Source organism: Erysipelatoclostridium sp. MSK.7.34 (assembly GCF_019041935.1).
GTDB lineage: Bacteria > Bacillota_I > Bacilli_A > Erysipelotrichales > Coprobacillaceae > Thomasclavelia > Thomasclavelia ramosa.
Window position 1 is genome coordinate 1 of the sequence record NZ_JAHPYJ010000001.1, and the last position, 115343, is coordinate 115343.

The 115343-nt window shown below is 31.7% G+C and carries 117 protein-coding genes, 4 tRNA genes and 2 other annotated features (1 of these 123 running past the window's edge); of the genes, 25 read left to right on the forward strand and 96 right to left on the reverse strand.

Annotated features, from left to right (window positions below):
• Positions 1-66: 66 nt before the first annotated feature.
• The 25 genes from KTF99_RS00005 to KTF99_RS00125 form a co-directional block, all read right to left on the reverse strand.
• Positions 67-155 (reverse strand) — tRNA-Leu (locus tag KTF99_RS00005).
• 10 nt (positions 156-165) lie between these two features.
• Positions 166-240, reverse strand: a tRNA-Cys gene (locus tag KTF99_RS00010).
• Positions 241-453: 213 nt separating this feature from the next.
• The gene (locus KTF99_RS00015) at positions 454-2304 is read right to left on the reverse strand and encodes an extracellular solute-binding protein (RefSeq protein ID WP_003536787.1); all 1851 of its coding nucleotides are present in this window, start codon (positions 2302-2304) and stop codon (positions 454-456) included.
• A complete protein-coding gene (locus KTF99_RS00020; protein ID WP_003536786.1) occupies positions 2282-3139 on the reverse strand; it encodes an ABC transporter permease in 858 nt (285 codons plus the stop codon). The genes KTF99_RS00015 and KTF99_RS00020 overlap by 23 nt, the downstream gene beginning before the upstream one ends.
• Positions 3139-4182 carry a spermidine/putrescine ABC transporter ATP-binding protein gene (potA, locus tag KTF99_RS00025; protein ID WP_003536785.1) on the reverse strand — a complete coding sequence of 348 codons (1044 nt, stop codon included), beginning with the start codon at positions 4180-4182 and terminating at the stop codon, positions 3139-3141. Before potA ends, KTF99_RS00020 begins: the two co-directional genes overlap by 1 nt.
• 10 nt (positions 4183-4192) lie before the next feature.
• Positions 4193-4726 (reverse strand): helix-turn-helix domain-containing protein, encoded by a 534-nt coding sequence (locus KTF99_RS00030; RefSeq protein WP_003536784.1) that lies wholly within the window; start codon positions 4724-4726, stop codon positions 4193-4195.
• A 129-nt stretch (positions 4727-4855) separates the two neighbouring features.
• Positions 4856-5686 (reverse strand): prephenate dehydrogenase, encoded by an 831-nt coding sequence (locus KTF99_RS00035; RefSeq protein WP_003536783.1) that lies wholly within the window; start codon positions 5684-5686, stop codon positions 4856-4858.
• Positions 5687-5784: 98 nt separating this feature from the next.
• The gene (locus KTF99_RS00040) at positions 5785-6168 is read right to left on the reverse strand and encodes a hypothetical protein (RefSeq protein ID WP_003536782.1); all 384 of its coding nucleotides are present in this window, start codon (positions 6166-6168) and stop codon (positions 5785-5787) included.
• A 17-nt stretch (positions 6169-6185) separates the two neighbouring features.
• Positions 6186-7646: a nicotinate phosphoribosyltransferase gene (locus tag KTF99_RS00045; protein WP_003536781.1), complete on the reverse strand. Its 1461-nt coding sequence runs from the start codon at positions 7644-7646 to the stop codon at positions 6186-6188.
• 65 nt (positions 7647-7711) lie between these two features.
• The gene (locus KTF99_RS00050) at positions 7712-8014 is read right to left on the reverse strand and encodes a LysM peptidoglycan-binding domain-containing protein (RefSeq protein ID WP_008791500.1); all 303 of its coding nucleotides are present in this window, start codon (positions 8012-8014) and stop codon (positions 7712-7714) included.
• Positions 8015-8092: 78 nt separating this feature from the next.
• A complete protein-coding gene (gene rnc / locus KTF99_RS00055; protein ID WP_003536778.1) occupies positions 8093-8773 on the reverse strand; it encodes a ribonuclease III in 681 nt (226 codons plus the stop codon).
• Position 8774: 1 nt separating this feature from the next.
• Positions 8775-9749 (reverse strand): phosphate acyltransferase PlsX, encoded by a 975-nt coding sequence (gene plsX, locus KTF99_RS00060; protein WP_003536769.1) that lies wholly within the window; start codon positions 9747-9749, stop codon positions 8775-8777.
• 37 nt (positions 9750-9786) lie between these two features.
• Positions 9787-11805, reverse strand: coding sequence for an ATP-dependent DNA helicase RecG (gene recG, locus KTF99_RS00065; protein ID WP_034558784.1), 2019 nt, complete (start codon positions 11803-11805; stop codon positions 9787-9789).
• 47 nt (positions 11806-11852) lie between these two features.
• Positions 11853-12764 carry an AEC family transporter gene (locus KTF99_RS00070; RefSeq protein ID WP_003536767.1) on the reverse strand — a complete coding sequence of 304 codons (912 nt, stop codon included), beginning with the start codon at positions 12762-12764 and terminating at the stop codon, positions 11853-11855.
• Positions 12765-12866: 102 nt separating this feature from the next.
• Entirely contained in the window at positions 12867-13172 is a 306-nt protein-coding gene (locus KTF99_RS00075) for a PTS sugar transporter subunit IIB (RefSeq protein ID WP_008791498.1), read from the reverse strand.
• A 150-nt stretch (positions 13173-13322) separates the two neighbouring features.
• Positions 13323-14153, reverse strand: a complete 831-nt coding sequence (locus KTF99_RS00080; RefSeq protein ID WP_003536765.1) for a PRD domain-containing protein — start codon at positions 14151-14153, stop codon at positions 13323-13325.
• A gap of 289 nt (positions 14154-14442) precedes the next feature.
• The gene (locus tag KTF99_RS00085) at positions 14443-14673 is read right to left on the reverse strand and encodes a PTS glucose transporter subunit IIBC (protein ID WP_226825704.1); all 231 of its coding nucleotides are present in this window, start codon (positions 14671-14673) and stop codon (positions 14443-14445) included.
• Between the two features lie 242 nt (positions 14674-14915).
• Complete coding sequence (locus KTF99_RS00090) at positions 14916-15221, reverse strand: PTS transporter subunit EIIC (protein ID WP_003536755.1); 306 nt, start codon at positions 15219-15221, stop codon at positions 14916-14918.
• A 244-nt stretch (positions 15222-15465) separates the two neighbouring features.
• On the reverse strand, positions 15466-15669 hold the full coding sequence (locus KTF99_RS00095) for a hypothetical protein (protein ID WP_003536754.1): 204 nt from the start codon (positions 15667-15669) through the stop codon (positions 15466-15468).
• A gap of 45 nt (positions 15670-15714) precedes the next feature.
• Positions 15715-15858 carry a hypothetical protein gene (locus tag KTF99_RS00100; protein WP_003536753.1) on the reverse strand — a complete coding sequence of 48 codons (144 nt, stop codon included), beginning with the start codon at positions 15856-15858 and terminating at the stop codon, positions 15715-15717.
• Between the two features lie 142 nt (positions 15859-16000).
• Positions 16001-18742 carry an alpha-glucosidase gene (gene ygjK / locus KTF99_RS00105; RefSeq protein ID WP_034558791.1) on the reverse strand — a complete coding sequence of 914 codons (2742 nt, stop codon included), beginning with the start codon at positions 18740-18742 and terminating at the stop codon, positions 16001-16003.
• A 226-nt stretch (positions 18743-18968) separates the two neighbouring features.
• Positions 18969-19658: a hypothetical protein gene (locus KTF99_RS00110; RefSeq protein WP_003536750.1), complete on the reverse strand. Its 690-nt coding sequence runs from the start codon at positions 19656-19658 to the stop codon at positions 18969-18971.
• A gap of 116 nt (positions 19659-19774) precedes the next feature.
• A complete protein-coding gene (gene ald / locus KTF99_RS00115; protein ID WP_003536749.1) occupies positions 19775-20881 on the reverse strand; it encodes an alanine dehydrogenase in 1107 nt (368 codons plus the stop codon).
• Between the two features lie 181 nt (positions 20882-21062).
• A complete protein-coding gene (locus KTF99_RS00120) occupies positions 21063-21947 on the reverse strand; it encodes a LysR family transcriptional regulator (protein WP_003536748.1) in 885 nt (294 codons plus the stop codon).
• 144 nt (positions 21948-22091) lie between these two features.
• Entirely contained in the window at positions 22092-23417 is a 1326-nt protein-coding gene (locus tag KTF99_RS00125) for an MATE family efflux transporter (protein ID WP_003536747.1), read from the reverse strand.
• 333 nt (positions 23418-23750) lie between these two features.
• Between KTF99_RS00125 and KTF99_RS00130 the strand changes: the two genes are divergently transcribed.
• Entirely contained in the window at positions 23751-24680 is a 930-nt protein-coding gene (locus KTF99_RS00130; RefSeq protein WP_003536746.1) for a tyrosine-type recombinase/integrase, read from the forward strand.
• A 795-nt stretch (positions 24681-25475) separates the two neighbouring features.
• Here the strand turns inward: KTF99_RS00130 and KTF99_RS17590 are convergent.
• From KTF99_RS17590 to KTF99_RS00145, 3 genes are all read right to left on the reverse strand, one after another.
• A complete protein-coding gene (locus KTF99_RS17590; protein ID WP_081723944.1) occupies positions 25476-25631 on the reverse strand; it encodes an IS3 family transposase in 156 nt (51 codons plus the stop codon).
• A 441-nt stretch (positions 25632-26072) separates the two neighbouring features.
• The gene (locus KTF99_RS00140; RefSeq protein ID WP_217215389.1) at positions 26073-27728 is read right to left on the reverse strand and encodes a DAK2 domain-containing protein; all 1656 of its coding nucleotides are present in this window, start codon (positions 27726-27728) and stop codon (positions 26073-26075) included.
• A 12-nt stretch (positions 27729-27740) separates the two neighbouring features.
• Positions 27741-28097 carry an Asp23/Gls24 family envelope stress response protein gene (locus KTF99_RS00145; protein ID WP_003536743.1) on the reverse strand — a complete coding sequence of 119 codons (357 nt, stop codon included), beginning with the start codon at positions 28095-28097 and terminating at the stop codon, positions 27741-27743.
• Between the two features lie 229 nt (positions 28098-28326).
• On the opposite strand from KTF99_RS00145, the gene rpmB reads away from it, so the two are divergent.
• From rpmB to KTF99_RS00160, 3 genes are all read left to right on the forward strand, one after another.
• Positions 28327-28512, forward strand: a complete 186-nt coding sequence (rpmB, locus tag KTF99_RS00150; RefSeq protein ID WP_003536741.1) for a 50S ribosomal protein L28 — start codon at positions 28327-28329, stop codon at positions 28510-28512.
• A gap of 199 nt (positions 28513-28711) precedes the next feature.
• Positions 28712-30070, forward strand: a complete 1359-nt coding sequence (locus tag KTF99_RS00155) for a glycoside hydrolase family 1 protein (protein WP_003536739.1) — start codon at positions 28712-28714, stop codon at positions 30068-30070.
• Positions 30071-30161: 91 nt separating this feature from the next.
• On the forward strand, positions 30162-30980 hold the full coding sequence (locus KTF99_RS00160) for a YhjD/YihY/BrkB family envelope integrity protein (RefSeq protein WP_008791493.1): 819 nt from the start codon (positions 30162-30164) through the stop codon (positions 30978-30980).
• A 35-nt stretch (positions 30981-31015) separates the two neighbouring features.
• On the opposite strand, the gene dnaJ is transcribed toward KTF99_RS00160, so the two are convergent.
• From dnaJ to KTF99_RS00335, 36 genes are all read right to left on the reverse strand, one after another.
• Positions 31016-32140 (reverse strand): molecular chaperone DnaJ, encoded by a 1125-nt coding sequence (gene dnaJ, locus KTF99_RS00165; protein WP_029480319.1) that lies wholly within the window; start codon positions 32138-32140, stop codon positions 31016-31018.
• A 60-nt stretch (positions 32141-32200) separates the two neighbouring features.
• Complete coding sequence (gene dnaK / locus KTF99_RS00170; RefSeq protein ID WP_003536734.1) at positions 32201-34018, reverse strand: molecular chaperone DnaK; 1818 nt, start codon at positions 34016-34018, stop codon at positions 32201-32203.
• 17 nt (positions 34019-34035) lie between these two features.
• The gene (gene grpE / locus KTF99_RS00175) at positions 34036-34587 is read right to left on the reverse strand and encodes a nucleotide exchange factor GrpE (RefSeq protein ID WP_003536732.1); all 552 of its coding nucleotides are present in this window, start codon (positions 34585-34587) and stop codon (positions 34036-34038) included.
• Positions 34588-34589: 2 nt separating this feature from the next.
• On the reverse strand, positions 34590-35630 hold the full coding sequence (gene hrcA, locus KTF99_RS00180; RefSeq protein WP_008791490.1) for a heat-inducible transcriptional repressor HrcA: 1041 nt from the start codon (positions 35628-35630) through the stop codon (positions 34590-34592).
• A gap of 186 nt (positions 35631-35816) precedes the next feature.
• On the reverse strand, positions 35817-36440 hold the full coding sequence (locus tag KTF99_RS00185) for a flavin reductase family protein (RefSeq protein WP_008791489.1): 624 nt from the start codon (positions 36438-36440) through the stop codon (positions 35817-35819).
• 120 nt (positions 36441-36560) lie between these two features.
• Entirely contained in the window at positions 36561-37655 is a 1095-nt protein-coding gene (hemW, locus tag KTF99_RS00190; protein WP_029480321.1) for a radical SAM family heme chaperone HemW, read from the reverse strand.
• On the reverse strand, positions 37645-38859 hold the full coding sequence (locus KTF99_RS00195; RefSeq protein WP_003536723.1) for an L-serine ammonia-lyase, iron-sulfur-dependent, subunit alpha: 1215 nt from the start codon (positions 38857-38859) through the stop codon (positions 37645-37647). The genes hemW and KTF99_RS00195 overlap by 11 nt, the downstream gene beginning before the upstream one ends.
• Positions 38860-38867: 8 nt before the next feature.
• Entirely contained in the window at positions 38868-39815 is a 948-nt protein-coding gene (holA, locus tag KTF99_RS00200; RefSeq protein ID WP_003536721.1) for a DNA polymerase III subunit delta, read from the reverse strand.
• A gap of 35 nt (positions 39816-39850) precedes the next feature.
• A complete protein-coding gene (locus KTF99_RS00205; protein ID WP_029480323.1) occupies positions 39851-41857 on the reverse strand; it encodes a ComEC/Rec2 family competence protein in 2007 nt (668 codons plus the stop codon).
• A complete protein-coding gene (locus KTF99_RS00210) occupies positions 41848-42306 on the reverse strand; it encodes a ComEA family DNA-binding protein (RefSeq protein ID WP_224209011.1) in 459 nt (152 codons plus the stop codon). The genes KTF99_RS00205 and KTF99_RS00210 overlap by 10 nt, the downstream gene beginning before the upstream one ends.
• 34 nt (positions 42307-42340) lie before the next feature.
• Positions 42341-43330 carry a Holliday junction branch migration DNA helicase RuvB gene (gene ruvB / locus KTF99_RS00215; protein ID WP_003536715.1) on the reverse strand — a complete coding sequence of 330 codons (990 nt, stop codon included), beginning with the start codon at positions 43328-43330 and terminating at the stop codon, positions 42341-42343.
• A gap of 10 nt (positions 43331-43340) precedes the next feature.
• Positions 43341-43907: a Holliday junction branch migration protein RuvA gene (gene ruvA / locus KTF99_RS00220; protein ID WP_003536713.1), complete on the reverse strand. Its 567-nt coding sequence runs from the start codon at positions 43905-43907 to the stop codon at positions 43341-43343.
• A gap of 126 nt (positions 43908-44033) precedes the next feature.
• Positions 44034-45317 (reverse strand): GTPase ObgE, encoded by a 1284-nt coding sequence (gene obgE, locus KTF99_RS00225; protein ID WP_008791487.1) that lies wholly within the window; start codon positions 45315-45317, stop codon positions 44034-44036.
• A gap of 86 nt (positions 45318-45403) precedes the next feature.
• Positions 45404-45688: a 50S ribosomal protein L27 gene (gene rpmA / locus KTF99_RS00230; protein WP_008791486.1), complete on the reverse strand. Its 285-nt coding sequence runs from the start codon at positions 45686-45688 to the stop codon at positions 45404-45406.
• A 3-nt stretch (positions 45689-45691) separates the two neighbouring features.
• Positions 45692-46015, reverse strand: coding sequence for a ribosomal-processing cysteine protease Prp (locus KTF99_RS00235; RefSeq protein ID WP_003536709.1), 324 nt, complete (start codon positions 46013-46015; stop codon positions 45692-45694).
• Between the two features lie 4 nt (positions 46016-46019).
• Positions 46020-46364, reverse strand: coding sequence for a 50S ribosomal protein L21 (rplU, locus tag KTF99_RS00240; RefSeq protein ID WP_003536708.1), 345 nt, complete (start codon positions 46362-46364; stop codon positions 46020-46022).
• Positions 46365-46377: 13 nt separating this feature from the next.
• Positions 46378-46446 (reverse strand) — a sequence feature (ribosomal protein L21 leader region).
• A gap of 40 nt (positions 46447-46486) precedes the next feature.
• A complete protein-coding gene (locus KTF99_RS00245) occupies positions 46487-47230 on the reverse strand; it encodes a site-2 protease family protein (protein WP_003536707.1) in 744 nt (247 codons plus the stop codon).
• The gene (locus KTF99_RS00250; RefSeq protein WP_003536706.1) at positions 47205-47783 is read right to left on the reverse strand and encodes a M23 family metallopeptidase; all 579 of its coding nucleotides are present in this window, start codon (positions 47781-47783) and stop codon (positions 47205-47207) included. Before KTF99_RS00250 ends, KTF99_RS00245 begins: the two co-directional genes overlap by 26 nt.
• A 48-nt stretch (positions 47784-47831) precedes the next feature.
• The gene (gene minD / locus KTF99_RS00255; protein ID WP_003536705.1) at positions 47832-48611 is read right to left on the reverse strand and encodes a septum site-determining protein MinD; all 780 of its coding nucleotides are present in this window, start codon (positions 48609-48611) and stop codon (positions 47832-47834) included.
• Positions 48604-49179: a septum site-determining protein MinC gene (locus KTF99_RS00260; RefSeq protein ID WP_003536704.1), complete on the reverse strand. Its 576-nt coding sequence runs from the start codon at positions 49177-49179 to the stop codon at positions 48604-48606. Before KTF99_RS00260 ends, minD begins: the two co-directional genes overlap by 8 nt.
• Positions 49154-49687, reverse strand: a complete 534-nt coding sequence (locus KTF99_RS00265; protein WP_003536703.1) for a rod shape-determining protein MreD — start codon at positions 49685-49687, stop codon at positions 49154-49156. Before KTF99_RS00265 ends, KTF99_RS00260 begins: the two co-directional genes overlap by 26 nt.
• On the reverse strand, positions 49680-50525 hold the full coding sequence (mreC, locus tag KTF99_RS00270; protein ID WP_003536702.1) for a rod shape-determining protein MreC: 846 nt from the start codon (positions 50523-50525) through the stop codon (positions 49680-49682). Before mreC ends, KTF99_RS00265 begins: the two co-directional genes overlap by 8 nt.
• A 57-nt stretch (positions 50526-50582) precedes the next feature.
• Positions 50583-51260 carry a RadC family protein gene (gene radC / locus KTF99_RS00275; protein ID WP_003536700.1) on the reverse strand — a complete coding sequence of 226 codons (678 nt, stop codon included), beginning with the start codon at positions 51258-51260 and terminating at the stop codon, positions 50583-50585.
• Complete coding sequence (locus tag KTF99_RS00280; protein ID WP_003536698.1) at positions 51257-51643, reverse strand: SPOR domain-containing protein; 387 nt, start codon at positions 51641-51643, stop codon at positions 51257-51259. Before KTF99_RS00280 ends, radC begins: the two co-directional genes overlap by 4 nt.
• A 49-nt stretch (positions 51644-51692) precedes the next feature.
• Entirely contained in the window at positions 51693-51830 is a 138-nt protein-coding gene (locus tag KTF99_RS00285; protein ID WP_003536696.1) for a hypothetical protein, read from the reverse strand.
• 1 nt (position 51831) lies between these two features.
• Complete coding sequence (locus KTF99_RS00290; protein ID WP_008791484.1) at positions 51832-51990, reverse strand: hypothetical protein; 159 nt, start codon at positions 51988-51990, stop codon at positions 51832-51834.
• Between the two features lie 121 nt (positions 51991-52111).
• The gene (locus KTF99_RS00295) at positions 52112-54733 is read right to left on the reverse strand and encodes a valine--tRNA ligase (protein WP_003536691.1); all 2622 of its coding nucleotides are present in this window, start codon (positions 54731-54733) and stop codon (positions 52112-52114) included.
• Positions 54705-55376 carry a hypothetical protein gene (locus tag KTF99_RS00300; protein WP_008791483.1) on the reverse strand — a complete coding sequence of 224 codons (672 nt, stop codon included), beginning with the start codon at positions 55374-55376 and terminating at the stop codon, positions 54705-54707. Before KTF99_RS00300 ends, KTF99_RS00295 begins: the two co-directional genes overlap by 29 nt.
• Positions 55377-55406: 30 nt before the next feature.
• Positions 55407-55609 (reverse strand) — a binding site (T-box leader).
• A 22-nt stretch (positions 55610-55631) separates the two neighbouring features.
• Positions 55632-56546: a hypothetical protein gene (locus KTF99_RS00305; RefSeq protein WP_003536687.1), complete on the reverse strand. Its 915-nt coding sequence runs from the start codon at positions 56544-56546 to the stop codon at positions 55632-55634.
• Positions 56543-57520 (reverse strand): LysM peptidoglycan-binding domain-containing protein, encoded by a 978-nt coding sequence (locus KTF99_RS00310; RefSeq protein WP_029480329.1) that lies wholly within the window; start codon positions 57518-57520, stop codon positions 56543-56545. Before KTF99_RS00310 ends, KTF99_RS00305 begins: the two co-directional genes overlap by 4 nt.
• A gap of 193 nt (positions 57521-57713) precedes the next feature.
• Complete coding sequence (gene yihA / locus KTF99_RS00315) at positions 57714-58313, reverse strand: ribosome biogenesis GTP-binding protein YihA/YsxC (RefSeq protein ID WP_008791481.1); 600 nt, start codon at positions 58311-58313, stop codon at positions 57714-57716.
• Between the two features lie 56 nt (positions 58314-58369).
• Positions 58370-60691, reverse strand: a complete 2322-nt coding sequence (gene lon, locus KTF99_RS00320) for an endopeptidase La (RefSeq protein ID WP_029480331.1) — start codon at positions 60689-60691, stop codon at positions 58370-58372.
• Positions 60692-60745: 54 nt separating this feature from the next.
• A complete protein-coding gene (gene tig / locus KTF99_RS00325) occupies positions 60746-62026 on the reverse strand; it encodes a trigger factor (protein WP_008791479.1) in 1281 nt (426 codons plus the stop codon).
• A 93-nt stretch (positions 62027-62119) separates the two neighbouring features.
• On the reverse strand, positions 62120-63043 hold the full coding sequence (locus KTF99_RS00330) for a hypothetical protein (protein WP_003536677.1): 924 nt from the start codon (positions 63041-63043) through the stop codon (positions 62120-62122).
• A gap of 37 nt (positions 63044-63080) precedes the next feature.
• Complete coding sequence (locus KTF99_RS17335; protein ID WP_003536675.1) at positions 63081-63212, reverse strand: hypothetical protein; 132 nt, start codon at positions 63210-63212, stop codon at positions 63081-63083.
• A gap of 24 nt (positions 63213-63236) precedes the next feature.
• Positions 63237-64130, reverse strand: a complete 894-nt coding sequence (locus KTF99_RS00335) for a LysR family transcriptional regulator (protein WP_008791478.1) — start codon at positions 64128-64130, stop codon at positions 63237-63239.
• A gap of 109 nt (positions 64131-64239) precedes the next feature.
• On the opposite strand from KTF99_RS00335, the gene KTF99_RS00340 reads away from it, so the two are divergent.
• The gene (locus KTF99_RS00340; RefSeq protein ID WP_008791477.1) at positions 64240-65244 is read left to right on the forward strand and encodes a YeiH family protein; all 1005 of its coding nucleotides are present in this window, start codon (positions 64240-64242) and stop codon (positions 65242-65244) included.
• A gap of 51 nt (positions 65245-65295) precedes the next feature.
• Here KTF99_RS00340 and KTF99_RS16965 read toward each other — a convergent pair whose 3' ends face one another.
• From KTF99_RS16965 to KTF99_RS00405, 14 genes are all read right to left on the reverse strand, one after another.
• Entirely contained in the window at positions 65296-65526 is a 231-nt protein-coding gene (locus tag KTF99_RS16965; RefSeq protein ID WP_254210072.1) for a hypothetical protein, read from the reverse strand.
• Positions 65505-66047, reverse strand: a complete 543-nt coding sequence (locus KTF99_RS00345) for an aminoglycoside phosphotransferase APH(3') (protein ID WP_254210073.1) — start codon at positions 66045-66047, stop codon at positions 65505-65507. Before KTF99_RS00345 ends, KTF99_RS16965 begins: the two co-directional genes overlap by 22 nt.
• Before the next feature lie 329 nt (positions 66048-66376).
• Positions 66377-66808: a GNAT family N-acetyltransferase gene (locus KTF99_RS00350; RefSeq protein WP_029480334.1), complete on the reverse strand. Its 432-nt coding sequence runs from the start codon at positions 66806-66808 to the stop codon at positions 66377-66379.
• A 68-nt stretch (positions 66809-66876) separates the two neighbouring features.
• On the reverse strand, positions 66877-67485 hold the full coding sequence (yqeK, locus tag KTF99_RS00355; RefSeq protein WP_029480336.1) for a bis(5'-nucleosyl)-tetraphosphatase (symmetrical) YqeK: 609 nt from the start codon (positions 67483-67485) through the stop codon (positions 66877-66879).
• Between the two features lie 34 nt (positions 67486-67519).
• Positions 67520-68089, reverse strand: a complete 570-nt coding sequence (locus KTF99_RS00360; RefSeq protein ID WP_029480338.1) for a DUF305 domain-containing protein — start codon at positions 68087-68089, stop codon at positions 67520-67522.
• Between the two features lie 104 nt (positions 68090-68193).
• A tRNA-Arg gene (locus KTF99_RS00365) sits at positions 68194-68270 on the reverse strand.
• A 59-nt stretch (positions 68271-68329) separates the two neighbouring features.
• Complete coding sequence (locus tag KTF99_RS00370) at positions 68330-68797, reverse strand: metallophosphoesterase family protein (RefSeq protein WP_008791474.1); 468 nt, start codon at positions 68795-68797, stop codon at positions 68330-68332.
• 46 nt (positions 68798-68843) lie between these two features.
• Positions 68844-69761, reverse strand: coding sequence for a GerMN domain-containing protein (locus KTF99_RS00375; RefSeq protein ID WP_003536664.1), 918 nt, complete (start codon positions 69759-69761; stop codon positions 68844-68846).
• A gap of 124 nt (positions 69762-69885) precedes the next feature.
• Positions 69886-70671, reverse strand: coding sequence for a glutamate racemase (gene murI, locus KTF99_RS00380; protein WP_003536663.1), 786 nt, complete (start codon positions 70669-70671; stop codon positions 69886-69888).
• Positions 70672-70673: 2 nt separating this feature from the next.
• Entirely contained in the window at positions 70674-71831 is a 1158-nt protein-coding gene (locus KTF99_RS00385) for a M15 family metallopeptidase (RefSeq protein WP_009008991.1), read from the reverse strand.
• Between the two features lie 62 nt (positions 71832-71893).
• The gene (locus tag KTF99_RS00390; RefSeq protein WP_003536661.1) at positions 71894-72097 is read right to left on the reverse strand and encodes a helix-turn-helix domain-containing protein; all 204 of its coding nucleotides are present in this window, start codon (positions 72095-72097) and stop codon (positions 71894-71896) included.
• Positions 72098-72133: 36 nt separating this feature from the next.
• Complete coding sequence (gene uvrC / locus KTF99_RS00395; RefSeq protein WP_003536660.1) at positions 72134-73906, reverse strand: excinuclease ABC subunit UvrC; 1773 nt, start codon at positions 73904-73906, stop codon at positions 72134-72136.
• Complete coding sequence (locus KTF99_RS00400) at positions 73906-76218, reverse strand: endonuclease MutS2 (RefSeq protein ID WP_008791472.1); 2313 nt, start codon at positions 76216-76218, stop codon at positions 73906-73908. The genes uvrC and KTF99_RS00400 overlap by 1 nt, the downstream gene beginning before the upstream one ends.
• 1 nt (position 76219) lies before the next feature.
• Complete coding sequence (locus KTF99_RS00405; protein WP_003536657.1) at positions 76220-77041, reverse strand: CvpA family protein; 822 nt, start codon at positions 77039-77041, stop codon at positions 76220-76222.
• A 107-nt stretch (positions 77042-77148) separates the two neighbouring features.
• Between KTF99_RS00405 and rnhC the strand changes: the two genes are divergently transcribed.
• Entirely contained in the window at positions 77149-77937 is a 789-nt protein-coding gene (gene rnhC / locus KTF99_RS00410; RefSeq protein ID WP_008791471.1) for a ribonuclease HIII, read from the forward strand.
• A 74-nt stretch (positions 77938-78011) separates the two neighbouring features.
• Here the strand turns inward: rnhC and KTF99_RS00415 are convergent, their stop codons facing one another.
• From KTF99_RS00415 to trhA, 5 genes are all read right to left on the reverse strand, one after another.
• On the reverse strand, positions 78012-78476 hold the full coding sequence (locus tag KTF99_RS00415) for a deoxycytidylate deaminase (RefSeq protein WP_003536653.1): 465 nt from the start codon (positions 78474-78476) through the stop codon (positions 78012-78014).
• On the reverse strand, positions 78469-79389 hold the full coding sequence (locus KTF99_RS00420) for an RluA family pseudouridine synthase (protein ID WP_003536651.1): 921 nt from the start codon (positions 79387-79389) through the stop codon (positions 78469-78471). The genes KTF99_RS00415 and KTF99_RS00420 overlap by 8 nt, the downstream gene beginning before the upstream one ends.
• On the reverse strand, positions 79376-79861 hold the full coding sequence (gene lspA, locus KTF99_RS00425) for a signal peptidase II (RefSeq protein ID WP_003536649.1): 486 nt from the start codon (positions 79859-79861) through the stop codon (positions 79376-79378). Before lspA ends, KTF99_RS00420 begins: the two co-directional genes overlap by 14 nt.
• Before the next feature lie 431 nt (positions 79862-80292).
• Entirely contained in the window at positions 80293-80661 is a 369-nt protein-coding gene (locus KTF99_RS00430) for a VOC family protein (protein WP_217215391.1), read from the reverse strand.
• Positions 80662-80800: 139 nt separating this feature from the next.
• On the reverse strand, positions 80801-81457 hold the full coding sequence (gene trhA, locus KTF99_RS00435; RefSeq protein ID WP_003536645.1) for a PAQR family membrane homeostasis protein TrhA: 657 nt from the start codon (positions 81455-81457) through the stop codon (positions 80801-80803).
• A gap of 125 nt (positions 81458-81582) precedes the next feature.
• On the opposite strand from trhA, the gene KTF99_RS00440 reads away from it, so the two are divergent.
• The 4 genes from KTF99_RS00440 to KTF99_RS00455 all read left to right on the forward strand — a co-directional run bounded on the left by KTF99_RS00440 (position 81583) and on the right by KTF99_RS00455 (position 86055).
• Positions 81583-82131, forward strand: a complete 549-nt coding sequence (locus KTF99_RS00440; protein WP_003536643.1) for a DUF1836 domain-containing protein — start codon at positions 81583-81585, stop codon at positions 82129-82131.
• Positions 82132-82203: 72 nt separating this feature from the next.
• The gene (gene metF / locus KTF99_RS00445; RefSeq protein ID WP_003536641.1) at positions 82204-83094 is read left to right on the forward strand and encodes a methylenetetrahydrofolate reductase [NAD(P)H]; all 891 of its coding nucleotides are present in this window, start codon (positions 82204-82206) and stop codon (positions 83092-83094) included.
• Positions 83087-83719 (forward strand): hypothetical protein, encoded by a 633-nt coding sequence (locus KTF99_RS00450; RefSeq protein ID WP_008791467.1) that lies wholly within the window; start codon positions 83087-83089, stop codon positions 83717-83719. Before metF ends, KTF99_RS00450 begins: the two co-directional genes overlap by 8 nt.
• Positions 83701-86055, forward strand: a complete 2355-nt coding sequence (locus KTF99_RS00455) for a homocysteine S-methyltransferase family protein (RefSeq protein ID WP_029480344.1) — start codon at positions 83701-83703, stop codon at positions 86053-86055. The genes KTF99_RS00450 and KTF99_RS00455 overlap by 19 nt, the downstream gene beginning before the upstream one ends.
• A 6-nt stretch (positions 86056-86061) precedes the next feature.
• On the opposite strand, the gene KTF99_RS00460 is transcribed toward KTF99_RS00455, so the two are convergent.
• The 7 genes from KTF99_RS00460 to KTF99_RS00490 all read right to left on the reverse strand — a co-directional run bounded on the left by KTF99_RS00460 (position 86062) and on the right by KTF99_RS00490 (position 95778).
• Entirely contained in the window at positions 86062-88671 is a 2610-nt protein-coding gene (locus tag KTF99_RS00460; RefSeq protein ID WP_008791465.1) for a cation-translocating P-type ATPase, read from the reverse strand.
• A 248-nt stretch (positions 88672-88919) separates the two neighbouring features.
• Entirely contained in the window at positions 88920-89201 is a 282-nt protein-coding gene (locus KTF99_RS00465) for a hypothetical protein (RefSeq protein ID WP_008791464.1), read from the reverse strand.
• Positions 89201-89635 carry a GNAT family N-acetyltransferase gene (locus KTF99_RS00470; RefSeq protein WP_008791463.1) on the reverse strand — a complete coding sequence of 145 codons (435 nt, stop codon included), beginning with the start codon at positions 89633-89635 and terminating at the stop codon, positions 89201-89203. Before KTF99_RS00470 ends, KTF99_RS00465 begins: the two co-directional genes overlap by 1 nt.
• Positions 89635-90588, reverse strand: coding sequence for an aldo/keto reductase (locus KTF99_RS00475; RefSeq protein ID WP_008791462.1), 954 nt, complete (start codon positions 90586-90588; stop codon positions 89635-89637). The genes KTF99_RS00470 and KTF99_RS00475 overlap by 1 nt, the downstream gene beginning before the upstream one ends.
• 28 nt (positions 90589-90616) lie before the next feature.
• Entirely contained in the window at positions 90617-91993 is a 1377-nt protein-coding gene (locus tag KTF99_RS00480) for a UDP-N-acetylmuramoyl-L-alanyl-D-glutamate--2,6-diaminopimelate ligase (protein ID WP_003536630.1), read from the reverse strand.
• Between the two features lie 131 nt (positions 91994-92124).
• Positions 92125-94722 carry a cation-translocating P-type ATPase gene (locus tag KTF99_RS00485; protein ID WP_217215392.1) on the reverse strand — a complete coding sequence of 866 codons (2598 nt, stop codon included), beginning with the start codon at positions 94720-94722 and terminating at the stop codon, positions 92125-92127.
• Positions 94723-94908: 186 nt separating this feature from the next.
• On the reverse strand, positions 94909-95778 hold the full coding sequence (locus KTF99_RS00490; RefSeq protein WP_224209014.1) for a diacylglycerol/lipid kinase family protein: 870 nt from the start codon (positions 95776-95778) through the stop codon (positions 94909-94911).
• Between the two features lie 102 nt (positions 95779-95880).
• Between KTF99_RS00490 and KTF99_RS00495 the strand changes: the two genes are divergently transcribed.
• On the forward strand, positions 95881-96378 hold the full coding sequence (locus KTF99_RS00495) for a PepSY domain-containing protein (RefSeq protein ID WP_034558831.1): 498 nt from the start codon (positions 95881-95883) through the stop codon (positions 96376-96378).
• A gap of 5 nt (positions 96379-96383) precedes the next feature.
• Here KTF99_RS00495 and KTF99_RS00500 read toward each other — a convergent pair whose 3' ends face one another.
• On the reverse strand, positions 96384-101681 hold the full coding sequence (locus tag KTF99_RS00500) for an EAL domain-containing protein (protein ID WP_029480350.1): 5298 nt from the start codon (positions 101679-101681) through the stop codon (positions 96384-96386).
• A gap of 121 nt (positions 101682-101802) precedes the next feature.
• On the opposite strand from KTF99_RS00500, the gene KTF99_RS00505 reads away from it, so the two are divergent.
• From KTF99_RS00505 to KTF99_RS00515, 3 genes are all read left to right on the forward strand, one after another.
• The gene (locus KTF99_RS00505; protein WP_009300140.1) at positions 101803-102363 is read left to right on the forward strand and encodes a hypothetical protein; all 561 of its coding nucleotides are present in this window, start codon (positions 101803-101805) and stop codon (positions 102361-102363) included.
• A gap of 50 nt (positions 102364-102413) precedes the next feature.
• Positions 102414-102488, forward strand: a tRNA-Arg gene (locus KTF99_RS00510).
• 149 nt (positions 102489-102637) lie between these two features.
• Positions 102638-103111 (forward strand): pyridoxamine 5'-phosphate oxidase family protein, encoded by a 474-nt coding sequence (locus KTF99_RS00515; RefSeq protein ID WP_003536622.1) that lies wholly within the window; start codon positions 102638-102640, stop codon positions 103109-103111.
• Positions 103112-103244: 133 nt separating this feature from the next.
• Here the strand turns inward: KTF99_RS00515 and KTF99_RS00520 are convergent, their stop codons facing one another.
• On the reverse strand, positions 103245-104069 hold the full coding sequence (locus KTF99_RS00520; protein WP_008791445.1) for an undecaprenyl-diphosphate phosphatase: 825 nt from the start codon (positions 104067-104069) through the stop codon (positions 103245-103247).
• Between the two features lie 113 nt (positions 104070-104182).
• Here KTF99_RS00520 and KTF99_RS00525 point away from each other — a divergent pair, with 113 nt between their 5' ends.
• On the forward strand, positions 104183-104590 hold the full coding sequence (locus tag KTF99_RS00525; protein WP_029480438.1) for an NUDIX hydrolase: 408 nt from the start codon (positions 104183-104185) through the stop codon (positions 104588-104590).
• Here the strand turns inward: KTF99_RS00525 and KTF99_RS00530 are convergent.
• Positions 104573-105421 (reverse strand): YitT family protein, encoded by an 849-nt coding sequence (locus tag KTF99_RS00530; RefSeq protein WP_003536617.1) that lies wholly within the window; start codon positions 105419-105421, stop codon positions 104573-104575. The genes KTF99_RS00525 and KTF99_RS00530 overlap by 18 nt on opposite strands.
• A gap of 85 nt (positions 105422-105506) precedes the next feature.
• Between KTF99_RS00530 and KTF99_RS00535 the strand changes: the two genes are divergently transcribed.
• Positions 105507-106118 (forward strand): Crp/Fnr family transcriptional regulator, encoded by a 612-nt coding sequence (locus KTF99_RS00535; RefSeq protein WP_008791443.1) that lies wholly within the window; start codon positions 105507-105509, stop codon positions 106116-106118.
• Here the strand turns inward: KTF99_RS00535 and KTF99_RS00540 are convergent.
• The 3 genes from KTF99_RS00540 to KTF99_RS00550 all read right to left on the reverse strand — a co-directional run bounded on the left by KTF99_RS00540 (position 106103) and on the right by KTF99_RS00550 (position 109053).
• Positions 106103-106639 (reverse strand): histidine phosphatase family protein, encoded by a 537-nt coding sequence (locus KTF99_RS00540; RefSeq protein WP_009008975.1) that lies wholly within the window; start codon positions 106637-106639, stop codon positions 106103-106105. The genes KTF99_RS00535 and KTF99_RS00540 overlap by 16 nt on opposite strands.
• Before the next feature lie 177 nt (positions 106640-106816).
• Positions 106817-108034, reverse strand: a complete 1218-nt coding sequence (locus KTF99_RS00545) for an iron-containing alcohol dehydrogenase (protein WP_008791441.1) — start codon at positions 108032-108034, stop codon at positions 106817-106819.
• Between the two features lie 89 nt (positions 108035-108123).
• Complete coding sequence (locus KTF99_RS00550) at positions 108124-109053, reverse strand: LysR family transcriptional regulator (protein WP_003536613.1); 930 nt, start codon at positions 109051-109053, stop codon at positions 108124-108126.
• A 197-nt stretch (positions 109054-109250) separates the two neighbouring features.
• Between KTF99_RS00550 and KTF99_RS00555 the strand changes: the two genes are divergently transcribed.
• The 9 genes in view from KTF99_RS00555 to KTF99_RS00595 are tightly spaced (at most 11 nt apart) and all read left to right on the forward strand, a layout consistent with a single transcriptional unit that may run on beyond the window.
• Positions 109251-109742, forward strand: a complete 492-nt coding sequence (locus KTF99_RS00555) for an NADH-quinone oxidoreductase subunit NuoE family protein (RefSeq protein WP_008791440.1) — start codon at positions 109251-109253, stop codon at positions 109740-109742.
• Entirely contained in the window at positions 109736-110089 is a 354-nt protein-coding gene (locus KTF99_RS00560; protein WP_003536611.1) for a hypothetical protein, read from the forward strand. The genes KTF99_RS00555 and KTF99_RS00560 overlap by 7 nt, the downstream gene beginning before the upstream one ends.
• Positions 110086-110490 carry an ATP-binding protein gene (locus tag KTF99_RS00565; RefSeq protein WP_003536610.1) on the forward strand — a complete coding sequence of 135 codons (405 nt, stop codon included), beginning with the start codon at positions 110086-110088 and terminating at the stop codon, positions 110488-110490. Before KTF99_RS00560 ends, KTF99_RS00565 begins: the two co-directional genes overlap by 4 nt.
• Positions 110490-111653, forward strand: a complete 1164-nt coding sequence (locus KTF99_RS00570) for a [Fe-Fe] hydrogenase large subunit C-terminal domain-containing protein (RefSeq protein WP_003536609.1) — start codon at positions 110490-110492, stop codon at positions 111651-111653. Before KTF99_RS00565 ends, KTF99_RS00570 begins: the two co-directional genes overlap by 1 nt.
• Positions 111654-111657: 4 nt before the next feature.
• A complete protein-coding gene (locus KTF99_RS00575; RefSeq protein ID WP_003536608.1) occupies positions 111658-111984 on the forward strand; it encodes a hypothetical protein in 327 nt (108 codons plus the stop codon).
• Between the two features lies 1 nt (position 111985).
• Positions 111986-112690 carry a PHP domain-containing protein gene (locus KTF99_RS00580; protein WP_029480442.1) on the forward strand — a complete coding sequence of 235 codons (705 nt, stop codon included), beginning with the start codon at positions 111986-111988 and terminating at the stop codon, positions 112688-112690.
• Positions 112690-113223 (forward strand): ATP-binding protein, encoded by a 534-nt coding sequence (locus tag KTF99_RS00585; RefSeq protein ID WP_217215394.1) that lies wholly within the window; start codon positions 112690-112692, stop codon positions 113221-113223. Before KTF99_RS00580 ends, KTF99_RS00585 begins: the two co-directional genes overlap by 1 nt.
• Complete coding sequence (locus tag KTF99_RS00590; RefSeq protein ID WP_008791438.1) at positions 113220-113588, forward strand: (2Fe-2S) ferredoxin domain-containing protein; 369 nt, start codon at positions 113220-113222, stop codon at positions 113586-113588. The genes KTF99_RS00585 and KTF99_RS00590 overlap by 4 nt, the downstream gene beginning before the upstream one ends.
• Positions 113589-113599: 11 nt before the next feature.
• Positions 113600-115343 carry the 5' portion of an NADH-quinone oxidoreductase subunit NuoF gene (locus KTF99_RS00595; protein ID WP_003536604.1) on the forward strand. It continues 56 nt past the right edge of the window, so the window shows 1744 of its 1800 coding nt (coding positions 1-1744); the start codon lies at positions 113600-113602; its stop codon lies off the right edge, out of view.

Sequence of the window (115343 nt, forward strand, 5' to 3'; positions counted from 1 at the left end):
CACTTACAACGCCTATCTATATTAACACATCTTATTAGCTTTTGCAAGATTTATTCTTTTAAGAAATGGTGCCCAGGGCCGGAATCGAACCGGCACGGATTTTAAGGTCCGCAGGATTTTAAGTCCTGTGCGTCTACCAGTTTCGCCACCTGGGCAACACATTAATGGAGGTTCCAACCGGACTCGAACCGATGATAACAGAGTTGCAGTCTGTTGCCTTACCAACTTGGCCATGGAACCATTAACTTGTTGTTCTTGTTTTTATCAGTCGGTGTCATCACCAGACTGCTCATTTATTATATGTTAAACAGAAAATAATTTCAAGTATTTTTTATAAAAAAATTACCATTTTCTTATATATAAGAAAAAACACACTAAAAAAGATTCATTTTATCAATAATTTTTATATTTATATTTTTAAAAAAACTGCTGATTTTTAATCAACAGTTTTAACTATTTTGCTTTCACTTTCGTCCAGCGAGAATTATACATCTCTTTTACAGCATTATCCTGATAAGCAAATACTTCATCATTCGGGCCAGTGCGCAGTCCATAAGCACTAATATCTTTAAACTCCTCTTTTTCAGCCTGAGCCGCTGCATTAACATTTGCAGTTAAATATCCTACTTCGACAGTATTCTTATAAGATACTTTATCACTTATCATATAATTAATAAATTCATTTGCAAGTTTTGTTTGCTTGCACTCTTTCGAAATAACAAATCCATCAAACCAGACATTAGTCCCTTCTTTCGGCATATAGTAACCCATATTAGGATTTTCCGACATTACTGCTGCTGCATCACCAGAATACATTATCGCCATCGCCTTAACACCACTGATCATTGTATCAATTGACTCATCACCTACATAAACCGGATTCATTTCTTCACGTTGCTCTAACAGCCACTGATAAGCTTCATTTATTTCACGTTCTTTTGTAGTATTCATTGAATATCCTAAAGCTTTGAGAGCAACCATAAAACTATCACGCTCTGAATCATACATATAAATTTGATTTTTGTATTTTGTGTTCCGTAAGATACTCCATCCTGCTTCTAAATCTTTTTCATCTACAACAGTTTTATCATACAAAATACCTACATTACCACAAAAATATGGTACCCAATAATTATTACTCAAATCGAATGACTGTCCTAAAATTCCTTCATTAATATTATCCAAATTAGGAATTAATGATTTATCAACAGGCTGTAATAAATCCTCTTTGATCATTCGTTCAATCATATATTCTGAAGGAACTAGTACATCATAACTATTTCCACTCATATATTTAGTGTACATAATTTCATTTGAATCAAACGTTTCATAAATAATCCGACAATCGAACTTATCTTCAAAATCACTAATAACTGTTTTATCAATATACTCTCCCCAATTATACACTCGTAACGTTTTACGACTGACACCAGTAGAAATTGACCACACTACAGATAAAACTAGACAAACAGCAATAACTATCTTAGCAGTTTTACTGCTTAATAGTTTATTTGTCGCTTTTGGAAAGAATTTCGGCACTAATGTTCCAATTGCCACAAAAAGTAATACAACAACTAATATAATAGTCGCAAGTGCATAAATACTAGGATTAGTTCGCTTTGACATATTGTAAATAACGATCGAAATATTTTCAATTCCATTCCCGCTAACAAAATAAGAAATAATAAAATCATCAAATGACATAGTAAAAGCCAATAAAGCCCCTGAAATTATTCCCGGTTTGATCTGAGGGATAATTACTTTTGTAAGAGCCTGAAATGGAGTTGCCCCCAAATCCATCGCAGCATCGGCTAAATTAACATCTAACTGTCGTACCTTTGGTAAAACATTTGTAATTACAAATGGAGTACAAAAAGCTACATGAGCTAATAACATAGTTAAATAGCCCTTTTCTACTTTAATAAACGAAAACAACAACATCAAGGATATCCCGGTAACTATATCAGGGTTCATTATTGGTAAATTATTTACTTGTAAAACTAACTTACGTAATAATGGTTTTGACTTTGATACTCCAATTGCTGTGATCGTTCCCAAAACTGTTGAAATAACGGTTGAAAGGATTGCGATACTAACTGACACAACAATAGCATCGATCATTTGTTGATTTACAAATAACTCTTGATACCAGCGTAATGAAAAACCACTCCAGCTTGAAAGTGATTTAGAATCATTGAACGAAAAAATTGCCATAATCACAAGCGGTAAATACAAGAACGCTAAAGCAAAACCAATCCATAAACTACTATTAAAATTAAACTTAAAGTTTTTTAGTTTTTTCACGTTTAGCCTCCTCTTGATACCCCGCGTATTTTTCAACCCGGTTAATAAGTCCCATGAGGACAATAACTAAAACAGCTAAAATCAAAGAAACAGCACTACCAAAATGCCAATCCCCTACATTAATAAATTGCTGTTCAATAAAATTACCAATTAGAGAATACTGTCCACCCCCTAACAATTTTGGAATTACAAATGAGGAAATAGCTGGTAAAAATACCATTGTAATTCCTGTTAATACTCCACCTAATGACAATCTAAAAGTAATTTTCCAAAAAGTAGTAATCGGATTCGCTCCTAGATCATTGCTTGCCTCAACTAAAGATTTATCCATTTTAGTTAAAGCGGTATGAATAGGTAAAATCATAAATGGTAAGAAATCATAAACCATTCCTAAAACAACGGCAAAGTCCGTATATAAAAAGCTAACTTCACCAAATCCTAGAAATTGGACAAAATTACTGATGATTCCCTTACTACTCAATATATTGATCCACGCATATGTTCGCATCAACATATTGATCCAAGTTGGAAACGTAATCAATAAAATAAGAAGTGTCTGCGTTTTTTCTTTACACCTTGAAATTGCATAAGCCACTGGATATCCAATTGCCAAGCATAAAACCGTTGTAATTGCACCTAAAACAAACGATTTGACTAATACTGAAACAAAAATTGGATCAAAAAATTTAGAAAAATTTTCTAATGTAAAATTAAATGTAGTAATCGTATTTCCTTTTTGAACAAAGGCATAGATCATAATTAAAAGCATTGGTACAACTGTCAAAACAAACAGCCAAAAACAATATGGGCCAACCAACTTACGAAACTGTTTCATTAATAGCTACCCATTTTATCCATAACATGAATATCTTCAGGCCAAAAATCCAAATTAACTTTTTTCCCTACTTCACTAATATCTGTTGTGTGTACCATATAATCACGATCTTTTGTCTCTACAATAATCTCGTAATGAACGCCTTTAAAAACAATAGAAGTTACAACCCCTTCTATTTTTCCTTTACCAACTTCAACAATATCTAAATCTTCTGGTCTCAAAACAATATCAACATCTTGACCATCATCAAAACCTTTATCAACACATTCAAATTGCTTTCCATCAAATTCAACTAAGTAATCTTTTACAAAAATCCCTTCAATAATATTTGATTCTCCTATAAATTGAGCTACAAAACGATTTTCAGGTTCATTATAAATATCGATTGGTGTTCCAATTTGTTGAATTTGTCCCTCATTCATAACTACGATCGTATCTGACATCGTTAGAGCTTCCTCTTGATCATGAGTAACATAAACAAAAGTAATTCCTACTTCCTGCTGAATATTTTTTAATTCTATTTGCATCGTTTTACGCATTTTTAAATCCAAGGCTCCCAAAGGTTCATCCAATAACAACACTTTAGGCTCATTTACTAAAGCTCGTGCAATCGCTACTCGCTGCTGCTGTCCACCTGATAACTGATTTATATTTCTTTGTCCAAAGCCAGCTAACCCAACTAAATCAAGCATCCGATTAACTTTATGCTTAATTGTTTCTTTGTCCATTTTTTTTATTTTTAAACCAAAAGCAATATTATCAAAAACATCCATATGAGGAAATAACGCATATTTCTGAAAAACTGTATTTAGTTCTCTTTTATACGGCGGTAACCCACTAATATCTTGACCATCAAATAAAACAGTTCCACCATTAGCTTCTTCAAAACCACCCATAATTCTTAAAGTTGTAGTCTTACCGCAACCACTTGGTCCAAGTAAAGTTACAAATTCTTTTTCATTAATTTCTAAATGAATACCTTTTAAAACAACTTGACCATTATATTCTTTTGTTAGATTGTCTAATTCAATTAATTTTGTCATAATGTCTCCTTTAAAATAATGGTGGTGTTGAAACCCAAATAACCTTAGCCTTAGTTTCCCCAGGATTAAATAAATAATGCGATACTAATCCCTTCAAATAGAAAGTTTCTCCTTTTTTCAACACAAATTCATTATCACCATAAATCAACTTAACCCGTCCTTGAACAACATACCCAAATTCCTGTCCTTCATGAGGAGCAATTATCATTGACTGTTTATCTTTTTCTAATTCAATTAAAATTGGTTCCATATCATTTTTTTGAGCATTAGGAATAATATATGAAATTTTATAATCATCTTGAATATTTTCAAAAAAATCATCTTGTTTAAAAACTAGTTGTTCCGCTTCTTTTTCACTAAAGAACTCTTGCAGATTAGTTCCCAAAGCTTCTAAAATATCTTCTAAAGTAGCAACCGAAGGTGATGTCAAATCCCGTTCTAATTGCGATAGAAAGCCTTTTGTTAATTCACTGCGATTGGCTAGTTCTTCTAAAGTTAAACCATTAGCTTGCCGTAATCTTTTTACCTTACTCCCGATATCCATAAGACACCTCCATCATTTATTCTTTTCAACAGTCTAATTATAACGAATCTTGTCAATAAAGCAACTATCATTTAACAATTTGTTTAATATATTATACTTAATAGCAAAAAAATAATAGGCCTAGACCTATTATTTCTCTAATTTTTCCCGTCGTAACGAAGATTTAATAAATAAATCTTTTAGTAATCGTTCGTCATTATCTTTTAAAGCCACTTTAATTAAGTCTAGTTGTTCTTCAAATGCTTCAATTGAAGCCAACAAATAATCACTATTTCGTAAAAATAACTCTGACCATAAATTTTCATTAATATTTGCAATTCGAGTTAAATCACGGTATGAATCTCCTATGTACTTACCAGTTTCATATTTTTCATTATCACTATTAATCAAAGACACTGCAATTGCATGTGGCAACTGTGATGTAAATGAAATAATTTCATCATGAGCTTGTGGCGACATGATTTTAACACTCTTAAAACCTAAAGTTCCAACAAAACGTTCCATAAAACTAATGCATTCTTTTTGATTAACCGGATGTTCAATCAGTATATAATTAGCATTTTTAAAAACTTCTTTACTAGCGTACCCATATCCTTTTTTCTCTCGTCCAGCCATTGGATGTCCACTAACAAATTCAACTTCAGGATCAATAATTGTCATTGCTTCTTCTAAGAAATAAGATTTAATCCCTACCGCATCAGTAATGATACTTCCTTTTTTAAATTTATTCTCTTTAATAAATTTTAAAACCAATGAAGGATATAAACATATAATAGTTAAGTCAGATTGTGCAATAATTTCTTTTCCATCTGTAAATCCCTCAATTATAGTTCCTTCATTTTTCGCCATTTGTAAAGTCTTTTCATCGATATCAATCCCATAAACTTCATGACCTTGACCTTTTAAGGCTTTAACAAAACTGCCTCCAACTACTCCGAGACCTACTACTGTAATAATCATAAAGACCTCCTCGATTATTTAATTATCTGGTCTTACCTTATATGTAATATTATTCTCAGTAAAAGTAAGCTCCATAAAATTATAATATTTCTTACACTTTAAACTAAAAATACTGCAATCAATGACGTTGCCCCTAAAAGCAATGCCATAAAACAATAACGAATAAACAAAGCGCTTAGTGGCGGTTTCTCTTCCTTATTGATAAAATAGAATGTTAAAACTACTAACAAACTCGTCAATACCCCATGCCCTAAAATAAAGGCAGTTTTAGCATCATAGTATTTCATTAATAAAGGAATGAAAGCTAAACTTACAGCCAAAAAATCTAAAACTATATAAATCACTGTTCGTAAATTTATCTTTATCCACCGAAAACTAAAATTTTCTTTAAATTCAGTCATCTTAGATTTTTTAGTTTTTTCTTTATGATAAAAATCAAATTCCTTTTTTTGTCTTTCAACCTTACGATCAAATCTTGCCACTTTTATTCCTCCATTAACTACTTTCTTTTTTCTTCTAACATCTTAATTTTATAATCTAACAGTTTTTTTGTTAAATCAACATAGTAATCATGAGGGTATTCTAAGCGGAACACTTCATCCCACAAACGTGCTTTTTGTTGATTAGAATATTCACGAATTTCTTCTACAGTATATTCGGGGTATACCCGTTTACCATTAATAAAGACTGGTACTTGTAACTCTTCTACACTGTATGTATTAGCAGCTATTGTCTTAAATTTCCAAATATTCGATTGATGATATATTGTTAAATCGTGACTACTGGAAATCTCTTCATCATGAAAAGCAATTACATCACCAATTGCTTTTCCTGTTTCATTTTCGAATAAGCGATATACTTTTTTATATCCTGGATTCGTTATTTTTTCCGTATTTTCAGAAATTTTGATTTTAGGAATAATTTTTCCATTTTTTTCCAGAGCCACTAACTTATATACACCACCAAAAACTGGCGCACTCCGTGAAACAATAAGGTTTTCACCCACCCCAAATGAATCCAGCTGGGCTCCTTGATCCAATAAAGAACGAATCAAATATTCATCTAATGAATTTGATGCTGTTATCTTAGCATCAACTAATCCCGCAACATCAAGCATCACTCGCGCTCGCTTTGATAAATAAGCAATGTCACCACTGTCTAAGCGGATGCCTTTTAATTTTTTACCTAACGGCGCTAAAACTTCATTTGCTACTTTTATAGCATTAGGCACACCACTTTTTAATGTATCATATGTATCAACTAATAATACACAATCATCCGGATATGTAAGAGCATACGCTTTAAAAGCTTCAAATTCACTTTCAAATGATTGAACAAATGAATGAGCCATTGTTCCTACTACAGGAATATTAAACATCATCCCCGCAGAAACTGTAGCTGTCCCGGCAACTCCACCAATATAAGCAGCTCGAGCTCCATATGTAGCACTATCATAGCCTTGAGCTCGCCTTGCCCCAAATTCTAAAACCGGTCGTCCTTTTGCTTCTCGAACAATGCGGTTAGCTTTTGTAGCAATCAATGATTGATGGTTTACAGTTACCAATAATAAAGTTTCAATTAATTGTGCTTCTATAAATTTTGCACGAATTGTAATTAAAGGTTCATTAGGGAAAACCGGTGTACCTTCTTTAACCGCATATATTGACCCCGTAAAATGAAAATCTCGTAAATAATCAAAAAATTCTTCATCAAACTTATTTAGTGAGCGGAGATATTTAATATCTCCCTCACTAAAATGTAGGTGTTCGATACATTCAATCAACTGCTGAAGACCAGCAAATATTGAGAATCCACCATTATCTGGATTTTTACGATAATACATATCAAAATACACATATTCATCTTTATTGCCTTGTTTAAAATAATTATAAGACATTGTTAATTCATATAGATCCATTACCAATGTTAAATTACGTTTACTTCCTGCATGTAAATCCATCTATTGTTCTCCTTGTATATATTTATCATTATAATAAACTTTTTTCTTATAAAAATCTAGTTATTTTAGAAATATAGTTCATAAGACTGTCTTGGTTGTGGTTGCGGCTGTGGTAATGGCTGTGGCTTCATTGGTGGCATTTTTTCAAATAGTACTGGAACTAATAATTGTTGCCCAGGATAGATCATCATTTTATCATCTAGGCTATTCATATTTTTAATATAGTCAACTCGTGTATTAAATCGTCGTGCAATTGCATAAACGTTATCACCACGATTTACAGTATATAGAAAGATATCACCTACCTTTGGTGCAACTGTTGGCATTGGTCGCCGATCAAACAAATTATCCATGTAATCTTCGTACATGTACATCCCTCCTACCATAACCTATTCAAATAAAAAAATAATAAATAGGCAAAAAAACAGACTTCATAAAAAAGTCCGTTATCTTGCTAATTTATTTAATGCATCTTTAGCTGCCTGTTGCTCTGCTCTTTTCTTCGAAGAACCTACTCCAACCCCTAATACCATCTCATCCATTTTAACAGCCATTTCGAATACTGGATTATTTGACGGTCCTGATGATGAGATTAGATCATAAGTTACCGTCTTTCTCTGATCAGCCTGAATCAATTCCTGCAATTTTGTTTTAAAATCTGTAATTTCATCGTAATTAACATCCTCAACATGCTTATAGATCGTAATATCCAGCATTTTTTCAACATATTCTGGTCCACAGTCATGACATATCGCACCCATAAAAGCTTCAAAAATATCGGCTAAAACACTATCACGATCACGCCCACCATTATTCAACTCACCTGCTCCTAAATAAATAAGCGGGCCTAGATCAAGTTCTCTAGCAAAACGTGCTAATGATTCTTCACGAACAAGTTTTGCTCTAAGTTTGGTTAGACGGCCTTCTGGCAATTCCGGGTATAAATCAAAGATATGCCGAGAAACATGATACTGTAAAACCGCATCACCTAAAAACTCCAACCGTTCATAATCATGATTTTTCATTTTATTTTCATTTGCATATGAAGGATGCGTAAAAGCTTCCTTAAATATTTCTATATTCTGATAAGGTATTTCCATTTTTTGTAAAAATTGTTCTAATTCCACGTTAATTCAATCCTTCTTTCATTTTTTCCACAACGTCACTAGAAACCATTTCAAAAGCTAAGTTAATTGCATTTTCAAAAGCAATTGCATCACTTGAACCATGGGCTTTAATAACCGGTTTAACAAAACCCATCATTAAAGCACCACCTGCTGCCTTAGTATCAAATTTAGTCAATAACTGTTTTAAAGCCGGCTTAGCAAGAACCGCTCCTGCCTTGGTTCTAGTTGATGACATAAAACCATCTTTTAAACTTTTAACCAGCACTTTTGCAACACCTTCAATTGTCTTTAATGCTACATTACCTGTAAAGCCATCCGTTACGACAACATCAACTTCACCATCCAAAATCTCTTTACCTTCAATATTACCAACAAAATTAATTTCTTGCATATCTTCTAACAATTTATATGTTTCTTGATGAATCTCATCACCTTTATGATGTTCACTTCCAATATTTAATAAAGCAATTTTAGGGTTGGTAATTTTTAAAACATTTTTAGCATAAGCGTTACCCATGATTGCAAATGATTTCAACTGTTCAGCTGTATTTTCTGAATTTGCCCCAACGTCAAGCATTGCTACTTTATTATCACTGTAAGTAGGCATCATTGCCATCAAACAAGATTTTTCAACACCTTCAATACGTTTTAAAAATAACATTGCACTTGCATAATAGGCACCAGTATTTCCACAAGATAAGACTGCATCAACTTCGCCCTTACGAGCCAGCATCATTGTTTTAACCATACTTGATTCCTTTTTACGACGAATGGCTAAAATATTTTCTGTCATTTCCAGAACTTCTCGCGCATCGATCAAAGTCACTTGATCATATGGTTTTAATGCTTCTAATTCCTCAATCTTTCCCACAACATATAATTCATCTGTTTTATTTTTCTCTAAAAATGATAGACATGCTTCCACAACTATTCTGCTTCCTAAATCACCACTCATGGCATCAATTCCTAATTTCATCTACTTCACCTCATATTAGTCATAATTATAACATAAATTAATCAATATATTTATTATTGTTGATTAATTGTTCTTCGATTTCTTTTATTAATTTTAAATATATTAAATCATTAGATTTGCTTTCAAGCAGTTCTAATGCATCCTTTCTAGAAATTTCTAAAATATTGGCATCTTCGAAAATATTTCCAACACTAAACACCGGTAATCCACTTTGTTGATTTCCAAGTATATCCCCCGGTCCGCGCAATTTTAAATCATAGTAAGAAACTTCAAAACCATCATGACAATTTCTTAAAAATTCTAAACGTTCCAATGCCTCTTGACTTGAAGAATTACTTAATAAAAAACAATATCCCTGCTGATCACTACGACCAACACGACCACGCAGCTGATGAATCTGACTCAATCCAAATCGCTCAGCATTGTAAATAACAATCCAATTTGCATTACTTACATCTACCCCAACCTCAATTACAGTTGTTGAAACTAAGATTTGAATCTCATTAGCTTTAAATGCTGCCATGATCTGATCCTTTGTTTCATCGTCCATTTTACCATGAAGCAGACCAATTTGATACTGTTCTTTGAAATAGGCCTTCATCCCATTATATATTCCCGTAGCATCCCTGCTATCGATAGCTTCACTTTCTTCAACCAGAGGGCAGACAACATAACATTGTCCTCCACTTGCTAAATACTCTTTCAAACGGTTTAAAATAGGTTTCATACTATGTGTCTTAAAAACTTCTGTAATTACTGGTTTTCTTCCACTTGGCATCGTTTTAATAGTTGATACATCCATATCCCCATATATACTTATGGCCAGTGTTCGAGGAATCGGAGTTGCTGACATAACCATAAAATCTACTTGTTTACCTTTTTCTTTTAGTGCTTTACGTTGATTTACTCCAAAACGATGTTGTTCATCTGTAATAACTAAACCAAGTTTTTGATAAATTACTTTTTCTTGAAATAACGCATGTGTTCCAACCACAATATCAATAGTCCCGTTTTCTAAATCATTATAGATTCTTTGTTTTTCTTTATTTGATAAATGTCCTGTTAACAAAGCAATATTGATATCTATTTTTTTAAATAATTTGATTAATGAACGATAATGCTGAGTAGCTAATATTTCTGTTGGCGCCATCATTGCTCCTTGATATCCAGCTAAATAATTTGCATATAAACCAATTGCTCCAACCACTGTTTTACCACTTCCAACGTCTCCTTGAACAAAGCGATACATCATTGTTTCTTTTTGTAAATCATTAATTACTTCCAACGCTGCTTGTTCTTGATCAAAAGTCAATTCAAAAGGCAATTGGGCAATAAACTCATCTAGAGTTTGGCGATTAAATTGCTTTTTTATTCCCAAATTATCTTTCCTAGATAATTTAATGTATTGCATAGTTAATTGAAAACGTAAAAATTCCTCATATTTTAGATAACGTAACGCCTCTTTTACATCACCATTATTACTAGGAAAATGAATTAAATTCAATGCTAATTCTTTATGGATTAAATGATGTTTAATTAATAAATTAGTAGGAACCTCGTCTTGAATATGACCATGATAAAAATTTAATGCCTTTTTTACATAACCTTGAAAAGATTTTTGAGTAATTCCTTCTTTTAATGAGTATATTGGTGTAATCCCACTGATTTCATCAAGTGGTTTTAATCGTAAATCACTAGCAGTGATACTTTTTGTTTTACTATTATATTTACCAATAATGGTCAAAGGCATTTCTTTAGTCATATTTTTTTTCAAAAAATGACGATTAAATAAAGTTACTTTATAAACCTCCTGCTTATATAATATTTGAAAAGATAATCTAGATAAGCGCCCCTTATAAAATATTTTAGGCTCATCAATTAAAACACCTTCAATAATAACTTTTTCGTTATCTATTAAAGGTGTTTCTTCAATCGATTCATAACGATAAGGGAAATGTAAAACAAGATCGCGAACTGAATAGATATTCATATTATTTAATAATTCAATACGATTTGTATTTATTTTTAATTGTTGTAACGGTATTTGTTTAGTCATATTATCACCACGAACATTGTATATTATTTAAACAAAAATATCTACTATTATACAAAAAGCATTAATAAAACAACTAAGACTCCAATCCCAATTAAAATTGATAAAGAATTGGCTACAGCAGCTACTTCTCCTTCATATTTACACTGTCTTGTAAAGACTGCAGATACTGTACTGATCGGTGCAGCTAAAGCAATAATTAAAATCTTTTTAGCAAGCAGCGGCAATGGTAATAAGAAGAAGCACAAAGCCATTAATAACATATTTCCTAAAAGACGGTATGATAAAATAGAGATTAAATCCTTGAAGTCATCATGTGAAATTTTAATTTCTAATAACAGTCCAATCATCAGCATTGCTAAAAAACCATTTCCAGCGCCAATAAAATCAGTGATTGATAAAATTGGAGCTGGTATTTTTATTTTAAATAATGCTAAAAAGAAAATAACAATATATACATCAAAAGGAATTGATGAAAATAATTTTTTTATTACATTGCTTACGGATAACTTCTGTTCACTACTAACAACACTTGAAGCAATCGCAAAGGTTCCCCCTAATCCCATTAACGCATTTCCAACATCAAACATACATAAATAAGCTACACCCATTCCTGGGAAAAAAGCTTGAACAAACGGTAAAACAAAATTACCAATATTGTAGCCCGAACAATTGATCATATACGCTGCTCTTGTTGGTGCCGATTTCCCGTTACTAACAAAATACCCAATTGCAACCATTAAAACGTTTAAAATAATCCCCATTAAAATTAAAACAATCATAGCACCATTGATCGTAATTCCATTAGCATTAGAAAAAAGTGCACATGGCAATGTAACATTCATAATAATTGTTGCCAAAGTATAACCGTCTTCCTTTTTTAATATTCTAAATTGTTTTAATAAAAAACCGATAACTATTACAATTACAAAACCTAAAGCCTTTATTAACACATCAAACATATTTATTCCCCTTTTTATATGATAAGATAATCATAACTACTTTTTAAACTTTTTTTATTCTTTTTTCAAAATATAAAAAAATAAGTTATTCAATCGAATAACTTATTTATTGATCATTTCAATTGCTTGTTCTAAAACAGCTTGCCCATCCATTTTAGAAAAGTTAACACCATCAATTGAAGCAACCGGAATAGAACTATTAACGATACCTTTAACCTTTTCAAGATCTCCGGCATTTTGAGGAGCAACTAAAATACAATCAGCATCAGCCCAAGATAAGTCGATTGCGCTTTCAGCAACTGCCCAAATCATCACATCTATGTTCTTTTCTTTTGCATCTTTTTTCATTGCATTTACAAGCATACTAGTAGTTAAACCAGATGCACAGCATAGCAAAATTTTATACATAAATATACCTCCATAAACATTTATCATTTACATATGAAACGATTTTATCACAATGAAATTAAAATTACTACAATTTTCAGAATTTAAAAATAAATTTTGACATAAAACGATTCACTGTTTATTTTATGAAAAAATATAGTAAAATATCCCCTATTTTAGTTCAATTGATAAAATTCTTTCTAAATGTAAAGCTAAATAACCAATTTCTGATTGTGGAATCTCTTTTTTCATTACCTTTGATAAACGAATACAAATTTCTTTAGAACGTTCATATGCAAAAGGAAATCTTTCTTGGGTAAAATCACTAATATCCATTTGTAATTTTTCTTCAGTATTAAGACGTAATAATAAATATTTAATGTGATTCATCAGTCGAATATAAGAGATTGAATTACGATCAATTCCAATATTCAATTCTTTTCGTAATTTATCAATACTCTCATGAATTATTTCCATTGCCTGCATCGATTCGCCAACATGATCAGTACTAATGGCTGAATGAACATGTAATGTTATATAACCAACTTCATCTTCAGTTATTTCGAAACCAGTAATTGAATTGATTAATTGTTTACCTTTTAATGCCACCTTATATTCTTCTGGAAATAGTAATTCAATATCTTTGGTAAACGGATTAGACATATTAACATTTTCTTGGATTCTTTTAATTGCAAAATCAATATGATCGGCTAACGGCAATAAAATCTTTGTATCTACGTGATCAAATTGTTCTTGAGCAAATCTAATTATATCGGATGCGATTTCAATAAAAACGGGATCAACATTCCTGATAATCTCGTGTGGCAACCTTTTTTCCTGTTCTTTTGTTTCCATCTTATACTTTTTAACTCCATCACTTGGAATATAAATATCGTTTATCTTTTTACCAAAACCAATACCCTTACCTAAAAAAATAACTTCCTGATTATCTTTACTTGCTAAAATACTATTATTATTTAACACTTTTTCTATTCGATACATGATTATCCCTTCCCATCTTATCCGTTTTCCTTAAGCAGCAAAATCATTTTATGTTTCACATGTTTATCACCATTATAAACTTACTATAATCTAACTTGATTTATATTACTCTTACCTAATTAAACCTTATTTAGCTTTTCTAAATATTCTTCTAATTTCATTTTTAGGTTTGATGCCTTAGGCCAAAGACCAGCTGGATATTTAATTCCCGATAAATAATTCCTATAACACCTGATTTCTTTAGTATATTTTCATCTATCTTTGCAAGATCATTAACAAACCTATTATTTCAACTATCCAAATATTTAAAGTTATTCTTTCCACCCAGTCCTTTTACAATATAATAAAATTGCTGATTAAAACCATCTATAACTTTACTGGCTGTTAAAACATCAAAATTTTTCTCATCTTGCTGCAATAGCAACTTACCGTTATTACTACGTCCCAATGTTTTTAAGTTATATTTTAGAATTAAATATTTAAAACTACTATAATATAAAAGAAAATAAATAATCCCCACTGGAATTATTAGCAGCCAATTTGTTTTGGCGTTCCCCTGCAATATCCCGAATATAATTAAATCAAGTTAATCCTACTGTAATATTCAAAATATGTGCAGCAAGATAAGCACTTTCCGCCAAAATACTTGCATCCCAAATAACATTGGTGCCATAAAAATAAAAGAAAATTCAATCGATTCTGTGATTCCTGTTAATATACACATTAATGCCGCAGTCAGCAATATTCTACATACCAACTTTTTTATTGTGAATCGGCACATTGATATATCGCTAGAGCCACATCAGGTAGTCCAAATATCATAAATATAAACCCTCCTGAAAAATAGCGCGTAGCTGCTACACTAAAATAGAGTATGTTAGGATCAGCTAGTTGGGCAAAGAAAATATTCTGTCCACCTTGAACTAATAAACCATCAATAAGCATACTCCCGCCTACTGCAGTTTGCCAAAATGGTAGACAAAATACATGATGCAGTCCAAAGGGAACTAATAAACGCTTTATTACACCAAAAATAAAAGTCCCTAAATATCCAGTTTCATTTACCAAACTTCCCAGTGTATAAATAATACTTTAAATCTGCGGTCAAATCACATACATTATAATTCCCATAATAATAAAAATCGAAAGAATCGGTGTGAATTTTAATTTTTCAATACAGGATACACATTTAGAAAGCTTAGTTCGGTAAAAAAATGATTATGCAAGTACGCTACCGTCGTTCCAACAACTATTCCGCCAAAAATTTCCATTTCTAAAGTCGGAATTACGCATATTACCGTAATCGTACCCTTTAAAACATTATTACTATCGAATTATCAGCTAAGATTTGACCGTTAATTACCAATAACACATTAATTAATGCATACATTACAAAGAAAGCAATCACCGACGATAAAACCGTAACTGCTCTTTCTCTTTTTGCCATTCCCAAAGCCATTCCAGCTGCAAAAATAAAAGATAGATTATCAATGATTCCTAAACCCGCTTTTTTCATTATAACAAGTAGAGCATTTATTATTGTCACCTCGCCTAAAATCTTCTACAAATTATATGAAGTGATCATTGTTTCATTTGCAAAAGCAATTGCTAATCCGAACACCGATCTCGTAACTGGTAGAACTGCTATTGATAACATAAAACTTCGTTCGATTCTTTGTAACAGCGCAAAAATTCGCTCTTTCATTCTTTCCTCCGAATCCAACGAAATCCACTTTCTCTATGGTATCATTGAAAGTGCTTTCGGTCAATAAATTGTATTGAATCAAAAACATTTTTTACATTCTAAAAACACACGAATCTAATCGTGTGTTTTTATCCTCACAGCATTAATTGTGTTTTTTTCTTTTACCTGCTAATGCTAATGCACCTCCTGTAAGACCTAATAAAACAGCATAGCCTATAGTTTCAATGCTATCTCCAGTTTTAGGACTAGTGCCTTCATTATCCGTTATTTTAATTTTAACAAGTGCATTCAATGCCTCATTTAATTTAGCAGCTGCTATGTCAACCATATCTTGCGTTGCATTTTTATCATCATATACAGCTCTACCGTTTTCTAAAGCAATTACTAAACCCTGATAAGAATCTTTAGTATACTCAGATTCTTTGATTAATTCTGCTTTTTTTATAGCTTCTAATAATAACTCTTTATTTATATTTACTTCAATATTTACATTAGGAATATCGAATCCTGTTTGTGATGTTGTATTAGTAGAAGTTAATGTATTTTGATATAGCAGATAGAAAGCGGAAGCACTCCAGCTAAAATTCTTAGTATGTAGCCCTTCTCCCGTTTCAGGGTTATAATTTTCATGGATTGGTCCTGTTCCTAACAAGCCTTTAGCATGATCAAATAATTTCGTTGTTGCCACTTTCGCTTCATCATAATAGCCGTAATTTTGTAAAGCTTCTACCGCATATAGAGCTTGATCTAGCCATACTGGTCCACGCCAATATTTTTCTGGTGCATATTTATTATTATCTTTTGAAGCTGTTGGGAAAGGTACAAATGTATCAAACTTATTAGCATCTGTCATACTTTCTACAACTCGTGCAGCTTTATCTTTAGTCGCTGCTTTAGCCCATAGTGGGATCCATCCTTCAGTTCCTTTACCCCGATTCACTAATAATTTCTTTTCTGAACCATCTTCATTTGTTTGAACATCATAATAGAATCCAGTTTCTTCATCGTACATTCTATCATTAATATATTCTTGAATATATTGTGCCTCTTGTGTATATTTTACTACATCATTTTGATACCCCAATTCTTCTGCCATTGATTTCAAGAAACCTTTTTCAGCATATAAATAAGCATTTAAATCCACTGATTCTTGATTAATAACATATCCAATTGGCGCATGTTGATTATTTCTTACTGTATAAATTTCAATGCCTTTATCATCTGCCCCGTTTCCTTCACGGTCAAAACGTGTTGCATTATCCATTCCACTTTCCCAAGCAGCCGCTTCAATTCCAGCTTCTGGGCATACAATACGTTCCCCATTATCATCTAAAATATAACCGTCTTCATTAACTGTACCAAACCCTTCAACATACTGACCAACTGTATATTCATAATTACGCCAATCATAACATGTTTCATGCACCATTCCACCATATTCAGCAATACCATTTTTATCAATATCACGATTTGTATACCACCAGTTATGATAAGCAGCTAATTTGGGATACATTTCTTTTAAAAACTCTTTATCACCAGTTTGACGATAAACATTTTCAACTGCCCATGCTGCTAAAGCTGGTTTAGAATTTCGTTCATTCCAGTTACCGCCATCACCACCGCGATCTTCATTTTGATTATAGAAAATACAGTCAATGATAGCTCCTGCATCTTGAGGGCGTACTGCATCATCACTTTTAATTTGATAATCAAATAAAGCACGAACATTATCTTTAGCTAATTCTTCATTAAAATATGTTGTAGCTACTACTTGTTTCCAAGAATCCCATGCCCACATACCGATGAACCATTTATATGACATTGATGGAACGATTCCATCATGTTTGATTGCTCCAGCAGCAGAAAACCAGTTAGTCATCAATGTTTCTATTGATTTTACTGCAGCCCGTTGATAATTAACATTAGCATCTACTCCATTTTCAAAAATAGTATCTACATATCCTTGCCAACGAGAATTATTTTTCTCGAAATATTTTTGAGGATTTTTTAATAAATTAGTTACTTTAGTTTTTTCTGAAACTCTTTCTTCATTTGTGAAAGTAAAACTTTGTGTTTGATAAGTATTATATTCGCTATCAGCTCCAATCGTTATTGATTCATTTTTGGTAATTGTATATGATAACCGATCATCACTTACCGTTGTTTTAATATCATCTTCACTTAATACTACATCAAATGAGTTTTCAGTTGTTGTCATATATTCCCAAGTGCCTCTTTTTTCAATGAAGTTAACTTTCACCCCATCTGCACTTTCACTCAAAGTAGTTCCCATACTTTTATTTTCACTAGTATACCAAGTAAATAAATGTCCATCCCAAGATAAATTTAATTTTAAATCATTATTAGTTTTATTAATTATTTTTGTTTCGATCAAAGCACTTCGGTTAGTACCAAAAATTAATTTTAATTTTAATGTTAACTCAGCCAAATCATAAGTTTGTTCAAGACGACCTGGATAATATACCTCATTAGTAGTCGCTTTAGTTAAATCAATTTTTTCATTTCCTTGTGCTGTTACTTTTTCTAAATTAATTTTATTAATTGAATCAGATAAATTAATTGGATATTCTTCTGCAATGATTACTGGTCCAGCAAATCCCCCATATAGATCTGTTGCTGTTTTTTGATGTAGATAGTAACCATGCCAAGCTCCCATATCTGAAAAGTTATTATATTCATTTGTACTATATGTCCCGTAGATTTTTTCTTTTGGATCGGCAGTTACATCTAAAACATTTCCAAAATCAGTAAGGGGTTTTGTATTCTCAGCTGCTCTTGTAATCGTTATTGTAGAGCCCAACATCATGCATGACAATCCTAAAATCAGTCCTTTTTTCATGATACCTCTTTTTTTCATTCTCATCGATTTTCTCCTCCATATAAAACTGTAAAAAGATGTATGCTATAGGATAAAGATGAACGCGCGCTTTTTCATCAAAAAAGGCATCAACATATACTAAAAAAATATATAAAGATAAAAAATATCTTAATATAAATCTAGTATAGTTGATGCCTGCATTACCAGTTACACACTATTTCAATTTTTACAAACTAAATACTATCATTGTAAACGGTTACTGTCAACCCTTTTAGTGAAAATTGTTTTTATCCCAAAACATTTCCTTGTTTTTAAAATAATCATCACCTCGACAAAATATACTGCGTCCAACTATTTTGCCAAAACATTTGGCACTCTTTTTAGCAACTTCAAAACTCATTGGTGCAAAATACTGTTCATCGATTCTTTCATCTGGGCAATAATCCAAGAGATTCCCCTCAAAATAAATATTGTCTTTAAAAATAGTAAGTAGATCATCGGGTTTATAATAATATCCCGGGGCACTGAATTTAAAACCGATTTGGCTTAACACATGGATAACAAATTCAACACATGTATATGATTGATATGTAGCAAATCCCTTTGTTACTGGGTAAGTAAGAACCGAAAAAAGGTTATATAAATATTCTTCATTACCATACAACTCCCCAATAATCTCATTAGCTAATTTATATTGTTCTAAACTAACCGGAATTTTTATAATTGCAACATCAACAAATGTTTCTTTTCTTAATGTATAGCGAGGAATTGTTTCAAGGACAATCCCGGCTAAAAATAATGAATTATGCTGTAGACGAGCAAATGAATATAACGCTTGAAGATTTTCATCTAATGCGATGGCACTATGATTATAGCGAATCCTTCCAACTTTTCTAATCATGTAACCAAATCTTGTTGGTGTTTTGGAAACCATTAAATATAAATTTTTTGTTTTATCCATCGTTAGATTCCCTTCAATATTTTTTATCTTAATATTATAACCATACCATATATTTTAAATATCGACAAATTTTGTTCAATTTTAGAAAAAATACAAGTCCCGTTAAGGACTTGTATTTAAAGTAATTCTTCTACTTCTTTATATTTACCATTAAGTGCTTGAGCTACCGGCTTACAAGTAAAATATCCTTTATAAGTATTTAATCCTTTCATAAATCCAGCGTCTTCTTTAAGCGCCTCTATACCTTTGTCGGCAAGTTTTAAAATATATGGTAAAGTTGCATTTGATAGAGCAATAGTTGAAGTTCTTGGTACTGCTCCAGGCATATTAGCCACTGAATAATGTAATACTCCATGTTTTATAAAAACAGGATCATCATGAGTAGTGATATGATCACAAGTTTCAATACACCCACCTTGGTCAATTGCAACATCGACAATCGCACTACCTTCTTTCATTGTTTTAACCATATCTTCGGTTACTAATTTAGGGGCTTTAGCTCCGGGAATTAATACCGCTCCAATTACTAGATCAGCTGTTTTTAGAGCTTGTCGCAAATTATATTCATTATTATAAATCGTATGAATAACCCCATTACTAATATCATCGATATATGCCATACGTTCTGCATTAATATCAAAAACTCTTACGCTAGCACCTAACCCACAAGCGATTTTAGCAGCATTTAAACCGACTTTTCCACCACCGATAACCACAACTTTAGCCGGCATTACTCCAGGTACGCCACCTAATAAAAGGCCACTGCCGCCATTTGCTTTTTGTAGCATGTTAGCCCCTATTTGGACTGCCATACGTCCAGCCACTTCACTCATTGGGGTTAAAAGTGGCAAATTATGATTTAATTCAACGGTTTCATAAGCAATTGCAGTTGTTTTTGAATCAATCAATGCTTGTGCAAACGGTTGATCATTTGCAATATGTAAATAAGTAAATATCATTTGATCTTCGCGTAAATATTTGTATTCACTTTCTAGATATTCTTTTACCTTAACGATCAAATCTGCTTTAGCAAAAACTTCATCACAACTACAGATTATTGCTCCGGCTTCTTTATATTCATCGTCATTAAAACCACTGCCAGTTCCTGCCATTGTTTCAACATATACTTGATGTCCGGCCTTGCATAAGGCAAATACTCCAGCCGGCGTCATTGATACTCTATTCTCGTTATTTTTTATTTCTTTAGGAATTCCAATAATCATATTCTAATACCTTCTTTCATTAATCTTACTATTTTCAAAATAAGTTTAGTACTATTATATCGCATCTTTAGCTATTAAACAAAATTTTTTTAATCTCTATTATCTTTTTCTTTATGAACTTAGTAAAAAGAAATTAATCAATGATAATTTAGACTAGTATCGTCAATCTCTTAATAATTTTCTATAACTTCTTTATTTCCTTAGAAATAAAATCAATAAATTTTGTAACAGTTAAACTAAATGACTGATATTTTTTCCAGACAAATAATGAATGTGAATTTAAACTTGGATAGAGAGGTCTAAAGCATAGTTCGTCACTTGCCGCATCACAAATTGACCCTTCAACCACTACGGCATAACCTACATCATTTTTCACTAATATTGCCGCCGTAGTCGTTAAATCAGAAGTTGCACAAAATGATAGATTTTCATATCCTGTTCCGTACCAGTTGGAAAATATAGTCTGCGCTTCACTACGCGCTGAAGCAATTAAAGGTAAATCTATTAGATCTTTAGATGTTATATATTCTTTTTTTGCCAGTGAAGCATTCTTTTTCATTAATATTCCCCATTTTTCTTCAGCGTTAAAATGAATAAAATTTAATTTTTCAAGCTCAACCGGCTCTAAAACAACTCCAATATCAAGCAAGCCATTATCAATATTTTCTAAAATAAAATCACTATTTCCGTTTCTTATTCGAAAAGATACATGGGGATATATTTCTGAAAATTTTTTTATTAATTTTCCCATTGTCTGAGTAGCTTCTGTAACTCCACAGCCTATTGCTATTTCTCCACTGATATCATGACTTTGACTGCCAACTTCTAATTCCGCTTTTTCAGATAAAATAATAATTTCCTCGGCTCGTCTTTTCAAAACCATTCCCTCTTCAGTCAAGACCATCTTGCGTTTTCCACGAATAAAAAGGACGGCACCTAGTTCATCTTCTAACTGCATTAATTGCCTGCTTAAAGTAGGCTGAGTAATATGCAATAATTCTGCTGCACGAGTGATATTTCCTTCTCTTGCTACTGTCAAAAAATATTTCAATACTCTTATTTCCATTTTTTCACCTTCTTAATAGTCGTTTATAATTATGATAAAATAAAACCTAAATAATAATGAGGTAGTTGGCAAAAAACAATCAATATACCAATTTCAATCACTTATATCAATATTATATAGGTTTTCATTTATTTATACTATTAATTAAATAACTTTAAATTGACGCCATTTACCTTTTATAAATCTTATTACAAAACAAACTGAACGACATAACCAGTCAGACCCCATTGCAATCCATACACCAATAATTCCTAGATTAAAGATAATTCCAAATAACACGGCTGCACCTAGTCTAAATAAGATCATCGATACAATTCCAACAACCATTGAAAATTTAACATCACCAGCAGCCCGTAATCCATTTGGTAAAACAAAAGCAGTTGGATGTAATGCTGTTGCCATGATATTATGCATAATAACTAAAATAAAAGTTAAATTTCTTGCTTCACTTGATAAAGAATATAGATTCAAGATCCACGGCAATAACAATATAACAGCACTGCCAATGATTCCTGTGACAATATAGGATATTTTCATTAATTTTTTTATATAGTATTTTGCCTGCTCATAATCATTGGCTCCAATACATTGTCCTACAACAACTACAATACCCAAATTAATTGCATTTACAACAACAACTGCAATTTGATCAATACTTCCAGCAACGCTATTAGCAGCAATTTGACTTGTCCCAAATAAAGCAACAATACTCGTTACTAACACCCGACCAAGCGTAAATAATCCATTTTCAATTCCATTAGGTACTGCAATTTTTAAAATTCTACTAATCATTTCTTGATTCCATGCAAATACGTTTTTAATCTTTACATAAACTAAATTAGATGAGTTTAGTGATAATGCGAACATAATAATCGCTGCAACAATCCTTGATATCAATGTTGGTACAGCTACCCCTGCTACTCCAGCATGTAAAATAAATACCCCAATATAATTTCCAACAACATTAATAATATTCATTAAGATTGATACATACATCGTAGTTCTTGTTTTTTCCATTGATCTATATAATGCCGCTGCTGAATTATACACACCTAAAAATGGAAAAGAAATAGCTGAAATTAGAAAATACGTCGTTGCTGCTTTCATAACATCCATTTCAATCGCACCAAAAAATGTACTAAGGAGTATACGATGAAATACGAGACACCCCAGCATAATTACAGTAGCAATTACTATTGTAATCGTCAAAAGCTGACTAGATGCTTTGTTAGCATTCTTTCGATCTTTATTTCCAATATATTGTGAAACAATTATCGCTCCACCAGCATCAATAGCAGCTAGTACAGTAATGATTAAATTATTGAACATATCTACTAATCCAACACCTGAAATAGCCACCTCACCTGCATAAGATACCATTACAGTATCAGCTACTCCTACTGCCATGATTAAAATTTGTTCAATGATCAGTGGTAAAATTAGTTTTTTTAATGCCTTATTAGAAAACATTGTTTCTACCTCCCTTTTTCTTTACAAAAACATTGTATATTAGGAATATTATAATGTCTAATACCTATCATCTATCAGTATGATACCTTTAAAGCATTATAAATAGCAAAACTAGTAAATATTATCTTTGATACCTTTAATCTTCTTTATCCCATATTCAATAAAATAAACCATGCAATAACTGTTATCTTTTTATTAAAAAAACTAAATATAAATTTTTGTAATGATTTTTGACACTATCTGTATATTAATTTTTTCTTTATACTTTTTTAATGTCAAATAATTGACGTATTCATAGAAAAGTAAATATAAAAATAAGGAGAAAAGCAAATTATGAAGACAAAAAAATTTAAAGAAATATCAAATGAATGGATTGAGTTAAAAAAGCTATCAGTAAAATATCCGACAATTGCTAAATATAGAGTCGTTATTGACACACAGTTAGCCCATCAATTCAATGATTATACGATGGAACAGTTTAATGAAGATATTATCATTGCCTATTTTAATAAACTGTCTACTAAAGAAAACTATGCCAATAGTACCCTTCTAAGTATTCGATATGTATTAAGAGCCATTATTAATTATTCTCATCAAAAATATAAAACTAATAATTGTAGTTTTGAGCTAATTAAAATTGCCAAGAAACAAAGACAAATTAATACGTTGTCTAATTCTCAAAAAATCAATTTATCTAACTACTGCTTTAATAATTTTCAACCAATCTCTATAGCTGTTGCCATTTCTTTATATACCGGTCTTCGGATTGGTGAAATTTGTGCTTTAAAATGGGAAGATATTAATTTTGAAGACAACTATATTTATGTATATAAAACAGTTGAACGTTTAAAAAGCAAGGAGGACACCGGTAATAAAACTGCACTCATGATACTTAACCCTAAAACCAGTTCATCTAAAAGAATTGTTCCTATTCCATTATTTCTTAATGAATTCTTAGTTAATTATAAAAGTCGATATCAAATCGAAGATAATAATGTTTTTATCATTACCGGCAATAATAAAATACCTGATCCCAGAACAACTCAGTATCGTTTTAACAAATTATGTAAACAGTTTGATTTTAATACTAACTTCCATACTCTTCGCCATTCTTATGCTACTAATTGCGTTATGAACGAAGTGGATACTAAATCACTTAGTGAAATGCTTGGTCATTCAAATGTAGGAACCACGCTTAATCTTTATGTACATTCAAGTTTAGAATTTAAAAAGAAACAAATTAATAAAATTTCCAGACTATAATTTTTTATAAATAATTTTATTTTAAAACAGGTTAAAAATAAAATTTAATTACTTTATTTCAGCCTGTTTTTATTAAATTATTGGAAATAAGAAATTAGTTGTGGCTTCTTTATGAGAATCTTTTATGCATAAGAAATAAATTTTATGATCTAGCGTTTAATAGTAAGTGCCCTATTCTACACTCAATTCAAATACAAAAAAACTCTACGATAAAAATCGTAGAGCCAAACCAATTTATAATAATAAAAAAACTTAATTTATATACTAGTCCATAAAAACAGTCTTTATGTTACCACTCAAAATTTACAATTTAAGTAGAATATATCATTTTTTATAATTTCTGATTAATCCCTGTTATATCCATGATAGCGATCATTATCTATAATATTATAACTTATTTGAATTTCAAACATAACTTTTAAAAAGGCACTAAATGTAATCATTTGGTATCTTATCATTTAACTCACTTTTATTTACAAGATATTTATTATAAATTTATATATTAGAACAGTAATATTTCACATAATGTGTTTAAAACAATAAAGACACTCCAATATTTATCACATTCCTTACTAACTTATTTTAAAAACATTACTATTCATTCTAAAATCTAATTTTGCATGATATTTAATAATCACTTTGATTCTCAAGGATTATGCAAAGAATATATATGAATTATTAAATATTTATATACATATACTTCGGTTAATGACAAATTACCCCAATATCAAATTTTTTCTTATCTTTTACTCTTATTCACTTATTTATATTATAAAACGCTATATTTATGTAATGTCACCAAAAAGTTAGACATATTAAATTAAAACTGAATTTTGAAAAGGTCTGTAGTCTACATGCAAGCGAACTCAATCCTTTTCTTTTTGTATTAATTTTCTCATTATTATAATACTCGATATATTTAATAATTGCAGCTTTGAATTGTTCATGCAATTTTCTTTATGAGAATGTAATTACTTGATTTCTTTATCACTTAACCATTTTTGATAGGTTTTATGCTGACAATGTCATTCTTGATCTAAATGAAAGATTAATCCTTTTGAGATTAAATAATAATTGCAAACTAAGATGTTGAGTTTTTTATTAATACATCGCCTTATACTGGCAGTTAAAGCTACTAACCGATAATTTTTTCTGTTTCCAACTCTATTTATCAGTTCCATTTTTTTCGATGGATAAAGTCAGCTTATTATGTTCTAATCTTATTCTACTCGTCGAGTCAAAAATTCTTATGACATACACTCGATAGATTTTTTAGATATTCCCATCCTTATATTTTTAAATATATTCTAATTTAAATTTTTTACTATCCCATATAAAAAGTGACCTCCTTTTAGGGGTCACTACAATACATTATTTTTTAATTTCTCTTTATTATTCTACACCAACTATAAATGAATAAACAGGCTGTTTACCATTTACTACTTCTAATTCAGCCTCAAAATTATCTTCAACAAAACTTTCAATTTCTTCAATGTCATCATCATTTACGTCTTCACCATAAATCAATGTAATCAATTCAGCATCCTCATCTACTAGTTTTTCTAAAACAACTTTTAATGCTTTTAATTTATTATCTTTACAAGCAACAATATCTTTTTCCACCAAAGCCATATAGTCGTTAGCTTTAATTTCTACACCATCGATATTAGTATCTTTAATTGCAAAAGTTACTTGTCCTGTTTTTACATTTCCTACTGCTTCTGTCATTTCAGCAACATTATCATCCAATGAAGCATCAGGATTAAACATGATACATGCTGATAACCCTTGAGGAATAGTTTTCGTTGGAATAACAATAACATTTACTTCATCTTCTAAAATTGTTGCTGTTTGTTGCGCAGTCATAACAATATTAGAATTGTTTGGAAGAATAATTACATTTTTCGCATTTACATCTCTAACTGCTTGAACCATATCCTCAGCTGATGGATTCATTGTTTGTCCACCACTAACAACATAATCACAATGTAGTTCTAAAAAAGCATCCTTTAGACCATCACCTGCACAAACAGAGATAACTGCTGTTTCTTTAGCTTCACGTTTTGGTTTAGCATTGTCATCAACTCCGACAATCGTTCCTGCATTACTTTGAATAGTATCTGCCTGTTCTTGCATATTTTCAATTTTCAGTTTAACAAATTCACCAAATCGTTGAGCAATGTTTAAAGCATTACCAGGTTTTAAAGTATGAACATGAACTTTAACGATATCTTCATCTTGAACAACAACAATACTTTCACCAGGAATTCTCGCTAATTCTTTCTTTAATTGCTCCTCTTTAAATTTATCAACCAAAGAAGGCTCTAGACGAACAATAAACTCTGTACAATATCCATAACCTTCTTCTCCACCTTCAATATCAGCTACAGCATTCATCGCGGAATCAGATGATTTAATTTCTACATAATCGACTGTTTCTCCTGCTAATCCAGCTAAAAAGCCAGTAAAAACTAATAGTAGTCCTGCTCCACCACTATCTACTACTCCAACTTCTTTTAAAACTGGTAATAATTCCGGTGTTCTTTCTAATGAAGCCTCTGCTTCTTTAACAAAATAAGAGAAAACATCTTCAATTTCCATTCCAGGCTTTGCGTATTTTACTACCGCTTCACTCGATTCTCTAATCACTGTTAAAATAGTTCCTTCAACAGGACGCATAACAGCTTTATAAGCAACCTTTGCACCACTTTCTAGTGCTTGAGCCCAAAGTACTGCGTCAGCTTCTTCATGACCTTGAAGTGCCATTGAAACCCCTCTAAAAATTTGTGATAAGATAACTCCAGAATTTCCTCGAGCTCCCATTAAAAGTCCCTTAGATAATTTTTTTGAAATTTCTCCAATATTATTTGAATCCATTCCCTCAATTTCTTTAGCACCAGCAGAAAATGTCAAAGACATATTTGTTCCAGTATCACCATCAGGTACAGGAAAGACATTTAATGCATCAATTTCAGGATGATTATTATGCAACGTATTTGCGCCACATAAAACCATCTCTTTAAAAAATTTTCCAGTTACAACTTTCATCTTCTATCTCCTCTACTCTATTCCTCGAACACCTTGAACATATACATTCACTGATTCGACATTTACATCTAAAGTAGACTCAACTACATATTTAACTTTCTTTTGGACTTCACGTAATACTTCCGTCATTTTAATTCCATATCCTAATAAAACATATAGATCTAAAATTAAACCAGTTTCACCATCTCGAGCAACGATTCCCTTAGAATAATTTTCTTTACGTAACAAATCATAATAACCATCTTTTAATTTTTTTTGACTTGCCATTCCAACAACGCCATAACATTCAATTGCAGCACCGCCAGCAATTGTAGCAACAACATCTAAAGAAATGTTAACAGTTCCCATATTATTATTTTTTTCAATCATTTATATACCTCCTCGTATACAATTGAATTGTATTCATCAATAACTAATTATATCTTAAAAATTCGTTCTTGACAATTATATTGCAGTCAGAAATTATTGTAACAAACCATAAAAAAAATTCAAGCAAAAAAAATGTAATAATTTTTCAAAAAATAATTGCAATTTAAAACTAAAAATGATACTATATGCAAGTACGTTAAAACACTACTAATGAAGAGGAGGAGAACCTATGTCAAGAAAATGTCAAATCAGTGGTAAAGGACCTATGTCTGGAAATACACGTTCTCATGCATTAAACTCAAGTAGAAGAAAATGGAATGTTAATTTACAAAAAGCTACTATTTTAGTAGATGGTAAACCTACGACTGTAAGAATTTCTGCTAGAGAATTAAGAACTTTGAGAAAATCAGCTTAATAATATAAATAGTACTGCGGTACTATTTTTATTTTATCCAATTATAGTTATTCTATGATTGGTTTTTTTGAAACTTTTTTTCATTAAATTTACATTATTTTCTTATTCAATGAAACTATATTAATAAACAAGGCCAATGTATTTACACCTCAATTATTTCCTAATATGATAATACTATATAAATTAGGAGGATAATTAAATGACATTTCCAAAAGATTTTCTATGGGGTGGTGCTGTAACCGCTCACCAGAGCGAAGGTGCTTATAACGCAGGTGGTAAAAGTCCTGCAGTGTGTGATCTCTTCCCTAAACCAGAACATAGTGATTTTAAAGACGGAATTGATAGCTATCATCGTTATGATGACGATTTTTCATTATTTGAAGAAATGGGCTTCACCAGTTATCGTTTCTCAATTGACTGGTCAAGAGTATGCCCAGATGGTATTAACTTTAGTGAAGAAAGTATGCAATTCTATGATGATTTTATTGATTCAATGATTCGGCATGGAATGGAGCCAATGTGCTCATTATATCACTTCGAAATGCCCCAATTGCTAATGAATAAATATAACGGATTTTATTCACGGGAAGTAGTAGATATGTTTGTTACCTATGCTAATAAAATGATTGACCGTTATGGTGATCGAGTAAAAAAATGGATTTCATTTAACGAACAAAATGCAATTGCTTTACCAGGCAGCAGTAAGGTAGCTTATGGTGCCGTTTGTCCAAAAGACATTGACGAACAAACATTTATTAATCAGCTGGTTCACAATACTTTTGTTGCTCATGCTAAAGTTGTTGAAAAAGTTCATACTATCGCTGATGCTAAAGTCTTAGGAATGGTAATATATATTCCTGCTTATGCCGCCACTTGTAATCCTCTTGACGAGCTAGAATCTCGAAATCAAATGGCACTTACAGACATGTATTTTGATATGTTTACGTACGGGGAGTATTCAAGTTATATGATGGCAAAAATGAAAAATGAAAATAATCTGCCAAAAATGCTAGATGGAGATTTAGAGTTGCTCAAAAAGAATAAGGTTGACTGGCTATCATTAAGTTATTATTTTTCAACAGTAGCTTCACATGGCAAACTAAGCATTGAAATGAACGGTAATGCAAAAGCAGCTACCAATCCATATTTAAAAGCTAGTGAATGGGGTTGGCAAATCGATCCCCTTGGTTTACGTATTGGTTTAAGGGATATTTATGCGAAATATCGTTTACCGATTATGGTCGTTGAAAACGGCTTTGGAATGCGTGATATTTTAGAAAATGAAACCGTTATCGATGATACAAGAATTGATTACATGAAAGATCATCTTGAGCAAATCGCATTAGCAATTAATGAAGGTGTTGACTGTCGTGGATATTTAATGTGGGGACCAATTGACATTTTGAGTTCTCAAGGAGAGATGTCTAAACGCTATGGTACTATTTATGTTAATCGGGATGATAAAGACTTAAAAGATATGAAACGTTATAAAAAGAAAAGTTTTTATTGGTATAAAAAAGTTATTTCTACCAATGGTGACGATATAAAAAATGATTAATCTAAAAATTAGCCGTTTTGGCTAATTTTTTTGTTTTAATATCTATACATCTAAATAAAAAGTAAGGTACAATAAAAAGTAGGTGATAGAAATGAAAAAACTAATTCAAAGATTATATTATCGTATTAATAATCGGGTCCTCGACTACCGCTATAAAGTTAATAAAAATGCTGGTTTATGCTTTGCTTACTATTTAATCATGTCAATCATACCGATTTGTTCACTGTTTGCCTTCTTTGCCTCCATATTAAATGTTGATCTTGGCACCTTAGAACAATTACTAAAAAACTACTTAACTCCTGAATTTTCTAACATAATAATTGCATCCTTAAAATCAAGTCATATTACTTTATCATCAATAATTATCTTATTTATCTCATTATTTGTTGTTAGTCGAGGAATCAACCAGCTTTATGGAATTTCAAAAAACTTATTTCCTTCTGCACATCAAAGGAATATAATTATTGAACAATTATTAATGCTTTTAAAAACGATTGCTGTTTTCGTTTTATTATTACTAATAATATCCATATTAACAATCATCCCTCTAATTAATTATTTTATTAATTTTAAAGATATTTTAGTACTTGGTGATTTATATTTATTTTTAGTTTTTTTTATTATTTTATTTTTATTATATAAGATTATTCCAGATGTTCATGTTCACATTTTTGACATTGTAAAAGGAGCCTTTTGTTCAAGTATACTGATGTTAATTTTATTATCTGCTCTTGAATTTTATTTTAGCATAGCAGATTATACTAGCGTATACGGTCCATTGGCTTCTGTTGTAGTTATTATGATATCTTTTTCTCTGATTGCTGAAACAATTTTTATTGGCATGTATATCATGTTTGAAGCTCATATGAAAAGATTAATCATTGAAATGAAAAAAAATAATCATTCTTAAAAAAATAAAAAACGAAGAATATTTTTCCTTCGTTTTTATTTTTTAAATTGACGTTTAAATGCATCAAAAATTGATTCTTTCTTCTTTGAAAGTTTTGATAATTTAGTATATAATTCTTTTTCTTCAGATGAAAGTTTAGTCGGAATCTTAACTTCGATTCTAACCATTTCATCACCATAATTAGTACTACGAAGATCTTTAATGCCCTTACCCTTTAGACGCAGTATTGTTCCTGATTGTGTTCCAGCAGGAATTTTTACTGTAACATCCCCTTGAACAGTTGGAACATCAACTTCACATCCTAATGTAGCATCTACATTAGAAACAGGAATAGTAATATGAATATTTCGCCCTTCACGTTTAAAATGTTCGTGACTTCCTACTTGAATTTCTACAAATAAATCTCCATTAGGTCCACCATTTGCTCCTCGTCCACCTTTGCCAGCTACGCGCAATTGTTGATTAGAATTAATACCAGCTGGTATATCTAATTGTACTGTCACTGTCTTAGTTTCATATCCACGTCCATGACAATGTGGACATTTCTCTTTAACAACTTTTCCAGTTCCATTACAGTCAGGACAAGTAGTTTCAGTTACAAATGTCCCAAATGGTGAACTTTGCTGCTGTTGAACAGTTCCACGTCCACCACAGCGTGAACACGTTTGGACATCATTAGGATTTTTAGCCCCACTACCGTTACAATGAGTACATGGTGCATCATAAGTAACTTTAATATCTTTCTTTACACCATTTACTGCTTCCATGAAACTGATATTTAAACGCATTAAGCGATCATCACCACGACGTGGTCCTGTATTTCTTTGACGTGATCTTCCGCCACCACCAAAGAAAGATCCAAAAATATCTCCTAAATCAACATCTTCAAATCCAAATCCACCAAAACCACCAGCACCACCATTACCAGCACCTTGCTCAAATGCAGCATGACCAAAGCGGTCATAAGTGGCTTTTTTATTAGCATCTGATAATACTTCATAAGCTTCTTGGACTTCTTTGAACTTTTCTTCAGCACCAGGCTCTTTGTTGACATCAGGATGATATTGTTTTGCTTTTTTACGATAAGCTCGTTTGATCTCATCGGCTGAAGCCTGTTTACTTACACCTAAGACTTCATAATAATCTCTTTTATCAGCCATATTTTCACCCTCTTTTTATACTATTTAAAACCAAGGCGGCAAAGCCTTGGCTTTAAATGATTAGTTCTTTTCTTCGAAATCTGCATCAACAACATTATCATCTTGTGCATTTGCTGTACCAGCATTTGCATCACTAGCTCCTGCTCCACCTTGTTGTTGATATGCATATGAAGCCATTTGTTGTGCCATTTGTTCTAATTCAGACATTTTAGCTTCTAATGTAGCCATATCGTTGTTATCTAAAGCTGCCTTTAACTCATCTTTTAATTTTTCAGCAGATTCTTTTTGAGTAGCATCAATTTTGTCACCTTGTTCTGCTAAAGCTTTATCGATTTCATTAATCATTTGTTCAGCTTTATTTCTTGTTTCGATATCTTTACGTTTTTGTTCATCTTCAGCTTTATTAGCTTCAGCTTCTTTAACCATTCTATCAATTTCTTCATCACTTAAACCAGTTGAGTTTTGAATAACGATAGATTGTTCTTTTTGAGATTTTAAATCTTTAGCTTTAACATTTACGATACCATTAACGTCAATGCTGAAAGTTACTTCGATTTGAGGTACACCACGTGGAGCTGGTTCAATACCGTCTAATTTAAATAAACCTAATTGTTTATTATCTTTAGCCATTGATCTTTCACCTTGTAAAACGTTGATATCTACAGCAGGTTGATTATCAGCAGCAGTTGAGAATACTTGAGATTTAGTTGTTGGAATAGTTGTATTTCTTTCAATTAATACTGTCATTACACCACCCATAGTCTCAATACCTAATGATAATGGAGTAACATCTAGTAATAATACATCTTTAACATCACCAGCAATAACCCCACCTTGAATTGCAGCACCCATAGATACTACTTCATCAGGGTTAACAGATTTATTTGGATCTTTTCCTAATAATTTTTTAACTGATTCTTGAACAGCAGGAATACGAGTAGAACCTCCTACTAATAATACTTGATGAATTTCAGTTGGGTCCATACCAGCATCTTTCAATGCTTGACGTACAGGAGTTTCAGTTCTTAAAACTAAATCACGAGTTAATTCATCAAATTTTGCTCTAGTTAATGTTAATTCTAAGTGTAAAGGCCCCGCTGCACCAGCTGAGATGAATGGTAATGAAATTTGTGTTTGCATAGTTCCTGATAAGTCTTTTTTAGCTTTTTCAGCAGCTTCTTTAACACGTTGCATTGCCATTTTATCATTTGATAAATCAACACCTTGATCTTTTTTGAATTCTTCAACAACCCAATTCATGATTTTTTCATCAAAATCATCACCACCAAGTTTATTATCCCCAGCAGTAGCTAATACTTCAAAAGTTCCATCAGCTAAGTCTAAGATAGAAACGTCAAATGTACCTCCACCTAAGTCATATACTAATACTTTTTGTTCTTGATCTAATTTATCTAATCCAAACGCTAAAGCAGCAGCAGTTGGTTCATTGATAATACGTTCTACTTCTAAACCAGCAATTTTACCAGCATCTTTAGTAGCTTGACGTTGTGCATCGTTAAAGTATGCAGGAACTGTAATAACTGCTTGTGTTACAGTTTCACCTAAATATGCTTCAGCTGTTGCTTTTAAGTTTTGTAAGATCATTGCTGAAATTTCTTGTGGTGTATAGTCTTTACCATTTGCATGTTCTTTATGATCAGTACCCATATGACGTTTAACTGACATAATTGTATCTGGATTAGTTACTGCTTGACGTTTAGCAGCTTCACCAACGATAATCTCTCCATTTTTAAATGATACTACTGAAGGAGTTGTTCTATTTCCTTCTGGATTAGCGATTACTTTAACTTCACCGTTTTCCATAACACTGACACATGAATTTGTTGTACCTAAGTCAATACCAATAATTTTACCCATAATTAAATTCCTCCTATTTATTCACTTACTTTTACTAAAGATGCACGAATAACGCGATCTTTTAACTTATATCCTTTTTGTAACTCTTCAACAATCATATTTGTTTTAAAGTTATCATCTTTTACGGTCATAACTGCTTGATGGAAGTTTGGATCAAACTCTTCACCCTCAGTTTTAATTACTTCAACACCTTGTGACTTTAATACTTCCATCAGTTGGTTATAAATCATTTCATAACCCTTCAAAAAGTTTTTAATTTCATCACTAGGATCAACTACAGCTAATGATCTTTCAAAATTATCTACAACAGGTAATAATTCTTCAATAAATGATTGCATCATAAATTTCATTGCATTAGCATGTTCGTTCTGTAATCTCTTCTTAAGATTTTCCATATCAGCAAACACTTTATAATAATCAGTTTTCCAAGTATTTACTTCATCTTCTAAATTCTTAAGTTGATCTTCAACTGTAATTTCATCTTCTTTTGTTTCAACTGTTTCTTCTGCAGTCTTTTCTGTAGATTCTTCATCTACTACTGTTTCTTTTTCCTTAGCCACTACATTCACCTCTATTCATCGTTTGAATCATCTGATTCGTCAAAGAACGCCTCTTCAATATTCCTTGAAATATACTCTACTAAGGAAACTACTTTTTCATAAGGCATTCTTGTTGGCCCAATTACTGAAATAGATCCCTTGGTTCTCTCTCCTGTTCTAAATGAAGCTGAGATGACCGATACATCCTCAATTTCATTAATCGGTGAATCAGAACCAATTCTTACCGTTACTCCTTCTTCATCAGATAAAGGTTGTAAGGCATTCCATACTTGAGAGTTTTCAAATGCACTAACGATTCTTCTCAATTTATTTACATCATTATACTCAGGCTGGTATAACATATTTTCTTTTCCTGAAAAATATACATTGCTCGAAGCAAATCGAACAAAAGCTTCAAGAAAAGCATTAAATAATTCCTCATGCTCCTTGATTTTAGCTGATAACACCGGTTTTACATCACGTTCTAAACGAAATGCTACCTGATCAATCGGTGTCCCTATCAATAAATCATTCATCACTGCAACACAACTCACCAAATCATCAATTTTATGATTACGGTTTAAATCAAACACCTTGTTTTCAACATAGCCTTGATTCGTAATAATAATCGCAGTAACTCGGTTATCATTCAAAGGAACAATATTGATTTGCTGCAAAGTATCTTCGCTAGAATCTGGTCCCAAGACTACCGATGTTAGATGCGTTAGTTCACTTAACATCTCACAACTTTCATGAATGATTTCATTCAAACCACGATGACGATCGCTAAAAATTTGCGCTACTTGGTTTTTAATCCCTTCATCTAGATCCCGCTTTGCAAGATTATCAACATAGAATCGATATCCTTCAACCGAAGGAACTCGTCCGGAAGATGTATGAGTTTTTTCTAAATAACCATACTCTTCAAGAAAACTCATCTCATTACGAATGGTTGCACTTGAATAAGGCAATTGATATTTTGTCATCAAAGCTTTTGACCCAACTGGTTCAGCCGTTTCAATAAACTCATCAACAATACATTTAAATACTAATAGTTGCCTCGCTGTAAGCATCAGTTTCACCACCCTTAGCACTCATCTTTCCTTTGTGCTAAATACATTATACATCAATAATTAGCACTGTCAACACCTTTGTGCTAAAAAATAAAAAAAGAATTATAAATCCGATTTCTATTTAAAACAACTCTATAATCAATCTAATTCCTTGATAAAATCACAAAAAAAACAGCCCTAAGGCTGTTAAATTTTTTCAAAAACACTTGCCGGTTGTTTACATACTGGACAAATAAAATCTTCAGGCAATTCATCTGCTTCTAAAATAAATCCACAAACAGTACATCTCCAACCATGTTTTGAAGTATCTGCTTGATAACTAGAAGCATTTTTAGGTGTTGTTCCATTTTTCTTATTATGATAATTTGCATAAGTTAATACTTCACCTTCATTAATCACTTTACAATCAATAACATCGCCAACAAACATAATATGTGTTCCAACATCTGTCATTGAAATAACTTTAACACTAAATGAAGCAGCTATTCCTTCGGTGATTTGTTTAATATTTTGACAATCAACTTCATAATCAATCCCATCAAATTTGTTAACATCTTTACCAGACTGAAAACCAAATCTTCTGATAACATCCATATCAATATCATCAAGTAATACCCCAACGTTATAAACACAACTATTTTCAATTAACGATGTAGTATAATTATTTTTATTCAGCGTAATGCAAACTCGTGCCGGCTCTGAAGTAACCTGTACAAAAGTGTTAGCAATACAAGCACTGTCCTTACCATCGCAACTGCTAGATACAACATACAACCCATAACTTAACTTAAAAAATGCTTTATTGTTCATATCCCAATCTCCTTATTAGTAATGATTACTATTTGATTATACATCTTTTATTTCCTATTGTAAACCCAATTTAGAAGATTTAACCGTTCACTATACGATAACTCATCTAATTATCCCCGTTTATAAAAAATCTATTAAGATTTCATTTAATAACTTAATTGATTCACTAGTTGCATGTAAATAATCATTTTCAATTACTAACGTTTTCATCTTCAAATGTTTATCAATAGCAGTTTGATAAACATCAACTGCTCTAAGACCATATCTCTTTTCAAATTCTTTTAAATCTAAGCCTTTCACCAAACGTAATGACATCATTAAATGGTTAAACATCGTTTCTTCTTTAGAATTAATCATCTTTGTGATTGTATTTTGACGACGTAAATAAGCATTTAAATTACGATTATGTTCTATTAAGCAATCATCAATTTTTCCACTGGCTCCTACCCCAATTCCATAATAGTTATCATACTGCCAATAAGCTAGGTTATGAAGTGACTCATATCCAGTTTTCGCAAAATTACTGATTTCATATTTATGGAAATCTATTTGTTCTAAAGATTCCTCTATCAATTGAGTGATTTTCGATTCCACCTCTTCATCAAGCGGTTGATAATTTAGATTTTTCAAGACAGTATGATCTTCTAAAATTAGTGAGTAGTAAGAAATATGCTCGATCGGTAACTGTCTAACCTTAGCTAAATCATTTTTTATATCCGTAATCGTTTGATTAGGCAAACCATACATAAGATCAATTGAAATATTATTAAAACCAATTTTGCGTGCATAATCGATAATCCGCTCAACTTGTATACTCGTATGCTGGCGATTAATCTTTTTTAAAAGGATATCATTAAATGTTTCAACCCCGATACTTAAACGGCTAACACCACCTCTTTTTAAAAGATCTAATTTATAATAATCGATACTTTCTGGATTAACTTCTATGGACACCTCTTTAGTCTCACTACTTATGTATGGTTTAATAATATCCATCAGCCATTCTAATTGTTCATCATTTAAACTGCTCGGTGTTCCACCACCAATATATATAGTCTTTAGCGGCTCTGTAATATTTAAAGCTTGAAGTTCATGCTTTAAAACCGCCAAATAATCATCGGCTTGATGTTCGTTATAAAAAACTTTACAAAAGTCACAATATGCACAAATTTGTTCACAAAAAGGAATATGCAGATATAATGAATTAGTCTTCATTTTCAAAACCAAATTCTTTAGCCAAACCACCTAAAGAAGTTTCCTTATACGCACTATTTAAATCTTTTCCTGTTTCTTTCATCACCCGAACAACCGCATCAAAAGAAACTTTATTTTTTCTCAAGTAACCCAGCTGCTTAGCATACATCGCCGCATCCATTGCTCTAAGTGCACCAAAACCATTACGCTCAATACAAGGAATTTGAACATAGCCGCCTACAGGATCACATGTTAAACCAAGATTATGTTCTAAGCCCATTTCACCAGCATATTGAATCAGATTATTATTAAGTTCTAAAATCCAGCCATAAGCAGCCGCTGCCATTGCACAAGCACTTCCGATTTCTGCCTGACAACCACCATCAGCGCCAGAAATAGTTGCATTTGTTTTAATAACATTGCCAAATATTCCAGCTACTGCTAATGCTTTTATAATCTCTTTTCGAGGAATTTCTAATTGTTTGTAACAATAATATAAGACTGCTGGTAAAACTCCGCTAGCTCCACATGTCGGTGCAGTAACAATACGATGTCCACTGGCATTTTCTTCACTAACCGCATAAGCATAACTACTAACTAATAAGCGATCTCGTTCTCCACTACGACGTGTGTTGATTGCTTGTTGATACATTGATTTAGCAACTCTTTTCAATCCCAGTTTTCCTGGAATAACTCCCGTTGTTGATAATCCAGCTTCAACACAAGCAAACATTGCATTTAGTACTTCAAATAAATAAGCTTTAAAATGCTCATCTTCATACTCGATTGTATAATCATATAAATTGATTCCTTTACGATCACAATATTCTAAAATTTCCGTTAAATTACCATGCGGATATACTTGCTTAGAAGGTTGCAAAGAACTATCATCATACATTAAAGCTCCACCACCTACTGAATAAACTGTAATTTTATCAAGCAATTGATTTTCCCGATATATTTCAAAAATCATCCCATTTGGATGTTTAGGTAATGCTGTATTAACAAAGTGTATCTTAACACTATCTTTACCTAAAGTTTCTTCAATAATGTAATCTGTTAAATGGCCTTTCCCTGTCAATGCTAACGAGCCATGTAGATATACTTCAAAATGTGTAGCCTGAGGATAGGTTTCCTTAACTTTTAATGCCGCTCTTTGTGGTCCCATCGTATGGGACGAAGATGGTCCAACCCCAATTTTATATAACTCTCTTAATGATTCCATAATACCTCCTAAATTCTTACCATAAATAATTCTAAACCCATTTTTTTATCCATTTTACCTGTTTTGATTTCTACATCAAGACGTGATAAATCATCTAAACATTGCAATAATTCATTTAAATCAAAATCTTTTCCTTCTTGACGAACATATTTTAATCGGTAAGGATTAACTCCCAGTATTTTTCCAATTTCTTTATCATTATAACCTTTACGATCCAATAATTTAACTTGGTAAATTAGCCGCATTTGACCCGCTATAAGAACAATCAACTTAATTGGTTCCTCATTTAAAATCATTAGATCATGATAAATCGAAAACATTTTTCTTCGATCTTTTTGAAGAATCGCACTAGTTAATGCAAAAACATTTTCATCCAACGGCTTACTTACCAATTCATCAACAATATCATATGTAATATGTTTGCTGTACAAACATAGTTTTTCCACCTCAAGAGCAACATTATTCAAACTATCTCCTAAACGACTCAATAATAATTCTAATGCATCATCATCGATCGTTGCATCTCGACGTCTGATTGCTTGACGTGTACTGTCTGATAGCTTATAATGATTAACTTTATCTATTTCAAAAAATTGTGCTTGTTTACGTAAATTTTTAACAATTTTTTTACGCTCATCAAAATCTTTACCAACATGATAAATTACAAATATTACTTCTTCACTATTAATTAAACATTTTTCAAAATACTCTAACTCATTATTATCTTTTTTTACTTTCTTTGTCGTTAAAAAATAAGGGTTTTTCAACACAACCATTTTCTTGTCGGTTAAAAAAGGAGGTGTGATCAAATCTTCATAAACTTCTTCTAAACTATCTTCATTAGCCCGATATGTTGAAATATTCATATTATCCTCATTACAATCATATTCTTTTTTTAAAGACTGTAATTTTTGTTCCATCAAAAAACTTTCTTCACCATATATTACAAATATCATTTATCGTTCCTCCAACAGTAATAATTATAGACTATTTAATCATTAAAGTCATTGAAAATATAATTATCATCACCATAATAAACAATCTTCACCATGCCCATTTCATCACTACGATAAACCTTTACTCCATAATCATTTAAGCGGGTAATTACATCATCATGGGGATGACCATAATAATTATCTTTACCACAGCTAATTAGGGCAATTTTAGGTTTTATTGCATTTAAAAAAGCTGCACTAGTCCCCGTATTACTGCCATGGTGGGAAACCTTTAATACATCAATTTTAAGCTCTGGATAATCGTTGATCAACTGTCGTTCTACTGCATTGGATATATCCCCTGTAAATAAATATTTCAACTTATTGATCGTTACCAACAAAACTAACGAACTATCATTATTATCTGTTGATTCAGGTGTTTTCAGTATCTCAATTTCTACCTGCCCAATTTTAAATTTATCTTGGTATGATGTAATAGTATGTCCAATTTCAATTTGATCCGCAAGTGACTGATAAGCTCCACTATGATCAAAATCATCATGAGAAATAAAAACATGATCTAATTTAAACACTCCTACCGAACGTAAATATGGTACTAATGTTAAAGCAGCTAGATCTTTATTTCGCAATCCCCCAGTATCGATTAAAATATTTCCTTGATTATAAGGCTGTTGAATAAAAAAACAATCACCTTGACCTACATCAATCATAACCACTTGACCAAAAGTCTGATAGTATGGTTTAAAATAAAACATGATCACTAAACTTAGCAGTAATAGAATCTCACGGTGAATTCGCTGTTTAATATTTATTTTGACTATTAATTTAAAATAAATATAGTAATATCCTAAAATAAAAAATAAAGATGGTTTAGAAAAATTAATAAAAAAAGAGAAGTCCGTACTAAAAACAACAATATTATCTAGAACTTCAATTACTAGACTAATAACCGGTTTAAAGAAATTACCAAAAATCACATATAACCATAGCAGTTGATATAACACTGAAATCAGTGGTGTTAAAATAATCCCTAAAAACAATGACAGTATATTAATTCGATATTGAATCGAAATAACGATTGGTACGCTAGCTCCATAAACTATCTCATTCAGGTACCTATGATGATTAATCAAAATAATTATTAAATACATAAAATAGGAAAAAACAAAAGATAAATTATAAATAATATATGGATTCATAAATACAAAAAACATAGCAACAAGACTAAAGCAGTCTAATTGATTTAGATACTTTTTAAACAAAGTCATCAAAAGCATTACTAAATACGCCCGCATAAAAGAAATATTATATGGAATAATATACATATACACACCAATTATAATTAGACTGAGGTAATTAATTAAATATTCCGGTAATAAAAAAATTAATACTTTTTTAATCAACCTTCTTAATATATGAATATGTAGTCCTGACAAAGCAAACAAATGAACAATCGACAACTCTGTTAATTGATGATAATAATCATTGATCATTTCATCTCTTATTCCCAAAATAAACATGCTTGCATAACTATTAACTAGCTCTTTACCGTCTATTCGTTTTTGAAGTTTTTGAAAAAGCGTATTATGTTTTTGACTATTTATAAGGCGTAGTAAAGATGCATTATTAGTAATCCCTTGACTATACAAATAGTTACGATAATCAAATGCGTTATCGTTTGTTGCACGACTAATTTCAAAATAATTAACCTCAATTTCTAATTCATCACCAACTTCATAGCCAATAAACTCACCATATACTTTGATCTTTGTTTTTGTTGTTTTCAATACAATGCTCTTTTCATCCCTACTAATTATATACCCGCTTATAATTGGTTCATCGGTCGGCTGAGGCCACCTAATAAACACTAAAAAGAAAATCATAACCAGCCCTATCGTTACAAGTCGCTCCCACCCAAAATGACGAATTATAAAGAACGCATAAATAATTAAGAGCACTAAAAAAACTGGATGAATCAACATGATCAAAACACCTAACAAACATGCTACCGCATAGTAAATCAAATGATATCTTAAAGACATAATAACTCCCTTATTCGCAAATAAGTTTTTTCTCCTATCCCTGATACTTCTTTTATCTCTTCGATGGTAGCAAATGGGTGTTCATTACGATAATCAATAATTTTATCTGCAGTTTTTGGTCCAATTCCCTTAATCGTCATCAATTGTTCTTTTGATGCATGATTTAAAGAAATTAAATTTTTATTTATAGGGATATAAAAAACTGTTTGGCTATCCAAAACAGTTTTTTGATCAAATCCATAAACATTATCAGTATTTAATGCTTTAAATACATCTTCGATTGTTGGTGAAGAATTAAATACTAAAGTTTCATTATACTTACCTTCAACAATTATTTTTACTTGTGGATCTGATTCAATTTCATTTAATGATGTTTCAGGCAATGTAAATGAATAAACAGTTGAGATAATTAAAATAATTAACAAACCAATAATTTCATGTTTTTTCACAATACCTCCACAAAAAAAGACTGTAAAAACAGCCTTATTCATCAATATTTATATTTAAATGTTTATATGCTTCACTCGTTGCAACACGACCGCGAGGAGTTCTCTTTATCAAACCGATTTGAAGAAGATAAGGTTCGTAGACATCTTCTAATGTTTGTGGTTCTTCTCCAATTGAAGCTGCCAGAGATTCCAGACCTACCGGTCCCCCCTTAAAGCGATGAATGATTCCTAACAAGTATTTATGATCCACATCATCTAGTCCTAATTGATCTACTTTAAGACGATCTAAAGCCTCAATCGTCCGCTCTTTACTGATAATTTCTTCACCGTTGAACTGTGCAAAATCTCGAACCCGTCTAAATAATCGATTAGCAATACGCGGTGTTCCGCGGGAACGCATCGCCAAAGCCGATTTAGCGTCATCATCCATTGGCATTGAGTAGACACGACTGGTCCGATCAATAATCGTTTTTAAATCCGTTTCATCGTAATATTCCAGTTTAGAAATAATTCCAAAACGGTCTCGTAATGGTGCTGACAGATCACCAGCTCTAGTTGTTGCTCCAACTAAAGTAAATGGCGGTAAATCAATTCTTACTGAACGTGTTGATGCTTCTTTACCAATCACTACATCAACACAAAAATCTTCCATAGCTGGATAAAGAATTTCTTCAACCACTTTATTTAAACGATGAATTTCATCAATAAATAAAACATCACCCGGTTCCAATGCTGTTAGAATAGCAACTAAATCACCAGTTTTTTCAATACTTGGACCAGTTGTAATTTTGATATTTGTCCCCATCTCATTAGCAATAATCATTGACATCGTTGTCTTTCCTAGTCCAGGAGGCCCGTACAATAACACATGATCTAGTGATTCGTCACGCAGTTTAGCTGCCCCAACAAAAACTTTTAGATTTTCTTTTAAGTTAGTTTGACCAACATATTCATCGAATGATGAAGGACGCAAACTACTATCATCATCAATAACATTTGCATCAAGAATCTCATTCCTTGTCATTTTCTACCTCCTACTTTACTAATAAACTTAAAGCTCTTTTTACATAACCGTTAGTATCTAGTTTTTCATTTAATAGGACTGCCAAAGCTTTATCCACTTCAGATTTTTTATAACCTAGGGCAATTAATACTTCAGCCGCCTCGTCTAAATCATTATTATTTATCAGTGTTGTTGCTGTTGGTGTATTTTTAAACTTACCTTGAAGATCTAAAATAATCTGCTGCGCTGCTTTTGGTCCAATTCCAGGAATTTTCTTTAAATATGCTACATTCCCTGTTTCAATTGCACTTATAATGCTTGTTACATCACCAGTAGCTAAAATTCCTATCGCTGTTTTACAACCAATCCCTTTGACCAGAATTAATTTTAAAAACATTTCTTTTTCTTCACTTGTTTTAAATCCATATAATAATAATGCATCTTCTTTAACTTGTTGGTAAAGAAAAATCTTTATTTCTTTACCTCGTGTATATTCATATGGATTATTGACATATATCAAATAACCAATTCCACTATTTTCTACAACAATATGATCAATATTCATCTCAACTACCGTACCAATTAAGTAACTATACATTCCCTACTCCTTCACATTTACTATTATACAGCACATCGTACTGTTTTTTATCTCAAAATCGTTTCAAACCATTCTCAACAATTATAGCATTGTAAAAGAAAAAAACCAACTAGTATTACTAGCTGGTTACTCATAAAAATCAAATTCAAACTCACCGATAGCAACATTATCACCATCTTGAGCTCCGGCATTTCTAAGTGCATCATCAACACCCATATTACGCATTTTAATCAATAGTCGTTTTAATGAATCATCACTTACTAACGATGTCATTGCCACCATTCTCTCGATCTTCTTGCCAGTAATTTGCCAATTACCATTACCTAAATTATGTAATTCAAATGGTTTATCTTCCTCATCACCCATTGTATAAAGAACAGTATGTTCAACTTCATCTTCCATTGTGAAAGTTGGTGCAGTAGCTAACGCATCAGCAACCGCATATAAAACCTGATCTACACCATCATGAATAATAGCACTAATTGGGAAAATCTTAACATCTTCACCAACCTGTTTTTTAAAACGAACTAAATTTTCTTCAGCCCCATCTTCATCCATTTTATTTGCTACAACGATTTGAGGACGTTCTAATAAACGATATTGATATTCACCAAGTTCTTTATTAATAGTAACATAATCCTCATATGGATCACGGCCATCGACTGCTCCCATATCAACAATATGAACGATTACTCGACAACGTTCAATATGGCGCAAGAATTGATGCCCCAAACCTTTACCTTGAGCCGCTCCCTCAATCAATCCTGGTAAATCAGCCATAACAAAACTACGTCCATCTTTTACTTGAACCACTCCTAAATTAGGAACGATCGTAGTAAAATGATAATCTGCAATTTCCGGGCGTGCTCGTGAAACAACTGATAAGAGTGTTGATTTACCTACTGATGGAAAACCAACCAATCCCACATCCGCCAATAATTTCAATTCACAAATAAGATCGAAATTTTCACCAGGTTCACCACGCTCACAAATTTGTGGTGCAGGATTCCGTGAAGTTGCAAAACGCGCATTTCCGCGACCACCACGGCCACCTTTAGCAATTACAACACGTTGCTTATCTTCGGTTAAATCCGCCATGATCTGCCCAGTTTCTTCATTAAGAATCATTGTTCCAACCGGTACTTTAATGACCGTATCAATAGCATCTTTACCATGCATTTTTTTAGCCATCCCATTTTGACCAGATGGTGCCTTATATAATCGATTATATTTCAAATCTAACAAAGTTGATAATGAGGTCGTCGCTTGAAAAATCACACTTCCACCACGACCGCCATCACCTCCAGCTGGACCACCTTTTGGTACATGGGCCTCACGTCTAAAAGCTACTGTCCCGTCACCGCCTTTTCCAGCTTCAACTCTAATTTTTGCTTTATCAATAAACTGCATATATCCACCTCTTTTCATCTCTTTATTATTATGATACAAATAATCAGTTATTAGTACAAGAAAAAATCCCTTTGCAGGGATTTTAATTATGCAGCTGGGTAAACAGAAACTTGTTTTCTATCTCTACCAAGTCTTTCGAATTTTACAACTCCATCAACTGTAGCAAATAAAGTGTCATCTCCACCTTTTCCTACATTAGTACCTGGATGAACTTTAGTTCCTCTTTGTCTATAAATAATAGACCCTGCAGTACAAAATTGCCCGTCAGATAATTTAGCTCCTAATCTTTTTGATTTAGAATCACGACCATTTTTAGTTGACCCTACCCCTTTTTTAGAAGCGAATAATTGTAAATCTAATTTGAACATCATATGTTACACCTCCACTTTAGATATCTTAATAAATCGACCATAGCTTTCAACCATCGTTTCTAAAGTTACAACAAGTGTCTCTAGCACCACTTGACAAACTTCATCAGTATGATTGACAACTACATTTATATATCCTTCATTAATCTCAATCGTTCCTAAGCCTTTAGCTAAGAATCCTTTTTTTGCAAGCATATTCATTGCTCCAATACCAACAGTAGAAACACCAGCACAAACTAAATCTTTACCATATTCTCCACTGTCAGCGTGACCTGTAATACTAAGATTAACAATTTGATTATTATTTTGTTTTACTAAAACCTTAATCATTTGATTAAGCTTCTGCAGTTTCTTCAGCAGCTTTTTTAGCAGTTTTATTAATTGTATTGATTACTAATTTTGTATAAGGTTGTCTATGACCTTGTTTTTTGTGGTAATGTTTTTTAGCGTTATATTTATAAATAACAACTTTCTTTTCTTTACCTTGTTTTTCAACAGTAGCTTCAACAGTAGCACCTTTTACATAAGGAGCACCTAATTTCATTGTTTTATCGCCTACAGCTAATACTTTATCAAAAACAACTTTTTCTCCTGCTTCAACATCTAATTTTTCTACAAAGATAGTATCTCCGGCTTCAACTTTTAATTGTTTTCCACCTGTTTCAATAATTGCGTACATATCGCACCTCCTATAATATTCTAAGACTCGCCAACCAAGGCAGCATTGCTTTAATACCTTTTATGTGCGGTTGTAGCTAGAGGTCTACAACATATGCATTATATTATTTTTACCCATCAAAGTCAATTACTTTTTAAGTTTTTTATTAAATATTGAAGTACTTCTTTTTCACTATAACCATTCCCACCAATCAAATAATAATTTTCATATGGGCGGTAAAAACGGTAGTCATGATTAATTTTAAGCCGATGATATTGATTATCATGCATCCTTTTCAAATATAATCTGATAATTATATAACGGAACTCTTTAATATATTGATAATTTATATAGAGCAAATAAAAATAAACTAAGATATATCCCATTTGATTATATAATACAATCAAAACTGATAAAGAAAAAATTGAAACTTTAATTTGTAACTTGACTGCTCGATAATAATCTTTAAATAATGAAAAAACTAGTAATAATATTTTTGATCCATCAAGAGGATAAATCGGTAAGAGATTAAAAACAAATACTAATTGGTTAACTGCCAATAAATATTCGCTATCAAAAAATACTTTTATTACTATAAACATTCCCAAATGAGTAGATAGACCCGCCATGACTATTACCAGTTCTTCAATAATATGATGAGTCCCATAATCATTTAAACTCAAAAAAGCTCCAAAAGGGAAAATCTCAACTTTCTCAATTTCAAAATTAAATTTTTTAGCAAAATAATAGTGTCCAAATTCATGAGTACAGACAATAAACAAAGCACTCAAATAAGCAAATAAATTGTCATTTAACCAAGCAGCGATTAGATAAATCAAAGTAAAAGGATGGATATACCAATCACTCCATCCTTTGATACTCTTCATAACTAATTTCCTTACCTAAATGTTCAAACTGTAAAACAAACTGATCTTGATAACTGCCTAAAACCATCCCTTGATCTACCTCGTCATACAATGTCACCATTACATTATCAATATTACTATAAGTAATTTCTACATCATTCTTGCCTAGAATTACTACATATCCGCTCAAGTTTTCATCATTACCAGTTGCAATTACGCGCCCAGCTTCAATACTTAATACCTCATTACTATTATTTTTATAATAGTCATCTTTAACATGCTGATACTCCACGCCACTAGAAACACTAACATCATCACTTGGCAAAAAAGAAAATAAATTATCAGATATCCAGCTTGTTACCGCTTTATAATTAGTATCATTCAAAATCATTTTCTTAATATTAGAATCCGGATTGATTTTAATATATGACATTGATACTAAAACCACTAAAATTACGACCATAAACTTTACCATAAAATTATAGAATCGCTTAAAATTATCATCATTTAATGGCTTTTTATTAGTGCCCCGGCGCTTTTGCATTCTTTTTCTTACATCATCTAGATCACTCATTCTATCACCTATTCCATTATATGAATCTGATGATATTAAAGACGTTAATTATGAATAAAAAAATCGACGAATTAAACTTTTCTTTTTATATTTAGCATAAGGTACTTGCTGCCCGAGTATGCGCTTTGAAATATTAACAAAACAGCTATGTAATAAATGTTGATTATTTAAGAAAATCGGCACACCACGATTATTAGCTTCAATCATATCATGGCTATCGTAAACAATCCCTAGCAGCGGTAATGATAAAATCTCTTGAGCATCTTCCACCGTTAATGAGCGAGCTCCTTCAATATCATCAACATTAACTTTATTAATGATCATATTAATAGTATTAATTCCCTTTTTCATCAATAAACCAACAACGCGATCGGCATCACGTAATGATGATACATCTAAATTGACAACAACAATTGCTTCATTAGCTAATGAAGCAGAATATTGAAAACCTTTTTCGACTCCAGCTGGACTGTCCACAATAATAAAATCATAATCTTTATTTAATCGTTCAATTAATGAATTCATTATTTCTGTATCTAGATTTTCAAATGATAAAGATTTACATGACGGTAATAAGCTCAATCCATCTATACGCTTATCCTTAACTAATACTTGTTCAATTGTACAGCGGCCTTCAACGACGTCATTTAAATCATAAACTACACGATTTTCTAACCCCATCATCACATCCAAATTCTTCAATCCAAAATCACCATCAATTAAACATACTTTAAATTTTGAAAAAGCTAAGGCACTAGCCAGATTAACGCTAACACTACTTTTACCTACCCCACCTTTTCCGGAAGTAACTACAATAACTCTAGACATATATCATATCCCCCTTATCTAAGAATATTTCGTTGTCCTTATAATAAAGCATCGTAAGTTCATAACTTGTATAATTTCGTCGAGATACCCCATTAATTCTAACATGGGCATTTTTAAAGAATTGTCCACTAATTTTTGCTCGAGCATTTAATCCCTCAACCAATCCACTGACGCGCCCCATTACATACAACTTTCCTTTAAATCTAACAATAGCTCCGGGATTAACTTGACCAATAATCAAAGCATCTTGATCCAATTCTAAAATTTCTCCAGCATGAACAGTTTTGTTGATTACTTTAATCTTATTTTTCTTCTCTACTTTGGCCATATTGATTCCATCAAACAATAATACCTGCTTACTAAATAATAAATCCAATAATCTTAATAATTCATGAATACTTAAAATTCGACTTTTAAAATCAAAAAAAGCCCTCGGATAATAGCCATCACTTTTAAGCAATGGTGATTCCAAGAGACTTTCCAATTCATTCATTAAACTATTAAAATCTTGATTATCATCTAAAACAAAAACTAGATGATTATTAACTCCTTTTACTTTGATATGCATTGACTTTACCCTCGAATCCTAATTTCTTGTGGATAAAATATACTGGTGCAATCAATAATAAATTAGCTCCTAACGTCGGTAAAAGACGATTTGTCAAGAAAGCTACGATTGATAGCTGCGTAACATTTGTTATCCACACTAACCAATATATCACAACTTCTTGGGCGATTATTGTCACAATTACGGCGATAAACATCTCTAAAAGGGTATAAGTTGCTAATTTAGTATATTTCTTTCCAAAAAAAGCATAAACACAATAAAGCAACACATAAATCAGTAAACTATTTGCGTAGACAATCGCATAATAAAGTCCAGTCACAGTTGCAAATATGTATCGGTGTTCATCACCAATTGTATTATTCAGCAATGTGAACATCATCAAACTAACACAAGGAACAATTGTTATTCCTAATTTATCAAAATTATACGGTAAATAATAACTAATAATGCTATCAACAACAAAACTTAATGCCATCACTAGATAATAACGATATAATTGCTTATTCATTACTATCGCTCCTAAACACTACCGCAACATATGACAGATCATTAAAATCTGCTGCCGGCTTAACTCTAATTGTTTTTGATGTTCCATCTTCAGAAACAATAGAACTTTCTACAGTTCCAATATAAATTCCTTTAGGCGCTTTCCCACCTAAGCCAGAAGTTATTACTTTGGCATTATCTTCAAATTTTTCAACATCACTAAATAGAGTAATTTCAAAACATTTTGACTCAATGTCATAACGATTTAAAAGTCCATAAACATTTTGATCACCATTAATAACTTGAATCGGTAATGCAGAAGTAGGATTCTCTGCTGTTAATAACTGAACTCGCGCCGTCACTTCTGTAACCGAAGTAACCTTACCAATCATTCCTTTTGAAGAAATTACGACCATATCTTTGCTAACTCCAGCCAAACTTCCTAAATCAATTGTAATTTCGTTATTCCAATCATCACTTTCACGAACAAATGATGTTGTCTTAACATTATAATCAGTTGGCAAATATTCAATATTTAGCATCTTTTTCAACTCATCAATCTCTTTTGAAAGAACATCAGTATTAACTTCGACACTGGCATAAGATGATAATTTTGCTTTTAAAATCTTATTTTCTTTATAAACATCTTTTAACTCATTATATTCACTAAATAAATTACTTACAAATTCAACTGGTTTTTTTACTACATAATACTCTATTGCAGCAATCGAATCGCTGACCATTCGCTCAAGTCCCCCTTGGGTTCTTGAAAATACCAATGATATAGTAGAAAAAACAACAATTGCTACCGTTATAATTAAAACTATTCTCTTATTTCTTTGTTTTTTACGATTATTCAAATTACCACCTCACATCCATATCATTATAAGGCATTAATATAAAATAATCAATTATCTTTAAACTTCAATAATCTTATTTGAAGCAAAACTATAAAATCTACTACGACCAATAATTAAATGGTCAACTACATCTATATCTAATTCTTTTGCCATACTATATAGGCGCTCGGTTGCTTCAATATCTTCAATTGATGGTTCAGGATTACCTGAAGGATGATTATGAACGACCATCACACGATTACTACCACAGATCAATGCTTCTTTAAACAGCTCTCTCCCACTAATAATAGATATGTTATTCCCACCAATAAATACGGTTTTTTCTTTAATTACCTCTAAGCGTGAATTTAAACATAATACAATCACTTTTTCCTGCTGTTCAAACATTAATTGATTTTTCAACAATTCATAACCATCACGCGGTTCTTTAATAGCTGACATAGCCACAGGCTGTTTATCCAAACGTTTAGCAATTTCAATAATAGCTAAAACTTCTATTGCTTTAGCTTGTTTGATTCCTTTAATCTGAATCAACTGATAATAATTGATATCATGCAAATAACGAAAACCCCCAATTTCATTTATAACACGTTGAGCCAATTCAATCGCTGATTCTTGCTTATTTCCAGTTCTTAAGACTAATGCTAATAATTCAATATTATTTAGGCTTTCAATTCCGTGATGGAAGGCTTTTTCGCGCGGTCGTTCTTCCAATGGATAGTTTTTTAATTTCATGATCCTAATTCTTTAATAATTGCTTCATAATCTTGTTTTTCAATAACCTCTTTAAAACTACTTTCGAATTTCGTTTGTTTTATTACACATGTGATTCCACTTTCACTAATTGTATTCCCCATGTCCTTTGCCTCCTTTTCATCCAAAAACACACCTGTTATCACTACGAAATTATTATCTTTTTGATACTTATAATTCGGTTTCCCTAAATCTGATAACTTTTTTATCATTTCATTAGCGTTTTCATCTTGTTTATATATTCCTACTTGAACTATGTAAGTATTAATATAACTATTGATCGTTGAAAAAAACTTCAAATAGATTCCACAAAAACAAATTGATAAAGCAACTGCTAACACTACTACAAGTCTTACTATTTTCATCTTGCACCTCCAAATCTAGTATATGTTAGCAGTTTATAAATATGCTCAATTAACGTGTAATTGAAAAACGTTTTCTTAATAATTTAGCAACGCTATAACCAGCAGCTACAGCTACTAAAGAAATCACATAAACAATCGCTCCGCCACCATTGATCTTTTGCTGAGATGTAATCGATAATTCTTTCATTTTAACGCCACTCGATTGAAATAATTTTAGGAATCGATACGCGTCCAGCCCCCGAACGAAACATCTTATAAATTGCAGTTCCAATTACAACACAAAAGAAAAATCCCGTAACACCACCGCCCATTACTTCCATTTGCATACATTGCTGTAATTCATTCATTTTTCTTGCCTCCTCTTTTGAATTTAAGGTCACACTCACCACTAAACCTTATATTATTATTTACTGCAAGAAAATAATTTTTACTTTTAAAAATAGAAAAAAGATGAATTTCTTCATCTTTTTACATTTGCTCTAATTTTTCTTTTACAGCATCATACTTAGATTGATAATCCGCTAATTTATTTCTTTCTAGTTCAACTTTTTCTTTTGGAGCTTTTGAAGTGAACTTCTCATTTGCCAACATATTTTGACAACGTTTAATTTCTCCTTCTAACTTTTTAAGTTGATTAGCTAATTTTTCTTTTTCAGCATCTTTATCAATATAATCCCCTAATTCAACTAATAATGAATTGCCACCTTTAATTGTAATATTTGCAACCTCACCAGCAGCATTAAGATTATAACCTGAACAAACTGCATTACATAATTTCTTGATGTAAGGTAAACATTTATTTAACAATCCTTCTAGATCATCGTTTTTAGTATTGATCACGTATGGCACTTCAATTGCATTTTTAATCGTATATTGTGTTCTGATTTCACGGATACCTTTTACAATATCGATTAAATATGTAAATTGGTCATTAATACTTTCATCAGTAAAATGATCATTTACTTCTGGCCAGATAGCAATACAAATAGATTCTTCTAAATGTGGAATTGCCTGGAAGATTTCTTCAGTTACAAATGGCATGAATGGATGCAGCATTTTAACAATCGCATTTAAAACATAAACTAATGTATTTAAACTTGCCTGTTTTTCTGTATCATTAGTACTATTTAAATGTACTTTTGTAAGTTCAATATACCATGAACAGAAGTCATCCCAAATAAATTTATATAACTCACTACCAACATTAACAAATTCAAATTTATCCATGTTAATATCTACTTCACGAATCACTTCATTTAAACGATTTAAAATCCATTTATCACAAAGATTTAGATTATCAAATGATAATTCTTCAAATTTCATTTCATCATCAATATTCATTAAAACAAAACGAGCACTATTCCAAATTTTATTGATAAAGTTCCATGATGCTTCTAATTTTTCCGGAATATAACGCAAATCCATTCCTGGTGCCGAATTAGTTGTTAAGAAGAAGCGTAATGTATCAGCACCATATTCATCAATAACATCCATCGGATCAACACCATTGCCTAACGATTTTGACATCTTTCTCCCTTGTTCATCACGAATCAAACCATGAATTAAAACATGTTCGAATGGTCTTTCCTCAGTGAAGTGTAATGATTGGAAAATCATTCTGCTCACCCAGAAGAAAATAATATCATACCCTGTAACTAAAGTATTGGTAGGAAAATAACGCTTAAATAATTCACTATCGGTATTAGGCCATCCAAGTGTTGAAAATGGCCATAGTGCACTTGAAAACCATGTATCTAGGACATCTTCGTCTTGTTTCCAGTTTTCTAAATCAGCAGGTGGATTTTTCCCAACATAAACTTCACCGGTTTCTTTATGATACCAAGCCGGTACTTGATGTCCCCACCATAATTGACGAGATATACACCAGTCTTCAATATTTTCCATCCACTGATTAAATGTTTTTTCAAAACGTTCAGGGACAAAATTTACTTTAGAATCCTTTAACTGATTTTCTAAAGCTGCCTTAGCTAATGGCTCCATTTTAACAAACCATTGTTTTGATAAATATGGTTCAACGATTGCATTACTTCTTTCTGAATGCCCCACCTGATGCATATGTTTTTCAATATGGTCAACAACCCCAGCTGCTTTAAAATCAGCAACCAAAGCCTCTCGACAAGCAAAACGATCCATTCCTGCATATTTATGTGCCAGTTCATTCATAGTTCCGTCATCATTCATACAAATTGGCATTTCTAAGTTATATTTTTTTGCTAACGCAAAGTCATTAGGGTCATGAGCAGGGGTACATTTCATTACCGCTGTCCCAAATGACATATCAATATAGCTATCAGCCATGATTGGTAACGCTTCACCATTAGCTGGATTGATTGCTTTTTTCCCGACTAGGTGAGTATAACGTTCATCATCAGGGTGCACAAATATAGCTTGATCGGCAAACATTGTTTCAGGACGTGTTGTCGCAATAATTAATTGTTCATCACTATCAACGATTTGATATTTAAAATAATACATCGCCCCTTCAATTTCTTTATGAATCACTTCAATGTTACTTAATGCCGTTCTTTGAACTGGGTCCCAATTAATGATCCGTTTCCCTTGGTAAATCAATCCTTCATTATATAATTTAACAAATACTTCTTTAACTGCTTCGCTTAAACCATCATCTAAAGTAAAACGTTCTTTAGAATAATCTAATGATAAACCTAATTTTTCCCATTGAGCTCGAATAATTGAAGCATATTCTTCCTTCCATGACCATGCTTTTTCTAAAAAGCCATCACGACCAAGATCATAACGAGAAATACCTTCTTCACGCATCCTTGCCTCTACCTTAGCTTGAGTTGCAATACCCGCATGATCCATTCCCGGCAGCCACAAAGCATCATAACCTTGCATTCTTTTATAACGGATGATCATATCTTGTAAAGTTGTATCCCAAGCATGACCTAAGTGTAATTTACCAGTTACATTAGGTGGGGGAATAACAATTGAATACGGCTTTTTGCTAGTATCACCAGCTTCAAAATATTTTTTATCGATCCAATGACGATATTTTCCTTCTTCTACTTTATGATGATTATACTTCGGTTCCAGTTGTTTGCTCATCAGTTGTTACCTCCAAATCAATAAAATCATTTTTGTTTTCACGAATAAATTTAGCTGCTTTATTAACAATTCCAGAAGATTTCAACATTGACAATAATGAGCTTGTAAAATCAGAAAAATTATATTTTCCATAATCACTATCTTCATCTAATTCAATTTCTTCCTCATTTTCAATCATTACAGCTAATTTTTCTGCTGCAGTCATCAACTCAGCAATTTCATGGCAATCCACAGCCTCAAATGCTTTAATGGCATATGGACGATAAAGGCAATATGGTTCCTTAATAAAGAATGAGTGCAATGAACCACGCCCTCCTTCCATTGAAAGTTCTACTTGATAAATAGTGTAGATCAGTAATTCGCTTGGTGTCATTACATCAATCAATGTTCCAGTAATTTCTTCTCCTTCATACAATTTATCTTCTTTTGCTAAAAGGTGGAATAAAACAGCATGTGTTAACTCTTCATCAGGAGTTTGATCAAACACTTCGCTTGTAAAATGACTATACTTAACCCGGTTTTCTTCATATGCAGCCCGCTGTTGTTTTTGATATTTTTTAACTTGACGCATTTTACCACTATAAAAATACATTAAAAATAAACATCCACCTAAAAATAAAATCCAAACCACTGAATAACTCATAATTTCCTCCTTAAAATAAAAAAGCACCGTCATAAGGACGAATGCTCGTGGTACCACCTTACTTTGCATAGCTTATCTATGCCTCAAGACCTTAACGCAGTCATACGTGTCTACCTACTTTTTTCAATAGACATGCTCCTAGGCTACCTTCAATCCATTATCTTATCCCCTTCCACCAGCCAGGGACTCTCTTAAAAGTTTCTGGATCTACTCCTCCTAATCATTGCTAGAAATATTCTAACAAAATCATCAGTCCTAGTCAATCGCTAACTTTTTATTTAACGAAGAAATTGAATCCAAATAATATAATAAGCGAGACATCATGATAATATTATTAATTTCATCATGTCCTAATTCAATGATCGGAACAACATGTAACAAACACTGTAATAAAAGCCGCTCTTCTTTTAAGAGCTTTATCTTACAAAAATAACTATCAAGAATAACGTCAAAATCAAAGATAAACTCTGGAATTCTTTGATACATATTATAAATATCATAAATACATAAGTTGATTTTAATTTGATCAATAGAAATTAATTTACTTTCTTTCATCATTACATGACTATAATTAAAATTATTATATGTCAGACATAATCTTATCGTATCTAGATTGCAAACATATTGTTCATAGCATTCCAAAAGTTCTAAGGCTTTTTTTAGACAACCTTCAATTCGATGATAATTTAAAACAAACATCCATCCTGTTGGACTACGATACGATAAAACTTCAAAATTACTCATAATTTCATTGTAATAAGCTTGACGCTCATGAATAATATTTGCTATATCTTCAATTTGACGTTTAAAAAAACTCTTTGAAACACTATAATTAAAAAAAGAAGTTGAATGCAAATATGATAAGCATTCATAATAAAATTTTAATTTTAATTCTTTAACGATTGCATTATCACTTGCTAACCAAGGACTTAAATAAAAAGTTTTATCCTCATAACTTGTTAGAACTTGTTTTTTATAATTTCTGATTACTGGCAAAAAGCATTTTAAATGCAAGCTCTCTATATGATCAATAACAACAGTCAATCCATTGTCTTCAACAAACTTTAAACAAAAGAATCCTTCACGACATTTTACTTTATAGACTTTTTTTGTTACTTTAATATAACCAATAACTTCTAGTGAATAGGCTTCCTTAATTAATTCGTTCATGGAACATATGGAATGATTAAGACACTGCCGGCTTCTAGAGCCTTATCTTGGTTATAATTGCGGATTATTTCTTCATCCACACTATAACGGGTCGCCACTTCACTATAACTATCATTTTCTTTAACTATATATAAGTAATAAGTTCCCACACTATCGCTAGTGTCTTGAAAAATTGGTCGTGACTTGCTTTGGTAAACCTTTTCTTGAAGTTGTTCACTAATCTCCTCAGCCATAGCTGTTTCTTTTTTACTGACTTCCATTACAGCAGCTTCTTTAGCAACATGTGCCATTGGTTCTTTGGTCATATGAACAGCCGGTTCTTTTGCTGCGTGTACTGATGACTCTGATTTCTGCGGCATTACAGCAACTTTTGATGTTTCTAAGTTTTTAGGATGATTATCCATTTCTTTTGCCACTGCTTTTATCTCTTTTACTGTTGAAGTCGTAGTTTCAGCAGCCATCGGCTTACTTTCTGGCTGCTTTGCTTGAGCAACGTAAGCTGGAGTTACTGGCCCAGTTTCTTGGACTTCGACAGGTTTAGCTCGAACTAATTGCTCAATTGAAGCATTAGCTGGTTCAGTATCCTTGATTAAGTTTTCAATTTCTTCAAGTGCTTCATCATGCCCAAGATGCTCATCCCGTACATATCGATCTTCTCCTTCTACCACCCCATGAATACCTACTTCAATCTTAATTTGGATATTTCCATCTTTAATAAAATAATCAAAATCTTCAACTTTAATATTGAAATCTCGCTGATCAACAATCTTATCAAATGTTGCCAATACATCTAATTCAATATTTTCATCAAATTTATGATTGCCATTATACTCTCCTTTAACAATTAAACTTCCTACTGCTCGAACGCCTACACTTTCAATCTTGTAATTAATAGACTCATCTACTGATAATGATAATAATTCATTCAATTGATGATTTAAATCAATCCATTTTTCAAAATATATCTTTTGCATATATACCTCCCATCAAACTATATGCACGATTCTTAAAAATATGAAAAAAGACCGCCTTTTATAGAATATACTAATTCATTCTACTTTGTTCCACCAGAATCTAGATACTTTGATATTATTTAAACAAAATAAAAGTAGATACATTTAAAAGCTCTATCTTTCTTGCATCTACCATCATTTTACTTTTTAAAATCTAATTAAAATTAATATCGCATAGCTCATAGATAAAGTTCCATGCTTCTTCAATTCCTTTTTTCCTTAAGCTTGAAAAACGAACAAATTTATCTTCAGGATGAAACCCCAAAGTATCTTTGATAATTTTTTCATTCTTTTTCAGATCATTTCTTTTTAATTTATCTTCTTTGGTTGCCACGACCATTACCGGAACATCATGATGTTTAACAAATTCATACATCAGCACATCATCTTTAGTCGGTTTATGACGATAATCAACTAATAAAATAAATCCTCTTAAAGTTGAACGTAAAGTTATGTATTCATCCATTGTCTTACCAAATTGCTTAGTAATACTATCATTAACTTTAGCATAACCATAACCAGGAACATCAACAAAATATAATGCATCATTGACATTAAAAAAATTTAATGTTCTTGTCTTTCCTGGAGTCCCTGAAACTTTAGCTAAACCATTATGATTTAACATTGCATTAATAAAACTGCTTTTACCAACATTACTACGTCCCGCCAAACACATTTCAGGAAAACTTTCTTCTGGCCATTGACTTTTCCATGCTGCGGATAAAACATATTCTGCTTTCTTTATTTTTACCATTCTCATCACCTTTTTCATTGTACCACACAATAAGAAAAAAAGGGTTATTTTTAACCCTATTTTTCAAGTGCGTGATCTAGTACTGTATCAATATGATCAGCTAATACGATTTCTAATTCATCTTGAACAGATTTTGGTATATCATCAATATCTTTAGCATTATCCTTTGGGATAATAATCTTTTTAATTCCAGAACGATGCGCTGAAATTGATTTTTCTTTTAAACCACCAATTGGCAGCACATTTCCCCGTAATGTAATTTCACCCGTCATAGCAATATCATTGCGAACCGGCTGATTTTTAAAAGCTGAGTAGATAGCAGTGGTCAAGGTAACACCTGCACTAGGGCCATCTTTCTTTACAGCTCCTTCAGGCACATGAATATGAATATCTTCTTTATCAAATGCAATTTTTTCAAGACCATATTTCTCTTTATTAGCTTTCATATAGTCTAATGCAATCGATGCTGATTCTTTCATTACATCCCCTAATTGACCAGTAATAATAAATTTACCAGATCCTTGGAAATGATTGACTTCAATTGGTAAAATATCTCCACCAAATTGTGTATATGCCATACCAGTAACGACACCTATTTGGCTATGAGCTAATTTCTTAGTATGTTCAAATGGTGCTTTACCTAAATGTTTTTCTAAACTTTCTTTATTAACTGTTAAGTTATCACGTTTTTCTTTTAAAACGATTAATACCGCTTTACGACAAATCTTTGCCAGCAATCTCTCAAGATCACGAACTCCAGCTTCGCGCGTATAGTGACGAATAATCGCCATAATTGCATCATCTTCAATTACTAGTTGATCTTCCTTTAAACCGTGTAAAGCTAACTGCTTTTTAATTAAATGATTTTTAGCGATCATTAGTTTTTCTTGTTCTGTATATGAAGATAGTTCAATGATTTCCAAACGATCTCTAAGCGGAGCTGGAATATTTCCTAGATCATTTGCAGTAGCGATAAACAATACTTTTGATAAATCATATGGTTCTTCCAAATAATTATCAGAGAATTGACTATTTTGTTCAGGGTCTAAAACTTCAAGCATTGCACTAGTCGGATCACCTTTATAGTCACTTGACATCTTATCGATTTCATCAAGTAAGAAGACCGGATTTATTACTCCCGCTTTCTTCATCCCTTGAATAATTCTTCCTGGCATAGACCCAAGATAAGTACGACGATGTCCACGTACTTCAGCTTCATCTTTAACTCCACCTAATGATGCCTTGATGAATTCACGCTGTAGTGCACGGGCAATACTTTTAGCGATTGAAGTTTTCCCAACCCCTGGTGGACCAGCAAGACAAATAATTGGTGCTTTTAGCGATTTAGTCATTTGTTTAACCGCTAAGTATTCAACAATTCGTTCCTTTACCTTTTCAAGACCATAATGATCTTCATTTAAAACATCTTCAATTGCTTGAATATCTTCAACATCTTTAGTTTCTTGATACCAAGGTGTTTTCATCATCCAGTCAATATATGTTCTTACTACATTAGCTTCTGAAGAAGCTGCTGGCATTGTTTCAAAACGGCGTAATTCTTCTTCAATTTTATCCTTAACATGCTGTGGATAAGGATTTTTTTCAAGTTCTTCACGAATCGTTTCTGCATCGTCTTCCTTCGGTACACTATCACCTAATTCCTCTTTAATAGCCCGAAGTTTTTCTCTTAAATAGTACTCACGTTGATTTTCATCAATACTTTCACGAACTTTACGATTAATCGTTTCTTCAATTTCACCTATCACTTTTTCCGATTCAATTGAACTAGCTACTAATAATAAACGTTCATTGATATTAATAGTTTCTAAGATTTTTTGTTTTTGATTAAGATCAATTGGTAAATATTGTCCAATTGTGTCAGCTAAAACACTTGCTGATACTCCACTAGTTAATCGATTGATTGAATCTAGCGGCATATTTGGCATACTGCGTTTTGCTTGTTCAAAATACGAAGTTGTCTTACGAACTAAAGCAACTTCTTCATTTCGATCTCCAAATTCATCTTCAATAATTTCAACAGTTGAGTAGATACTTCCTTGTTGTTCTTCAAAGTTAGTCAGCCTAACTCTTTTTGCCCCCAAAACAGTTAATTTGATAGTTCCCGAACTGTCACGGCGCACTTTACGATCAATTTTACAAAGAGTTCCAATATGGAACACATCATCAAAAGAAGGATTATCCACTAATGGATTGATTTGTGAGACAAAAATGATATTGTTATCATGTTCATTAGCACTTAATTCAAGTGCCTTTAAACTCACTGGACGACCAACATCTAATGTTAACCTGTTTTCTGGGAAAACAATCATGCCCCGTGTACAAACTACCGGTAACGTTAATACAGTTTGTTCATTCATTCTATTTCCTCCTATTTCGCTATTTTACTAAAAAGACGCATGAGCGTCTTTTCATTATTTTAAGTTGTCTTTTACTAAATCAACAGCTTTACGAGTTAACAAATCGTTTTCGATACGGCTCATATTTCCTTCGAAAATTTTCTTAACTTCGTCTAATTCTTTTTGATAATATTCAGCAATTGTTTTTAATTCTGTTTCTAATTCTTCATCACTAACTGCTAATTTTTCTTCTTCGATAATTGCTGCAAGAATAGCATTTAATTTCACTCTTTCTTCAGCTTGAGGTTTAATATCTTCTTTGATATCATCTTTTGATTTACCAGTAAATTGTTGGTAAACTTCAAAATTTAACCCTTGTCTTTGTAAATTTTGTTCAATTTCTTGTAACATTAATCCTTGTTCTTGTTCTAATAAAGCATCACTGTCTTCTACTTTAGAAGACGCTACGATTGCTTTATATAAATCATCCATGAATTTATTTTCATTTTCAGATTCTTTACGAGTTTTAATATTAGCTTTGATATGATCCTTCAATTGATCTAAAGTTTCAACACCATCAATATTTACATCTTTAGCTAATTCATCATCAATTTCTGGTAAATGTTTTTCTTTGATTTCATGTACAGTCACTTTGAAAGTAGCTTCTTTACCAGCCAAATCAGCTGCACCATAATCTTCTGGGAAAGTAACAACGATATCTTGTTCTTTATCTACAGTCATTCCAATCACTTGATCTTCAAATCCTGGAATAAATGAACCACTACCGATTTCTAATGGATAGTTTTCACCTTTTCCACCTTCAAAAGCAACACCGTCTACAAATCCTTCAAAATCAATTACTGCAGTATCACCTTTAGCAACTTTCCCACCTTCTTTTACTGTTAATTCAGCAAATTGAGTTTGATAGTTTGCTAATTGTTCTTCGATTTCTTTTTTAGTTACTGTAACGCGACCTTTTTTAACTTCTAATCCTTTATATTCACCAAGCTCAACTTGTGGTTTTACTGGTACTAAGATTTGAACTTCCAATTCATCAGCATCTACTTTTTGAACACTTAAAGCAGGTTGTGCTACTGGTTCAACATTTGCTTCAGTTAAAATTTCAACAAATTTTGTTTGTAAAATCATATCTGTTGCTTCTTCTAAAACACTAGCTTTAGAAACTCTTGCTCTTACCATAGCTGCAGGTGCTTTACCTGGTCTAAAACCATCGATTTTTACATTTTTAGCTAATTTATCAAGTGCTTTTTCTTGAGTAGCTTTCCATTCTTCACTATCAAATGCTACTGTTAGTTCTACGATTGCATTTTCTAATTTTTTATTATTGATTTTCATACTATTCTCCTTTTTTAGTTTCATCACGTATTATATACTAACAATACTATTAATTCAACTTTTTTGAACAATTAATCTTGCAATTTCAGTACTTTAATATTCAATTTCTTTAATTTCATTTAATTTTTCTAAAATTTCTTCTTTATCACAATTATAAAGGTACTCGATATCATCTAATTCAATGTCAATATACTGCATCGACGCAATATGATAATGAATTGCTGCAGCAATTGGACGATAATCATAATCATCGATATATTTAGGATAAACTAAATATAGATAGAAATTTAGAAACTGCTCACACAATGAATATAACGAAGGATTATCATCTTCAATTCCTTCAGATAAAAGATTTAAGATCGTTCCACCAACTTCTTGATTCAAAACTAATGGAGCATAACTTGGATTAATTCCATATTCAATCCCCTTTTTTACCAAGGTCATTTCTTCATCTATTTCTTGATCAATCATCAATTCAATGAGTAAACTCTTAGCGAAGCTAGGCTTATTTTCATCTTTCAAAAAATTACGAATAGCTGGTAATAGGCGCCGAATATTAATTCCTTCCATTTGTTCAATTGCCATATACAATAAATCCTCATTAGGCAAATCTTTCATCAAAATATTTTCCATATCATCCAAACTAAAAGCATTATTATGCCGTTCCATTCCCTCGTTTGCTTCACGTTTAGCTAACAGCAGTTCATCATGAGCAGCATTAAAGATTGCTTCATATTCATACGGAATATATGGCATTGATAATTCTTCTACCATGATATTGATTGCTTCTTCAAACTCCTCTAGTTCCTTTAAAGTAGCCACATAAATACTTACAACATCATAATAGGTATTACTTGCTTTCGCTTTTGCTAACATTCCTTCAGCTTTAGCCATTTGATATTCACCTAAACCATAAAGACAAACAAGACGCTGATACCGCGTCATTTCGTCATCCATATCATTCAATAGATCAAGTGCATCTTGAAATTGATTATTAGCTATATATTCTTCAATCATATTTTCTCCTTAAAAATGATGTATCGAGGATACATCACTATTCTTCTTCTAAATCAAATTCATAATCCAAGACATCTGTAGTTTCTTCTTGTTCTTGGAGACTTTCAATCACTTCATTATAAAGTTCTAACTTACTATCCTTTAAAAAATCATCATCTGTCAAAGGCATAATCATCACTCCTTACAAACGTAATTATAGCAATACTTTATCATTTTGCAATCGAAACACCTCAAATAATTCTTCGTAGTAGTCATTAAAAACACTATTTTTACGCCAGATAAAATTAATATCATGTTTTATTGTTAAAGCATTTACTTTGACTTGCTTCAATCTTCTTTCAGCTAATTCTTTTTCAACAGCTAATTTATAGATAAAAGTTATTCCATGATTATTTTTAACAAGACGTTTGATCATATTAATATTACCAATTTCAATAATATTACTAAAATCATCAATATCTAAATTCCGCTCTTTTAACCATCGTTCAATAATTTCTCGTGAACCTGAGCCATTTTCACGAATAATTAGATTATACTTAAATAATTCACTAATATCATGGACTATTGACAATGGAAAATCAATTGAACCAACACATATATATTCATCTTGACAAAATTTTCGATAATCATACTCTAATTTATTAAAGTATCCTTCAACTAAAGCAAAATCAAGTTGTCCTTCATTGATCATCTTTAATAACTCACTTGTATTTGCAACCTGCATCTTAATCATTGTGTTTTGATTTTCATTTAACAATTGATCAATCACTTTAGGCATCACATATTCCCCTACTGTAAGTGTTGCTCCAAAAACCAGCTCTTGTTTCAATGACAAATTATTTAATTTATTTTTCAAAAAAATATCATCATGCTTTAATGTTGTAGCTACATCAAGCAAAATTTTTCCTGCTTTAGTTAATTGCATCTTTTTACCAATATACATAAATAACTTAACATCATAATATTCCTCTAAATAACGAATATGACCCGAAACAGCTGGCTGAGTAATATTTAAATACTGACTTGCTTTAGTAAAATTCATATATTTGCATACCGCCAAAAAAGTATCGATCCGAAAATCTAACATTAAATCACCTCATTATAACTATAACATATTATTATCGTTATATAAATATATATAATTTTTATTTATTGTTTGATTTATGTATAATAACTTCGACAAAGGGGGATTAGAAATGTCAAAAATAAAAAATAATGCTTTAGGAGTTATTCTATGTCTAGCTATTGCAATGCCAGCATACTATCTCGGTAAACAACTGCCATTGATTGGCGGTCCCGTATTTGCCATTTTAATGGGAATGATCATTACATTCTTAGTTAAAGATAAAAGCAAAGTTCAAAGTGGGATCACATATACTTCTAAAAAAATCTTACAATACGCCGTTATATTATTAGGATTTGGTATGAATTTAAGCGATATTGTAAAAACAGGAAGTTCATCTTTACCAATAATTATCTCAACGATTGCAACTTCTCTAGTCGTAGCCTATGTACTATGCAAAGTATTAAAAATGCCATCAAAGATTTCAACACTGATCGGGGTTGGTTCATCAATTTGTGGTGGTTCTGCAATCGCTGCAACCGCACCAGTTATCGAAGCTGACGATGAAGAAATCGCTCAAGCTATATCAGTAATCTTTTTATTCAATATTCTTGCCGCCTTAATTTTCCCAACTTTGGGCGGTATGCTAGGATTATCAAATGATGGTTTTGGACTTTTTGCTGGAAGTGCAGTCAATGATACATCCTCTGTTACCGCCACTGCAACTGCATGGGATGGTATTCATGGAAGTAATACCCTAGATCAAGCAACGATTGTTAAATTAACAAGAACACTAGCAATTATTCCAATTACCTTAGTATTAGCTTTTAAACGTACTCGCGATGCTGAAAAAAGTGAAAGTACTTTTAATCTCAAGAAAATTTTTCCTTTCTTTATCTTATTCTTTATCCTAGCTTCTGTTATTACAACAGTCTTCAACCTGCCTGGTAATATTACCGCACCAATTAAAGATCTTAGCAAATTTTTTATTGTTATGGCAATGGCAGCTATCGGATTAAATACAAATATTGTTAAACTTGTAAAAAGCGGTGCCAAACCAATTTTCATGGGATTTTGCTGTTGGGTGGCTATTACTGTGGTTTGTTTATCAATGCAAGCACTATTAGGTTTATTTTAAAATGACGAATATTCGTCATTTTTTATTTTTAAAACGCCAAGTTATTTACCTTTATCCATCTAGACAAGCAATATATGCGATTAATTTCAAACGCTCTGGATCAATTACTTCATTTCCATATGCTTCATAAAATAAATCACCATATTTATCATTACCTAGATTATAAGCAAGTGACCATCTTCCCCAAAACAAATCATAATGGCGATCACCTACTCCCGCACGTCCCATATCCAAAAAACCGCAAAAACGATAATCTTGGTCTAAAAAATATTTGGCAAACAATAATCACCATGAATAACTGTATCTTCAACTAAAATATCCTTTTTAGCATTAATATAACTAAACACCTCGTCAAGTTCTAAGCAGCCAATACCTTGTGTCATTTGCTCATCTAAGTTGGCTTGTTGATAATTTAAAAATACACGTTTTAATATTTCTTCATTATGATTTATAGATATAGCTTCAGTAAATTTTGTATCATGGAACTTTCTTAACAGCTTTCCCAAAGTTACTGCTAATATCTCTGGATTAGAAATTAGTTTTGGGGCACAGCTGCACATACCTGACATTCTCTTAGTTAATAAATAATCTCGCTCACTACTGCTATATTCTAGCGCCGCTTGACTGTAATTATACTTACTAAAATATATTAATGCCCGATACTCTGCCTCTAATTCATGTTTTTTTCCAATTTTTAAATAATAATCTTGATAGCAGTAGGTTTTGGCACCAGATCTCCCACTTGTATCTAAAAATAGTTCGGGAGATTTTCTAAATAACTCTAGCAAACTCTTAATATCCATATAAAGATCACCTGCCTCTTTTAAAAATCATCTTTTTTTATTATTATATCAAGGTTATTAATTGTTTCAATTAATAAAAATAGAGTAACGTCATTAGTTGAATCCCTCTACTCATAACGTTAACTCTAAAATCTATTATTACGCTTTTATTTACTTTTAATGTCATCAATGATGATTCCATCTTCAATTGTAATGATGCGGTCTGCCTGATAATTCACTAATAAAAGCAGTTTTTTTATTTTTAATATCAAGCAATTCTAAAACCTCATCAATATTGTATTCCTTTGTCAAAGGTGAAATTCAAGAACAATTAGTACTTTATTCACAACTTATTCACATTTCTTAATAAAGCTATAACCTTTTTTATAATAATCATTTTTCTTATAAAATTCATGTGCTCGACGACGTTCAAGTCCGCTATTGACTGTGATGGCACTTACCTGTTTGCTCAGGGCGTATTGTTCACTATACGCAATTAAAGAACTTCCAATTTTTTGCCCTTGATATCTATGTTCTACTGCCAACGCAATAATTCTCATAATTTTCCCTTCAATTTCTACCCCCCAACCTAACATCAATCCAATTATCCCTACTACTCTGTAATCGATAATTGCAACATAAATTTGATAGTTTGTATCTTGAAGCATTTGATCAAGTCGCCAACAAAATTTATTAAATTCCAAGTTTTGGTATCCTAATTCATATTTAACTAATTGATACACGTCCTGATAATCAACTTCCTCTATTTTACGTATTAACATTTAATAATCTCCCTTCTTCCTACAGTTTAAACCCCCTTAAAATTTTAAGCAAACAAAAAGGCCACATGTTATTTACAATGTGACTTTTCTAACCATCGGTATGCCTCAATGATCCAACAATGAGGAAATAATAATAGATCGTGGTCAAACTGATATTTTATATACTGATAACAAGCTGCTTCTAAAGAATCATTTAATGCCATTTCAATATTCTTTTTAAACGGTGGTTCCCCAGGCTGATCCCAAGCTAGTTTATCAGCAATAAAAATAATCATATCTAATTTACTAGGATTAGATCTTAGTGTTGTATGTGATTCGATTGCCTTTAAAATTGATAAATTCCTAATTTGAAAATACTCATAAGCTATTAAAGCAGATATTTTTTGATGCAATAAAAATGGATATATCTTTTCTGCACTATCTAATTGCCATTGTAATTCATTAGCAATTTTCATCATATCTTGGGGAGTAATAACAGCACTAATATCATGTAATAAAGCTGCTACAATACAAGCTCTAATATCTTCTTGATATTGCAAAGCTAATTTTTCTGCTGCCATAGCCACTCCAAGAACATGCTGATATGTTCTTTCTTTATTATTAAGCAAATAAAAATCTTTTATTTGTTCTTCAATAGTTTGATTCCTTAGTGGAGTTTGAATGTAATTTAAATCCATCATAGTTACCTTTCCATTTAATAGCCAATATTAATTAACAAGTTATATCTTCTAAAACTGTTTTTAATTGCCTTACTCCATTTGATTGAGACGTTATAATAGCTTGTAAAATTGTTTTTAATTCAGAACAAATTGGATATTCCAAAGTTGTTTTCGCCATTGCAATAGCACCTTCATGATGTGGAATCATTTCATTAATAAAATTTACATCAATGTCATTACTGCGTGATGGCTCAGCCATTTTTGTGAACATAGTTCCTACGATAATATCAAGCCTATTTTGATAATCATACAACTGTTCTTGAGAATTTGTCTGATTTTGACAATCACATAAAATTCTCCACATATTCTCAATACTTCTTGTTTGTTCTTTTATAATGTTAAAAGCAATATTTTGTAAAGCTTCATTCTTAGTGTATTTTAATAAATTACATGACATTAAAATTGCCGCACGATGATGCGGGATCATTTGAACCATAAAATTATAAGATATGCTGCACGACAATTCAACACTAGTCATTTTATTAATCATTTGATTTAAAATACAGTGATACTCATCTAAATAGGATTGAAGTTTTTGTTCATAACAATACAAATTTTCCATCTGCTCATCTCCTATTTATTTATATGCATCATGAGCATCAAATGTTCCTTTTATATAAAATAAAAAAGCTCCAAACCATTGGTTTAGAGCCATTTTTAATCAAATGGCGTCCACGAAGGGATTCGAACCCCTGACCGCACGCTTAGAAGGCGTGTGCTCTATCCAGCTGAGCTACGTAGACCTCTCTCTCTTGACTGCTCATATATAATAGCATATCTAAAAGAGATGTGCAAGCATTTTTTAACAAAATATTTGTTTAAATTTAACTTCTATTTTTCCCTGGTCAACTAGAATAGTACAATAAGATTTTCCACTCCCACGACGAGGCAAAGTGGTTGAACCAGGATTAATTAAATAAAAACCCGTCACCTCATCACATTGAGGAACATGGGTATGTCCTGATAATAATACATCACAACCATGTCTCAGCAAATCATCTACCATCGCTTCTTCACGTTTATAATATCCATAACGATGCCCATGAGTAACTAAAAATCTTACTCCTTCAACTTCAAAAACAACTTCATCATCAAAAGGAGCCATCCAATCGTTGTTTCCACGAACACATATCCAGCCTTTTAACTGCTCTTCACGTGCTTCACTATCACCACAATGAACATAGTAATCGCCATCAGGTTCTAAACGTTGTACTTCATCGATCATCTTATGATAACCATGGCTATCGGACATTACTACTACTTTCTTCATATTTATCACCTGACATTATTATACACAATTAAGGTTCAAAGTTAAATTACATTTTAATTCGGTTGTCTACTTCACCATTTACATCTTGAACTGGGTCTATCTCTTGATTATCTACAAATAATGAAACTTTTTTAACATTTTCTAAATGACTAGCTGATTTAACGATTCGATTATACAAAGTATTATCAATCGATTCATTATCATTTAAAATATTAGCAGCTAAATGAATTGATAGTGTTCCATCTTGTAACGAACATTGATCAACTAATGATAATGGTTTATCATAATCCATTTCATTTAACATGATTGATACTTTTGTATCAATATCATTTTCATTTGTTTCAATTCGTTTAGTTACAGGAACATAATATTCTTTGTTATTGATAGTCTCTGTATTATAAACAACAACTGGTGTTGTTTTATAAATATAATTAGTGCTTGCTTCAAAATTATTGATACCCAACTGATTTGTAATACAGCTTGCTGGTACTGTACTATTCGGTAAAGTACTAATATCATTACCATCAATTTTTAAATTTACTTTTTCAATATCTCCGTTACAAAAAACATAAGAAAACATTTCAAAAATGTCAAGTGCTTCCTGATTACTGTTAACATACAAATTATCACTTAAATCAAAGGTTAATGATTTATCATTAATTGCCATGGCATTCACTTGCAGGTTCGAATCTAAGATAGGATGTAAACCTAAATACTCGTAATCATTAGATTTCATTACCTCAATCATATTACGATATTTTGTATCATCTTCAACTTCAGCACCAAAATCTACTTCAATTGGAACTAATGTGTTTTTATCGTCTCTAAATACAACTGTTTGATAATTTGCTGTCATCGTAGCAGTATTCTTTTTTTCATTCCTATTATTATCTTGTTTAATACAGAAAAAGCATACCATCAAACAAGCACAAATGATAATACCATTACGTAGTTTTCTTTTCATCCAATCACCTCAATATAATAATATGAAGTGATCCTCTTAAAAGACCAAATAAATATTATATATTTCTTATTTAATAAAAATACTTTCATCAAAAAAATTAGTCGGATTATAAAATCACGACTAACTATTTTATAATAATATGTTCAACAACCAAATCTGTATAATCAAAAAAACCTGTTGATGATTTTAAAAATTCATCAACTCTACCTGTTGTATAAATCTTAATAAATTTATTTTTATTAAGATTTAATAGATTATTTTTAATTAAAACATCTCGAACATTTTTACAAACAGCATCACTGCTGGAAATATATTCAATATCTGGTAAAATATCTTTTATTTGATTCTCTAAAATGGGATAGTGCGTACAACCTAAAATAATTGATTTAATCTTTCCTGCATAAGAATCCAAATACTCATGCAATACATCATAAATATCTTTTTTATCCATTCCAGCCTCCACTAAAGGAACTAACTTAGGTGTTGGCAACGTAAACACCTCAATTCCAGTCTGATAACAATCAATCGTATCTGGATACTTATGAGAATTAATCGTTGCTGCTGTTGCTATAACAAGAGTATTATCGACTCCGCGACTGATAAAATCTTCCACTGTTGCATCAATCACTCCAATGATCAAGACTTCCTTATAAACAGCTTGCAGTTCATTTAAGACCGTAGCACTAGTAGTATTACATGCCAAGACAATCAATTTGACATTTTCTTTAATAAAATACTCAACTATTTCACTTGCATAACTAAATAGTTGTTCTCGTGTTTTTTCACCATAAGGGCAATGATAATTATCACCAATATAAATAATATTTTCATTAGGCAGCAAGGTCCTGATAGAATTCAAGACCGTTAGACCGCCTACACCGGAATCAAATACCCCAATCGCTCTTTCCATAGTTACTCCTCGTTTGCGTTATATTCTTCTAAAGCTAAATTTTGAACATGTAATTTAGAAGCAATTTCTTTACCTACATACCTAAATGTTGTAGAGCTATATTCATGATTTGTCACATCAACTTTATCACTTGGATACCGCAGTATAAAACCATATTCATGGCAATGATTGATCAACCACTTATATATGTCAGTTTGATCAAAATCAGCAATACTTATTTCCCTTTTTTGAAGATTTATAGTGGTCCCAAGCTGATATTCGTTATAGCCCGGTAAGATTCCGCTACTACCTAAAGATGCCACATCATAGCTGATATAAGCCGCTGTTAAAACCATATCATTATATCCCTCATCATTAAGTGCCCGATACATCTCCATTAAACTATTATTTGCATCTTCTTGAAGATACATAGAATATTTGACTCGAGGTATTCCTCGTATCTCAACCTGATTTTTCGGTTCATAACCACCTATATATGTCTCGTTATTGACAACCAAAGCTAAATCACTTGGGTTATAAATTCGTTTGGCATTAGGCTGCAAATCATGATTAAAGAGCGATGCTAATGAACCCTTAGTAAAATTATTACTCAGCAATTTAACATTATCATATAATTTTTTACCTTCTAAACCATCAAACTCTTTCATAATTGATAAATAAGTATTAGTATCTGCAATGTATGTATAATCACCCTCATCATAAAGTGACCGTAACAATTGGTAATAATCAATATTATCGAAAGAAAAACCTTCTTGATTAATATAAGCATTGACTAAATCATTTTTTATTAGTGTATTGCATCTTGATAGTGCATTACTAGCAAAAGAAACTTCCAATTTACTTGCCAGCTGATTACCAACATTGATCAAATCACTATAGTTTGAATATTTATTTGTTCTATTTAACGCATTATAAAATTCATAATACTGTAATTTAAACTCCGGAAATTCTATATATTTAATAAACTGATCGACTGCAATCGCATTTTCCACTAAGTAATCTTGTTCTTCATCATCTAAATACATCTCTATTAAAGCGCGATTATCATTATTAATTCCATTAACCCGATAAAAGCGATCATACTTGCGGTTTATTGAAATAAAAGCAATCGTAAAACAAAGTGTTACAATTAAATATAAATGCCATCTTTTCAATTTCATAATATCACCTTGTTCCATTATATACCAACTAGTATTAAAAAACCATAATAAAAGGAACTAGATTATAGTTCTAATTCCTTAAATTTAATCAATTCAAAAACTGCTTGAATCCTTGAATCGACACCTAATTTTTGAATCACATTAGAAATATGATTACGAACTGTTTTTTCACTAATTCCTAACGTTTTAGCAATATCTCTCGTTGACTGATTCTTAATTAAAAGATTAAAAATTTCCTTTTCTCTAGGAGTCAGGATTATATTCATCTTTACGTTCACCTCATACTCTAATATATGAGAAAACTACTTTTCGGTGTCTGCTTTTAATACATTAAATAGATTTAATGCTACCTCATGTGGTAAAACACGTTCTAACTGTTCCAGTTGTGCTTCTTTTAGTTGTTTTACACTGCCAAACTCTTTAAGTAACATTTTTCTTCGCTTTGGTCCAATTCCTTCTACACTATCTAAAATAGATTGAAATAAAGATTTAGAACGAACATTTTTATGGAAACTGATTGCATAGCGATGAACTTCATCCTGCATTCTTGTCAGTAAGAAAAATAACTCACTTTTTCGATTTATTTCTACCACTTCACCACTACTATCTAACAAGACTGAAGTTGAATGTCTATCATCCTTTGCCAGACCACAGACCATAATATTAAGATTTAACGCATCAATGACTTCTTTTGCCACTTTAATTTGCCCTTTACCACCATCGACGATAATTAAATCCGGCTTTTCCAGCCCTTCCATTAAAACACGATAATAACGCCGATAAATTACCTCTTTCATACTGGCATAATCATCCGGTCCTTCAACTGTCTTGATCTTAAATTTACGATAATCTTTTTTTGATGGTGTTCCATCTTTAAAACAAACCATCCCTGCAACCGCATAAGCCCCCTGGATATTTGAGTTGTCAAATAATTCAATTCTTCGAGGCAATTGAATATTTAATATTTCTCCCAGCTGCTTGATTGCTCCAATTGTAGAAGCTTCATTTTTTTGAATCAATAAAAACTTCTTTTCTAGTTGTTCTTTAGCATTTTCATTTGCCATTGCTACTAAATTTGCTTTATTTCCTTTTTGGGGTTTGATAATTTTACAATTTACAATTTCTTTTAATAATTCAATATCTAGTTCTTGGGGCACCAGCAACTCTTTAGGCTCAGTATTTTCTTGATAAAACTGTACTAAAAATGAGATAATTTGTTCTTGATAGTCATCCTGTGCAGGAACTAGATTTAAATCACGAGCTAATAACTTTCCATTTCGCATAAAGAATAACTGCAAGCATAAATATCCTTTGTCACTATAATAACCTACAATATCACGATCAACTAAATCATTAAATTGCACATGTTGCTTACTTGTCACATGCTGAATATGAGTGATTAAATCACGGCATTCTTTAGCCAATTCATAATTTTGTACCTCACTGGCACTCATCATTTTATTTTGTAAATCATTAATGATTTCTTTCGTATCCCCTTGAATAAACTTCGTAATACTTGATGTCATTTCCTTATAAACTTCATCACTGACCTCTTGAATACATGGTGCAACACATTGATTCAAGGAATAATATAAACATGGTTTTTTAGGAATATGATTACATTTTCTCAATGGATAGAGCCGATTTAACAATTTAAATGTTTCACGAGCCGCTGTACCATCAGGAAACGGACCAAAATGTTTATGTTTTTTATCTTGAGCATTGCGAACAATTTTTAAACGTGGATGCTTTTCTTTAGTCAATTGTATATATGGATAATATTTATTGTCCATAAAAGAGATATTGTATTTAGGACTATAGTCTTTGATTAAATTTATCTCTAATAATAATGCCTCTTTTTCTGAATCCGTAACAATATAATCAAAATCAACAATTTCTTGAACTAACTTTGTTGTTTTATAATTATGTGCTCCAACAAAATATGAAGAAACACGATTTTTTAATTTTTTCGCTTTACCAACATATATAACTGTATTATCTTTATCTTTCATTAAATAACAGCCTGGCTGTAACGGTAAAAGCGAAAGTTTATCTTTAATCATCTGACGATTCATTATTCAAAATATACAAGGGTTGCCCCAAGTCCTCCTTCATTAGGCCCACCATCCCGGTAGCTAACAACATTCTTGTTTTTATCTAACATTTTACGAACTCCATTTCGTAATACTCCGGTTCCCATTCCATGAATAATCCGAACCATTGTATAATTATTAACAATTGCATCATCTAAAAATTTGTCAACGATTGCCATTGCTTCTTCATAACGTTTACCTATAATATTCAACTCATAGCTTTGATTTGTTGTTTTTCGCAAAGATTTTAGATTTGATTTAACTTTTTTAGGCTTCACTTTCTTAGAAATAAAGCTAACTTCCTCGGGCTTTGCATTTAATTTTAATCCACTCATATTAATAGTTAAAATTCCCTTTTTATTAATTGAAAGAATTTCCCCCTGACGATTAGCTGATAATACTTTGACTACGTCACCAACTTGATATTCATGGACTTCTTCATTAATAACTTTTTTTGGTTCATGTTTTAATAAATCAAGATTTCTCTTAGCATCAATGACAACATGTTGTTTTAAAACAGCTTGTTGTTTTAAATCTTCTACCACTAAATCAATTTCCTGCTTCGATTCCTCAAGTAGTTTATTAGCTTCCGCTTTTGCCTTTTCCATCATTTCATCTTTATGTTTTTCAAAACTGCTAATTAAGCGTTCATATTTATTCATCTTAACTTCTGTTTCGTTTGTTAAAGCTTCTAAACGATCTTTTTCAATTTGAACCTGAGCTAGTTCATTTTGCAGTTTTTCTAATAATTTATCTGTATCTGTCAGACTTTCTTCTTTGATTTGATAAGCCATATCAACAATTTCTTGATTAAGACCTAATCGCGATGAAATTTCGATCGCATAAGAATTCCCAACACTGCCCTCAATCAAGCGATAAGTTGGCTGCATCAGTTCTTGATCAAATTCTACTGCTGCTACTAAAATATAATCTTCATTTTTAGCAAATTCTTTTAAGCCTGAATAATGGGTTGAAGCTACAATCAAGGGATTGATTTGATGTAAATATCTTAAGATTGCTTCAGCAATACTTTGTCCTTCACGCGGATCTGTTCCAGAACCAATTTCATCTAGTAAAACTAATGATTTTTCAGTTACTTCATTTGTTATTTCAACTAATCTTTTCATATGGCTAGAAAAAGTTGACAATGATTGTTCAATTGATTGTTCATCACCGAGATCAACACAAATTTGATCAAACATTGGAACCGTTGCTTTAGTACAAGGCAAAGCCATAGCACACAGTGCCATCACACTTAATAACCCAGCCGTTTTTAAAACAACTGTTTTCCCTCCTGTATTCGATCCACTAATCAATAACATTCTCTTTGGTGCATTTAACACTATATCATTAGCTACAACATCATGTGGCTCAATTAAAGGATGTCTCGCTCTAATCAAGCTAAAATGCTGGTAGTCTTCAGCCACTTCTGGAACTATTCCATCTATTTTGACTCCATAAGCAGCCTTTGCGAAAATAACATCAATATCAATCATTAGTTCTTGGTCTTCATGTAGAACATCATAATGGTCTTTTACATTATTCGAAAGTACGGTTAAGATTCGATTTACTTCACGTCGTTCATCATCTTTAGCATGAACTAGCTGATTATTCATTTGAACAATTATATCAGGTTCAATAAACATTGTTTGTCCGCTTGATGAAACTGCATGGACAATTCCTTTAATTAAATTTTTATTGCCGGCTTTGACAGGCAAAACCAGATGATTATTTCTTGAAGAAATAGCTTCTTGACTTAAATAATCTTTATTAGCAACTTTTACTTGATCAATTTTTGTTCTAATATTAGATTCAATTGATAAAATTTGGCGTCTAATTCGTCTTAATTCCGAACTAGCACCATCTAAAACATTTCCACTACTATCAATACAGCGATTAATATCAGCTAATAATTGTTTAGGTAAAACTAGCGCATTGCATAATTGCAACAGCTCATTGTCTACCAATTCTTTTTCGCTCAAATAGCTTTGTACTTCTTTGACATTATTCAACAAATAAACAATTTGGACAAAATCTTCACCGAATAAAGTACCATCTTTTGTTGTTTTTAATAATAACGGTTCAATATCAATAAAATGACCGATTGGCATTTTCCCGTATTTAAAAATCAGTTTCATTGCTTGATCTAAATATTTTTGTTCCAGCTTCAAATCATCAGTATCTTTTAACGGCATTAACTCAGCTATCCTTGTTTTCCCTAATGAACTAACACAATAAGTACTGATTTTATTTTTAATTTGATTAAATTCTAATGTATCATATATATTTTTCATTCTATTCACTCACTATTATCTTATTTAAAATTTTTGTTTGATCAAATTTAGCTGAATCTAATTTTGATAATACATCAACAACCTCATTATATTGATCTTGATTTAACGAAATAGGCTCATTAACCCGATCGATTTCATCATAATATTTTATTAACGCTGATTCAAGGTCTTCCTGATTAATTAAACCATGTTTATAAGCACTGTTCAATGAAGCAGCAAGCGCAGCAACGTTTCGGGCATCAAAACTATCATAATTTATCCCATCATTAATAATATTAGTAAAAACATCAAACCCGTCTGATAATGCTTTCATTTCTTCAGTAACTGAAGGTACAAGCTCTAAAATTTTGCTTGCTACAACTGTTTTCTCAACATTCTCTTTTCCTCCTGGAATAATTGGTGTAATTACAAAAATTAAAGCTAAATAAATAATGATCGTTCCTTCAATTAAGCTAACTAACGCTCCTAAAAGATGATCAAGATGCTCAAAAATACTAATTGTATAGATTATATTTTTTAATATTGGTTTAATAAATTTACCAATAATTAATAAAATAACTTTTAAAGCAATAAATAAAATAATAAATATAATAAATCGATTTATTGTCTTACCAACAATTTCCCCAATCCCTTCAACTTTATATATTTGATATATTGCTGAAAGCGGTGAAGAAGCATATAGTGCTGCAAGCAACGATACTACTGTTGCCATCAAATCATATACTCGATATACAAAACCTTTAAAATAGCCAAAAATCAACATTAGCAATAGAATAAAAACAATAACTGTGTCGATTGCCATGGAATTTAGTGCAAAATTCATTAAAACACCTCAATTTCTTTTAATATACATTGTATCAAAACAAATTTGTACTGTCAAAAAGATTAGAAATATGATATACTAATTTAGTAGGACTAGGAGGACAAGTAATGAACATGAATGTAGTTAGAAATAATAGTTCAAAAAGAATCAACATTATTAATATGCATGCTTACGATAAACTTGTAGCTTTTAGCGACTCTAGTATGGCCGACAGTAGCAGTGCCTTAAACGACGCTAGTAAATATACTAATATTAGTCATATTGGATGTGACGAGACTGGATCTGGAGATTTCTTTGGACCATTATGCGTTGTTGCCTGTTATGTAGATGAGCGCGATTTTGACTGGTTAGTCAGTATCGGTGTTCGCGACCCTAAAGACATGGACAACAAAGAACTTGTTCGGGTTGCTAAAGAGATTAAAGATCGTCTTATATATAGCTTATTAATCCTTGATAACTCTCATTATAATGCAATGGCCAAAGCTGGAAATAACCTAGCTAATATTAAGGCAAAACTTTATAACCAAGCTGTTACTAATGTAATGCAAAAAGTAAGTATGCCAATTAAAAACAAACTAGTCAATCAGTTTGTTTCTCCCAAAACGTATTATAACTATTTAAAAAGTGAAGTGATCGTTGTTAAAGATCTAACCTTTGTCCAAAAAGGCGAAGAAAAATATTTAGCAATTATATGTTCAATGATTTTATCAAAATATGCATATTTACAATATTTTAGTAACATGTCACGAAGTCTTAAAATGAAGTTACCGCGCGGGAATAGTAATAGCGTTGATGCCATTGCTATTGAAGTAGCTAACAAATATGGCGCTAAGATGCTTAATAAAGTTACCAAAACAAACATGACTAACTTTAAACGCATTAAAGATTTGATCTAGGATAACATGGTTATCCTTTTTTATTATTCATTTTTTTAAAATAAATATACAAAAAGGTTGTCAAAACGACAACCTTATTTAACTTCAATCACAAAAGGCTCAACTTTAGTATATTTTACACCTGCTGCATCTAACATCCTTTTAGCCGCACGATCGCTGTCAGTCCCTTTATATTTATCATCTTCATAAACAATTTCACTAATACCACTTTGAATAATCGCCTTTACACACTCGTGACAAGGAAATAATGAAACATAAATACGACAACCTTTTAATTGTCCTGTACTATTTAAAATTGCATTTAATTCAGCATGAACGACATAAGGATATTTGGTCTCATACAAATCACCTTCACGCACTTCCCATGGAAATTCATTATCTTCACATCCCCATGGTAAACCATTATACCCCACCCCAACAATTTTATTTGCTTCATTTACAATACAAGCACCTACTTGGGTATTTGGATCCTTTGAACGAAAAGCTGATAATTTAGCAACTCCCATAAAATATTGGGTCCAATTAATTACTTTACTCATCTTTCAATTCCTCCTGTAACTCATCTAATTTAGCTTGGAAATAATCAGGTAATGGGCTTTCAAATTCCATATATTTTTGTGTGGTTGGATGAATAAAACCAAGTTTTTTTGCATGTAAAAACTGTCCGTGACTAAAATCATCCTTACGATACCCATATTTAGGATCTCCATAAACCGGATAGCCAATATAACTCATATGTACTCTAATTTGATGTGTCCTCCCTGTTTCTAATCGACACTCAATCAAACTCATAGCATTATAGCGCTTTAATACTGTAAAATTAGTAACTGCTTCTTTACTGTTTGTCCGTGTCACTGCCATACTTTGACGATCTTTAGGATTACGCCCAATTGGAGCATCGACTTTCCCATGTTCATGAGGAATAAGTCCATGCACTAATGCTACATATCGACGAACAACAGTATGATCCTTTAATTGTTTTGATAGTAAACGATGTGCATTATCATTTTTAGCGACCATCAAGAGACCACTTGTTTCCTTATCAATTCGATGAACGATTCCCGGCCGGTTAACACCATTGATTCCTGAAAGATCTTTACAATGAAATAATAATGCATTTACCAATGTTCCGTGCATTATTCCAGCCGATGGATGAACGATCATTCCTGTTGGCTTATCAACTACAATTACATCCTCATCTTCATAAACAATTTTTAAAGAAATATCTTCCGGTTCGATATCCAAATCCACATTATCTAAAATTGTGATTTCAATTTCATCATTTAATTTTGTTTTATAACTTGCTTTTTCCTTTTTTTGATTAACCAGCACTAATCCCTGATTGATCATATCTTGGATCTGCGTCCGTGATAACTCCTGTAACTGCATCGCAATAACTTTATCAAGCCGTAAATTATTATCCTCTTCAATTATTAAATTAATTTTTTCCATGAATGTACTCCTCAAAAACAATCTCAACAATTATCAATGCTACTCCAATCACAACTGCCATATCTGCAATATTAAAAATTGGGAAATTATAATTGAAAATAATTACATCGATAAAATCTCGGACATATCCTAAAAAGATTCGATCAACTAAGTTTCCAATCATTCCTCCAAAAGTCAACACTAGACCAAAACGTGTCAACACTTCCTCACTTTTTGTCTTTCTAAAAAATACGATCATCACAACTGCTGCAATAATAGCAACAACAATAAATAACCCTAATTTACCAGCAAACATCCCCCAGGCAACTCCAGTGTTATGAGCATAGGTAAAATAAAAGAAATTATTTATGATTTCATGAGACTGTCCTAATAACATTGATGATGATACTAAATGTTTTGTAAACAAGTCACCACCAACTACTAATATCAATGTAACTAAATATAATATTTTATTTTTTTTTGTTAAATTCATTATTTTTATCACCCACCGACATTATACAATAATCTAAAACTAACCACAAGAAAAAGCACCACTGCTCATTTAGTAAAAAATTAATAAACTTCTCAGCTTAAAATTACTGTTTCATTGATGATAGCAGTTTTAGCAATATTAACGACTTTGATTAAGTTTTTAAAACGTGTATTCCTGAAACTTAATAGGTCACTTACTACTCTTGATAATGATTAATGTGATTGGTGCCAAAGCTACTTGTAAATCTTCTTTTATATATTTATCATTGACATTTCTTTTCATTATTAACATTTTAGTAATTTCTAAAGTTTGAATTATATTTTTAATAATGTTACTTGAGCTGTTTCAATCCTAAATTCAGATTGCATCTTACTACAATTATCAATACTGGTTTCAATTACTTTTAACGCTTCAATGAAATAATTATTCATCTAGCTTTCTTTTACTATTTCTATTGGCGCAGTCAATTCAATATGATTACCTTCAGAATCAATTATTTCTACAACCCAATTAGTATCTATTGGAGTTAATGGAAAACATAATTTATAAGAGCTGATTTTTGCTTTTAAAACTTCTTTATTAAGAAACTCAATACTAGGTAAACAATTACTGCCAAATATATGTTCTTCATTCATTTTTTTATAAGCAAATAAACCAAGACGGAAACCATTAATATCAAAAATACTATATATTTCATCTTTTTTTGTCACTCTTTGTTCAAAAAACTGTTCATAAAAACTAACTGCCCTATCCATATCATTGACACATAAATACATTGATTCAATCCTACAATTCACCATTTCATTTCTCCTCCCTTTAAAATAATGATCATTATTTTAAACTTTTACTGCTCCTAATCCCCTTGTTATATCACTCTAATTCTACCACTGTAAATACTAGATGTCACTTTATAAAAAAAGAACAAATTAAATTTGTCCTTTACAATAAAATATAAATGATGACTGCCAAAAAATGAAAAGCAGAGCCAATCATTACAAATATATGGAACAATTCGTGAAAACCAAATGTTTTAAACCAATTTGGCTTCTTCACAATATAGACGATTGCCCCAATTGTATAACTAATGCCACCACAGGCAATTAATCCCAAGCAACCAAGCGGAACCTTACTAAATGCGGGTAAATCAAAAATCAGTGCCCATCCCATTAATAAATAAAAAATAGTAGAAATAAATCTCGGTGCATTCATCCAAAATAATTTAATGATAATACCAACACAAGCAATTGCCCATATTACTGCCAAAAAATAAATACTATGCGGATACTCTAAATATGACAAACAAATAGGAGTATACGTACCAGCAATCAGTACATAAATCATCGAATGATCTAGTTTTCGTAAAATCAGCTTAATTTTATTATCTTCATTCGCGTTATAATAGTGATAAAGACAACTGGCACTATACAAGGCAATTGACGATAGTCCAAAAACAATAATTCCAATTATAGTTAAGTGATCTGACCCTTCAATAATAGCAATAATCATCATCATAACTAGTGTTGCCAATGATAAAACAGCACCAATAAAATGCGTTTCACTACTAACTGGATCCATCGCTTTTTTAAAAAATCTCATATCTCAACCTCCTTAAGTAGTTTTAATAACTATATTATGTATTTATGATATCATTATTGTAAGATATGTCAACCATATCTTGAAACATTAACTCAAATATTATAAAATATCCATGAGGTGATTTTATGAATCAATTAGAATTATCAGAAATAATTGATAAAGTTGTAAATAAAAGCGATTTAACCACAAAAGATATTCCATCATTAGATCTATATATGGATCAGATTATGACTTTGTTTGATGACCATCTTCAAGACAATAAACGCTTTGTTGATGATAAATTACTTACCAAAACAATGATCAACAATTATTCTAAAGCCGGAGTAATTAAACCAGTAAAAGGAAAGAAATATACAAAAGAGCAAATCATTGGAATGCTTCTTGTTTATAACTTGAAAAACACGATTACTATTCAAGAGATAAAACAAGTTTTGGCTCCTGTTTATGCTAATGATGAATCGTTAGAAAATATTTATGATCAATTTATTGAAATAAAAAAGTTTCAAAGCGATCAATTAAAACCATTAGTATTGAAAACAGTTGAAAATTTTAATTTAGATATTGATAATGATAACCAAAGGTTGATTAGCATCATGGCTTTATCATCATTGTCTAATCAATTAACAAATATCGTTCAAGGAATCATTGATAACTATTATATTGAAAGTGAGTAACAAGGGGTTTTAGTTGACTAGACCTCTTGTTTTTCTTATAATTAACGTAATTTATTTAAGGAGAGACTACACATGAAAATTATTGATTTATTACACCGGCGACCAACTTTGTCGTTTGAAATCTTTCCCCCTAAAAATCACGATGGGGATATAAGCTCAATCTATCAAACAATTGATGAATTAGCAAAACTTAAACCTGACTTTATTTCAGTTACATATGGGGCTGGGGGGTCAACAACTGAAAACACGGTAGAAATTGCATCTAAAATCAAAAACGAATATAGTATTGAAGCAGTTGCACATTTAAGTTGTATTGATGCGACACCAGAACAGTTAATTCGCGTTCTAGATTCATTAAAAGCTAACAATATTGAAAATGTCTTAGCTTTACGTGGAGATTATCCAAGAGGATACGATCCGATGAAGGCTCCGCACTATTATAAATATGCTAGTGAATTAAATGATTTTATTAGTAAAAATTATCCTGATACTTTTTGTTTAAGTGGTGCATGTTATCCCGAGGTACACCAAGAAGCAGCGTCATTGGAAGAAGATTTAATCGCTTTAAAGAAAAAGGTTGATGCTGGAGCAGAATATTTAATTACACAAATTTTCTTTGATAACAACTATTATTATCGTTTGGTTAGAGAAGCTCGAATTAGAGGAATCAATGTTCCGATTATTGCAGGAATAATGCCTGCAACAAATTCAAAGTCGTTATTAAATATTGCTAAATTAAGTGGTTGTAATATTCCTTATAATTTATCAGCCTCAATTGAGCGTTTCAAAAGCAATCCTCAAGCAATGAAAGAAGTTGGGATGAACTATGCGACAAATCAAATTATTGATTTGATCACTAATGGAGTAGATGGAATTCATCTTTATACAATGAATAAACCGGAGACTGTACATGAAATTTTAAAACGAACTAGTAATATTTTAGCTGAGTTTAAAAATGATTAAAGAAAATGCTTTAAAATATTTGGGCTATTTAGATAATCAAGTAGATTCTAATACTGAAATTCTTTTAAATGAATGTCTTAAAGAATTAGAACAAGTAACACCCAAATTCATGTATCAAATATACACCTTAACTCATCATCCCTTAACTATAAAAGAATTAAACTTAACGATTAACTATCCCGATTTAATTGATTTATTTGACAGTTGCGATAGAATCGTTATAATTGCCTGTACTTTGGGGTTACAGCTAGATCAACAGTTACGTTATTATTCAAAAATAAATTTAACGAAAATGACTGTGATGGATGCCTTAGCTAGTAGTTATATTGAAATTAAATGTGATGAATATGAAGCAAAGCAAAATTTTGGTAAACGGACCTTCCGTTTTTGTCCGGGATATGGTAATGTTCCACTCGAATTAAACAAAAATCTTGCTAACGCATTAAATTGCAGCAAACATATTGGTTTGACTGTTCAAGAAAGTAATCTGCTGCTACCGCAAAAATCAATGATCGGACTAATTGGTCTTGGAGATGAAAAATTGACTAAACATTGCTTTTCATGTGTTAATAAAGAAAATTGTATGTATCGGAAAAGAGGACAAAGATGTTACAAGAAAGATTAAAAAATGATATTTTGGTTTTTGATGGTGCGATGGGGACGCAACTTCAAGATGCTGGACTTAAAGCTGGTGATATTCCAGAATGTTTAAATATTACTGACCCCAAACTAATTCAAACAATTCACTTAAATTATTTAAATGCTGGTGCTGATTTTATTACGACTAATACTTTTGGGGCAAATCCTCTAAAAATGGCAGAGGCTCCATATTCTTATGAAGAAATAATCAATGCTGCAATTGATAATGCGACTATTGCTCGTAAGACAGCTGACCGTCAAAACGATAGTTATATTGTTTTAGATATTGGTCCCATTGGTCAGCTTCTTGAACCAATGGGTACTCTAACTTTTGATGAGGCATATGAAATTATTAAAAAACAAGTTATTATCGCTAAAGATAAAGTTGATGCTGTATTATTAGAAACAATGACTGATATTTATGAAGTAAAAGCTGGAATTTTAGCTGTTAAAGAAAATAGTGATCTTCCTGTATTTGTTACCATGACATATGAAAGTAATCTGCGAACACTTTCTGGCTGTGATCCTTTAACTATGGTCAATGTCTTAGAAGGGTTAAATGTTGATGTTTTAGGCGTAAATTGTTCATTAGGACCAATTGAATTAACCCCCATCATTGACCAAATCTTAGCCGCAGCTACAATCCCTGTACTGCTCCAGCCAAATGCTGGCCTTCCTTGCCTTGTTGAAGGTAAAACCTGTTACAATATGGATAAAGAAACGTTTGTTCAAGAAAGCTTAAAACACGTAAAAAATGGGGTAGCAATTATCGGTGGATGTTGTGGTACAACACCCGACTTTATCGCTTCACTAAAAAATAATTTACCTGTTCGTAAGAAAATTACCCCAAAACGAGCCACTCGGGTTTCTAGCGGAACGAAAACTGTTGAATTTGGGCATCATGTTGTAGTTTGTGGGGAACGACTAAACCCTACCGGTAAAAAGAAATTAAAATTAGCATTAAAAGAAGAACGATATGATGAATTAGTTGTAGAAGCAATCAAACAAGATCAAGCTGGAGCCCATGTTCTTGACGTTAATGTTGGTCTTCCCGGTATTAATGAAGTTGCGACTATGAAACATGTGATCAAGTTACTTCAAGAGGTAATTTCTTTACCACTACAAATTGATAGTTCTGTTCCTGGAGCAATTGAACAAGCTTGCCGTTATTATAATGGTAAACCCTTGATTAATTCTGTAAATGGTAAAGATGAAACGATGGATGCAATTTTCCCAATCGTAAAAAAATACGGCGGGGTTGTCATTGGATTGACGTTAGATGAAAATGGTATTCCTCCTCTTGCTAAAGACCGCTATAAGATTGCTAAAAAAATAATAAATAAGGCAGCTTCTTATGGTATTACCAAAGAAAATATTATTATTGATTGTTTAGTTTTAACTGTTTCTGCTCAGCAAAAAGAAGTTATGGAAACGGTCAAAGCAGTTGCAATGGTCAAAGAATTAGGTGTTCATACTGTTTTAGGAGTAAGTAATGTCTCTTTTGGACTGCCAAATCGTCCTTTATTAAACAAAACTTTCTTAGCTATGGCTATGTCAGCTGGTCTAGATCTCCCAATCATTAATCCAATGGATCAAGAATTAATGGCTACAATCGATGCTTTTAACGTATTATACAACTATGATCATGATGCTGCAGTATATATTGAACGTCGTGCCAATCAAGAAACCATAACAAAAAAGGACACTTCAACATTTACTTTAAATGATATTGTTCTTCATGGTTTAAAAGATGAAGTTACTAATGCTACAAAAGAATTATTGAAAACAACACCTGGTTTAGAAATAATTAATAATATTCTCATTCCTGCTTTAGATACCGTTGGTAAACAGTATGAAAAAAATATAATCTTTTTACCTCAATTGATTCAATCTGCTGAAACATCAAAAATTGCTTTCGGGATAATTAAAGATACTTTTAAAGATACTGCTGCTACAAAAGGACCAATCATTATGGCAACAGTTCATGGAGATATTCATGATATTGGAAAAAATATTGTTAAAGTAGTATTGGAGAGCTATGGCTATAAGGTAATCGATTTAGGTAAAGATGTTCCACCAGAAACTGTTGTTGAAGCTTTCCATACGCATCATCCTAAGGCAATCGGTTTAAGTGCATTAATGACTACCACCGTAGTTTCAATGGCAAAAACTATCGAACTATTAAAACAAATCGATAATATATGCCCTATTTTTGTAGGTGGTGCTGTTCTTACTGCTGATTATGCTAAAGAAATTAATGCTGATTATTATTCTAAAGATGCTATGGAAGCAGTAGAACTACTTAATAAGATAATAAAATAATCCATCTTAAGATGGATTATTTTTTCGTCTATCAAAAAATTTTACAAGTTCACAAATCACAGTAGTTGATAAACAAAGTCCTACACAAATTCCCCATTGAACAATGTTTAATGGTTGCAATTTAAAAATCGCACTTAATTCAGGAATTGCTAAAATAATCACTTGTAACAATAACCCTGCTGCTAATGCTCCCCATAAATAAGGATTATTAAATAGTGTTCGATTTAAAATCGAAGCACTACTTTTAACATTAAAAGAATGCACTAACTGACAACCACATAAAGTAATAAAAGCCATTGTCATCCCAACTGTATGATCTTGGTTATTGCCTATTGCATAAGCAATCAACGTTAGCGTTCCGATCATTAATCCTTGCCAAGCAATAGTAAAACCTAAACCATGCGAGAAAAATCCTTCATCTTTTTGGCGTGGTTTACGATGCATTACTGTTGGTTCAGTTGGTTCCATTCCTAATGCAAATGCTGGTAAACTATCAGTAATTAGATTCACCCATAACAAATGGATCGGTAACAATGGCACCCCAAAATTATGTGGTGTTAACAATGAGATCAACGAAGCTCCAAAAATTGTCAATACTTCACCTATATTACTTGATAATAAGAATTGAACATCTTTTTTGATATTATCAAAAATACCGCGACCTTCACGAATTGATGTAATAATTGTCGCAAAATTATCATCTGTCAAAATCATGCTTGCAGCACCTTTTGCAACATCAGTTCCAGTTATTCCCATCGCGCAACCAATATCCGCTGCTTTCAAAGCTGGTGAATCATTAACTCCATCACCGGTCATAGCTACTACTTTACCTTTGGATTTCCAAGCATTAACAATTCGTACTTTATGTTCTGGTGCAACTCGTGCATAAACAGAATACTCTTCAATATGCTCAGCTAGTTCTTGATCTGACATTTTTGCCAACTCACTTCCCATGATTGCTTTTTGACCAGATTCTAAAATTCCAAGACTTCGAGCAATTGCACTTGCGGTAATAACATGGTCACCGGTAATCATAATCGTTCTGACCCCAGCTGATTTAGCTTCTGCCACTGCCTGTTTAGCTTCTTCACGTGGGGGATCAATCATTCCAACCATCCCAATAAAAGTTAAATTATTTTCAATCATTTCACTGGTGAATTCTTGTGGTTCTTCATCCCAATATCTAATTCCTAAAGCTAAAACCCTCAGTGCTTCATTTGACATTGTTTCATTAACTACGCTAACCTCATCAATGTCTAAATTATTGCATCGCGCAAAAATAACATCAGGTCCCCCTTTAGTAATCGAAATAATCTTATCTTCATGTTTAACAAAAACTGTCATCATTTTACGCTCAGAATCAAAGGCCAGCTCATTAAATCGAGGATATAATTCGGCTAAACCATCTTTGGTAAATCCTTTTTCTAAACTAGCTTTAACAAGAGCAGTTTCCGTAGGATCACCAACTGCAACTTCCTTTCCTGCAACAGTAGAAATACTACCATCACTACACAAAGTAAAATAATTCAATAATTGATTAGTCTCTTCACTACAAGTTTCTAATAATTCAATTTTGCGATTATAAAGATATGTTTTTACAACTGTCATTTTATTTTGAGTCAAAGTCCCCGTCTTATCTGAGCATACTATTGAGGTACTGCCTAATGTTTCAACTGCTGGTAAACTTTTAACAATTGCATTCTTTTTAACCATTCGCTGAACACTCAAGGCAAGAACTACAGTAACAACAGTTGCCAACCCTTCAGGAATTGCTGCAACTGCCAATGCAATTGATGTTTTAAAAGCCTCAAGAATTGAGAGACCTTCCAACAGTTCCATTCCAAAAACAACGATACAAATAATAATACAAATAACTCCTATTGTTCTTCCAATTTGATCCAATTGATCTTGAAGCGGTGTATTTTCACGCTTAGTCTGCTGAATCATCGTTGCAATCTTTCCAACTTCATTTTCTTCACCAGTCGTGGTAACAATTGCGATTCCCCGTCCATATGTAACATTACAAGAAGCATAAACCATATTATTTCGTTCTGCTAACGGGATCTCTTCTTTATCAAGAATCGAGCTGATTTTTTCGACAGGAACACTTTCACCAGTTAGTGCACTCTCATCAACTTTAAGGTTAAAACATTCCACTAATCGCCCATCACTTGCAATACAGTCACCCGCTTCAAGCACTAACAGATCCCCTGGTACGACTTGACTGGCATTGATCGTAATAATATTACCCTCACGAATAACCTTAGCTTTAGGACTCGCCATTTTTTGCAAAGCCTCTAGTGCTCTTTCTGCATTATTTTCCTGAACTAAGCCTAAAATTGCATTAACTACTACCACAAAAACAATGATTGCACTATCGATCCATTCAGTTGGTTCAACAATAATGCTGACAACTGCAGCAATAATTAAAATAATCGTTAACGCATCTTTGAACTGCAAAAAGAATCGAACTATAATAGATTGTTTTTTAGTCTGTTCTAATTCATTTGGACCATATTTTGCCAAATTCTCTGTGACTTGCTGTTCAGTTAAGCCACTTTTTAAATCAGTTGAAAATTCCTGGGCTAACTCTTTAATCTCACGATTGTAATACATAAATATCTCTCCTTTTTCTAAAACATTATGCAAAAAACGAGACTATATCGTATTTGCATACAATAAAAGTCTCGTTGTTTAATTACGATACGGATATAAAATAATATCGAGTTGACGGCATCGTAAACCTAATGGCTAACTACTCCCTTTTATATATACTTATTTTATCATTAAGCGTTTTAAAAAGCAACTAATACAATAATTCTTGATCATCAATATTATTCCCAATTTTCCATATTTAATCCTAATTAATGCATATTTCTGCCTCTCCAGCAATCATTAGAACGACTATTACCATTATTAATAACAATAATATTTATTTTTCGACGTTTTTTATATACTTCTAATTTTTCCATACTTGCAATTGCACTTAACCGTTTATGACCATCTTGACAATAAAATTTCCCTTGTTCTAAACTTACTTTTACCGGAAATGACAGTCCAATTCGAACAATCGAATCATACATTCCTTGAGTATAATCCTTTGTTTGAAAAAAAACCTCTGTTATATCTACCTGCTGGATCCTCATCAAATATTCTCCTCATTTAAACTAAAATCACGATAAGTTAAGTCCTCACGCTCCTTAAATCCTTGACTCTGCCAAAAATCATTACCTAGCTGATTGTCCGCAAAAACAACTAAAGCAGTCTTATTAATTCCCTCAGCTTTAACCGCTGACAAACATTCTTTTACTAGCTGCGTCGCAATTCCCTGACCACGATAATCACTTCGCACAGTTGTATGATAAATATAAGCACGGCGCCCATCATTACCAGCAAGGATCACCCCAACAATTTTATTACCATCACTCGCAATAAAGTTTGTTGTCGGATTGCGTTCAAGAAATTTAGCAATTCCACTACGACTATCATCAAGATTTCTCATTCCCATTCCTTTGGTATTCATCCAAAGCTCATACACATCGTCGTAATCTTTAATTGTCATTACTCGTACCACTATCATTACATTTTCTTCTCCCAAAATCCTTTGATTTTTAATTGAAAATTATTACTAAAATATTCTAGTTTATGAATGTCTTCTTCACTCATAGTTATTTTTAAAGCAGCCAAAGCACTATCAATATGCTTAACTTTCGTTACCCCAATAATTGGAACAGTATTTTTTGCCAGAGCATAAGCAATAGCAATTTCAGCAACACCGACATTATATTTTAATCCAATATTTTTCATTTCTAGAATCAATGGTTCAATCTGTTTTAAACGTTGCTTACTAAAAGCCCTGGCACGTCTTGTCCGTTTAGGAAAGGGATGATTATAATTGTAATATCCAGTTAATGCCCCTTGTTCTAAAACCATGTAAGCAAAAAAAGTAATTCCTTGTTCTTCACAATATTTCATAATCCCATTTTCTTCACTGTTACGATATAATAAACTAAAATGATTTTGAATTGCCGCTAATTTAAGACCTGCATTCTTTAAAATTAGCTCTACTTCTTTGATTTGTTTCAAATTATGATTTGAGATTCCACAATATCGAATTTTATTAGCCTTCATTAATGGAATAATTTCTTTAGCCCATTTAGTTACATTGGCAGGTCGATGAATCCAATAAATATCAGTATCTGCTCTTTTCAATCGACTCAGACTAGAATTAAGTGTCCAAGACATTGATTTACGCGGCAGCCAAGATGTCGGCATAAACTTAGTTGAAATAAGAATATCTTCACCGTTAGATAGATCCCCAATTATTTTTTCAGATGACCCTAAACTATAAACAGGCGCTGTATCAAAAAGCGTTAGCCCATTTTTTACTGCATAATGATATATGGGCTTTAATTCTTCAATTCCATGACTAACACCAAAAATAAATTTACTCCCAAATGGTCCTTTTCCCCAAGCCCAAGTGCCAATAGCAATTGGAGGAATAGTCAAATCTTGCATTTCTATCTGTTTCATTTTAACCTCCTTATGAGATAAAGGACGCTTAAAGCGTCCCCTGTTTAGTTATATATTTCATCACTTCTTCTTGATCACTAAAATGATGTTTCCCTGTTTTAGTAATCTGATAATCCTCATGTCCTTTTCCAAGAATCATTAAAATATCATTATGCTTTAATTGTTGCATCCCTTTAATAATTGCCTTTTGGCGATCAACTTCTATTTCAAAATTACTTCCAGAAAGTCCATTAGTAATATCATCTAAGATCATTTGAGGATCTTCACTGCGCGGATTATCACTTGTAAAAATTACATAATCACTATGTTCTAACGCTGCTTTTCCCATAATTGGACGTTTAGTTGCATCACGATCACCACCACAACCAATAATGGTAATAATACGACCATTTTTAAACTCTTCAGCACTTTTTAATACATTGATCACCGCATCGGGAGTATGAGCATAATCAACAAAAATACTATTTGTTCCATATTTAAGCAATTCCATTCTTCCTGCTGGTGCCTTTAATTTATCGTTTAAAGCAAGTATATCTTCGATTTTTACACCTAACTTGTTTACTAATAATAGAGCAATTAAATAATTATAAATATTATATCGCCCCACCATATTTAATCTAGCTTGATATTCATGATTTAAATATTCAAATTTAAATATTGTTCCTAAATGTGAAAAGCTCATTTCTAAAATTTTAACATCACTATCATGTTGACCAATAATGATATTATTGTTTGATTCTAAAACAAAATGCTGGTAATGTTCATCATCACCATTAATAATAGCAATCTTATCATTTCTAGTCTTAGTAAATAGAATCCTTTTAGCATTAGCATAATTTTCTAATGTTTTATGATAGTCCAGATGATCTTGAGTTAAATTTGTAAAAGCCACCTCATCAAATTCTAAACCATGAATCCGATCTTTATCAAGGGCATGAGAACTTACTTCCATGACAAAATACTCTACACCATTTTCCTTAGCTTCTAATAACATATTATAAAGCACATCGACATCAGGAGTAGTATTTACCATCGGCTTTTTCACATCACCATAATAAAATCCGATTGTTCCCATATAAGCAACATTCTTTTTCAACATTTTTAAAATCTGATAGGTCATTAAACAGGTTGTCGTTTTACCGTTAGTTCCTGTTAATCCAATTAATTTTATATCTTTAATCAATGGATAATAATTTTCATATAAATATGTTTTTAAATATTCACGAGTGCTTTCTACGATTATTGTTTCAACCTTGTAACTTCCATGTTCTGCAATAATTTTTGTCGCACCGTTGGCAATTGCTTGTTCAATATAATCATGTCCATCACGCGCTACGTTTGGGATGGCAATAAATGTATCACCTGGTTTAACTGCTCGTGAATCTGTTTTTAAAGCTACTTCCACTTTACTTCACCTCATTTAGTTCTATTATAGTATAAATAAGTCTTTGAAAAAAGAAAAAGGATAGAAAATTTACTTATTTTCTATCCTTATAACTACTTAGTCAATATATCCAACGCATTATTTATATAACTTTAGCGATTTCTAAGATATTTAATAAATTGAATAACTGGTAAATTTGCTAAAGCAAGACCATATACTATCATTAATTGTTCAATATTTAATGTTTGAACTTTAAACATTGATTGTAAAAGCGGCATTGTTAAAACAAGTGTAATTAAAATAAAGCCGACTAAAAATGCACCTTGCAAATATTTATTATTAAAAAATGATTTTTTAAATAATACTGGTGATTTAGATTTACAGTTATAACCATGGACTAGTCTTGAAAGACATAATGTTCCAAATGCCATTGTACTAGCAAGTAATGCACTTTCTTGATAACCGATCATAAATCCAACCATCGTCATTACAGCAATAACAAAACCTTCAATTCCAACACTTGCTAAAAATGGTTTTGTTAAAATAGATTCATTCATTGGCCGTGGTTTTTCTTTCATAACACCTGCATTATGAGGTTCTAGCCCTAGTGCAATCGCTGGCAAACTATCAGTCAATAAGTTAATAAATAACAAGTGTACTGGAGCAAACGGTACTGGCAGAGCCATTATCGAAGCATACAAAACTGCTAATATTCCACCAAAGTTACCTGATAATAAAAACTGAATTGCATCTTTGATATTAGCATAAACATTTCGCCCATTTTCAACCGCTTTAATGATTGTTGCAAAATTATCGTCAGTTAAGACCATTGCAGCTGCATCTTTAGAAACTTCACTTCCGGTAATTCCCATTGCCACTCCAATATCTGCTTGCTTTAAAGCTGGTGCATCGTTAACACCATCACCTGTCATCGCTACAATATTACCCTTTTCTTGCCAAGCACGAACGATCCTTATTTTATGTTCCGGTGAAACTCGCGCATAAACTCGCTTATCTTCAACATATGTTTTTAGTTCTTCATCACTTAAACCATCAATTTCACTACCTTCAACAGCTTGTGAAATATCTGTTAAGATTCCAATTCTTTTCGCAATCGCAGCTGCAGTAATCTTGTGATCTCCGGTAATCATAATTGGAGTGATTCCCGCTTGGAGACATTCTGTTACTGCTGGTGCACTTTCAACTCGTGGGGGATCCATCATCGAAATCAGACCTAAGAAAATCAAATCATTTTCATCATCATAATCTAAACTTTTTTCAGCAGTTAATTTTTTATAAGTTATCGCTAGAACACGTAATCCATTTTGTGAGAATTCCATATTCATCGCTAAAATATCTTCTCTATCTTGTGCCGTTATTGGTACGATTTGATTATTTTTACGAATATATTTAATCCGTTCGATCAAAACATCAACTGCCCCTTTTGTAATCATCGTGTACCCATCTTTTAATAAATGAAGGGTTGACATCATTTTTCGATCACTGTCAAAAGGAATTTCACTTAAACGTGGATATACTGCCCGAACACGACTTGCTGGTACTCCTAAATGAGCGCTTAAATTAATTAATGCCGTTTCTGTTGGATCTCCGATTTCTTGACCATCAACATTTGATGAATCATTACATAAGATACTTAAACGCATCAAATCTTTATGCAAAGGAATACTTGGATCAATCTCACTAGCATCAATTCGTTTTCCTTCAATATAGTAATCTTCAACAGTCATCTTGTTTTGGGTCAATGTTCCAGTTTTATCAGAGCAGATAATAGAAACACTGCCCAATCCCTCAACTGCTTGTAATTTACGAATAATTGCTCCTTCTCGAGCCATCTTTTGAGTTCCAAAAGATAAAACGATTGTTACAATTGAACTTAATGCCTCAGGAATTGCAGCAACAGCTAGTGCGACAGCAAACATAAAGGCATCTCCAACATTACCACCTTGAAGGATATTAATACCAAATAACAATGCACAGAAAACCATTATTATAATTGATAGTTTTTTTCCAAAATTATCCAGATTAACTTGAAGTGGTGTCTTCTTTTCAGAAGTAGATTTCAATAATTGTGCAATTTTTCCTACTTCAGTTTCCATTCCAATTCCTGTTACTAAAAAATTACCACGTCCATAGGTAACAAAACTCCCGGAATAAACCATATTTGTGCGATCACCTAAAGCAACTTCTCCAGTGATTAGATCAGAGCTTTTTTCAACGGCAACACTTTCACCAGTCAAAGCACTTTCATCCACCTTCATACTAGCATTTTCTAAAATACGTCCATCTGCAGGAATAAAATCACCGGCTTCTAAATAAACCTCATCACCGATCGTTACTTCTTTACTGGGAATTTCAATAACTTTTCCATCTCGTAAGACTTTAGCACTTGGTGAAGATAATTCTTTTAAACTATTTAATGATTGTTCTGCTTTGACTGTTTGAATAGTTCCCAAAATAGCATTAATCGTAATAACGATTAAAATAACCAGCGTACTTTCGATATCACCTAATACTCCAGAAATAATAGCTGCAAAAATTAGAATAATTACTAAAAAATCTTTAAATTGTTCTAAGAAAATTACAGGTATACTCTTTCCTTTAGTTTCAATTAACTCATTTAAACCATACTTTTCTTGGTTAGCTTTAACTTGTTCATTAGTTAGTGGCTTTAATGAACCATTTACTCTTTTGCGGACCTCCGTCTTGGCCTCATTGTAGTATTCTTTCATTCATTTTCTCCTTTTCTCAACACAATAAAAGCGAGCCCTTTATTGCATACTTAAAATGCAATAAAAGTCTCGCTATTTCATTACGTTCCGGATGATTTAAAACCATCGTATTGACGAAATCGTAAACACATTGTGTTAGCTACTCCCTTTTATTAACCATAATATTATCCTCTACTCATTCGAAAGTCAATCTTTTTGTCGATATAAAACAATCTTTAACGAATTCTTAACAATTTTAAGATTATAAGTTCCAGACGGATATGTTTCACCATCAATATTGACCTGCTGTCTTGTTTTTAATGTTAAATAAGGTAATTTTTGATGATAATAGAGCTTCCCTTGTTCAAGTTTGCCCGCTAATAGTAATGTTAAATAATAAGGTATGTATCGTTTGTGAAGACTTGAAACAAGATTAATATCAATCATTCCGTCATCAATTTGAGCTTCTTTACCGATTTTAAAACCACCTCCAAAATATTTTCCATTACAAAAAGCCCCGACGATTAAATTCCCTTCATAAAATTTTTTACCATCTTGGAATAAAGCGGTTGGAAACAAACAATACTGAGTTATTCGCCGAACTAATACACTGGCATATTGCAAAGAACGAGGAAGATATTTTATTTGACTATATTTATGAACATTATTTGCAATATCGCTATCAAAAGCACAGCATAAAACATTAATACAATAAATATCATTAGCTTTAATCAAATCAATTTCTGATGCCGCTAACGATAATGATTTCTTTAATAACTTTTCTGGATCATTTTCATCAGCAATCGTACGGACAAAATCATTTCCTGTTCCTGTTGGAATAACTACCAGTTCATTATCACTCCCCACAAGTCCCTGAACTATTTCATGAATCATTCCATCACCACCTACTGCGTAAATTCGGTAATTGCATCCACTATAACTTTTAGCTAAGAGAGTTGCATGGCGTGGATAATGTGTATATTTAATCTCATAACGATATCCCTGCATCACTTTAACGATCATCGCTTCAATATTCTTATTATTTTGATCAGGTTTAATAATAAATATATGTTTCATTCTCTCACCTACTTTAGTATATTCTAACAAATTTTGATAAAAAACGTCATAACTATTATCATCTTTTTTTAAATGTGATAACATATGCTAAAGGAGATTGCTATGAAGAAAATATTACTCATCACTGTTGTGACATCACTAATTGGAGTAACCGGCTGTTCTAATAAAACAATTGCTGAAGATAAAGCTAAAAAAATCGCATTGAATGACGCTGAAGTCAGTGAAGCAAATATTACTTTTACGATTCAAGGTAAAGATCAAAATGGATATCACTATTTGTTTGAAGATGATAATTACACTTATGAATATGAAATTGATATTCATGATGGAACAATTGAGAATAAAGAAATCTTAGTTAAAGAATTTTCTCCTCTCAATGATTATGATAAGATCATCAGTAGTGATGAAGCTAAAACAATTAGCTTAAATTATTTTAATTTCACTGAATCAGATATTAGTAACTTAAACATTGAGTTAGATAATGACAGTAGCAATATCTACTATAACATCAGTTTTACTAAAGATAAGCATCACTACTCCATCAATATTGAAGCTGTAAGTGGGATTCCCACTAATGCTAAAACAACAAAAAGCTCTTAGATTTACTAAAGAGCTTTTTTATTCATATCATCATGATACATCCGATAACTAGCCAAACCATCCTGCTTAGCTTTGTATAAAGCAATATCGGCCTTTTTATAAAGATTATTGAATGTCGTACCATACAAAGGGATCATCACAAACCCAATCGATAATGGAGCCATAATTTGGTACTCCTCAATCAAATATGGTATTTTCATTTGTCTTGTGACATCTTCTAATTTCATTCGGATTGATATTTCATCGATATTGCGACATAGAATCATAAATTCATCGCCTCCGAGTCGACACAAGATATCATCATTTCTAAACATCTCTTTTAATCGTTTAGCAGTTTTAGTAATTATTTTATCACCAATAGCATGACCGTAATTATCATTAATTTCTTTAAAATCATTCATATCCAGCATCAATAATGCTCCGCACGTCATTTCGTTACTAAGCAAGATCTGATTGATTTCATTAATAGCTTTAGACCGATTATATAATCCTGTCAAACCATCATGTTCTGCTTTATTTTTCAAAGCCAATTCTTGCCGTTTTTGTTTATCAATATCAATGACATATAAATAGCAAAAAATATCTTTATTTTCCTGCAGATCAAGAATATGATAAGTTGCCTCCATCCAATAATACTCACCATCAACATATCGTTTATACACCACAGAATTAGTTGTAGTACCTTGTTGATAGCGAGTGAGAATTGCCTCTAATCCTAAGACTTCTTTAACTTTATCCTGATATTCTTTTTGAATAATCTTTTCAGTTATGCTATTGATATAGCTGCTATAACTGCTGTTTATAAAACTTAAATCATCCTCCTGTATATTAGTATTAATAATTCGATTTTGACTTAAATTAATTGACAACTCATAAAAAGATTTTTCTTGTAATGCTTCTAATGTTTTAGCATTTTCTAAATATTTTTGAAATGATGATTTCTCAAGAGTAACATCTTTAAAATAACCTACTAATTTCAAAGGACGGTCACCGTAATCATAAATAGTTTCTCCGACTACTTTGATCCAAATAATTTTACTATTAAGCGTAAGCGGTAATTCATAACTAAATTTATTCTGTACTGTTTGAGCAATCAGCTGTTCCCTTATTTTTTCTTTAGTTTGTTCATTCATTACTTCAATATTATTGATTTTATTTAAATAATTATCAATAATAATATCTTCATTCCTTGGAAGATCTAATATTTGATAAATAAAACTATCTCTCTCTAAATTCATTAAAATCAGCTGCTTTGTTTGATAATCATACTGCCAAATATTTAGATTTGCCATTTTTATAACGCGATCAAGAATTTGTGATGACAGCCAAATCTCCTCTTCTTTTTGTTTCATTGATGTTACATCATTTAATACACACAAATATGTTCGATAACCATTTTCAGTATTTAAATATTTTGTTTTGGAATCCATCCACAATGTTGTTTGTTCCAATTCAAATCGATAAATCGCATTGTAATCTTCTTTATTATCTACCGCTTTGATATAGTCATCTTTAATTGCTGCATAATCATTTTTATTGATCAATCCGCAGTTTCCACCTTTTTTCATTGCTTCGATACACGATTGTTTTGTATATCCATATTTTTCTAAAATACCGATTGAAATCATATTTATTTCTGGATTTTCAAAATTTGGAGGAGCATCTCTCAAACGAATTAAAAAGACTACGGTCATAGTATTATCAATAACTAACTGATTATTTTTTCGTGCATTTACTACCTCGGTAATATTAATAAAGTCACCATAAAAATATGGTCTTCCAGCCTTGTCTTCATAATAACTTGCAATCATTTGAATATAAGCAATACTCCCATTTTTATGTTGAACACGATAGATAACATCTAATGGTCTTTTTTCCCTATAGGCTGCCTCAAATGCTTCATTAACGTAATCAATATCACGTTTATCAATTAAATCATAGCTCCGCTTTGTCAGCTGACAATATTCTTCTTTACAATAACCTAACGATGTTGATAAATTACTGCTAAAAAATTCAATATGATTAGGTGTCATCATAAAAATATCTCCAGGCGAATTATTTACTACTGCCTCCAGATGATTTTTTAGTTCTACACGTTCGGTTATATTAATAACGATTCCACGCCAAATCAGGTTTCCTTGATGAGCAACAAGTTCTAATTGATTAGTTACCCACATATATCCTGTACTACTATTAATTCGATACATCAAATTAATCGATGTACTCTTACCTGTTAATTTATCAGTAATCTTATGACGATCATCAGGATGAATCAATTGTACTAATTGATTGTTATAGCTAGTAATAATTTCCACTTGGCTAAAACCAACAATATTTAAAAAACTTTCACTAAGATAGTCAAATTCTAATTGGCTGTTGTTTTTACAATGAAAATATCCACCTAACGTACATTCATTTAAAAATGAAAGTTGTTGTTTTTGTTTTATTAACTGTTGATTAATTTTTTCTAACTCGATTTTTGATGACATTGTTTCATTAATATCTACAATCGCGCAGATATAAGCTAATAGTCCGTCTTTAGCTTTAACGATTCGCCCTTTTTCTTGAACCCAAAGCCAAGTCTGATCTTTTTTCATAATTCGATATCGAACGGTATATTCAAATCCTTCATCTTCTTCTAATCCAATGGCTGCATATACTGTTTGATGATCTTCAGGATGAATAATGTTAATAATTTGCCCTTTACAAAAAAGATTAAACTCTTCCATTGTAGTAAGGTTAAGTAGACTCAACATTTCCCGATTAATAAAATAAATCGGCAATTCCTTGGTACGATAACATCCTAAAATTCCCGCAGGAACTACTTTTGAAAACATCGAAACTGCTGTTTGACTATCTTGATAATTTAAATAATCTTCTACAGCCGTATCTTCAGGAAAACCTAACAATTGATTGATTGTTTGTTTTGATGCTTTAAGCTCTTGTTCTTGCAAATTATTTTTTGTAACATCGTTCATAGCACCATAAAAAATCAGACTTTTATCTTGTTTTCGTAAGAAAAAAACTCTTAAACTTATCCATGAAACTTTTCCTTTTAATGAATAATAACGAATCGTAGCTTCACTACCACTTATTGGGTTTTGATAAGCTTGATCAAATAAACTAATAAATTCATTTTGATCATCCGGATGTACAAATTCAATTATTCTATCTCGAATATTTTCAAAATCCGCTGGATTAATTTTAGTAATATGATAAAAAATATCATTTACTTTAATTATCGATATTTTATCCTCTGAAACTTGATAAAAAGCAATCCCGCCTAAAATATTATTTAACATTGCTTCACTTGATATATCATTAATAAAAATATCTTGTAATCTAACTTGATCAACCTGCTTTAACATTATCCCTCGATAATCAACAAAGTCAGAATTACTGATAATAGCTTCAAATTCCTGAACTGATAAAGGAGGATAAAAATAATATCCTTGACCATAGATACAGCCTAATTCATTCAACAAATCAATTTGCTGTTTTGTCTCCACACCTTCTGCGATTACTCGTAAACCCATCAATTTAGCCATTTTTACAATTGCCTCTAAAATTCCAATCCCACGCCCAATACTGTCTTCACGTAATTCGAGAAATTTCATATCAATTTTTAAAATATCAACATTTACATCTTTAAGCATATTCAATGAAGAATAACCACTTCCAAAATCATCCATTAGTACAGTAAATCCAGCTAGTCTAAAATCATCTACCACTTTTGAAATAATTTCATAATCACTCGCATATGAGCTCTCAGTAATCTCAATTTCAATTAAATTTACAGGTAGTTTATATTCAGCTACGAGTTCTTTAAATGTTTTTACTACATCAATTGCATAAATATCTGTTCTAGAAACATTAACGGATACTGGTACACCTTGATTTCCTTGATCAAGCCAATTACTCAACAAACGGCAAGTTTCTTGCCAGACAAATAAATCCAAATTTACAATAAATCCATTTTTTTCTAAAATAAAAACAAAATCCCCTGGTGAAATTATTCCCTTGGTTGGATGATTCCATCGCACTAATGCTTCAACACCTACAATTTTTCCATTCAACATATTACATTTTGGTTGGAAATATACCATAAATTCATGGTTATAAAGGGCTTGTTGGGTATCCATTAAAATACTTTGGCTATATTCAAAATCTTGTCTTATATTGCTGTCATAGTAAGCAATTTGTTTTGTATAATTTTCTTTTATTGAACTTAAAGCGATTAAAGCCCGATCATACATTGCTGCAACGTATTCACCATCAATTACAATATAAATTCCAAATTTTGGAAAGAAACCTGGATTAACAGTTACTACTTTTATATGGGCGATTAAATCAGTCAATAATTTATCAATCAATGGTCGTTCATTTGGCATAATGACAACAAAATCATCACCACCAAAATATCCTGCTACTGTTTTAAATTCATTTTGTATCTTTTGTAATTCTAGGCCAATTTGCCCTAATATTTTATTTCCCATTTGACGACCGTACCAGTCATTAAATAATTTAAAATGCTCAATATCTATCGCAATCAAACAATAGTTATCATTATCTCCTTCTTCTAATAAAAATCTTGCCGCTTTCAAAAAACTATGCTCATTTAATAAACCGGTTGTTTGATCATATTCCTTATAGTTTGTACTTTCAACATTTATCGGAGTTAATCCCCCATCTTGAAAAAGGCACATGTAAACAGTATCACTAAATTGTCCTTTACTTATTGCAATCAAAATACCATTGATCCAACTGTATTCACCATTATTTAAAAGTCTCCTAAACCTTCCCATAACTGGCTTAAAATCCCCATGATTATTTTTCATTTTATTAAATAACTGCAAAAAATCATTTTGATCATGTGGATGAATAATTTTCTGAGCGATTTCTCTGATTTGCTTACTAAAACTACCTGATAATGCTGGAATAATATATTTATCTTTACGATAAAATAAAATATTATAAGTATCTCTTGTAAGATTAATTTCTACTAATTCATCATATAATGCTGATTCTAATACAGGACTTACAGAATTAATATTTACTCTTTCAAGTGTATAAATATAGCTGGCTTGATCATTGATTATAAAGTCCTCTTTGATAACTTTAAAATCTGTCTTTTGAATTGTATGATAAGATACTTTATTTATCTCATTTATTACAGCATCCCCTAGTTTTGTTTTATAACCAATTTTTTCTTCATTAAATAAATTTTGATAAAAATCATTCATGTAGACTAGTTTATTATGACAATCAATGATACATACTGCTTTAGCACTAAGACTTACCATACATAATTACACCTACTTTCTCTTTATAACATTTAGGATATTTTACCATATTCTAAGTAATTAGTAGAGAAATTCTGTTAAATTCATCATCATTAGTTAATAATTCAACTGGTGATAAAATATGTTTTATCTATTTAATCTTTTTTTAGGTTTTATTTTTGTTTATCTTGATTTCAATAATATAGATAGCTGCTTGATTAAATATCTAACTATTTTTAATAATTTTCTTTACCTACTCGTTAAATCTGTAAATAAAACAGCTCTTCTAGCAAGTCTATTCACCTGCATTGCTGACTACTTTTTACTTTTCACTAATAATCAGCTTGCTGGAGTACTATGCTTTATCATTGTTCAAAGCAACTATATGAAGCTTTTAGATCAATATACTTTTTTTCCTTTTGTCGCAATACTCTTATGGCCTGTTAATCCTCTTATTGCTTTAGCGTCAAATTATGCATTACTAAGTTTACACAATCTTTATTACAGTTTTAAATCACGTTATCAATCAAAACATCAATATTATTTATTTATAGCAATTTTTCTTTTATTATGTTGTGATTTTTTTGTTGCACTTACTAATATCAATCTACCGGTCCCTGCTGTATTTAGAATTTTGATTTGGATTTTATACTTACCTAGTCAGTTATTCTTCAGTGCTAGTCAAATTATTTCAGAAAAATAGTTTTTTAATATTTATTTTTTAGAGTAATGATGATATAATCATCAAGTACTGTCCTCATAGTGAAATGGATATCACGTAACCCTCCGGAGGTTAAGTTGTAGGTTCGATTCCTACTGAGGATGCCATGAAGTCTATAAACCGCTTTCTAGAGCGGTTTTTATTTTATTCAAAATAATAAATATATTTTCAAATCTAGAAAAAAGACCCATTCAATAAATATCATACTATAACATAAAATTAAACAGACAAATATGATTTTGATAAGGAGAATATTATGAGAAGAAAAGATAGAGAGATTACAGATTTTAATGAAATCATTAACATTATTAAAAAATGTGATGTTTGTAGAATTGCCTTAAATGATAAAGATTTTCCCTATATTGTTCCACTCAACTTTGGATTGGATATCCAGGGAAAAGAAGTATATTTATATTTTCATTGTGCCATGGAAGGAAAAAAATTAGACTTGATTGCGAAAGATAACCGTGTAACATTTGAAATGGATTGTGATCACAATTTTATTCTTTATGAAGAAAGAATGAGCTGCACAATGGGATATGAAAGTGTTATTGGTCATGGTGTTATTGAAACTGTTCCCGACGAGAATAAATATGAATCATTAAAGATTCTAATGCGACAATATCATGCCGAAGATTTTAAATTTAATACCGATATGATGAGGGTTACAACTGTATTAAAAATGACAGTAATAGACATGGTTGGAAAAAGAAGAAATAATATACATTAAAATAATAGAAAAATATAGAATTCAAAAAGTATAAGTTAAAATAGTAAACTTATACTCTTTTACTTTGCTTGATAATAAATTTTCACCTATAAAAAAACTGAAAAGTTGTAACATAGCTACAATCCTTCAGCTTTTAAAATACCATAAAATATATTAAAACAATAATTCCTAAAATGATTCGATACCAGCCAAATGCTTTGAAATCATGTTTTTTAATATAGCTCATTAAAAATTTGATCGTTAACATACTGACCACAAAAGCTACTAGCATTCCAATCACTAATAATAACAATTCTGCTGTTGTAAAAGCAAAACCAAATTTAACTAATTTCAATAAACTGGCTCCAAACATTACTGGAATTGCTAAAAAGAAAGTGAATTCTGCTGCAACAGTTCGACTAACTCCAATCAATAAAGCCCCAACGATCGTTGCTCCTGAGCGTGATGTACCAGGAAATACCGCAGCAATCAATTGAAAGATTCCAATGATCAAGGCTGTATTATAAGTAATTTCACTTAATGAATTGATTTTTGTTTCTTTACCTTTGTTGTAATTTTCAATGAAAATAAACAGAACCCCAAAAACAATCAATGCAATTGCAACTGTCAAAGGATTGTAAAACAACTCATTTAATTGATCATCAAACAAAAGACCTACTACAGCTGCTGGAAGGCATGCAAAAATAATTTTAAACCACATTGAAAAAGTATCCTTCTTTATTCTCCATCTATTTTTATAATCAAAAGGTATCAACTTTTTCCAATAAAGTACAACTACTGCCAAAATTGCTCCTAGCTGAATTACAACTAGAAACATTTCTAAAAAATCAGCACTAACATTTAATTTAATAAATTCATCAACTAGAATCATATGTCCAGTACTACTAATTGGTAGCCATTCAGTAATACCTTCAACAATTCCTAAAATAATAACTTTAATTAATTCAATAATTTCCATACTCTCCTCCACCAATTATACTAGTGCATTATAGCACTATCTTAACTAAATTACATTAAATATATTCTTAAGATTTTATTAATATGATAGAATATACGCAGAGGAAAAATGAAATGAAAAGAAATGTAAACATAATTGTCGTATTTAATCAAAATAAATCAAAAGTATTAATGTGTAAAAGAAAAAAAGCTCCTTTTAAAGGAATTTATAATTTTGTCGGAGGAAAAATCGAGCCAAATGAAGATCATCTTCAGGCAGCATATCGTGAATTAGCCGAGGAAACTAATATATCTAAAACAGATATTGAACTGATCCATTTTATGGATTTTACCTATTACCTTGATGATACTCTTCTAGAAACATATATTGGTACCCTTTCAACCAATGTTGATATTCACGGTGAAGAAAATCAGTTAGCCTGGATCAAGCTAACTGATGATTTTAAAGATCTTAATCGTTTTGCAGGAAATGGCAATATTTACCATATTCTCAAAGAAATATCACTAATGATGCCGTTCTAATGTATATCCTCGGCCACTAACTTCATCAACCGTTGCTACTACCATAAATGCAACAGGATCAATTAATTTAATCTGTTCTTTGATTTTGGTTAATTTAACCGGTGGAATAATTGTTAATAAGGTTTTAGTGTCAGTCTCATTAAAACCTTTTTGACTATATAAAGAAGTTACCCCAGCATCCGCTTCTTCAATAATCATTTTTTTGATCATTTCATGGCAATCGCTAATTACTACTAATTGAACCATCTTAGAACCTTTTGTTAAAGTTTTATTCAACATAAATGATGTTACAAAAACAAGAACAATACTGTATAAGATTTTAGTTGGATTACTGAAGGTTGCTTGCATACATAAGATAATAAAATCAAATACGTTAACCATAATGAATACTGGAATTCCTAATTTTCTATTCAAGATAATCGCAATAATATCCATACCTCCAGATGATGCATCTGAACGGATCATTAATCCTACCCCAATTCCAACTAAGCAGCCTGCTAAAACGACTGCTAATAAAGTATCTTGACAATAATTATGGAAAATTGCATTGGTATTGAAAAATTCTAGCAAAACAGGAAAAGCAAATGTTGATATAAGTGTAGATAAAGCAAATTTTTTACCAATAAAGAATAATCCTAATAAAAATAATAAAACATTAATGATTCCTACGATAAGTGAAATATTTATCCCAGTATAATGATTAGTAACGATTCCTAGACCAGTTACTCCTCCAGAAATTAATTGATTTTCTAAAACCAGAGTACTTACCGCAAAAGCTACAAAAACATTTCCTAATATAATAGTTCCGATTCTTAATAATTTTCCTTTCATATTATCACCTCGGGGTATAAGATAGCATAATTATTTACCAAAGAATGTAACATATGCTACAATTAAGAAAAAAGGTGGAAAAAATATGAAAATAGCAGAAAATCTCTTTAATTACTTTAAAAATACAGGTACATTGATCAAATATCAGCCCAACGATATTATCTATATGCAAGAAGATTCAAGCAACAATCTTTATTTGATTTTAAAAGGACGTGTTCGTGTTTATTTAATTTCAAAAGACGGACAAGAAATCACTTTAGATATCATCGATAAAGGAAGAATCTTTGGCGAATCTTCATTTTTATTAAACACTTCAAGACCAGTTTGTGTTAGTGCTATTGATGAAGTTAAATTGATCTCTTGTAATCTTGAAAATTTGTATCCTGCCATTTTAGAATCAAAAGAACTAACTATAGCAATCATGCAGCTCTTATCTTCAACTAATGATCATCTTACTAACCAAGTAAAAAAAGCATATTTTTATAACCGCCATGAAAAAATTGCTGCTTTTTTATTAGAACAAAAGAAAAAGACTATCTCATACACACATGAAGAAATAGCCTCTTTAACAGGACTTAATCGCGTTACTGTTACTAAAATTCTCAATGATTTTTATCAAAAGGGCTGGATCGACCTAGCCTATCGTAAAATCATTATTGTTGACCATGATGAGTTAAGCAATTATCTAGATAAATAATCATATTTAAGCAATTGGCAATTTTCCGTTTGATAATAAAAAATATCATCGTTGCTCATCTCATTAAAATACGTATTAATTGCCCGACAAACAGCACCATGACACACTAATAAAACATTACTTTTGGTTGCCTGTTCTTTGATTTCATCAAGAAATTCATAGACCCGCTTGCATAATTCAATAAACGATTCACCATTAGGATACCGTATTGCTAAATTATGTTTATTAGCAATAAAACCAGGATCATCACGATGTACCCCCTCATAGATACCAAAATTAATTTCACTGATTCTCGGTTCAATAATCACTTCTAAACCTTCTACATTAGCATAGTCAGCAGTATCAATAGCACGTTGTAACGGTGATACATATAAAAAATCATATTTAATTGATTTTAATTGTCGACCCAATTCTTTGGCTTGTTCAATTCCATCTGTTGTCAAAGCGGCTGGACTAATTCCGCAAACTAAATCATTAACATTATAATTTGTCTGTCCGTGTCTCGTTACATAAAGACTCATTTCATTCACCTGCTTTACTTTTATCACTGTACTCACAATGATTTTTTCTTAACTAACGGTTATTCTACTACAAATAAGTCTCTTTATTCAACTAATTATAGTATATTCTTTTGATAAAACAAAAGAAAAGACAAGGCCCTTGCTTCCTTGTCTAAATCGCTAAAAAGTTTTTATTTTTTAAAAATCTACTTCGCTGTCATAATAGCAAGCTTTTAACAACTCAACCATTTCTTCTTGAGTTGGAATTCTTGGATTAGAACCTGTACAAGCATCTTCAATTGCTAGTGCTGCAATATTATCAACTCGTGCCAAGAATACATCTTCGCTAACAAAACCAGTATCTGCTGGTAATCCATCAGCTCCATAATGATTGATTGAATGTGGAATATTTAATTCATCATTCATTTTGCGTAAGTATGCAATTAATAAAGCTACTTTTTCATCATCACTATTTCCACCTAAATGCATATAATCAGCAATTACACCATAACGTTTTTTAGCTGTTTCATCTTTTGCATTAAAGGCAATAACTTTTGGCAAGTACATTGCATTTGCTGCCCCATGAATAATGTGACCACCTTGATCAACAAAAGCTGCACCAGTTTTATGTGCCATTGAATGCACGATTCCTAATAGCGCATTAGAGAATGCTTGTCCTGCTAAACATTGGGCATCATGCATATCGTCACGAGCACCCATATCTCCATTGTATGATTTAACTAAATTAGCTTGAATCATTTCAATGGCATGAATCGCTAATGGATCAGTGTAATTACAATTCGCAGTTGAAACATATGCCTCAATCGCATGCGTCATCGCATCCATACCGGTATGCGCAACTAGCTTAATTGGCATTGTTTCAGCTAAATCAGGATCAACAATTGCTACATCTGGTGTAATTTCAAAATCAGCAATTGGATATTTAATTCCTTTTTCATAATCTGTAATGATTGAGAATGCTGTTACTTCTGTAGCAGTTCCACTAGTTGATGGAATTGCACAAAAATGTGCTTTTTTTCTTAGTTTAGGAATACCAAAAACTTTACACATTTCTTCAAATGTAATTTCCGGATATTCATACTTAATCCACATTGCTTTAGCAGCATCGATTGGTGAACCACCACCCATAGCTACGATCCAATCAGGTTGGAACTCTTCCATGACTGCAGCACCTTTCATCACTGTTTCCACAGATGGATCAGGTTCAATCCCTTCAAATAGTTTTACTTGCATTCCAGCTTCTTCTAAATAAGCGATAGCACGATCAAGAAAACCATTTCTTTTCATACTTCCGCCACCGACACAAATAATCGCTTTTTTTCCTTCTAAAGATTTTAAAGCTTCTAACGAACCTTTTCCGTGATACAAATCTCTAGGTAATGTAAATCTTTGCATCAGACCACCTCCATAACCAAATTATAGCGCTTACATATTTAGTTATGAAGAGACAAAAAAGGAATAGCCCTATCCCTTTTTATGTATACCTAGATATTAATTTCTTTAATACTACACTTGATTGCTCTAATAAAGCCCTCATCTTCTTTCGACAAACGATATCCTTTTCTCGTAATCAACAGATCTTGATAACTCATTTTATTTTCTTGACACTCCTTAGTAACTAAATTAAAACGTCTTAAAACTTCTTGAGGAATCGGTGACACCCACATAAAAGTATGAGGTAGATGATTTAATAACTCAAATTGACTAGCCCGTTCATATACCGAAATTTCTTTTTTACTATGACGTGTTTCATCATTACGATTGGTTGCTACGATCGGTAATGATGGTAAAGCTGTATCCCCATGTGTAATTTCTATTTGGGTTTCTAGATCAGATAGATAAATAATCTCTTTAAATGATAGCGGATTTTCATTTGAAAATAATAATTGATAATTAAATTGATATAGTTTTTCAAAATTTAGTTCCTTTGTTTCTAGTAAATGGAGAAAATAACTCTCTTCATCAATAGGAAAGCGAATTATTCCAATATTTGCTTCTCCTTCATAAACATCCTTGATTGTATCAAAAGAATTCGTTTCGCGATAATTAACCTTAATATTTTTATCATGAAAATTAATCATCGATAAATAATTAGTAAACGCATTAGCGACATAACTAGCCCGCGGTACACATATATCTAAATGAACAGACTTATCATCATATCCTTGATACATGGCTTCCATCTCTTCTACCTGCATAATGATACTTTTAGCTCGTTCAATAAATTCAGCACCTTTTTTTGTTGGAATAACTCCTTTTGAAGTTCGTTCAAAAATAATTATCTGCATATTTTCTTCCAGATCTTTAATTGTTTTACTTAAATGCGGCTGATTCATATATAAATTGCTGGCAGCTTTACTAATTGAGCCGGCTTTTGCAACTTCAATCACGTATTTTAAATGTAATAGATTCATCCCAATATCTCCTTAGTGATTATTTTAACATAGAAAAGATAAATTGTGTTTATATTCTAACATATTTATCAAATATATATTTTTTTATCTATCGCTATAACTTACAAATATATGGTACTTTTGACTTAATTGTATTTAAAGCGCTTTCAACTTATGTTATAATTAAATCAAATGATAAAAAAGAAAGAGGTGTAAAAATGAAAAAGTTGAAACAAGAATATTTGGATAAAATTGACGAAATCGTTGCTAAGCACAAAGATGAAAAAGGTCCAATGAAACTTATGCTTCACGAGATTCAAAACGAATTAGGCTATATTCCTTTTGAAGCAATGGAAAAAATTTCTGAAACAATTGGTGTTCCAGTATCTAAAGTATACGGTGTAGTCACTTTCTATTCTCAATTTACAACTGAACCTAAAGGTAAACATGTTATCGCCGTATGTTTAGGAACAGCTTGTTATGTTAATGGTTCCCAAACTATTCTAGACTTACTTTGTGAAATGACGGGATGCGAAGTAAATTCTACTAGTCCTGATGGACTATTTTCAATTGATGCAACACGCTGCGTTGGTGCCTGTGGTCTTGCGCCAGTTGTCAGTGTTGACGGAATTGTTTTTGGATGTACTAAACAATTAGAAGATTTAAAAATGCTTGTCTTAGATTATTTGAAAGAAGAAGCCCCATGTTAGTTAAAGAGATTGTCGATATACTAAAAGCGAAGGAAATATATATTGATGATCAAGCAATCTATCAAAAAGACTATAAAAAGGGCTTCTCTTCTGATTTAATGTCAGATGCTCTAGCATTATTGAAAAACGAAACCGAAGAAGTATTATTTATTACTGGTCTAGCCAACGTACAATCTTTAAGGACAGCAGAAGTTTTAGATATTGATACAATTTTATTTGTTAGAGGAAAGCCACTAGACATGACAATTGTTGATATGGCTAAAAATCTTCATATTAATCTCTTCCAAACTGATGAAACAATGTTTGAAGCTTGCGGCAAGCTATACGAGGCAGGAATGCGACGATGATTAAAACTTATCAAGTAGAAAAAGATAATTATCAAGATGCCGGGAAAGCATCAAGTGATATCAAAAGGACTCTAAAAGCCCTAGGAATTGACCGAAAAATTCTAAAAGCAGTAGCGATTGCTTGCTATGAAGCTGAGATCAATATTGCAATTCATTCCGATGGAGGAACAGTTACTTTTGAAATTGATGATGACGGTATTGTTCATTTAGCTTTTGATGACATTGGTCCTGGGATTGAAGATTTAAACCTTGCTCAAACACCCGGTTATTCAACGGCCTCACCCAAAGCACGGGAATTAGGTTTTGGTGCCGGAATGGGTCTTTACAACATGAAAAGTGTGGCTTCTACCTTTGAAATTACTTCTTCAAATGAGGGAACCCACATCAAGATGACATTTTAATGAAGCAAGTTATTAGTTATTTAGGCAGTGGTTGTAAAAACTGCATTAAATGTGTTAAATCATGTCCTATGGATGCCATTTCAATTGTCAATGAACAAGTAATTATCGATGAAGATAAGTGTATTAATTGCGACATTTGTATTCAGGCATGTGACCAGAAAGTATTAAGAATTAAAAATATCGATCTTGAAAGCACCTTAAAAAAACATGATTACAATATTGCATTGATTCCTACTGCAATCTTATCTGATTTAAAAACATATGATGAGATAAAAAATATTGCTCATGCAATCAAGGAGTTTGGATTTGATGAAGTAGTTCAATATAGTGATATTGAAGGACTTTTATATAAACAGGGTTTAAAAGATAGTAAAAATGGTGAAGAAGTAATGTTAACATCATTTTGCCCGACAATTAATAAACTGATTATTAATGATTACCCTACTTTGATCGATCATTTACTACCATATGATTATCCTGTTGAGATTGCTGCTAAAAAATTACGGCAAAAATACGCACAGAAAGATATTGCTATCTATTCTTTATGTGAGTGTGTTGGAAAATTAACACTTGCTAAACAACCTTTTGGTAATGAAGATTCAAATATCGATTATGCCTTAAGTGTTTCACAAATGTTTCCACGGATAAATCAATTTAAAAATGATTCACAAGAAGAACTTGAAATCAATGAATATGGAGTAAAAAGTATTGTTGGTGATCTTTATGGAGATAAAAGACTTTCAGCAATCAGTGTTGAAGGATTATCACAAATTAGAAAAGCCTTGGATTTAATTGAATTTGATCAACTAAAACATGTAGATTTAATGGCATTATTTGCTTGTTTCCAAGGATGTATCGGCGGCTATTATTTATGGTCTAATCCTTTTGAAGGCTGCTTTAATATTGAAAGCATGATCGATGATTGTAATGGTAATTTAGCTTCGTTAGATAAAAAAGATTATATCAAAGCACATGAAATAACAAGTGGTAATGAAAAGAATTTCAAAGAACGCTTAGCTTGGTTTAATAAAGTAAATGCTATTTTAGAAACTTTACCTCAATATGATTGTGGCAGCTGTGGATTCGCAAATTGTCGCGGTCTAGCTTCACGAATTGCTAGTGGTGAGGTTGATGATTCATTATGTCGAGTAAAAAGAAGGTGATGGTATGAATATCAAAGAAATACTTCAACTAGAAATCAAACAAATAAACAAAGCACCTTTGACTAATATTGTTGAGAATGTATATATTGGAGATTTGTTAAGTTTTGTTATGGCAAATGGTAAGGAAGGTGCTTTATGGTTGACTGTCCAAAAACATTTAAATGTTGTAGCAGTAGCTGAATTAAATGATTTTGCTGGAATTATCTTTGTCCAAAATAGTTTTCCGGATGGAGATACCATCGCTAAAGCTGACGAATTAGAAATTCCGTTATTTATTAGTCAGCTTGATGCTTATCATCTTTGTAAACAATTAATTTCTTTAGGTCTTTAAAATGTATTACGATCTGCATATTCATTCAGCTCTCTCTCCTTGTGGCGATGATACTATGACAATCAATAACATTTTTAATATGTCTTATATTAAAGGTCTGGAATTAATTGCAATTACTGATCATAATTCTTTAAAACAACAAAACTACTTAGAAGAAATCATCAATCATGAAATCTTAAAAGGCAAGATTGATTATATCCATGGTGTTGAATTACAGAGTAAAGAAGAGATTCATATTCTCGCCTACTTTTTAAAAGACACCGATTTAAAATCGATTCAAGCATGGATCGACAGTTATTTAATAAAAGTTCCAAATAATCCCGATTATTATGGCAATCAATATATCTTTAATGTCAATGATGAAATTATCGATCATGAAGACAATTTATTGATCAGTTCCCTTGATCTAGATATATATCAAATCATTGAGACAATCCATTCTTTTAATGGAATAGCTGTTTTAGCTCATGTATTAGCTAAAAAATTTGGAATCTATGAGATATATCAAGGAATTCCCGATGATTTAGCTTATGATGGTATTGAAGTTGGTAATTTAAGGGAATTAAAAGAACTAAAAAAAAGATGCCCTTCTGTGCGTTGTGAACATGTCTTTTATAACAGCGATGCTCATAATTTAGAAGCTATCAATGAACCAGTCAATCAAATTAATAAAGATGATTTTTATCAACTGTGGAGGAAAATATAATGCAGGAAATCGCAATGAATATTCTCGATATTGCTTATAACTCAATAAAAGCTCAGGCTAATTTGATCAAGATCATTATTCACGATAGCAGTAAATTAAATATTATTAATATCCAAATTATTGATAATGGCATTGGGATGGACAAAACAACTGTAAAAAATGTTATTGATCCATTCTATACAACAAGAGCCACTAGAAAAGTCGGTCTTGGAGTCCCAATGTTTAAGGAAAACATTGAAGCTACTGGAGGAACCTTTAAAATCGAATCCGAAGTTGGAAAAGGTACTCATGTAACTGGTGAATTTATTAAAAATCATTTGGATACGCCACCAATGGGAAATATTGTTGAAACAATTATTACTTTAATTCAAGCTGATGAAAAAATTAATTATTTATTTAAATATACAAGTGATAAATTAGAATTTATTTTAGACACTCAAGAAATTAAAAAAATTCTTGAGGGTGTTCCAATTAATCAACCAGAGATAATTGTCTGGTTAAAAGAATATATAAAGGAGGGATTGCAACTATGAAATCCTTAGAAGATTTAAAAAAACTTCGTGATGCTGCTCAAAGCAACATGTCAATGCGGACAGATGAACAACAAAAATATCGGGTTGTCGTAGGAATGGCAACTTGCGGGATTGCAGCAGGAGCGCGTCCTGTTTTAAACACTTTAGTAGAAACTGTTGCCCAAGAAAAATTACCTGCAACAGTATTACAAACTGGATGTATTGGAATGTGCACTCTAGAACCAATCGTAGAAGTGTTTGATCGCGATGACAATAAAACAACATATGTATTAGTAGACTCTGCTAAAGCTAAAGAAATTGCTGAAAAACACTTAAAACATGATGAAATAATCGACGAGTATACTGTCGGACATTATAAGAAATAGGAGGTTGTAAGATGCCAACAAAAAGAACCCAAGTGTTAGTTTGTGCTGGAACTGGTTGTACAATCGGTAATTCAGGTGAGCTAATCACGGAATTCGAAAAAGAAATCAAAGCTCTTGGGCTTGAAAAAGAAGTTGAAGTTTTAAGAACTGGTTGTTTAGGATTATGTGGAGTTGGTCCAAATATTTCTATCTATCCAGATAATATCATTTATAAAACTGTTCAGGTTTCTGATGTTAAAGAAATCGTTATGGAACACTTCTATAAAGGTCGTCCAGTTCATCGTTTAATGTTAAATGAATCTGATGAAGAAACAAAAGAGATTCATGATATAAATGATACTAAATTCTATAATAAACAAAAAAGAATCGCCCTTCATAATTGTGGTGTAATTGACCCAGAAAACATTAATGAATATATCGGGAAAGATGGCTACTTTGCCTTAGCTAAAGTAGTTAGCGAAATGACTCCACAAGAAGTCGTAGATGTAATTAAAGCTAGTGGATTACGCGGCCGTGGAGGTGGTGGATTCCCTGCTGGAGTTAAATGGCAATTTGCTTTAAATGAACCTGGTAAAGAAAAATATGTTATTTGTAACGCTGATGAAGGTGATCCTGGAGCATTTATGGATCGTTCAATTCTTGAGGGAAATCCCCACAGTGTTATTGAAGCAATGGCTATTGCCGCTTATGCAATTGGTGCTAACCATGGATATATTTATATTCGAGCTGAATATCCTATTGCCGTAGAACGTTTAAATACAGCTTTAGAGCAAGCACGTGAGCTAGGACTAATCGGTAAAAATATTTTTGAGAGTGGTTTTGATTTTGATTTAGAACTACGTTTAGGAGCTGGAGCCTTCGTTTGTGGTGAAGAAACAGCTTTGATTCAATCAATTGAAGGTGAACGGGGAATGCCTAATCCGAAACCACCATTTCCTGCCCATAAAGGGGTCTGGGGAAAACCAACTATTATTAACAACGTTGAAACATATGCCAATATTGCTCAAATTATTCAACATGGTGCTGAATGGTTTAGGAGCATTGGTACTGAAACATCACCTGGTACAAAAGTATTTGCCCTTGGAGGAAAAATTGTTAATACTGGATTAGTTGAAGTTCCAATGGGAACTACTTTACGTGAAGTAATTTATGAAATTGGTGGTGGCTGCCCAAATCACAAACGCTTTAAAGCAGTTCAAACAGGTGGTCCATCAGGTGGCTGTTTGACTGAAGAACAACTAGATACACCAATTGGTTTTGATGAATTAGTAAAACTTGGCTCAATGATGGGATCAGGTGGAATGATCGTTCTCGACGAAGACAACTGTATGGTCGATGTAGCCCGCTTCTATATGGATTTTATTGTTGATGAATCATGTGGTAAATGCACTCCTTGCCGTGTAGGAACCAAACGAATGCTAGAATTGCTTGAACAAATTTGTGACGGTAAAGGAACAATGGAAACTTTAGATGAACTTGAATTACTAGCTTCAACAATTCAAGATACTGCTCTATGCGGCTTAGGTCAAACTGCTCCTAACCCTGTACTTTCTACGATCCATCAATTTAGAGATGAATATATTGCACATATCGTTGATAAAAAATGTCCTGCTGGGGTATGTAAAGAATTATTACAATATGAAATCGATGAAGATAAATGTCGTAAGTGTGGTCTTTGTGCTAAACAATGTCCAGTTGGAGCAATCAGTGGTGAACTTGGAAAAGTTCCATATGTTATCGATCAAGAAAAATGTA

Excerpts from the sequence above, each read along its gene's own strand:
- KTF99_RS00375 (WP_003536664.1), bottom strand. The coding sequence starts at position 69,761 with ATGAAAAGAAAACTACGTAATGGTATTATCATTTGTGCTTGTTTGATG.
- KTF99_RS00580 (WP_029480442.1), top strand. The coding sequence starts at position 111,986 with ATGTATTACGATCTGCATATTCATTCAGCTCTCTCTCCTTGTGGCGAT.
- KTF99_RS00385 (WP_009008991.1), bottom strand. The coding sequence starts at position 71,831 with ATGAAATTGAAAAGATGGCATTTATATTTAATTGTAACACTTTGTTTT.
- KTF99_RS00155 (WP_003536739.1), top strand. The coding sequence starts at position 28,712 with ATGACATTTCCAAAAGATTTTCTATGGGGTGGTGCTGTAACCGCTCAC.
- KTF99_RS00420 (WP_003536651.1), bottom strand. The coding sequence starts at position 79,389 with ATGGAAAAAATTAATTTAATAATTGAAGAGGATAATAATTTACGGCTT.
- KTF99_RS00455 (WP_029480344.1), top strand. The coding sequence starts at position 83,701 with ATGTTACAAGAAAGATTAAAAAATGATATTTTGGTTTTTGATGGTGCG.
- KTF99_RS00405 (WP_003536657.1), bottom strand. The coding sequence starts at position 77,041 with ATGAATTTTGCACTAAATTCCATGGCAATCGACACAGTTATTGTTTTT.
- KTF99_RS00460 (WP_008791465.1), bottom strand. The coding sequence starts at position 88,671 with ATGTATTACAATCGTGAGATTAAAGAGTTAGCCCAGGAATTTTCAACT.
- hrcA (WP_008791490.1), bottom strand. The coding sequence starts at position 35,630 with ATGCTTACAGCGAGGCAACTATTAGTATTTAAATGTATTGTTGATGAG.
- KTF99_RS00530 (WP_003536617.1), bottom strand. The coding sequence starts at position 105,421 with ATGAAAGGAAAATTATTAAGAATCGGAACTATTATATTAGGAAATGTT.
- KTF99_RS00245 (WP_003536707.1), bottom strand. The coding sequence starts at position 47,230 with ATGAAGAGTATCAAAGGATGGAGTGATTGGTATATCCATCCTTTTACT.
- KTF99_RS00590 (WP_008791438.1), top strand. The coding sequence starts at position 113,220 with ATGAAATCCTTAGAAGATTTAAAAAAACTTCGTGATGCTGCTCAAAGC.
- KTF99_RS00335 (WP_008791478.1), bottom strand. The coding sequence starts at position 64,130 with ATGTTAGATTTTCGGATCGATACTTTTTTGGCGGTATGCAAATATATG.
- KTF99_RS00110 (WP_003536750.1), bottom strand. The coding sequence starts at position 19,658 with ATGGATAAAACAAAAAATTTATATTTAATGGTTTCCAAAACACCAACA.
- KTF99_RS00520 (WP_008791445.1), bottom strand. The coding sequence starts at position 104,069 with ATGGAAATTATTGAATTAATTAAAGTTATTATTTTAGGAATTGTTGAA.
- KTF99_RS00160 (WP_008791493.1), top strand. The coding sequence starts at position 30,162 with ATGAAAAAACTAATTCAAAGATTATATTATCGTATTAATAATCGGGTC.
- radC (WP_003536700.1), bottom strand. The coding sequence starts at position 51,260 with ATGAAATTAAAAAACTATCCATTGGAAGAACGACCGCGCGAAAAAGCC.
- KTF99_RS00540 (WP_009008975.1), bottom strand. The coding sequence starts at position 106,639 with ATGAGTCTTTATGTAACGAGACACGGACAGACAAATTATAATGTTAAT.
- KTF99_RS00045 (WP_003536781.1), bottom strand. The coding sequence starts at position 7,646 with ATGGATTTACATGCAGGAAGTAAACGTAATTTAACATTGGTAATGGAT.
- KTF99_RS00345 (WP_254210073.1), bottom strand. The coding sequence starts at position 66,047 with ATGGATATTAAGAGTTTGCTAGAGTTATTTAGAAAATCTCCCGAACTA.
- KTF99_RS00545 (WP_008791441.1), bottom strand. The coding sequence starts at position 108,034 with ATGCAAAGATTTACATTACCTAGAGATTTGTATCACGGAAAAGGTTCG.
- ruvB (WP_003536715.1), bottom strand. The coding sequence starts at position 43,330 with ATGACAAGGAATGAGATTCTTGATGCAAATGTTATTGATGATGATAGT.
- KTF99_RS00310 (WP_029480329.1), bottom strand. The coding sequence starts at position 57,520 with ATGCAAAAGATATATTTTGAAAAATGGATTGATTTAAATCATCAATTG.
- KTF99_RS00450 (WP_008791467.1), top strand. The coding sequence starts at position 83,087 with ATGATTAAAGAAAATGCTTTAAAATATTTGGGCTATTTAGATAATCAA.
- KTF99_RS00515 (WP_003536622.1), top strand. The coding sequence starts at position 102,638 with ATGAGAAGAAAAGATAGAGAGATTACAGATTTTAATGAAATCATTAAC.
- rnhC (WP_008791471.1), top strand. The coding sequence starts at position 77,149 with ATGAACATGAATGTAGTTAGAAATAATAGTTCAAAAAGAATCAACATT.
- minD (WP_003536705.1), bottom strand. The coding sequence starts at position 48,611 with ATGTCTAGAGTTATTGTAGTTACTTCCGGAAAAGGTGGGGTAGGTAAA.
- KTF99_RS00100 (WP_003536753.1), bottom strand. The coding sequence starts at position 15,858 with ATGAAAGAGCGAATTTTTGCGCTGTTACAAAGAATCGAACGAAGTTTT.
- KTF99_RS00300 (WP_008791483.1), bottom strand. The coding sequence starts at position 55,376 with ATGAGTTATTCAGTGGTTTGGATTTTATTTTTAGGTGGATGTTTATTT.
- KTF99_RS00430 (WP_217215391.1), bottom strand. The coding sequence starts at position 80,661 with ATGGTGAATTGTAGGATTGAATCAATGTATTTATGTGTCAATGATATG.
- KTF99_RS00565 (WP_003536610.1), top strand. The coding sequence starts at position 110,086 with ATGATTAAAACTTATCAAGTAGAAAAAGATAATTATCAAGATGCCGGG.
- KTF99_RS00125 (WP_003536747.1), bottom strand. The coding sequence starts at position 23,417 with ATGTTTTCTAATAAGGCATTAAAAAAACTAATTTTACCACTGATCATT.
- rpmA (WP_008791486.1), bottom strand. The coding sequence starts at position 45,688 with ATGATGTTCAAATTAGATTTACAATTATTCGCTTCTAAAAAAGGGGTA.
- KTF99_RS00285 (WP_003536696.1), bottom strand. The coding sequence starts at position 51,830 with ATGAAAGAATTATCGATTACATCTCAGCAAAAGATCAATGGTGGCGGA.
- rpmB (WP_003536741.1), top strand. The coding sequence starts at position 28,327 with ATGTCAAGAAAATGTCAAATCAGTGGTAAAGGACCTATGTCTGGAAAT.
- KTF99_RS00195 (WP_003536723.1), bottom strand. The coding sequence starts at position 38,859 with ATGGAATCATTAAGAGAGTTATATAAAATTGGGGTTGGACCATCTTCG.
- KTF99_RS00235 (WP_003536709.1), bottom strand. The coding sequence starts at position 46,015 with ATGATTAAGGTTTTAGTAAAACAAAATAATAATCAAATTGTTAATCTT.
- KTF99_RS00390 (WP_003536661.1), bottom strand. The coding sequence starts at position 72,097 with ATGAATATAATCCTGACTCCTAGAGAAAAGGAAATTTTTAATCTTTTA.
- KTF99_RS00185 (WP_008791489.1), bottom strand. The coding sequence starts at position 36,440 with ATGAACAATAAAGCATTTTTTAAGTTAAGTTATGGGTTGTATGTTGTA.
- ygjK (WP_034558791.1), bottom strand. The coding sequence starts at position 18,742 with ATGAGAATGAAAAAAAGAGGTATCATGAAAAAAGGACTGATTTTAGGA.
- KTF99_RS00280 (WP_003536698.1), bottom strand. The coding sequence starts at position 51,643 with ATGAAAATAGTAAGACTTGTAGTAGTGTTAGCAGTTGCTTTATCAATT.
- KTF99_RS00500 (WP_029480350.1), bottom strand. The coding sequence starts at position 101,681 with ATGGTAAGTCTTAGTGCTAAAGCAGTATGTATCATTGATTGTCATAAT.
- recG (WP_034558784.1), bottom strand. The coding sequence starts at position 11,805 with ATGACTAAACAAATACCGTTACAACAATTAAAAATAAATACAAATCGT.
- KTF99_RS00350 (WP_029480334.1), bottom strand. The coding sequence starts at position 66,808 with ATGTTAATACGTAAAATAGAGGAAGTTGATTATCAGGACGTGTATCAA.
- ald (WP_003536749.1), bottom strand. The coding sequence starts at position 20,881 with ATGATTATTGGAATTCCTAAAGAAATAAAAAATAACGAGAATAGAGTA.
- KTF99_RS00070 (WP_003536767.1), bottom strand. The coding sequence starts at position 12,764 with ATGTTTGATGTGTTAATAAAGGCTTTAGGTTTTGTAATTGTAATAGTT.
- KTF99_RS00495 (WP_034558831.1), top strand. The coding sequence starts at position 95,881 with ATGAAGAAAATATTACTCATCACTGTTGTGACATCACTAATTGGAGTA.
- KTF99_RS00535 (WP_008791443.1), top strand. The coding sequence starts at position 105,507 with ATGAAAATAGCAGAAAATCTCTTTAATTACTTTAAAAATACAGGTACA.
- KTF99_RS00290 (WP_008791484.1), bottom strand. The coding sequence starts at position 51,990 with ATGAATGAATTACAGCAATGTATGCAAATGGAAGTAATGGGCGGTGGT.
- dnaJ (WP_029480319.1), bottom strand. The coding sequence starts at position 32,140 with ATGGCTGATAAAAGAGATTATTATGAAGTCTTAGGTGTAAGTAAACAG.
- KTF99_RS00030 (WP_003536784.1), bottom strand. The coding sequence starts at position 4,726 with ATGGATATCGGGAGTAAGGTAAAAAGATTACGGCAAGCTAATGGTTTA.
- KTF99_RS00250 (WP_003536706.1), bottom strand. The coding sequence starts at position 47,783 with ATGAGTGATCTAGATGATGTAAGAAAAAGAATGCAAAAGCGCCGGGGC.
- KTF99_RS00265 (WP_003536703.1), bottom strand. The coding sequence starts at position 49,687 with ATGAATAAGCAATTATATCGTTATTATCTAGTGATGGCATTAAGTTTT.
- KTF99_RS00465 (WP_008791464.1), bottom strand. The coding sequence starts at position 89,201 with ATGAGGATCCAGCAGGTAGATATAACAGAGGTTTTTTTTCAAACAAAG.
- KTF99_RS00550 (WP_003536613.1), bottom strand. The coding sequence starts at position 109,053 with ATGAATCTATTACATTTAAAATACGTGATTGAAGTTGCAAAAGCCGGC.
- KTF99_RS00260 (WP_003536704.1), bottom strand. The coding sequence starts at position 49,179 with ATGCATATCAAAGTAAAAGGAGTTAATAATCATCTAGTTTTTGTTTTA.
- KTF99_RS00340 (WP_008791477.1), top strand. The coding sequence starts at position 64,240 with ATGTCAAAAATAAAAAATAATGCTTTAGGAGTTATTCTATGTCTAGCT.
- KTF99_RS00035 (WP_003536783.1), bottom strand. The coding sequence starts at position 5,686 with ATGATTATTACAGTAGTAGGTCTCGGAGTAGTTGGAGGCAGTTTTGTT.
- KTF99_RS00205 (WP_029480323.1), bottom strand. The coding sequence starts at position 41,857 with ATGTCTTTAAGATATCATTTGATTTACTATGCGGTAGCATGTTTGTTA.
- trhA (WP_003536645.1), bottom strand. The coding sequence starts at position 81,457 with ATGAGATTTTTTAAAAAAGCGATGGATCCAGTTAGTAGTGAAACGCAT.
- holA (WP_003536721.1), bottom strand. The coding sequence starts at position 39,815 with ATGATATTTGTAATATATGGTGAAGAAAGTTTTTTGATGGAACAAAAA.
- KTF99_RS00475 (WP_008791462.1), bottom strand. The coding sequence starts at position 90,588 with ATGAAACAGATAGAAATGCAAGATTTGACTATTCCTCCAATTGCTATT.
- KTF99_RS00470 (WP_008791463.1), bottom strand. The coding sequence starts at position 89,635 with ATGATAGTGGTACGAGTAATGACAATTAAAGATTACGACGATGTGTAT.
- rplU (WP_003536708.1), bottom strand. The coding sequence starts at position 46,364 with ATGTACGCAATTATTGAAACAGGTGGAAAACAATTAAAAGTTGAAGCC.
- plsX (WP_003536769.1), bottom strand. The coding sequence starts at position 9,749 with ATGAAATTAGGAATTGATGCCATGAGTGGTGATTTAGGAAGCAGAATA.
- tig (WP_008791479.1), bottom strand. The coding sequence starts at position 62,026 with ATGAAAATCAATAATAAAAAATTAGAAAATGCAATCGTAGAACTAACA.
- KTF99_RS00400 (WP_008791472.1), bottom strand. The coding sequence starts at position 76,218 with ATGAAAAATATATATGATACATTAGAATTTAATCAAATTAAAAATAAA.
- potA (WP_003536785.1), bottom strand. The coding sequence starts at position 4,182 with ATGACAAAATTAATTGAATTAGACAATCTAACAAAAGAATATAATGGT.
- KTF99_RS00555 (WP_008791440.1), top strand. The coding sequence starts at position 109,251 with ATGAAAAAGTTGAAACAAGAATATTTGGATAAAATTGACGAAATCGTT.
- dnaK (WP_003536734.1), bottom strand. The coding sequence starts at position 34,018 with ATGGGTAAAATTATTGGTATTGACTTAGGTACAACAAATTCATGTGTC.
- murI (WP_003536663.1), bottom strand. The coding sequence starts at position 70,671 with ATGGAAAGAGCGATTGGGGTATTTGATTCCGGTGTAGGCGGTCTAACG.
- KTF99_RS00485 (WP_217215392.1), bottom strand. The coding sequence starts at position 94,722 with ATGAAAGAATACTACAATGAGGCCAAGACGGAGGTCCGCAAAAGAGTA.
- KTF99_RS00330 (WP_003536677.1), bottom strand. The coding sequence starts at position 63,043 with ATGATTGAAGAATATATAGCTAATAATCAATTTCAAGATGCACTTGAT.
- KTF99_RS00585 (WP_217215394.1), top strand. The coding sequence starts at position 112,690 with ATGCAGGAAATCGCAATGAATATTCTCGATATTGCTTATAACTCAATA.
- KTF99_RS00560 (WP_003536611.1), top strand. The coding sequence starts at position 109,736 with ATGTTAGTTAAAGAGATTGTCGATATACTAAAAGCGAAGGAAATATAT.
- KTF99_RS00020 (WP_003536786.1), bottom strand. The coding sequence starts at position 3,139 with ATGAAACAGTTTCGTAAGTTGGTTGGCCCATATTGTTTTTGGCTGTTT.
- KTF99_RS00490 (WP_224209014.1), bottom strand. The coding sequence starts at position 95,778 with ATGAAACATATATTTATTATTAAACCTGATCAAAATAATAAGAATATT.
- KTF99_RS00305 (WP_003536687.1), bottom strand. The coding sequence starts at position 56,546 with ATGAACGAATTAATTAAGGAAGCCTATTCACTAGAAGTTATTGGTTAT.
- ruvA (WP_003536713.1), bottom strand. The coding sequence starts at position 43,907 with ATGTATAGTTACTTAATTGGTACGGTAGTTGAGATGAATATTGATCAT.
- KTF99_RS00525 (WP_029480438.1), top strand. The coding sequence starts at position 104,183 with ATGAAAAGAAATGTAAACATAATTGTCGTATTTAATCAAAATAAATCA.
- KTF99_RS00360 (WP_029480338.1), bottom strand. The coding sequence starts at position 68,089 with ATGGAAAATTTGTATTGTTATGAACAAAAACTTCAATCCTATTTAGAT.
- KTF99_RS00095 (WP_003536754.1), bottom strand. The coding sequence starts at position 15,669 with ATGAAAAAAGCGGGTTTAGGAATCATTGATAATCTATCTTTTATTTTT.
- KTF99_RS00575 (WP_003536608.1), top strand. The coding sequence starts at position 111,658 with ATGAATATCAAAGAAATACTTCAACTAGAAATCAAACAAATAAACAAA.
- KTF99_RS00440 (WP_003536643.1), top strand. The coding sequence starts at position 81,583 with ATGAATCAATTAGAATTATCAGAAATAATTGATAAAGTTGTAAATAAA.
- lon (WP_029480331.1), bottom strand. The coding sequence starts at position 60,691 with ATGAATGAACAAACTGTATTAACGTTACCGGTAGTTTGTACACGGGGC.
- KTF99_RS00370 (WP_008791474.1), bottom strand. The coding sequence starts at position 68,797 with ATGAAGAAAGTAGTAGTAATGTCCGATAGCCATGGTTATCATAAGATG.
- KTF99_RS17335 (WP_003536675.1), bottom strand. The coding sequence starts at position 63,212 with ATGCCTTTGACAGATGATGATTTTTTAAAGGATAGTAAGTTAGAACTT.
- KTF99_RS00080 (WP_003536765.1), bottom strand. The coding sequence starts at position 14,153 with ATGTATCGAATAGAAAAAGTGTTAAATAATAATAGTATTTTAGCAAGT.
- KTF99_RS00050 (WP_008791500.1), bottom strand. The coding sequence starts at position 8,014 with ATGTACGAAGATTACATGGATAATTTGTTTGATCGGCGACCAATGCCA.
- KTF99_RS00570 (WP_003536609.1), top strand. The coding sequence starts at position 110,490 with ATGAAGCAAGTTATTAGTTATTTAGGCAGTGGTTGTAAAAACTGCATT.
- KTF99_RS00415 (WP_003536653.1), bottom strand. The coding sequence starts at position 78,476 with ATGAGTAAAGTAATTAATTGGACCCAATATTTTATGGGAGTTGCTAAA.
- KTF99_RS00505 (WP_009300140.1), top strand. The coding sequence starts at position 101,803 with ATGTTTTATCTATTTAATCTTTTTTTAGGTTTTATTTTTGTTTATCTT.
- obgE (WP_008791487.1), bottom strand. The coding sequence starts at position 45,317 with ATGCAGTTTATTGATAAAGCAAAAATTAGAGTTGAAGCTGGAAAAGGC.
- metF (WP_003536641.1), top strand. The coding sequence starts at position 82,204 with ATGAAAATTATTGATTTATTACACCGGCGACCAACTTTGTCGTTTGAA.
- KTF99_RS00075 (WP_008791498.1), bottom strand. The coding sequence starts at position 13,172 with ATGTATAAAATTTTGCTATGCTGTGCATCTGGTTTAACTACTAGTATG.
- KTF99_RS00145 (WP_003536743.1), bottom strand. The coding sequence starts at position 28,097 with ATGATTGAAAAAAATAATAATATGGGAACTGTTAACATTTCTTTAGAT.
- yihA (WP_008791481.1), bottom strand. The coding sequence starts at position 58,313 with ATGGTAAAAATAAAGAAAGCAGAATATGTTTTATCCGCAGCATGGAAA.
- lspA (WP_003536649.1), bottom strand. The coding sequence starts at position 79,861 with ATGAATTTAACAAAAAAAAATAAAATATTATATTTAGTTACATTGATA.
- KTF99_RS00295 (WP_003536691.1), bottom strand. The coding sequence starts at position 54,733 with ATGAGCAAACAACTGGAACCGAAGTATAATCATCATAAAGTAGAAGAA.
- KTF99_RS00140 (WP_217215389.1), bottom strand. The coding sequence starts at position 27,728 with ATGAAAGTTGTAACTGGAAAATTTTTTAAAGAGATGGTTTTATGTGGC.
- yqeK (WP_029480336.1), bottom strand. The coding sequence starts at position 67,485 with ATGGATTTAAATTACATTCAAACTCCACTAAGGAATCAAACTATTGAA.
- uvrC (WP_003536660.1), bottom strand. The coding sequence starts at position 73,906 with ATGAATCGTCAGATGATTAAAGATAAACTTTCGCTTTTACCGTTACAG.
- KTF99_RS00120 (WP_003536748.1), bottom strand. The coding sequence starts at position 21,947 with ATGGAAATAAGAGTATTGAAATATTTTTTGACAGTAGCAAGAGAAGGA.
- hemW (WP_029480321.1), bottom strand. The coding sequence starts at position 37,655 with ATGAAGACTAATTCATTATATCTGCATATTCCTTTTTGTGAACAAATT.
- KTF99_RS00130 (WP_003536746.1), top strand. The coding sequence starts at position 23,751 with ATGAAGACAAAAAAATTTAAAGAAATATCAAATGAATGGATTGAGTTA.